The organism is Nocardia spongicola, assembly GCF_047200775.1.
In the GTDB taxonomy this organism is placed as follows: Bacteria; Actinomycetota; Actinomycetes; order Mycobacteriales; family Mycobacteriaceae; genus Nocardia.
The window spans coordinates 115344-230686 of sequence record NZ_JBJZOO010000003.1 but is presented as its reverse complement, the minus strand read 5'-3'; the positions used below and the strand labels follow the sequence as shown (position 1 = coordinate 230686).

The following is a 115343-nucleotide window of genomic DNA, read 5'->3' as shown; positions in this document are numbered from 1 at the left end:
ATCCGGTCGCTGCGGATGAAGCAGGAGCCCTCGGCCCGCACTATCGATCTCGACCTGCGCACCGACCGCGCGGTCGCGCGGTCACGCCTGTTGCACCGGCTGCGTGTGCTCGAGATCGACTGGGGCACCCTGACCACGAGCCAGGTGCGCGGCACCGGCACCTTCCGGGAGACCTGGACACTACAGTGGCGGCCCGAGTACGCGATCGCGGTCATCGAAGCATCCCGCTGGGGCACCACCCTCCGTACCGCCGCGGAGGCGAAGATCCTCGACTCCGCGCACCGGACCGACCGCACCGTCGGTGAGCTGACCGACGCGCTGGAAGTGGCGCTGCTCGCCGATCTCGGCGGCGCCACCGATGGATTGATCGCCCGGCTGGCATCCGCCGCCGCACTCGACCACGATGTCACCCAGCTGCTCGCCGCGCTGCCCGGGCTGATCCGGACACTGCGCTACGGCGATGTGCGCGGTACCGACACCATCGCGCTGGCCGACGTCACCGACGGGCTGCTGATACGGATATGCGCAGGCCTACCCGCCGCGGTGACGGGAATGGACACCGATGCGGCCACCGAGCTGCGCGAGCTGCTCGATGTGGCGCATACCGCCATCCACACCAGGAACGACGACTGGGCGATCACCGAATGGCTGACTACCCTGCATCGCATCGCCGACCGTACCGATGTGCACGGCGCCCTGGCCGGGCGAGTGGTCCGGTTACTCACCGATGCCGACCGCATCGACGACGCGGAATCCGCACGCAGGCTCGCCGCGGCATTGTCGGTGGGCAATACCGCCACAGCCAAAGCGGCATGGATCGACGGATTCCTCGCAGGCCGCGGATTACTGCTCGTTCATGATCGAGCACTGCTGCGGCTCATCGACGACTGGCTGCGCGCGCTCGACGAGGACACCTTCGTCGAAACGCTCCCGTTGCTGCGCAGAACCTTCAGCGCGTTCGAATCCGGCGAGCGCCGCGCGATCGGACACGCGGTGCGCCGCGGTGTTTCCGTCACCGATACGGCAGCCACCATCGCGGAGACCGACCTCGACCGCGCGACAATCGCGCTACGCACCGCCGCGGAGATCTTGGGGGTGGCCCCGGCATGAAAAGGACTCTTGGATGACCGACGAAACCCATTCCCGGCGTTGGCGCTTGATACTCGGCACGGCGGCGGAACAGGAACTCGGCGCACTGGGCTCAGGGGCGGACACCAATATCGACCGGGCGTTGTCAGCGCTGTACGACGTCGATGACGAAGGCGCGGCGGGGAACCGCTCCGGTGGGCTGCGGAGTTCGGCGCCGCGGGTGGCCCGCTGGCTGGGAGATATTCGCAGCTACTTTCCAGCTACCACCGTTGAGGTGATGCAGCGCGACGCCGTACAACGGCTGAATCTCACCCAGCTGCTCCTGGAGCCGGAACTGCTGGAGGCAGTGGAACCGGACGTACATCTGGTCGGCACGCTACTGAGCCTGAACCGGGTGATGCCCCAGACCACCAAGGCGACCGCGCGGGTGGTGGTCGAGAAGGTGGTGCGCGAGATCGAGCAACGCATCGCGAACCGGACCGTGGCCGCGGTCTCCGGCGCGCTCCATCGAGCGGCCCGTGTCACCCGACCCCGGCTACGCGATATCGACTGGGACCGCACCATCAGGAAGAACCTCGCCACTTATCTACCCGAGCATCGCACCGTAATCCCGGAACGCCTGGTCGGTCATGGCCGTAAGGCGCAGGCGGTGCGGCGTGATGTCGTACTGGCTATCGACCAATCCGGCTCGATGGCCGCCAGTGTCGTCTACGCCTCGGTATTCGGTGCGGTACTGGCGTCCATACGCTCGCTGCGCACCTCACTCGTGGTCTTCGACACCGAAATCGCCGATCTCACCGATCAGCTCGATGATCCGGTGGAAATACTGTTCGGCACCCAGCTCGGCGGCGGCACCGATATCAATCGCGCCCTTACCTATTGCCAGTCCCTGATCAGCAGGCCCGCCGATACGCTGTTCGTCTTGATCTCCGACCTCCACGAGGGAGGCATCCGCGCCGAGATGCTGCGCCGCGCATACGCGATGCGACAGGCGGGTGTGCAGATCGTCGTATTACTCGCACTGTCCGATGACGGCGCCCCCGCCTTCGACCACGACAATGCCGCGGCTCTGTCCGCGCTCGACATCCCGGCCTTCGCCTGCACCCCGGACAAGTTCCCTGATCTTCTGGCCGTGGCCCTCGACCGCGGTGACATCCAATCCTGGGCCGATATGGAGGCAGCCCAGCATTAGTGCGACCGAGGGCACCCGAATCATCACCGCCCCGGTCTTTTTCGACCGTGCCCGGCCTTACGATGAACCCGCACCACGATCACGAACAGGGGCGGGGCCGGGGGGCGAGTAACAACGTCTCGGTCGGCCTAGAAGCCGGTGACGTCCTGGATCAGGGAAAAGACCTGTACAGCCAGCAACGCCAGAGTGTTCAGGACGTTCGTCGGATCCATGACAACTCCTTCTTCGAGCTAGCGAATAGGACAGGCTTGCGATAGTACGCGGGGCCGAGCGCTGTTCCCGTGATCACCGCCTGGCGTGTACGACAACCGCATCGGCTGATCAGACGGGCTTCCGGGAACAGGACCCCGCACCCTTCACCACGGCCACACCACAGACCGCCGAGGTCTATAGCACGGCGAACGAACCAGCAACATCATAGCAATCAAAGTGCCCGAGTCGATAGTACCTGCGGTACCCGCCCCGATCAGGGCAGTCGGCGCCGGTTCGAGACAGTAAGTCACAGCCGTGCGGCGCACAGTGAGTGTGTGCGCCGCACGGCTTCCATCACAGGTCGGCGATGGCGGCGAGTGGTGGTGTACGGGCCGCCCGCACCGCGGGCCAGAGGGCGGCCAGCACTCCGACAACCGCCGAACCGATCAGTACGAACACCAATTGCGTCCACGGAATGTCGATCTGGTCGATCCCGAAATCGCGCAAGGTCCGTAAGAAGCCGATGCCGAGCCCGAGGCCGAGCAGCAAGCCGACGACCGCGCCGAATACCGCGATCAGCATCGACTCCAGATAGATCGTCCGGCGCACTTGCGGACGCTGCATGCCGACCGCGCGCAGCATACCGATCTCCCTGCGTCGCTCCACCACCGATAGGGCGAGGGTGTTCACAATGCCGAGGATCGCGATCACCACCGCCAAGGCGAGCAACCCGTAGAGGATGGCGAGCAGCGTATTGATCTGCGCACCTTGCGCGCCCTTGAACTCCTCGCGGTCCTGCACCTGCACCACAACGAACTTCTCGGTCGCCCGCTCCAGCTCAGTACGCATCTCGGTGAGATCCGTGCCCGGCTTCGCCTTGATCAGCACCAGCAAATCGGTACGGAAGTTGAGCGGCACTACTTCGTTGTATACCGCTTGCGACACCATCATCGGGCCGAGCAGCGGGTTCTTCTCGTATACGCCTGCCACGGTGAGCGGAATCTTCTTACCGTCCAAGCCCGCCGGGGTCACCTGCTCGCCGACCTTCCACCCCCGCTCATCGGCTTCGTCCTCGGATACCAGCACCTCACGATCGCCGAGAGTGCCACTGCCCCGGAGGATCTCGATATTCATCACATCAGCCAGCGGACCGTCTGCCGAGGTGGCGAACACTTGGTCATCGCCGATCTTGAAAGCCGCGCCACGAATACCGACCGCCTCGGCCACATCGGGCACTGTGGTGCGGACCGCTTCGGCCGCGCCGAACGGCACCCCGAGGAATTGCGGCCCCGCCAGCACATAATCGGCGCGCACCCCCTTGTCCACCAGCACATCGACGCTGGCCTTCGCCGAGGTGCCGAACATGCCGATCGCCGAAACCAGCATCAGCCCAAGGGTCAATGCGAATGCGGTCGCGGCAGTACGACGAGGATTACGCGCGGCATTGTTGCGCGCCATGCGGCCGATCGGGCCGAACGGGCGCACCAGTACCCCGAGCGCGGCCACCAATGGTCGCGACAACGCGGGAGCGGTGAGCAGTACCGCGAAGATCAGCCCGAGCGCGCCGATCCCGACCGTGGCGGCCGCCGTGCCGCCGGTGCCTTGCGCTCCGAGCACGACGCACCCGATACCGACCACGGCGAGTACCGCACCGAGAATCGTGCGCACCCGCAGTGACTCGCCCGCAGTCGCGAACTCCTCCCGCATGGCCTGCACCGGAGGAATCCGCATGGCGCGGCGTGCGGGCGCGTAGGCGCTGATCATCGTCACCACGAGTCCGACGAGCAACCCGACCACGATCGTGCGCGGCCGCACCGCCATCGAACCGGTCGGCAACCCGAGATCGAAAGCATTCAGCAGCGCGGACAGCCCGAACGCCAACCCGACACCACCCGCGAGGCCGATCGTGCTGCCGATCACCCCGATAACGAGCGCTTCGCTCACCACCGACCGGCCGATCTGCTGACGGCTCGCGCCGACCGCACGCAACAGTGCCAGCTCACGTAGACGCTGCGCGACGATCATCGAGAAGGTGTTGTAGATGATGAACGTGCCGACGATCAGCGCGATGGCACCGAACGCGAGCAGGAAGTAGTTGATGAAGTTCAGCGCATCGGAGACCTGTTTCCTCAGATCGGCACGCACCTGCTCGCCGTTCTGCACCTTGTAGCCGGGCAAGTCCCTGGCCAGGTTGTCCCGCAGTTCATCGCCAGAGATACCAGTGGCCGCGAGGTCGACATAGGCGACATGCAAACCGTCGGTGAACAACGTGCGCGCCTGGGTGTCGTCGAACAGCACGCCGATGAAGCCACCGGTTTCCGAGGGGACCTCGTAGATCCCGGTGAGTGTGACGTCGATAGGCTCGGATTGCGAAGGGACCAGGATCTTGGTCCGGTCGCCGATCCGCAGCCCGGACCGCTCGGCCCCGCCGGTATTGAGCGCGATCTCGCCGGGACGGGCGGGTGGAACCCCCTGCACGAACTTTTCCGGCTCCGCGACAGCTCGGTCCGGCGGCAGGTAGGACTGGCCGATAGTGGGCGCACCACCGGTCTGCACAGCTTTCTCGCCCGCCGGATCGAGCAGCACCATCTGCCCGTTCACGTTCGGCGCCACCCGGCCGACCCCGGGGTACTTCCCGAGCTCGTCCACGATGTTGTTCGGCACACCTTGCGCCTGGCGATCTTTCGGACTGATTCTGACATCGACGCCTACGGCCTCATTGCCGAGGATCCCGTCGAAGGTACGTTGCAGCGTATCGGTGAAAACGAACGAGCCCGCGATGAACGCGGTGCCGAGCACGACGGACAGCACGGTCAGGACGAGCCGGACCTTATGCGCGGCGAGGTTACGCAGCGCGACCTTCCGCATCGGACTTCCTGCCATCACGCCCGCCCCCTTCCCTGCTCTGGTTGCCCGGTCATGCCTGCTCCAGCGCTTTCATCCGGTCGAGCACGGTATCGGCGGTAGGATCGCGCAGCTCGTCCACGATGCGTCCGTCGGCAAGAAACACCACCCGGTCGGCGAATCCGGCCGCGTGCGGCTCATGCGTGACGATGACAACCGTCTGGCCGAACTCGTCCACCGCGGCGCGCAGGATCGACAGCACCTCCTCCGAAGCACGCGAGTCAAGGTTGCCGGTCGGCTCGTCGCCGAAGATGATTTCCGGTTTGCCTGCCAGTGCCCGCGCGCACGCCACCCGCTGTTGCTGTCCGCCGGACAGCTCACTGGGACGATGGGTGAGCCGATCGGTCAGTCCGAGCCGCTCCAGCACGGTATCCAGCCAATCCTGATCGGGTTTGCGCCCAGCGATATCCAGCGGCAATGTGATGTTCTCCAGTGCCGTGAGCGTCGGCACCAGATTGAACGCTTGGAAAACGAACCCGATCCGGTCGCGGCGTAGCCGGGTCATCTGCTTATCGGACAGGGTGGTGAGGTCGGTGTCGCCGATACTGACGGTGCCGGCATCCGCGCTGTCGAGCCCGGCCAAGCAGTGCATCAGGGTCGACTTTCCCGACCCTGACGGACCCATGATCGCGGTGAATTCACCCTTGGCGAAGGCGACCGATATGCCGTCAAGTGCTCTGACTTGGGTATCGCCCGATCCGTAAAGCTTCGTCAGTTCGACGGCACGGGCCGCGGCATCGGCGGGAAGCGCGCTGCCTGCGGTGTCGGCGCTCAAGGCTTGCGAAGTCATGCCGTACAGTCTTACCGCCTTCACGCCCGCGCGCCATCAGGAATATCCCTGAACCGCCGGTATTACCTGAGAACTAGCCAGCGATTACCTGAGGATTAGGGCGTGTCCGGTAGATCATGGGTTGATGGTGGTAGTCCGGTGGTGTGATTCGACGGCATGAATTGACCGATGAGGAATGGACGTTGCTGGAGCCACTGATGCCGTCCCAGCCTCGGCAGGGGCATCGGTGGGCCGATCACCGCACGGTGATCAACGGCATCTTGTTCCGGGTCAGGACCGGGGTGCCGTGGCGGGACCTGCCCGAACGCTACGGCAACTGGAAGACCGTGTACGAGCGGCATCGCCGCTGGTCCGGCGATGGGACCTGGCAACGCATCGCCGATGCGTTGCGGATCGACGCCGATACCGGCCAGGCTCGTGACTGGACGGTATCGGTGGATTCCACGGTGGTGCGGGCGCATCAGCACGCTGCCGGAGCGCGGCGACGGCCACCGGCTGGTCACGACCCAAAAGCAGGCCGCTGACCCGGTGCGAGGCAGACGGGAGGCGTTGGGCAAGTCCAGGGGCGGATGGACGACCAAGATCCATCTGGTCGCCGACGGGCACGCTCGCCTGTTGGCACGTGCGACCAGTCCGGGGCAGCGCCACGACAGCCGGATGTTCGAGCCGGTGATGGCCGGGGTCCGGGTCCGTCACCACGGTGGTGGCAGGCCCCGGACCCGGCCACGGAACCTGCTGGCGGACAAGGCGTACTCCAATCGCCTCATCCGCTCCTGGTCACGACGCCACGGTATCCGAGCAGTCATCCCCGAACCGGTTGACCAGATCCGCAACCGGCGAGCCAAAGGCCGATGGGGTGGGCGGCCACCGAGTTTCGATCGGTCCCGATACCGACAACGCAACACCGTCGAACGGTGTGTGAACAAGCTGAAGGCATTCCGTGCGGTAGCAACCCGCTACGACAAACGGGACTACGTCTACCTCGGCACGATCGACGTCGCGACAATCGCGCTCTGGCTACGCGACCTGACCCACTCATCATGATCTACCGGACACGCCCTAGTCCGCGATTACCTTGGGGCTAGTCGGTGGGTTCGTGACCGACGACCCAGGGGAACGCCGAGGCCTTGGATCGGGCGCCCTCGACAGTACGAGACCGATTCGGCTCGCCGAGTTCGGCGAGCAAATCCTGCGATAACGCCACCAATTCGGCCAGTGTCGCCGGGGTGAACCATGCGGGCCTTGTCGCGAACAAGATGTCCTCGGAAGCGGTATTACCGCTCGCCCCCGGCGCGAACGGGCAACCACCGAGCCCGCCGAGCGAACCGTCGACCATATCCGCGCCCGCCGCGACAGCGGCGAGGGTATTGGCCACTCCCATTCCCCAGGTGTCGTGCCCGTGGAACACGATCCGCCGCCGCGGCGTCCGCTCCCTTACCGCGGTGACCAACTCACTCACCTGTCCCGGATCCGCCTGTCCGAGAGTATCGGCGAGCACGATGTCGTCCGCCCCCTCGGTGCGCGGATCGCGAGCGATGGCGAGCACCCGCTCCGGATCAACCGGTCCGTCGAAAGGACAGCTGAACGCCGTGGCCAGGCAGAGCTGGATGGAACCGTCCACCTCACGGGCCAGTCGTACCGCCTCCGGCATCGCGGCGACACTGTCCTCGGTGTCCCGCCCGATATTCGCCCGGTTATGCGCGTCCGAGACCGAGAAGCAGTATTGAAAGTTGCGCACGCCTGCCGCGGCGGCCTTCGCCACATGCCGTGGTGTCGCTACCCACACCCAGCAACGGCGCAGTTCGGCGGGGGTCAGCTCAGCGATCAGCTCCATGGTGTTCGCCATCGGCGCGACCAGATCCGGACGGGCCATCGAGCCGATCTCCAACGCGGGCACACCGAGCTCGAGCAACCCGCGCACGATATCCACCTTGCGCTGCACCGGGAGCATTTTCCCGGTCAACTGCAGTCCGTCGCGCAAGGTGACATCACGCAATACCGGTGGGGGCGGCACCTGCCCTGCCGTATTCATCGCGGGGCCTGCCATATCATCCGCCGCCATGGTCACTGCCCACTCGCCGGACGTCGGCCGCACATCACACCGCCCCATGGCTTGTCACCGGCCCTGGTCGGATTCGGCTGTACGGCGGGCCTGCTACTGCCGGGCACACGCAACTCCCGTGCGCCACGACCAGGGGGACGTCTGCGGTCGTATGGTCGCGTGCTCATGACGCCTCCAGCGCGTTGATCTCGGCCTCGCTCATACCGAGCAAGCCGGACAGCACCTCGCGGGTGTGCTCGCCCAGGTCGGGGCCGATGGTGCGAATCGGCAAGGACTGTTCACCGAGCACGGGAACGATGCCGGGAAACCCGACCGTCTTCGGTTCCAGTGCACCGATATCCACAGTGAACGGCTGGATCATATTGCGGGCCCGATACTGTTCATCGGCGACGATATCCGCCGCCGTATAGATCGGGCCGCACGGAACGGCCGCGGCTTCCAAAAGTTTCAGCGCCTCGGCACGGGTGTGCCGGATCGTCCACTCCCCGATGGCCGAATCGAGCCGATCGCGCTGCCGCCAACGGCCCGCATTGTCCTGTAATTCCGGATCGGTGGCGAGATCTCTGCGGTCGATGACCGCCATATAGCGCTGGAAGATCGCATCGCCATTGCCTGCGATGATGATGCTGGTTCCGTCTGCGCACGGGTAGGCATTGCTCGGTGCGATGCCCTCCATCCGGCCACCAACGCGTTCCCGCTGGATGCCGTAGGCGAGGTAGTCCGGTACCAGCGATTCCATCACCGATAAGACCGCCTCGTTGAGCGCCACATCGATCACCCGCTCCAGCAAAGGAGTCGACTGCTGCGCACCGCGACGGCGCTCGCGCTGGAACAACGCCATCACGGCTCCGAACGCGGCGTAGATACCGGCGATCGAATCGCCGATCGAGACACCGGTGCGCACCGGCGGACGGTCCGGGTCCCCGACCAGCTCACGCAGGCCGCCGACCGCCTCGGCCACCGCGGCGAATCCAGGCTGTCCAGCCGATGGCCCGGTCTGCCCATAACCGGAGATCCTGGTGATCACCAGGTCCGGATTCACCTCGTTCAACTGCTCCGGGCCCAAACCCCATTTCTCCAGCATGCCGGGCCGGAAATTCTCCAACAACACATCACAGTGCCGGATCAGGTCCAGTACGACAGCGCGCCCTGCCTCGGTACGCAAATTCAGGGTGATCGACTTCTTGTTGCGATTGACAGTCCGGTAGAGCATCGAGGTGTTACCACCGTAGAGTCGCCATTTACGCAGCTCATCACCTACCACGGGGCGTTCGACCTTGATCACCTCGGCGCCGAAGTCGCCGAGAATGCGTCCGGCGGTTGGCGCGGCGATGTAGTTGCCGAGCTCCAGAACACGCACTCCGTCCAACGGACGAATACTCATATCACCAGTGTGAACCATGCCGCCGCTCAATCCCAGCACGACCACACCACCCGAGCGACCGTGTGCCGCAATCCCGATAGCACACCCAGCTAACACACTTCGCGCAAGTAGGCCAGATCATCCGCGAGACCGTCGACCGGGGTTTCCAGGATCACCGGCGCGCCCGCCGTCGAGCACACCTCGGCGAGCAACTGCGGGTCGATGGTGCCGTCGGCGAAATTGGCGTGCCGGTCGGCGCCGGAATCGAACGCGTCGCGTGAGGAGTTCAGGTGCACCAAGTCGATCCGACCGGTGATCGCCTTGATCCGGTCCACCACGCCGACCAGATCCTCCCCACCCGCCCACGCGTGGCAGGTATCCAAACAGAAACCTGCCCCGTAATCGCCGACCGCGTCCCACAGCCGGGCGATGGAATCGAAATACCTTGCCATGGCATGGTCGCCACCCGCGGTGTTCTCGATCAGGATCGGTACCGCGAAACCGCCCTTGTCCTGCTGGCGTTCGAACAGTTTGCGCCAGTTGTCGATTCCGGTTTCCAGTTCGCTGTCGGAGCGCACATGCCCACCGTGCACCACCAGACCGAACGCCCCGAGCTCAGCGGCTGCTTCGGCCTGCTGCGCCACCGCGGCGCGAGACGGCATGCGCAACCGGTTGTTCAGGCTCGCCACATTGATCAGGTAGGAGGAGTGCACCACGACCTCGATCGGGCTCGCGAGGATCTCCGCGGTCCGTGGGTGTGGAACAGGTTTGTCCCAGCTCCGGGGGTCGACAACGAACATCTGGATGACATCGGCGCCCAATTTCTCACCGAAACCGATCGGATCGCCGTCGAGCCGGACATGTGCTCCAATGCGCATGCTGGTCAGCCTATCCAGTGGCACCGACAAGCACCGGAATCCATCTCACCGCTGTTATGGCAAGTATCCCACGCAGGCTCGACGCGACAAGCTCAGGCACGACGGGCTTCGAAGACATAATGCGCGAACTCGTGGACCGGATGGAAGCCGATCGCCCGGTAGATACGATCGGCCGTCGCGTTGGTCAGGTCGGCGAACAGACAGACATCCAGGCCATCGGCCCGCAGCAGCTTCGCCACGTGCGCAGTCACCGCACCGGCATAGCCGTGCCTACGCGCATGCGGCGGGGTATAGACCGGTCCGATCCGCGACCAGCCCTCGGCAGGCACGTGATGAGCGGCGAGGCTTACCGGCTCGGCGTCGTGCTCCCACAGCCACCAGCGGCCCGCGTGCACGCGGCGACGGATCAGGGCTCGGTCCGGACCTTGCCGCATCCCGCATTCCTCGCGCATCGCCGCCATCCAGTCTGCGCACAGTGCGATATCGGATTCGACTGCCCGGCGTGGAGTCCCGGCGACTTCGGGAATCCGTAACGCGCCGAGTCGGTACAGCGTGATGCGCTCGGACTGGTGGAATTCCTTATCCGTCAAGGCACACCAGTGCTGTGCGAACGTATGAGCATCATCGAGGGCCCCCTCGACACCAGCGCTGTCGGGGACCGCCTCGACCAATGCCCGGACCACCGCACCGATACTGCCGGACGGTAACGCACCGAGATAGAGGTCACGGCCGGCCATCCGGATGGCAGCACCGATCGCCGAGGAGTCCTCATCGTGGACCGAAAGGAAGCGCACCGTCTCGTCCTGTGTGTCGATCCCGGTGAGATAGTTGGCGATGATGGTCGTGAGCACGGTGTGCCGCAGGGGGTCGTCGAGCAGGAACGACTCCGCACGCGAGCGGAACTCGGTGATGTCGGTGGTGATCCCGATCCTCATACGGAGCAACAGTAGGCAGATGAGATGTTGCGCACCACAGTTTTTCCCGCGCGGCACCACGCACCACACCGGAATACCGACCGGCGTATCTCAGTCGGATTCGCCGCTGTCGGCACGGAATTTGAGCAGGACCAGACCCGCGGTGCACGCGAGAATGAGACCGGCGACGGTGATCTCGACGTGCAGACCGGCGATACCGAGAACCGCCCCGGTGAGTCCACCGAGGAAGACCGGCCAGCCCACTATCCGCGATACAAGCGCGGATATCGCGAGCTTCCGCTGGTTCGGCACCACTGGTCGCGCGGTGACCGCTACCGCGTCTTCCTCGGCCTGAGGCGACTCCTGCCGTGACACTGTCGAGTAAACTCCCACCATCTACTCCTCGATAACGCCGATCAGCGAAAAACACTGTCACGTTCGCACGCAACGTGTCTCGCATTCTGACACAGGCGTCTCATACGTAACTTCGCGCACATACGTTACGTCCCCTGGACGCCGGAGAACAGCGACGCGAACCGTCAACACACCACGTGATCAATTCGATATCTGAATCATTACTTTTTTAGACAGATGGTGTACGCGAACCCAGCGGCTACTCGACTCCACCCGACACGCCGAGCGCGAGTATGGTTGGGCCACGCGTGACACACCAGGAGTACCACCGATGGACAGCAGCAAGGCCAAAATCGCCGGTCCGGCGATCGCCGTAGGAGCGGTTTCCATCGGGCTCGTCGTGCTCGGCGCGTGCGGCGTAGGCCAGCACGATATCTATGTCCCACCTCCACCGCTGAAAGCGGGGCAGCCCGCTGACCCGGCCGCCCGCACCAGCTCTCCCGAACCGAGCACAGCCACGGTGATCATCCCGCCCTCACCCTCATGGAAGATCGCGCCCTACCGACGGCCACCCGCTCCGTTCGAGGGCTTTCTCACCACTACACCCACCTCCGCCGAGCCCTCGACGCGAATTCCACATGAAGACCCCTCCCTGAGCCCTCTCACCCGATAGCGGGGGGACTCCGGCCTGCGGCACTGGCGGCAGGCGATGCCCGCGGTCGAAGGCACCGTGGCCGAGCGTGGTGTGGTGGTGCGCAGGGCGCGCACCACCACACGATCTAGGGTTCGAGCAGCTCGTAACCACCGACCCTGGAGCCGAGCACCCGCAGATGCTCCAACCTGCCACCAAGCGTGCGCTCGATCGCGGTCAGCCGGGCCACATAGTGACCGACAGGGTATTCGGCGGTGACGCCGATACCACCGTGCATCTGGATCGCCTCCTGCCCGATATGTCGTGCCGCGCGACCGACCTGTAGCCGTGCGCGCGAGGCGATCACCGGATCATCGGCCCCCTCGGCCAGCGACGCCGTGAGATACAGGCTCATGCTGCGCGCCAATTCCAGCGAGACATACATATCGGCCGCTCGCTGGGTGAGGGTCTGGAATTTCGACAGCGTGACGCCGAATTGCTTGCGCTGTTTCAGGTATTCGGTGGTCAGCCGCAGTGCCTCGGCCATGGCGCCGATCGACTCCGCGCACAGACTCGCCTGCGCATGCGTGAGCACCGAGGCGATCACCTCGGCCGCATCCGTATCTCCGAGCCGCTCGGCAGGCGTTCCGGTCAATTCCAGCTGCGCACCGCGCTGACCGTCCACCGTGCGGTAGGACTTGCGAACCACCCCTGCCGCCTCTGGGTCGACCAGGAATAGCCCGACCTCCCCCTCTGGTAGCACCGCGCTGACCACAAGTTCATCGGCACTGTCCCCGTGTGGGACCGGATTCTTGATGCCATCGAGCGTGTACCCATCGGCCCCGGCGGTAGCCGTGGTGGCCAGCTCCGTGGACGGCCAGCGCACCCCGGGCTCGGCATGGGCGAAGGCGAGCAGTTTCGTACCGGAGGCGACCTCGGGCAGGATGCGTTGCCGCTGCTCGGCGCTGCCCGCCGCGGCGACCAGCCCGCCCGGCACCAGCACCGCGTCCAGAATCGGTTCCGGCGCGAGCCTGCGGCCGAGTTCTTCCGATACGACCATTGTCTCCACCGGACCCGCGCCGACGCCGCCGTCCGCTTCGGCGAAACTCAAGCCGAGCACGCCCAGCTCAGCGAGCTGACGCCAGACATCGCGACTCCAGCCGAGTTCGGAATCGATGACCTTCAGCCGGGATTCGGCGTCGTAGTTGCGCGTGAACAGTTCGCGCACGGTGTCGCGGAGCATGACCTGTTCATCGGTGAGATCGAAATCCATGGCGTTGCCTCACAATCCAAGGATCGTGGAGGCGATGATGGTGCGCTGCACCTCGCTGGAGCCTCCGTAAATGGTTGTCTTGCGGTAGTTCAGGTAGCCTGCGCCACTGCTCTGCGCCCACCGAGGTGAGGCGATATCCTCCGCGTCCACCGGGATGGCATCCGGTCCAGCGATATCGAGCAGCAGCTCGGCGGCCTCCTGCTGCAACTCCGAGCCACGCAGCTTCAGTACCGAGGAAGCCGGATTCGGCTTGCCTTCAGTGGAGTTGGAGACCACCCGCAATTGGGTGAGCTCCAGTGCCAGCAACTCGTTCTCCAGCTCGGCGATCCGCGCCGCGAACACCGGGTCTTCCAGCAGAGTCGCGCTACCCGATCGGGTCTGCGCCGCGTACTGCTTCGCGATACTGATCTTGACCTTGGTACGGCCGACGCCGGTGATACCGGTGCGTTCGTTGCCGAGCAGGAATTTCGCGTAGGTCCAGCCCATATTCTCCGCACCGACCAACTGGTCGGCGGGTACCCGGACATTCTCGAAGAAGACCTCGTTCACCTCGTACCCACCGTCGATCAGCTTGATCGGGCGGATGGTGACACCGGGGGACTTCAGATCGAACAACAAAAACGAGATGCCCGCCTGTTTCTTCGGCGCAGTGGGATCGGTACGCACCAAGCAGAAGATCCAGTCCGCGTACTGGGCCAATGTGGTCCAGATCTTCTGGCCGTTGACGATGTAGGAATCACCGTCGCGCACCGCGGTGGTGCGCAATGACGCCAGATCGGAGCCTGCGTCCGGCTCGGAGAAACCCTGGCACCACCAGATATCCAGTGCGGCGGTTGGTGGCAGGAACCGCTCTTTGAGCTCCTGGGAGCCGAAATGGGCGATCACCGGACCCACCATCTGCGCATTGAACGTCAGCGGCTCAGGAACCGAGGCGAGCTGCATCTCGTCCTGCCAGATATGGCGCTGCATCGGTGTCCAGTCCTTACCGCCCCATTCCAGCGGCCAACCGGGCACGGCGAGGCCGTGGTCGTTGAGGATCTTGTGCGAGGAGACGATCTCATCACGGGACAGCGGCCTGCCGTTGCGAACCTTCTCGCGGATGTCGTCTGGGATCTCCGTCCGATAGAACGTGCGCAGTTGGTCGCGGAAGGCGACATCGTCGGGGGACAAGGAAAGTTTCATACGCATCTCCCTGCGTGTCTCGTACGTCTGAATTCAAACTACCCTCCGGTAACTCCCTCTTGTCGACTGGATCACAGCAAGCGGGTATACGCAGGCACTGGGCCTGATTGTGACATTGCACCCACACATCGCTCCCGGAGCAGCGCAAGCGATGAGCTGGTACCTTGCTGCTCGTGGGTCGATGACCCCTGAAAGGTTCGGGTATCGAGGAGAACGAGTGAACGGCAGGACCATCGCGCGCGCCACAGCGATCGCGGCATCTCTCGGCATCGGCGCGATGTTGACCTGCACGGGCCCGGCCGCCGCCGAGCGGGCCGAGACCCCGCTGGACGCGGGCTTGACCCAGCTGACCGAGATAGCGGGTGCCGACTCCGCGGCGCAGTCGGGCGTCGGCGCGCTGATTCGGTACACGGCCCTTGTCGACGCCGGACAGCTACGCGATATCGCGAGCCCGTTCACACCGTTCTCTTATGCCGCGCCCACCTTCGGCTGCGGCAGCAACGGACCGATCACCACGATCATCGCCGCCGGGTCCACCGATGGGGCAGGCGGGCCCCAGGATCTGAACGTCCAGCCAGGCACACTGCGGTTCAGCGCGACACCGGCGCATCCTGGTGTCGCGCTGGCCTCCGGGCTCGTTGTCGCGTGGGTGAACGTGAGCACCGGCGCCAGCGCCATCGAACCGCTCGACGATCTGACCGAGTACGGTCTTCCCTCGCTGTCCAAAACGGTCAGCAGCGGCCCAGGCACCGTACTCGCCTCGATGTGGGGCATCATCGATTATCCGTTCGCCCACTGTGTGATGACCCCGACGGTCGGCGTATTCACTGTTCCCGATCAGCCGGTCGAGGTACCGCAGACCTACGCCCCCTCCCTGACTCCGGGACTGGTCGTGCCGGGGCCGAACACCGAAACCGAACCTGCGCCCTGATCGCATACCGCACGTTCGCCCGGCACCCACGCTGCGCATTCGGTACCTCGCGCGCACCGTGACGCCGGCCCGGCCACGGGCCAGCTCGGCACCGACCCGGGTGAGACGACCAGGGTGAACAGATCAGTTCGACAGGTGGATGCGCAGAATCGCCCCGGCCACGGTACTCGCGAGCAGTTCTTCCTGCCTACCTGGAACCGCGGTCACCGCGGTCATCGGCTGGTCGTCGAGCACGGTGCACACCTCCCCGGCGACCGGATCGACGCGGACCAACTGCCCGGTGATAGTAGTCACATAGAGGATACCCGCTGGATCGGCCAGCAGATCGTCGGCGAAATCGGGCAGACCGGGCAACCGCGCGGACAGCTGCGCGACAGTCCCACGTTCGGCGGGCGCGGCGATCGGGATGCGGATGATCCGGCCGAGTGGGCCACCGTTGGTGGTCACATACAGCATGTCTTGGTGCACGGCGATACCGTTGGCGGCGGGCACGGCCGCCTGCGCACCCCACGCGGTGTCGATACTCGCGTCGGGACGGACCCGGACGACGCCGGACATGGTGGCCACGTACAAATCACCGCTCGGGTCGAACGCGGCGCCATTGGGCATGGTGAACCCGGAGACGAACACCTCGGGCTCCGGGTTGGCGGCGGCCGGGTCGAAGCGGAGCACGCCACCGGGGCGAACAGCACTGCTCGGCGCGTCCCCGTAGACGACATAGAGCAGACCGTCTGGACCGAGCCGCACCGCACCGGGAAGCTCTACCGGCACAGTCGCGGTCACCCTGCCCGTGGCGTCGTAGCGCTGCACCTCATTGCGGTAGAGCCGGGAGACCCACAAGTTTCCCTGCGCGTCGTAACCCATGTTCTCCGACCAATCCAGCACCGGCACCCCGGTGGGTATCGCGGTAACGGCCACTGCGGGAGCACAGGAGCCGACCGATATCTCCGCGGTGGCGACCGAGACTTCCGCGGTAGCGACCGGCATGAGCACACCGGCGACAACCGCCCCGAGGACGGAGCAGCGCACAGCGCCGCGACGACCGAAAGTTCTCAACAGTGGCACCTCGACTCGAGAATGGGCGGTTGCCGCGCAGTGTAACTGTCGCGCCAGAGGAATCGGAGGGTTCCGGCACCGACCCGATACCGGCACTATTGACGCATGCCATTTTTCGACGGTGCGCGTGGCCGGATGCACTATCGGCTGTGGCCGATCGACACCCCATCGCACACCGTGGTGCTGCTGCCAGGGATGGGCCAGCACAGCGGCCACTACCATCACTTCGCGCGCACGCTGCACTCCGCCGGAGCGCAGATATCGGCCTTGGACCCCTTCGGCCAGGGCCTGAGCGAGGGTGATCCGCAGCGACCCGGCACCCTCACCGAACTGGTGGATGACGCATCGCGTCTGGTCGAATCGGCCCGCGCGGCACAGCCCCGTACTCCATTGGTTCTGATGGGCCATTCGCTCGGCGCGGCCACCGCCCTCGGCCTGCTCGGCGCCGCGATCCCGGATACCGCCGTGGTCGGGACGGTTTCGGTCGCCGCGTCAACGGACTATCCGCTACACCCCGCTCTTGCCGCGCACACCCTTTCCGGACTGGTGCTGTCCGGCACACCGAAACGGGTACTCGGCGGTGGTATGCCCGGTGCGCTGGGAACACCACTGCCACATACCCTTCCGGTACTGGCGATACACGGTGTCGAGGATCGGCGCGCACCGATCGATGCGATGCGGGCCTGGGCAGGCAGGCATACCTCGGTCGATATGCGCGAATACCCCGATACCGGGCATGATCTGCTGCACGAACCCCGGTCCGGAATTGTCGCGCGGGACATCTGCCGGTGGTTGCTCGGCCTCGAGTGGTCGGAGCGCGACAGCCTTCCCCGCGACGACCTTTCCCGATGATCGCCGAAATGCCCTCGCCGAGCCGAGCTCGCCCCGGGGCATGTCCCGGTACCGGGGCGTAGCGGTATCGTGGCCGTCGCAGGGTATGGGGCGATACGCGGGCACTGCCGACACCGCGGCCCCGACGCCGGATGTCGTCGTGGGGCAGGCACGATACCCGTGTACCGAATACGCTTTTCGGATGAGGAAGGGGGACGGCGGATGCCGGCACAAGAGAACGGATTCGACGCGGAACCGCCCGCGGAGGTCACCGCACCCGGTATCGATATCGCCGCGCTCGAACGGGCCGTCGACGACGGATCGCTGTGGATCGACAGCCTGCTGGTCGCCGATGGCGCGCACGAACGGTGTGCGCGACAATACGAACAGCTCGCCGACCGGGTGGAAGCGCAGATCCAGGTACTGCGCGCGGCCACCGAACTCCCCGGTTTCGGCGACTTCTCCTCGGGTGCGGCACTGCGCGCCGGTTTCGAACGCAAGGCCGACCACGCGATCACTCGATTAACCGAATATGCCGGATCGGCAAGAGAACTCGCGCAGCTCTTCCGAGCCGCGGCGGCCACCTATCAGCAGGCCGACCAGGCATTCGCCGCAGCGATCGAGCGCGGCGATGGGATAGGAGCCGGGTATGCGTAGGATGCCACGGGCCGAGGCGCGCACCGGACAGCAGCACTTCGACCCTCCGTACGCGCCGAACGTCGAAGTCTTCGACCACCTCACGCACGCCGAGATCCACGCCGGGGTCAAGTCCTTGCGTCCGGCGATACTCGTGGACGGCGGCCAGGCATGGGGTGTTGCGGCGGCACACCTCGCCGAGGCGATATCCGAGGCGCATATCGAGATCCGCGCTGCCATCGCGGACGGCTGGCGCGGCGCCGCGGCCGAGAACGCGAACGCGGTGGTACGGGTATTCGAACAGAACGGCCAAGAACTCGCCGACGTGTTCGCCGTGGTCTCACAACGCCTCGATCGGGCGAGCGACGCCGCGGAGGCAGTGCGCGCCGCGGTGCCGGAGCCAACGGATATGACGCCGGATCTCGGTGCCGCGCTACTGGATCAGGCCCAAGCAAGCAACAATGCCTATCTGCAGAAGATGAGCGAACACGCGCGCCACGACGTCGTGCGCGCGATGAACGATATCTATGCGGGGGTATTCCTCTCCACCGGCACCGACGTACCCGCGTTTCCCGATGCGGAAGAACACCGGGCACCCGATACGACGGAGCACAAGGCGCCCCACGAAACAAACCACCGGACACCCGGTGCGGCAGGCGCCCCTACCGGAAGAGCCGCGAGCAACCTCCCCATAACAGCTGATGCGCAGCCGATGCCGCCCGATACCACCTCCCACCGCGCGGGCGAGACAACGGAACCGAGCGGGAACGCGAAGCGACCCGGCCTGCCCGCCGACGTCGCCGCCACGCCGACGACCACCGCGGGGAGCACGCCGACCGGCCCCCTGTCCGCGGGGCCAGCACCCGTGACCACCGCATCACCGATCGGCCCCACCGCCGAGACACCGCCGACGACAGCCGCGGCCACGACGAGCAACCGCACCGTACCCACCGGCCATGTCTCTCGTTCGCCGGCCACCGCCGCCTCCTGGACGAACGGTCCCTGGGCAGTGCCTGGTACGAGCGCCGCATCATCCGAGCAGCAACAGCGACAGGACGAACGACGTAAGCACACCGAGGGCGATACGGTCACCGGTCCAGGCGCGGGCATGGCAGGCGGGCTACTCGGCGGTGCGATGGCCACCACCGACACCACACGGCCCGCGACGAACCGGACAACGACGACCACCCGAGCTACCTCTCACCACGACGAGGACGACGAGTTCGATCCGGACGATTCGCCCACCTACCTGGAGCCCTCCGCGGAGGGTGGCGAGCTCATCGGGCCACTCGAACCGACCACACCGCCCGTGCTCGGCGAATGGACCGAGGACGAGTGAACTGGACGCTCACCCCGGACCAATTCGCGCTGGCCTGGTCGCGTACCGATGGCGATCGCATCCCCTATCCACTCGCGGTGCGCCTTTCCGCACGCGATACCGACGAGCGCGCCGCCCAGCTCCCCGCGCTCGACAGCTGGTGTGACCGGGTCCTCGACGCGGATCTGGAGGCGGCGCTGCGCGTCCTCGCGCGACCGGACTTATGTATCGAGGTATTCGGTCAGCGCGATCCGGCGCTCGCTCCGCCCGAGCCTGATGCCGGAGCCGAGAACAGACCGCCCGCACCACGGCACCCATCCGCGGCGGAGAGAAACCCCGCGGCAGGCGCGACCGAGCGACCAGTTCGTATCCTCGGCGCTGTCACCGGAGACATCGCGGTGGTCGCGGCGCAGCGGCCGAGCGAACGGCCCGACCGCGGTGGTGATGTGCGGCTGTTCGCGGGCAGCTCGAGACATGTGTGCGCGCGGGTGATCTCGATGCTTCCGGAGAACATCCCAGGTACCATCCCGCGCCTGACCGCCCCCCTGGCGCAGGTCGGCATCGACAGCCGCTCCCTGGTAACCGTTCCGGTAGCAGGCCCATCCACTCCGGCCCGGATCCGCAAGCTGCTGAAACAGCGCCGGGACGGTATCGGTCAGATCGTCGTCTCCGCGCGCCACAGCATGGATGAGTTACGCCCGTTCGGCGCGCTGTGCTGGATCGATGTTGTGGCCGACGGCCGGTATACGGTGCGTACCGGCACCGATGTCGACATCCTCGCGGTGAACGCGGAACATTTCGCCGCCCAGTTGCGCCCGCTGGTCACCGCGGCCGCGCGCACCGCGACGGCCTACTCCCGACACTGATCTCCTCGCCCCTGCGGCAACTGGGACGCACACTCCAACAGCACGGACACCGGAGCGGGCCGCGATGCGCCGATAGCGCCCAATGCCTCGGCCACCACACCGTTTACGGTGTACGAGTGCCACTCTACGCATTCGAAGGTAAACGGCCCCAGGTCGATCCGACGGCATTCATCGCGCCCACCGCGACCCTGATCGGTGATGTGCGGGTCGAGGCGGGCGCCTCGATCTGGTACGGCGCGGTGCTGCGCGCCGACCTCGCGCCGATCACCATCCGCGAACGGGCGAACATCCAGGACAACGCGGTGCTGCACGTTCCGCCGGAGGTGCCGATGGAGATCGGCTCCGGCGCCACCATCGCGCACAGCGTGGTGTTCCACGGTGCCGCGGTCGGCGCCGACACCATCATCGGCAACGGCACCACCGTGCTGGATCTGGCGAAGATCGGGGCGGGCAGTATGGTCGCCGCGCATTCACTGGTGCCGCCCGGTGCCGAGATCCCCGACGGTGTGCTGGCCGCGGGGTCTCCTGCCGAGGTGAAGCGCCCGATCGAGGGCACCCAGGCCCAGATGTGGGTACAGCTGAACCCTGGCTTCTACGCGGAACTCGCGAAGCGCCACCGTGCGGGTATCAGCGAGATCTGAGCCCGCCGCACGGCCGGGCCGGAAAGCGGAAATGACCTGCAAGCGGAGAAACATCAGCGCAGCAGCGCGGTGACCTCTGCGTCCGCGAGCTGATGGAAATCGAGGTAGGCGCCGCCGACACCGCTGAGCGTGGATGATACCCACGGACAGATCACCTCGTCGGCCTCGGCGGCGACCCGGCGCATCGCCTCTGTCGAGGAAACCGGGACCGCGACGGTGATCCTGACGGGCTGATGCAGGCGCGCGACCCGGCAGGCGACCAGGACGGTAGCGCCGGTCGCCATACCGTCGTCGACGATCACCACCGCACGGCCTGCCAGTGGGATCGGATCCGCCGGACCACGCAGTACCTGCCTGCGCCGCTCCAGCTCGGCGTGCTCCCGCGCCTCGATCGCGGCCAGTTGCCGCGCCGGTATATCCACCTGCGCCAGCACCTCCGGATTGAACACCCGTACACCGTCTTCGCCGATCGCGCCCAGCGCCAGCTCGGGTTGCCACGGTACGCCCAGCTTGCGGACCAGCAGAATATCGAGATCGCCGCCGATCATCTCGCGCACCGCGGCAGCCACAGGAACCCCACCCCGGGGCAGACCGAGCACCAGCGGGTGCCGCGCCCGCAGGTGCGTCAGGTGGGCGCCGAGCGCGCGACCGGCCGAGGTCCGATCGGAATAGACCATTACCCCGAACGCTACTCCGGTTCGCGCTCGGTGATCGCGAATCGACGCAGCGCGAGGCTCGGATTGGTGGTACGCACCGTGTTCAGGCGCGCCAAGTCGATACGTGCCGTCAGTACCCCTGGCTGGTCACCGAGACCGGCAAGCACCGTACCGATCGGGTCGACGATCATCGAGGCGCCCGCACCGAGTGGCGCGGCCTGATCGGCGGCGGCCACATACATGGTGTTCTCGATGGCGCGAGCGCATACCAGGGTGGTCCACTGCTCGACCTTGTCCGGCCCTGGTATCCACTGCGCAGGTAGCAACAACACCTGCGCACCCGCCGCCGCGATCCGGCGGGCGGCCTCGGGGAACCGTAGATCGAAACAGGTCTGCAGACCGAACGTCACCTCGGCCACGGTGAACATGGCGAGCTGTTCGAGCTCCCCCGGCTCCACCACATCGGATTCGAGGTAGCCGAAAGCGTCGTACAGATGCACCTTTCGATAGCAGGTGACCAGAGCACCATCGGGTCCGAGCACAACGAGGGTATTGCGGATCCGAGCACCGCCCTCGGCGATCCGCTCGACCATTCCGGCGACCAGGAACACCCCGGACTCCTGCGCGAGGCGACCGAGCCCGGTCACGAATGGGCCGTTCAGCGGCTCGGCAACAGCGACAACCCGCTCATCCAGCTTGTGCACGGCAAACATCGAGTACTCCGGTGCGACGACCACCCTGGCACCGTGCGCAGCCGCCGCGCGCACATATTCGCCGAGCGCGACGAGATTGGCCTCGGGGTCGGTCGAAGGGGCGAACTGGACCACCGCTACATCCAGCTGATCCGGTGCCGGAGCCTGATGCGCGGACGAGTTGTTCAGTTGCATACGTCTCACCGTATTGGGGCGGTGGCCGGGACGGCCAGCACGGGGCAGTAAACTCCTGGTCAATGAGCACCAATCAGGTCGACAGCGTTCCTGGCGACAACGACAGGGACACCGACGGCCCGTCTTTCGCCGATCTCGGAATCGATGACCGCATCCTGGCGGCCATCGCTGACGTCGGTTACGAATCGCCCTCGCCGATCCAGGCCGCGACGATTCCTCCGCTGCTCTCCGGCGCCGATGTCGTCGGGCTCGCGCAGACCGGCACCGGCAAGACCGCCGCATTCGCCATCCCCATCCTGATGGGACTGCGAGAAGCCGCTGGCCGAAGCCCACGCGCTCTCGTACTCGCGCCGACTCGTGAGCTGGCGATCCAGGTCGCGGAGGCATTCGGCCGCTACGCCACGCATATTCCCGGTCTGCATGTGCTGCCCATCTACGGCGGCCAGAGCTACGGCGTGCAGCTATCGGGCCTGCGCCGCGGCGCGCATGTCGTGGTCGGCACGCCGGGCCGGGTGATCGATCACTTGGAGAAGGGCACGCTCGATCTGTCGCAGCTGCAGTACCTCGTACTGGACGAGGCCGACGAGATGCTCAAGATGGGCTTCCAGGAGGATGTCGAGCGCATTCTCGCCGATACCCCGTCGGACAAGCAGGTGGCACTGTTCTCCGCGACCATGCCTGCCGCGATCCGCAAGATCTCCAAGCAATACCTGCACGATCCGGTCGAAATCACGGTCAAGGCGAAGACCTCGACCAATACCAACATCACCCAGCGCTGGGTGCAGGTCTCACATCAGCGCAAACTGGACGCGCTCACCCGGATTCTCGAGGTCGAGTCGTTCGAGGCGATGATCATCTTCGTCCGCACCAAACAGGCCACCGAAGAGCTCGCCGAAAAACTGCGCGCCAGGGGTTTCTCCGCCGCGGCTATCAATGGCGATATCGCCCAGAACCAGCGCGAACGCACCATCGGACAGCTCAAGTCCGGTGCGCTGGACATCCTGGTCGCTACCGATGTCGCGGCGCGCGGACTCGATGTGGAGCGTATCTCCCATGTGGTCAACTACGACATTCCGCACGACACCGAGTCTTATGTGCACCGGATCGGCCGCACCGGACGCGCCGGACGCAGCGGTGAGGCGCTGCTGTTCGTCGCACCACGCGAAAGGCATCTGCTCAAATCGATCGAGCGGGCCACTCGGCATCCGCTGACCGAAATACAGCTGCCGAGCGTGGACGATGTCAACGCCCAGCGCGTCACCAAATTCGGCGACGCCATCACCGAGAATCTCGCCTCATCGAGTCTCGCGCTGTTCCGCAAACTGATCGAGGATTACGAGCGCGAGCACAACACCCCGCTGGCCGATATCGCCGCGGCGCTGGCGATCGGCTCCCATGACGGTGACAACTTCTTCATGGAGCCGGAACCGGAACCGGCCGAACGCCCGCGACGCGACCGGGCCCCGCGGGAACGCCCGGCCCGACAGTTCGACGAGGATCGATCCGGTGGTTCGCACCACCGAGTCAGCGGAGCCGAGCTGGCGACCTATCGGATCAGCGTCGGCAAACGGCATCGCGTGGCACCAGGCGCGATCGTCGGCGCTATCGCCAATGAAGGCGGGCTGCGTCGCAGCGATTTCGGACATATCAGCATCCGCCCCGATCACAGCCTGGTAGAGCTGCCGGCGCAACTGCCACCGGAGACCCTGGAGGCATTGCGTCGCACCAGGATCAGTGGTGTGCTCATTCAGCTGCAACTGGATCAGGGACCGCCGCAACACCGCTCGTTCAGCCGCGGCCAGCGCCGGGAACGGGAAGGCGCCAAGCGACCGGAGCGCCGTAAACCACGCTCCTGACCGGGAGGGGGCCACGAGGCCGGACGTGCTGGCTATACAGTGTTGCCGTTCGTGTGTGATGTGGCGCACGGACGGTAGCCGGTGTCCCGCGAAGACACAGGAGGGCCGCGCTTGTTCGTGTTCGGTGATCGTGTCGTCTGCTCCGCCGTCGATCTCATCCGCGCGGCGCACTGTGAGTTCGCGCTGCTGCGGGCCCTCGACACCGCGCTCGGCACCGTCGAGGCCGAGCCCGGCGCCACCGCGCCGAGGCCGGTATCGGCGCGGGCGATCACCGATACCAGACAGCAGCGGCTCGCCGGTTACCGTGCCAGGTTCGGTAGTGCGGTGGTGGAGATCGATCGCCCGCCAGGACAACCGGATGATCCGGCCGAACAGATCGCGGCGCTGACCGCGGCGCACACAGCGACTATCTCGGCCCTGCGTGCCTGCGCACCGGTGATCGACGGCCCGACCTTCTTCGATGGCCGATTCCATTGTTCATGTGACTTTCTGGTGCGTGCCGACCATCGGGTCCGCTACACGGTGCACGGCACCGCGCCCGCGCCGACGGAATGGGTCGGCGCCCTGCTCGAGCTCGCCGCGTGCGCCGAGGCCCTCGACCACTCCGGTGCGCTGACCGCGCCGTCGGTCCGGCTGCATGTGGGCGAAACGAGCACCGCCCATGCGCTGAGCGAACTGCGCGCGCTGTACCGCGCCCGCAGGCGCCGGGTGGAGCGCATTGTGGACGAGAAGCTCGGCGAGCTGCTGCCGGTGCAGTGGGGCGATCCCCGCTATCTCGCCTGCGGGCACTGCCACATCTGCGCTGCCGCCATATCCGCCACACGTGACCTGCTGCTCGTGGCCGGTATGCGCCTGCCGACCCGCGCCAGGTTCCTGGCAGCGGGAGTGCGCACCATCGATCGGCTCGCCACCGCCGAGCTCTCGGTGCCAGGTGTGCCGACGCCCGCCGTCACCGCGCTGCGCAGACAAGCGGAAACGCAACTACGGCACGAAGTATCGGGCGAGCGCGCGCACCTCCTTGTGAATGCGATCGCACTCGGCGCACTGCCACCAGCCTCCGGTGCCGACCTTTCGCTCACCATCACCGGGGGCGGGCGCGTACCGCTCCTCGTCGAGGTCGGTGGGGTGGACACGGTACACCTGTCACTGCGTACGTCGGTGGGTGCGGCAGCCGAACCCCACCGGATCACCGCCGAGGAACGCCGCGTGCTCGAGCAAGTACTCGACTATCTGACCCAGCGCCGTCGGCTGTATCCGGACCTGCACGTCTACCACTACACACCGCGGGCGCGCACGGCCCTGCTGCAGTGCACCGGACGACACGGGAGCGACGAAGAACTCGTCGCCGAGTTGCTGTACGCCGGTGTCCTGGTCGACTTGTACCCGATCGTCCGCAACGCGATGATCATCGGGGCGTCCTCCTATGACCTGAGCATGCTGCGGCACCTGCTTCCCGAAGTGGTGCCGCCACCCGTGACCGAAAGTGAGTGCCGCACGGTGTTGCGGCTGCGCGATTGGTTGCTCGACCGCGCGGCCGAACACGGCATCAGTCCGGACCCGGCGAACGCGGGGCAGGTGAACCCGTGGTGCGCGATGCCCGTTCCCGGTGAACCCGACCCGCTACCACCCCGGCCGTCCTCACTCGAAGCAGCCCTTTCGGAGTACGCCGCGGCACAAGATGATCCGCTGCATCCCGCTGCCCTGATGGCCGCGGCACTCGGCTACCACCGACGTGAGCGGCAGCCGCTGTGGTGGGCGCATTCCGATCGACTCGGCCTCCCCATAGACGAATGGACCGACGCTCCTGGAGTCCTGGTCGCCGAGTGGGGTGCTGTCGACGCCAAATGGCATCGCCGTCCCGGACACCCGGCCATGCGCCGGTATCTGACCATGAACGGCCGAATCGGAGCAGGTCACGGTGACGCGCCCGCACCGAGCGCACTCACCCCCGGGACCACCGTCTATACCTGCTACAACAGCCCGCCTGCCGGGAGCACGGCTACGGCGCCCGGCAGGCGGGTCACTGCGGCAGCCACGGTGCTCGGTTGCTCGGTCGGCACCGAGGTCGACGACACCGTCCGGTTGGCGGAACTACTACCCGCGGGCTGCGCACCCTATGACGAGTTGCCATTCGCGATCACGCCCGGCCTGCCAGCCAGGGACGAGAATGCCGAGCAAGCAATCGAACTCGCGGCACAACGCTTGCTCATGGCACTGCCGGACACACCGCGTGCGGCCGTCTTCGACATCCTCACCCGCCGTGCCCCCCGGCTGCGCACAGATGCCCGATTGCCCGAAACACACGGCGACCATGCCACCGCGATCGCCATGGCGGTATATGCCTTGGACCACTCCTACCTAGCGGTACAAGGAGCGCCGGGCACCGGGAAGACCCCGACGGTGGCCCGGGTACTACAGCGCCTGATCACTCGACACAAATGGCGAATCGGCATTGTCGCCTACAGCCATACGACCGTGGAGAATCTGCTCGATGCCGTAGTACGGATCGGGGTGCTGCCCGAACTGGTCGCCAAGCAGGACGCGTCCACGATCGCGCCGGAATGGGCCGTGATCGATGCCGACCGCTATCCGCGTTTTCTGGACAACGCGATCAATGGCTGCGTGCTCGGCGGCACCGTGGCCGATTTCGCGAACGAGCACCTGGTGGCGCGGGAAAGCCTCGATCTGCTCGTCGTCGCCGATGCTGGCCGTTTCACGCTGGCCGATACCGTCGCTGTCGCCGCGAGTGCGCACAACCTGCTGATACTCGGCGACCCCGCCCCTGTATCCACCTATGGTGCGCATCCGGCGCCCGCGGACGAATCGGTGCTCGGCTGGTTGGTCGAAGGCCGCCAGACCCTACCCGCCGCGCGGGGTTACTTCCTCGACCGCACCTGGCGGATGCATCCCGCGGTATGTGGATCCGTCTCCCGGCGGTATTACGACGGCCGCCTGCGCTCCAACGAAACCGTCACGTTGGCAAGGCATCTGGAGGGTACCGCACCCGGAGTGCACACCGTACTGGTCGATCACTACGGCAATTCGACCACCGCGTCCGCCGAGGCGCGTGAGGTGGTCCGCCGGGTTCGTACCTTGCTCACCCTGTCGTGGACGATCGGCACGACAACGCGCAAGCTGCACCCACACGACATCTTCGTGGTCGCGCCCTATGCCGCGCAGGCAGGCTGTATCCAGACCTTGCTGGCCCAGGCCAAGCTGGAGGATGTGCTGGTGGGGACGCCTGATCGGTTCCGTGGCCGGGAAGCCGCGGTCGTATTGCTCTCGATGACCAGTTCCTCCCCGGCCGACGCACCCTCCGGTATGTCGGCGCTGTTATCGCACGAGCTGATCCGCGACACACTGTGCCGGGCCATGTGGCAGGCGATCATCATCCGTTCCCCGCTGCTCACGGAGTACCTGCCCACCACAGCGGCGGAACTGACCGACCTCGCCGCGCTCCTTCGGCTGGGCTGACTGTGCTCAGCCGAAGGCAGTGCTCAGCCTGAGGCGGTGCTCAGCCGAAAACGGCGGTCAGCCGAAACAGACGCCCTCACCGCGATAGGTCGGGACCCCGATCCTGGAGCCATCGGTATCGACCAGATACACCGTGTCGAACCGCTCACACATTTCACCGGCCTTCGCGTGCCGGAACCATACTCGATCTCCGATGCGCAACTGCGCCGCGCCCGACAGCGGAGTCTGCACCTCACCCGCACCTTCGGCGCCGAGCAACTTCAATCCACTCGGCCACACCGGTTTCGGCACCCGCGCGGGCCCAGCCGGGCCGGAGGCGATATAGCCGCCGCCGAAGACAGTGGCGATTTTCGACGTCGGCCGTCGCTGCACCGGAAGGGCGAAGAACAGCGCTGGCCTCGGGGTGAACGACCGATACCGGTCGAACAGTGTCGGCACGTACAGCCCCGATCCCGCGGTCACCTCGGTGACATCCGGATCGGCGGTGCTGATCTCGATGGAGCCGGTACCGCCGCTGTTGACGATCTCGAGTGGTCCGGTCACCGAGCGGACCGCGTCGAGTACCTGCGCACGACGCTTGGTGATCTCCGTCGCGGAAGCCCGTTTCATCAGGCGCACCGCGATATTGGTATCGGCCAGCCCCGCGAGCTGGGCCTCATAGGTCATAACTCCCACTACGGCGAAACCCCGGCGCAGTGCCGCGCTCGCCAGCGTGGCCGCCTGCTGCGGTGTGCGCAGCGGGGAGCGGCGCACGCCGAGATGGAGCGGGCCGATACGCAGGGAAGCGTCCACGTCCAGGCAGATCCGAGGGCGCACTCGGTCGGTGCCCGCGGCAGCACGGATCAAGTCGAGCTGAGCGGCATCGTCGACCATGAGTGTGATCGATCGCAGCAGGATATCGTCGGCGGCCAGTTCCGCCAGCGCCGCACGGTCCACGGTGGGGTAGCCGAGCAGCACATCACGCGCCCCGTGCCGAACCAGCCAGATGGCCTCACGCAGTGAATAGGACATGATGCCCGCGAAGCCACCTGCCGCGGTGAGGTCGGTACCGAGCACTTCGGCGAGCACGGCGCGACAACGCACGGACTTACTGGCCACCCGCACCGGGACCCCACGGGCACGGCGCACCAGATCGGCTGCGTTCGCGCGGAGGACGGACAAATCGAGGGCGGCCAGCGGAGGGTCCAGCTCGGCGGTGGCCGCGTGCAGCCCCGCGATCGACGACGTCTGGATCACCCGAACAACTCAACCACCAAATTGGTCGAACGTCCAGTATTACGTGTCGATCAGAGCTCGACCGCTTTCATGGCTATGGTGCTGACCAGATCGTCCAGTACCACCAGAATGGCCTCGTCATCGAAATCGGCCAGCCAGCGCAGTATGGCGCCGCGAACGAGCGAGAGGCCGTAGGCCGCGATCGACTCCACCGGCTCCAGCCACTGGGTGCCCGACAGCTCGGCGCACAACCGGAGAAACTCGGCCGCCTCTTTTTCCAGCTCCAGAAAAGCCTCGGTCGCGGCCGGGTCGGCGACTCTGCCCGTCCACCTCCCCTGGCGGGCGCGCAACATCCGAACTGCCGACTCATAGGCCTCGATATGCTTATCCGGCGAGGCCGTGATCAACGGCACATGCTGGCTGATCCCGGCGTGCAGCAACGTCCGCAACGCACGGACTCCAGGCCGGTCGATGGTGACCGCCGCCTGCTCGACCGCTTCGCGAATAGCAGGCCGCAGCCGTACCTTCGTTATCACTTCTCCACGTGCGCTCAACGACGACTCCTCGGCGAAAGAACTCGCGCGCCTCAGTCGGCACGACTCGCTGAACTTCGAGGGCAACTTCGGGAAACCTCGAGGTCGCCCGGTCCAACGTTCATTGATGGTAGAGGTTTTTCGGGTTTTGGGAACACATTCCATGGGTAATTGCAAACTCAAGGAATTTTTTGTTATTCGATAGATATTGCTCCGCAATCGCATTGTGTCTCTCGGAATTAGTGCCGCGACAGCCGATCTCGACCGCTGGCGCTATCCTGCGCACCACTGGGCAATGGGCGGGTTTCCGAGCGCGGACAGTATAAAAATGTGATGCAAATCACATATAATGAGGTTTGAACCCTGCTGAAGGGGAGTTCGTCTACATCCGCCACCTTCCGTTCCGTGATACCGCTAGCCTGAATCGGTGACTGTCTCGCCCTCCGCCGATCACTACTCTCTCTCCGGCACGTTCAACTTCCGGGATACCGGCGGGCTGCGCACCGAAGACGGCGCGAAGATCCGTCCCGGTGTACTACTGCGCTCGGCGCAGCTGAGCGGACTCGACGACGCAGGCCACGCCACACTGCGAGAACTGGGCGTCAGCGATGTGCACGACCTACGCGGGCAGCGGGAAATCAAGCATATCGGCGCCGACCGACTACCCGAGGGTATCCAGCTGACCATTACTCCGTTCGATTCCAGAATGGCCGAGGCGCCGCCACACGAGACACTCACATTGACCGCGTACACCCATATGCTCGAGGTATACCGGATGTTCCCGGCATTACCCGAAGCGCATACCGCCATCCTGGCCCTCGCCGAATCCATTGTACGCGGCACGGGCGCGGTACTGGTGCACTGCGCGGCGGGCAAAGACCGCACCGGCTGGGCTGTCGCGACGCTATTGCGCGCGGTCGGGGTCACCGAGGCCGATGTCCGAACCGACTATCTGCTCAGCAATGTGGCTGTCGACGCATTACGCGTATTGATAGACACGAAACTACCTTCCGGTGCGGAAGCCTCGGCCGATCTACTCGGGGTGCGTACCGAATATCTGGAAAGCGCTACCGCTTCGATGCGGGAATTGCACGGTGATCTATCCGGCTACCTTTCAGCTATCGGATTGACGGCGGAACTGCGCGCGCGCTTGCGTACGCGACTACTGGAATGAACCAGGATCACTCCACGGATACCCGCTCGCGGCGCACCAGGCCATCGGCGTCGATAGTCACCTGATCCCCGGTGTGGAACCATGTTCCGGTGAACCGCGCCGCGGTCATAGCCGGGTCGTTCCAATAGCGTGGCGTGACACTCGGCCCACGGCACAACAGTTCGCCGGATCCCGCAGTCGCATGCGGCCCACACAGTGCCAATTCCGTACCACCGAAGGGGAATCCGAGCACCGAATCCCGTCGATCGGCAGCGCGCTCGGCATCGTCCACCGCGAGGCCGATACCGCTGGTCTCGGTCGCACCCCAGACCGACCACTGGCGCGCGGCAGGGAACAGACCATGCAGTTCGATCGTCAGATCGACCGGGATAGCCGGTGCCGCGGCGCATTCGGCACGATGCACAGCTTTGCTGATCCGCGCGACGGCCTCGGTGCGTAGGCCGTCGGCACGCAATCCGGCAAGTGCGGGCAGCAGGCCCGCGAAAATCTGCGGTGTCGCGGAGACCATATCGACCCGCTCGGCCGAAAGGGCTTCGGCCACATCGCAGACTTTCCTGGCGAGCACAACCGTGCCGCCAACCGCGAAAGTCGGCAACAGTTGATCGACACATCCACCTGCCTGCGCCAACGGCAGCAACACCAAATTACGCAAACCATCCGTCGGCAGATCCAGCGCGGCGACCACCGAGCGCACGGCGGACAATAGATTCTCGTTGGTCAGCTCAACGCCTTTGGGGGTGGCGGCGCCGCTCGTGTAACACAACAGCGCCAGATCCCCCAGGGACGCTCCATCGTCGATATAGGCGGCGCCGTCGGGCAACTCGACCTCAGCGCCCGTGCGGCCGAGCACGAGATCGGCACGACTGTCGGCGAGCACACGCGCGGCCACCGGTTCGGTTTCGCCATGGCACATCAGTACCGGCACCGCACCGCTGAGCAAGGCACCGAGAAAGGCTTGCACCCAGGCCACACCCGAGGGCATGGCTATGGCGACCCGGTCGCCATAGCCGATGCCCTGTTCCTGTAGCCCGCCCGCGATCCGGGAAGCGGAGTGCCACAGCTGCCGGTAGGTCAGCCGCGGACCACCGACCTCGACGACCGCCTCACGGGTGGCGAACGCGTGCATCTGCAGATCCAGCAGTTCGGTCAGCGCGGGCGTGAGGTTTCCGTAGCGCAACACCCCATCCGCGCCCCGAGCGAGTAGGTTGTTCCGCACGAGCGGACCGGTCAGGGGAAATTCGACGAGCAACTGCGACATTCGTCCTCCGCGTGCCTCGAGCCGTCAGGCACTGTGACTATATGACTCATATCACAATTGCGCCGAGGTAGGCGGAGAACGTGTCCGCTTTTTCACCTACCGGTGTAGTCGGCCTTCCCCGGTCCCACCTCGAGGAAGCTGCGGACCGCGCCGACCAGGTCGTCAGTGCCGAACAGCGCGCCGGACACCTCCGGTGTCACCGAATCCGCATGTGCCACACCGCCGGAACGCCATGACTCGATGATCTTCTTGGTCGCCGCATGTGCCTTCGTCGGACCGTCGGCCAGTCGGTAGGTCAGCTCTTTCGCCGCCGTGTCCACGTCCTCGTGCACCGCGTTCACCACCCCCCACTCGGCCATTGTCGCCGCGTCGTAGCGGTCGCCGGTCATCACGAATTCACGAGCCCGCCCCGATCCGGCACGTTCGGCCAGACGCTGCGGGCCGCCCATCGAAGGAGTCAGCCCCACGACGATCTCCACCAATCCGAACTTCGCCCGCGGCGCGGCGAGCACGATATCGCAGGCGAGCGCGATCTCGAAGGCCGCGGTCAGGGTCAGCCCGTGCGCGGCGAACACCACCGGACACGGCAGCGCCTCCAACGGATGAATGATCTGTGCGAACAGCCCGCGCCACAGCTCAGCCCCCTGTTCGACACTCAGGCCGTCGAACAGATGCACGTCGACACCGCCGGATACGACCTTGCCCTCAGCCCGCAGGAGCACCGCCCGCGGTGGTCGCGCCGACAGTTCGGCGATATCGGCGATCAACGCGTCCAGCATCACCTGATCGAACAGATTGAGCGGCGGATGGGCGAGCGTGAGAATCGCTACCTCCGCACCGCCTTCGGTGATCTCGCGTTCCAGACGGGTGGCCTTTGTTTCACTCATCCGGTCAGCGTACGAGGTCGATCCGGCAGTGCGCCCGGGTTATCGGTTCCAGCGTCAGCGCGCTACCCGGCGCACCTGGTGCAGGCACCGATACCGCGTGAGCGACCGAGGTTCGAGATGGAACCGATCCGGCCCGGCGCTTCGTTGTCATAGCGAGCTGACGGCGACCTGTGCCTTACAGTTCACTCCAGCAGAACGGAAAGGGAGGATGCCGCCGATGTTCCAAGGCGCGTTCGAGAAGACGGTGGTCGAACTGCTCGATACCGGGTCCCGCCTGCAGGCGCCCGCGGTGGCCAGATACGTCGACCACATCCGGCGTTCGCATCCTGAGGAAAACCCCGCGCAGCTCATCCAACGGCTGGAGAAGCAGTACCTGCTCGCGGTAACCGGCAGCGGCGGCGCGGTCGGTGCGACCGCCGCGGTTCCCGGTATCGGCACCGTCGCCGCGCTCGCGGCGGTGAGCGCGGAAACCACGTTCTTCATGGAGGCCTCGGCGCTGTTCACACTCGCGGTGGCCGCGGTGCACGGGATTTCACCCGCGGACAAGCAGCAGCGCAGAGCGCTGGTCCTTGCTGTCGTGCTCGGCGAGAGTGGTATGGAAATCGTGCAGAAGAGCGTTGGCACTTCCGCGAAGAACTGGGGTACGGCGTTCGCCAACCGGATCCCGGGGTTGTCGAGCATGAACGATTCGCTGTTGAAGCGGTTCATCGTCCGGTTCATCACCAAGCGCGCCGCGCTGATGGCAGGCAAGGTGTTGCCCGCCGGGATCGGTGCCGCGATCGGCGGCGCGGGCAACCGCGCCCTCGGCAAAGCCACGATCACCAACGCGCGCAATGCCTTCGGACCACCGCCCGCCACCTGGCCCGCCGATCAGCTGAGCATCGAGGGTGCTCCGCGCACCGCGATCGACCCGGCGAAGCCACAACCCCCGACCACATCACGATGAGCGGGACACGTCCGGCCGCGTTCGCGATCCGCGGGCTGACCAAACAATACGACCGGACAACCGCAGTGGCGGACATCACATTCACTGCGCCATGCGGCGCCACCACGGCCCTGGTCGGACCGCGGGGTTCGGGCAAAACCACCATCCTGCGGATCCTGCTCGGCCTGACCACGCCCACCTCCGGCACCGTAACGATCGGCGGGCCAGGGGCACTGCGCCGGGTCGCCGCTGGTCCGGGGCACGTACTCGGTGGCGTGCTCACGCCACGCGGACTGCATCCGGCCAGAACGGCGCGCGATCACCTCCGGATCTACGCGGCCGCGGCCGGTGTCCCGGACGCGCGAGTGACCGAGGTGCTCGAGTTCATAGGGCTGACCGGGTATACCGAGAAGCGGATCGGCACCTTGACGACCGGACAGCAGACCAGGCTGGCGCTGGCCACCGCGCTGCTCAGCGATCCACTGCTGCTGGTGCTCGACGATCCGATGGACGGCCTCGATACCGGGGAACGGGGTTGGCTGAACGACTTTCTGCACCGGCACACCCGCCGCGGCGGTAGCGCTGTGCTGTCCGGCCAGAGCCTCACCGCGGTACTGCCCGCCACCGACAACCTGATCGTGCTGAGCGAAGGCGCTGTGGTGTACCGGGGCAGCCCGGCACGGCTGCGGCGCGGATATCCGGACCGGCTGGTTGTCGCGACGCCGAGCCCTGTCGCACTGGCGACCATGCTCGCCGCACAAGGGTTCACCGACGCGGTGATCCGCGCCGACGGCCGTCTCGCCGTCGCCGAAGCGACCGAGACACAGATCCGGGCAGCGGCCGGGGCGGCACGGGTGCGCGTAGACACCATCGTCCCCGACCCGATCTCGCCCGACCGGGTACTCGCCGCACTGACCGAACCCGCCGCCGCGCCGATGCCGCACCATCCCGGCCTCACCATGGCAGGTCCGAGGCAACCGACGCCGATGCCTTATGGAATCCAACGATGATCACTATCCTGCCCGCGGACCTGATGCCGAATGTGACCTCCGAATTCCGCAAGGCGGTCACGATGCCGCGCGGCCGGGTACTCGCGAGCACCATCGGTGCGGTCGCGCTGATCGCGAGCATCGTAGCGACGCGCATTGCCACACCATCGGGTCCACCGGATCCAGCAGCCCGGTTCGCCACCGCTCCGGCGACGATCGGGCTGTACGCCGGACTTGTGACAGTGGTACTGGCCGCGGCCTGCTTCGGTGTGCTCAGCGGTGGCGCCGAGTACCGGTACCGGACCATGGCGGTGACCATGTTGTTCGCCCCCGACCGTGACCGGTTCACGGCAGCGAAGTTCCTGGTTACCGGATGCTGCGCGCTCGTGGCGGCAGCGGCGGTCGAGCTGATCACGCTCGCGGGGTCGGCGACGGTGGAACTGCTCACATCCGGCACCCTGTTCGGTGTCGAACGCGACAAGATCACCGTCACCGCGGAGTTGTTCGGGGTGCTCGGCGGCGGACTGCTCACCGTGGTCTGCTGGTCTCTGCTCGGAGTCGGCGCAAGCATCCTGCTGCGCTCGTCCACCGGCGCGTTCGCGCTGTTGCTCGGCTGGGGCGTACTCGTCGAGCCCCTACTGTGGCTGCTCGCGCACGGCTTCGGTATCCCAGGGGTAGCGACCCTGCTTCCGCTTTCCGCCACAGTGGCCACTGTGGCGGCGGGCGCGTTTCCTGACAACGATTTCCTCGCCCCAGCTCCCGCTGCCGCTGTGGTCCTGCTGCTGTGGACCACCGGTATCGGTGTCGCGAGCTGGTGGAGTCTGCGCACCAAGGACCTGTGATCCGCACCCTGCGGTGATCCACAGCCCACTGTGATCCGTACGACCCATGGGGAACAACGACCTGTCGGCGCGTGTCGGTACCGTCTGGTTGAGGAACACGGCACGGTTAGGGGCGAGCGGGCGAGGTGGACAAAGGCGAGAGACCGGGGTGGATACGGCGGCTGTGGGCCGAATGCCTGCCGCACCGAGGGGTCCGCGTCGGCCTCGCGGCAGCAATGCTCGGCGGAGCGGTCATCGAGACCGCCGGGCCGCTGCTGACCAAACAGGCGATCGATGCGGCAGGCCGCGGTGATACGGCGGCCATCGGTGTGGTCGCCTGCCTGATCCTGCTGTTGGCCTTCGGCCGGTCCGCCGCCGGATTCGGGCGACGCTTACTGGCCGGACGACTCTCCCTCGACGTACAGCACACTCTGCGCGTGCATATCCTCGGCGCCCTCCAACGACTCGACGGCACCGGGCAGGACGCCCTGCGCACCGGGCAGGTGGTCTCGCGGTCGATCACCGATCTGCAGCTGGTACAGGGTCTGCTGGCGATGGCGCCGCTATCGGGCATGGCACTGTTGCAGTTCGTATTCGCGGCCGTGGTGATGGTGTGGCTATCCCCACCTCTGGCCGCCGTGGCGCTGCTGGTAGTGCCCGCGATCGGCTTGGTGGTCTATCGCATGCGACCGCGGCTGCACGCGGCGACCTGGTCCGCGCAGCAGCGCGCCGCCGACCTCGCACAACATGTCGAGGAAACGGTTACCGGAGTACGGGTGGTCAAGGGCTTCGGCCAGGAAGCGCGAATGGTCGATCTGCTGGAGCGGCACGGCCGCACCCTGTTCGCGGAGCGGATGCGCGTCGCGGCGATCGACGCCCGATTCGCACCGACCGTCGCGGCGATTCCTCAGTTCGGTATGGTCGCGGTCATCGCCATCGGCGGAGCGCTCGCCCTGCACGGCAGCATCGGGATCGGCACTTTCGTGGCCTTCGCCGCGTACGTCGCCGTTATGACCGCTACCGCGCGCATCCTCTCATCTGTGCTCGTCATGGCCCAGCTGACCAGGGCAGCGGCAGAGCGAGTATTCCAAGTGATCGATACCGCACCGGTCAGTTCCGATCCCGCGGCCCCTGTCGATCTGCCGGACGGGCCCCTCGGTATCGAGATCGACGCGCTCACCTTCGGTTTCGACCCCGGACAGCCCATCCTGCGCGAACTGGATCTGCGAGTGCGGCCCGGCGAAACGGTAGCCGTCATCGGCCCGGCCGGTTCCGGAAAATCCACACTCGCCCTGCTGCTCTCCCGGTTCTACGCGCCGGATTCCGGCAGCATCCGGCTGTTCGCCGAGGAAAACACGGCATATACCATCCCGCCACCCACCGACCCCACCCACATCAGCCCGCGGCACGGCACGGCACTCACCGCCGAATCCGTCCCTGTCGATATCACCGATGCGCGCGCCACCGACCTGCGCGCAGCCGTCGGCGTGGTCTTCGACGAGCCCTTCCTGTTCTCCGACACCATTGCTGCCAATATCGCGCTCGGGCGCCCGGAAGCGACTGACGAGGAGATCAGGCAGGCTGCCACGCGCGCGGCGGCCGACGAATTCATCGCCGAATTACCCGAGGGATACGACACCGTGGTCGGTGAACGCGGGCTCACCCTCTCCGGTGGACAGCGGCAGCGGATCGCGCTGGCCAGAGTGCTGCTGGCCCGTCCACGCATCCTGGTGCTCGACGACGCCACCTCGGCGGTGGACGCGGTCACCGAAGCCGCGATCTTCGACGCGCTGCCCGACCGCGGCGGACGCACCACGCTGATCCTGGCGCATCGAGAATCGACGCTCGCCCACGCCGATCGAGTGATCAGGTTGCCTGCGCCTGCCGGGCCTCCCGCCCTCGAAGCCTGCGCCACGGCGGACCGGGTGACAGATCGCTCCCCCGGTGGCCGCTCGATGGGCGCGGCGGCCACGGTGCGCGAGACACCCGAGTTGCGCCGCACCATCGAGCGCCTACCACCAGCCACCGAACAGCCTGCCTCGGACACCCAGCAGTTACGCGAACCCGATCCACACTTCCGGCTGAGCCGGATGCTGCGCCCGGTACGCGGGCTGATTCTGACTGTAATGACGCTGCTGGCCGCGGACGCGCTGCTCGGCATCTCGTTCCCACCGCTGGTGCGCTACGCCATCGACAATGGAGTGCTCGGTGACGACGCCGGGGTGCTGGTCCGCGCGGCCCTGCTCGGCGCAGTACTCGCCGCGGGCGGCTGGCTGGTCGGCGCGGCGACCACCGTGCTCACCGCGCGCACCGGGGAACGCATGCTGTTCGCCTTGCGGGTACGCAGCTTCGCCCATCTGCAACGGCTCGGGTTGGACTACTACGAACGCGAACTGTCCGGGCGGATCATGACCCGGATGACCACCGATGTCGACGCATTGTCGACATTTCTGCAAACCGGTGTCGCCACCAGTCTGATAGGTCTGCTCACCCTGGCCGGGATCACAGTCGCGTTGTTCGCCATCGATATCTCGCTGGCCCTCGTGGTGCTGGCGACCGTGCCCGCGCTGGTGCTGGCGACGGTCCTGTTCCGGCGGGTATCCTCCGCCGCGTACACGGTCTCGCGCGAACACGTATCAGCGGTCAACGCCGACTTCCAGGAGAACGTGACCGGTTTACGCGCAGTGCAGGCCAATCGGCACGAGCCACGCGCGGCCCGGCGTTTCGCAGAATACTCCCAGCGCTACCGCAACAGCCGATTACGCGCACAGCGCGCGATCGCGCTGTACTTCGCGTTCGTCGTCGGATGGGCCGATATAGCCCTCGCGGCGGTGGTGTTCTTCGGCGCCCGTGAAGTCGCCGCAGGCGCGACCAGCGCGGGCACCCTGGTCGCGTTCGTGCTGTACCTTCAGCTGCTGTTCGGCCCGATCCTGCAGCTGTCCCAAGTATTCGACGGCTACCAGCAAGCCAGAGTCGGCCTGCGCCGGATCGGGGAATTGCTGCGCACCCCCTCTTCGATCGCGGCCGATCCGGCCGATCCGGTGCCGATCACGCACGGACTGCGCGGCGATGTGGCCTTCGACGACGTCCGATTCCGATACCCGGGCAGCCGGGTTCCCGCGCTGGATGGCGTCGGTCTGCGCATTCCGGCGGGCTCGAGCCTGGCCCTGGTCGGACCGACCGGCGCGGGCAAATCGACGGTCGTCAAGTTGCTGGCACGGCTGTACGACCTGCCGAGAGCCGAGCCGGAACATCCCACACCGAACCAGCCCACCGGGAATCCGGCGACACCGAGCGTCCGCGGCCGTCCCCGAGAAGCAATCCGCGTGGACGGCACCGATATCCGCGACTATCGCCTCGCCGATTACCGCGGCAGGCTCGGCGTCGTTCCCCAAGAAGCTCACCTGTTCACCGGCGATGTGGCGAGCAACATTGCATTCGGGAAACCATCCGCGACCGCGGCGGAGATCGCCGCCGCTGCCGCCGCGGTGGGTGCGGCGGATATGATCGCCGCACTGCCCATGGGGATGAACCAGCCGATCGGCGAGCGGGGCCGCGGCCTGTCGGCGGGGCAGCGGCAACTGGTCGCACTCGCCCGTGCCGAACTGGTCGCACCGGATGTGTTGCTGCTCGACGAGGCCACCGCGGCACTCGACCCGGACACCGAGGCAACGGTGCTGGCAGCGAGCCGATCACTGAGCCAGGGCCGGACTACGGTGCTCGTCGCGCACCGGCTCGGCACGGCCGCACGGGCCGATCGGATCGCCGTGGTCGACCACGGACGGATCGTGGAATACGGCCCACACGCCGAGCTACTCGCCGCAGACGGGCCATATGCCCGTCTATGGGCAGCGGCAGGTGGTACCGAAGGAATATTCTCGAGTACCGACGAGTCGTCACCTACGAAGTCGGGGGTGTCGGGTGGTCGGTGAATCGGCTGACCCCCTCCTGGGCCTATCCTCGGATGGAGTGTATCGGCAATCATCCGCCGATACCTGTGCCTGGCACGTCACAAACGTCGCAGCGCGAAGAACGAAAAGAGGCGAACACCTGCTGTGAGCAGCTCAACTTCCCAGTTCGGACAGAACCAGTGGCTAGTCGACGAGATGTATCAGAGGTTCAAACAGGATCCATCCTCGGTCGACGAGAGCTGGCACGAATTCCTCTCCGACTACACACCCGACGCGAGTGGCGAGTCCGGCAACAGTCACCCCGCGCCAGGGCAAGCTGCTGCCGCGCCTGCCGCCACCACACCTGCCGCCCCCGCACCCGCAGCGCCGAAGGCTCCCGCGCCTGCTGCCGCGAAACCCGCCACCACCGCCGCGAAACCCGCTGCATCGGCACCGGCTACCCCGAAAGCCGCCGCACCAGCACCGGCTACCTCCCGCACTCCGCAAACCACTCCGGCGCCGACATCGAACGCCGCGCCCACCTCCGGTCCGAAGCGGGACGACGCCACTGCCGATGAGGCCAAAGTGCTACGTGGCGCTGCCGCCGCTGTGGCGAAGAACATGGCCTCCTCGCTGAGCATCCCCACCGCGACCAGCGTGCGCGCCGTCCCGGCCAAGTTGATGATCGACAACCGCCAGGTCATCAACAATCACCTCGCGCGAACCCGTGGCGGCAAGATCTCCTTCACCCATCTGCTCGGCTATGCCATCGTGCAAGCGGTCAAGGCTTTCCCGAATATGAACCGGCACTACGCCGAGATCGACGGGAAGCCGAACGCGATCACCCCCGCGCACACCAACCTCGGCCTCGCCATCGACCTGCCGGGTAAGGACGGCAACCGCTCGCTGGTCGTCGCGGCCATCAAGGGTTGCGAGACAATGACCTTCGGGCAGTTCCACACTGCCTACGAAGACATCGTCCGCCGTGCTCGCGACGGCAAGCTCACCGCCGAGGACTTCTCCGGTGTCACCATCTCCCTGACCAATCCCGGCACCATCGGCACCGTGCACTCGGTGCCCCGTCTGATGAACGGCCAGGGCGCGATCATCGGCGCCGGCGCGATGGAATACCCCGCGGAGTTCCAGGGCATGAGCGATGAGCGCATCGCGGAGCTCGGCATCGGCAAACTGATGACGCTGACCTCCACCTATGACCACCGCATCATCCAGGGCGCGGAGTCCGGTGACTTCCTACGCACCGTCCATCAGTTGCTGATCTCCGACGATTTCTTCGACGAGATCTTCCACGGCCTCGGCGTGCCGTACGAGCCGGTCCGCTGGCGTAAGGATGTCCGTGAGCGCGGTGTCGACAAGAGCGCGCGCGTAATGGAAATGATCGCCGCCTACCGCAACCGCGGCCATCTGATGGCCGACACCGACCCGCTGCGGCTGGTCAAGGACAAGTTCCGCAGCCACCCCGACCTGGATGTCACCCAGCACAGCCTGACGCTGTGGGACCTGGACCGCACCTTCAGTGTCGCTGGCTTCCACGGCCAGGAGCGGATGAAGCTGCGTGATGTGCTCTCGCTGCTGCGCGACGCCTACTCCAGGCATATCGGCATCGAGTACACCCACATCCTGGAAACCGAACAGCTGCAGTGGATCCAGGACCGGGTCGAGCAGAAGCACGTCAAACCGACCATCGCGCAACAGAAGTACATCCTGAACCGGCTGAACGCGGCGGAGGCTTTCGAAACCTTCCTGCAGACCAAGTACGTCGGGCAGAAGCGCTTTTCGCTGGAAGGCGCCGAGACCGTCATCCCGATGATGGACGCGGTGATCGACCAGTGCGCCGAACACAGCCTCGACGAGGTCGTCATCGGTATGCCGCACCGCGGCAGGCTCAACGTGCTCGCCAATATCGTCGGCAAACCGTACTCGAAGATCTTCACCGAATTCGAGGGCAATATGAACCCGGCGGCCACACACGGCTCCGGCGACGTGAAATACCACCTCGGTGCCAGAGGCACCTATCTGCAGATGTTCGGCGACAACGAGATCGAGGTCTCGCTGACCGCCAACCCCTCGCACCTGGAAGCGGTCGACCCGGTCCTGGAGGGCTTGGTCCGCGCCAAACAAGACCTGCTGGACAAGGGCGACGGACCGGAGGGCTATTCGGTCGTACCGCTGATGCTGCACGGTGACGCCGCGTTCGCGGGCCAGGGTGTGGTCGCGGAGACGCTGAACCTGTCGGGGCTGCGCGGCTACCGAGTCGGCGGCACCATCCATATCGTGGTGAACAACCAGATCGGATTCACCACCGCTCCGGAGAACAGCCGCTCCACCGAATACTCCACCGATATCGCGAAATTCATCGGCGCTCCGATCTTCCACGTCAACGGCGACGATCCGGAGGCATGCGATTGGGTGGCGCGCCTTGCGGTCGACTTCCGACAGAAGTTCCGCAAGGACGTCGTCATCGACATGATCTGCTACCGCCGTCGTGGCCACAACGAGGGCGATGACCCGTCGATGACCCAGCCGTACATGTACGACGTGATCGACACCAAGCGCTCGGTCCGCAAGGCCTACACCGAAAGCCTGATCGGCCGTGGCGATATCTCGCTCAAAGAGGCCGAAGACGCGCTGCGCGACTATCAGGGCCAGCTGGAGCGGGTGTTCAACGAAGTCCGTGAGCTGGAGAAATACTCGCCGGAGCCGAGTGAATCGGTCGAAGGCGACCAGCCGGTACCAGCCAGCGTCGTCACCGCCGTGGACAAGGCCGTTCTGCAGCGCATCGGCGACGCCTTCCTCAACGTCCCGGACGGCTTCAGTGTGCACCCGCGGGTCAAGCCGGTGCTGGAGAAGCGCCGCGAAATGGCCTACGAGGGCAAGGTCGACTGGGCGTTCGCCGAACTGCTCGCCTTCGGCACCCTGATCGACGAGGGCCGTGCCGTGCGCCTGACCGGTCAGGACTCCCGCCGTGGCACGTTCACCCAGCGGCACGCAGTGATCATCGACCGCAAGACCGCCACCGAGTACACCCCACTGCACAACATCGGCAGCGAGCGACCCGGCTGGTTCGCGGTGCACGACTCGGCACTGAGCGAATACGCCGCCGTCGGTTTCGAATACGGCTACTCCCTTGGCAACCCCGATGCCCTGGTGCTGTGGGAAGCCCAGTTCGGCGACTTCGTCAACGGCGCGCAGTCGATCATCGACGAATTCATCTCCTCCGGTGAAGCCAAATGGGGCCAGCTGTCCGATGTCGTACTGCTGCTGCCACACGGCCACGAAGGCCAAGGCCCGGACCACACCTCCGGCCGCATCGAACGCTTCCTGCAACTGTGCGCGGAAGGTTCGATGACCGTCGCGGTGCCATCCACCCCGGCGAACTACTTCCACCTGCTGCGCCGCCACGCCCTGGACGGCATCCGCCGCCCACTGATCGTCTTCACCCCGAAGTCGATGCTGCGCAACAAGGCCGTGGTCTCCGACCTGAAGGACTTCACCGAGAGCAAATTCCGCTCGGTGTTCGACGAACCCGCCTACGAACAGGGCATCGGCGACCGTGACAAGGTCAAGCGGGTCCTGATGACCAGCGGCAAGCTCTACTACGAACTGGCCGCGGAGAAGGCCAAGCAGAAACGCGAAGACGTGGCGATCGTGCGGATCGAGCAGCTCTACCCGCTGCCGAGCCGCCGCCTGAACGAGGCACTCGAGGGCTACCCCAACGCCACCGACCTCGCCTGGGTCCAGGAAGAACCGGCCAACCAGGGCGCCTGGCCCTTCTTCGGCCTCAACCTCCCTGAAACCCTGCCCGCCCGGCTCGGCAAACTGCGCCGCATCTCCCGGCGCGCCATGTCGGCACCCTCCTCGGGTTCGAGCAAGGTGCACGCGGTGGAGCAGGCGGAGATCATCGCCGAAGCGTTCGAACCGACCACATAGTTTCCACTGACCTGACGCCGGGCCGAATCGACTCTTTCCCAGAGCGATTCGGCCCGGCGTTCGGCTATTCGGCGCCCCTGGCCCCAGACATCTGCTTTTTCAGCGGAATCCGATCGTGCAGTAAGAGATCGACGCATCTTGCACTGACTCCGGCAGGCACGGCGCTACCTCCCGATGGGCCCGCGCCGTACATCGCGACGCCGTACCGCCGGGAGCAGGTAATCATCGATATTGTCCGGTCCAGGACCGTCGGCACAGAACAAGAGGGCGATCGGCAGCGCAATCGCCATATAGAGATCGACGAACCACACCTTCAGCAACCGACCGAATGATGGGAAACTCCCGTCCTCGGGAGTTATCACGCACAAACCGAACACAGCCTTACCGACAGTGGTGTGGAAGATCGCTTGAACGACAACCCGGTCGGTTACCGACGCCACCGACCAGAAGCCAGCCAAGGCAAGCACGTTGACACCGGTATGCTTCCAATCCAGCCGCGTCACGGCATCCAGCGAGAACGCTGGGCTGACGAGGACCGCAGCGCCGATACCGCACGATATATGAATGGTCCAGTCGACCACGAAGGCGCAGAATCTCCGAAGCTTGCGCGATGAGGGATATCTGGTGTCGTCGGCACTGCCATGCCGGGTCGATTCCTTCACCGGTTTCATGAGCACCTGACCATTTTTCCGAATCAGGTGAAGCGTGTCGGCAGACCGTGCCTCCTGCCTTACGGAATACTCTCGACCGGACAGGTCGTTCTCCTTGAAGGTGAACCGGGGTGGTTGGCGTGATCGGGAGAAATAGGAATATCTGAGTTCACCACCCCCTGGCCTAGAGATCACCCCGTACCGAAGTGGATCACCTGCGAACCAGATCTCGGATGTGTTGTGGTCGACGAGCTTTCCGATACCCTTCGGCCAAGTGCTGAGTATGAGGGCAGATACCGGACGGCGATCCTGATCGAGCAACTCGACCCATTCATGACGGCCGGTGGCGATGTAGTTGATAGGCCAACAGACCCACGGATACCGCTCGAGCACTCGCCCGCTTCGCCTGTTGATCCACAACATAGTTCCGCCGAAGATGAATCCTACAGCGAAACATACCGTGGTCAGATTGATGCCGAGCGATATCATTGTCGAAAATCGCTCGAACTGCGCCCTACCACTCGCATCGATCAGAAGTAGGCACAACGGTAGACATATCAATCCGATCAACAGCAGAGACCATCGCAGCCGGGATCCCTTCCGCATGGCTGCTCTGGTTCCCGGCCACGATGATGCGGGATAGGTCGCTGGATTCACAGAAGTGTGCACTGCTTTCACAGATCCAATGACGATGTTTCAGGACGGAATTCGCTCACGAATTCGATCGAGCCGATCATACCGACAACCATCGGCAAGTACTCTTCACCATGCTCGATGAAAGGCGTGGAGAAATCTATTGCGGCGATGGCTGATCCGTCGGGTGCGGAAACAATCGCCTCGATCTGATATATAGAACTTTCGGGCGTATCTGGTTCGCGGCCGGAGATCTCGGGTATGGGAAGGACTCGGACACGATCCAGTATCAGCGAGGGCCGTCCTGCGATATCGACCAACTCGACATTGCTGAACACCTCTCCGGCATTGCGCTTCGCTGTCAATGCCTCTCCCAAAACCAACCGAGGATTTCGCTGATCCCCGAGAGTATTCAGATGGATGACGAGCGCCGATGTGACAGGCTCTCGATCCTCGGAAAAGTGCCGGCCCAGTCCGCAGTACACAACATTGCGTGCAGCCAACTGCGTCAAAAGGAAACCCATTTTCTGCAACACATCCGACGAGGCCTCTTGTATGTCATCGCTCGCAACCTCTGCCAAGAATACGGCTGCTCGCTGGATCGAATCGTCGACGCCTTCGAGAGGCAGCGCAACGTATCCTCGAGGTATATCGATAGCGAGCGTAACGCCATGATTTGTTTCGCTGATCGCCATGTCAGTGGTCCCCATCCAGCAGCGGATGACTCAATGAGGTCGTCAGTTTGTTCGACCGGAGGAACAGATCTACGACCTCAGCGGTCGTTGCCACCTCCGCTCGTGCCCCTGCGACACCGGTGACTTGAAGAACAGTGCGGGTCGCACCATTCAAATTCAGCGCCTCAACCGTGTTGGACACTCCTGGTACCTTAGCCAGACCCTTGGCTACTATGCCCGGTTCATGCGTAACCGCTTGGTATACGGCACCTCCCACACGTTCGAACGCACCGAGCGACTGAGCCGCGTGTGCGCCGTCGGCAACGGCGTCGGAACCCCTCAATAGGCCCCATCCGACTTTACCGGCCGCAGCGGCTCCACCTCCGATAGGAGCCAATCCCAGCGAATCGAGTCCCACCCGGGTCCATGCGTCCAGCTCACCGTTCATGAGACCATCGCGCAGCGTGGGATCGGAGAGATCGAGCGTGAGGAGCCCCGCGGTAGCCGCAGCACCAACCGCGAACCCGATGATGTTGAAGGGGGGTGGTGTGAGCACTGCGACCAATCCGCCGATCGCCGCGATAATCGACAGTGTCTGGTGGATGCCCTCGCGATGCTCGTCGATCCACTTTCCAACGGCTTTTACCGCATCGCTGATCCGGTCCCAGATGCTCTTGTCCGGCGGTCTCGGTGCGAAATCTCTTCCTGCAGCGTCTAACTCAGCAGCTATCCGGCGAGCTGTGTTGTTGTGTTCACCTTCGAGGTCGTAGGCGCGACGCAGGATCGAATCGATTCGGCCCTGCCAGTCATCCACCGAGGCAGTGGTTGTGCGTACCTGCATGACCGCGGCATCCAGACGCGCCTGAGCGGCCTGGAGCTGAACTGGATCGGAAAACTGCATGTTCGCCAGCCCCAGATCCGGGTTGACCTGTGCACGCTGGAGGTCCACGACAGCACGGGCATGCCGACCACGTGCGTCGGCGGCTTCCAATTCCAGTCCGTTGGCGATATCCCGGTACCCGACCAAGTTCGCGTGCCACTGCTCGATCAGCCGCACCGCTCGTTCGAGTGAGTTCTGCGCGTACCCGAGGTCTTGCGCCAACGTGACGTCGAAATGCGCACGAAATGCCTCGCCCGCATTCCCCTTCCACACGCCGTCATTGCTGTTGCGCAAACGATTCAGCAGGCCGTTGGTTTCGGTGACCGCATCGGCGGCAGTCTTGATCTGATTGCGAAGTCCGGCAACATCGTCGGGTAGCCCTGGTACAGGGTTGAATCCCAGATTCGGATACGGCGAGGTGCTCATGCCGCAGGATCCGTCGTCGATGGCTTCGCGGGAATCGGCTGCCCGTCGACCAGTGCCGCAGCCTGTACGAGCGCATCCGAAAACGCCATGTCTGTTTCCCGATAGGCATTTTGGCACTGTGCGATACCATCAGCGGTCGCCCTGGCGGTCTCACCGATTCGCTCGATACCGAACTTCCAGCGACGCTGGAAGTTGTCGGCGGCATCGTTGAGCACCGTGGTGCCGATCTCACCGTGGCCACCTTGCGCCATCGCTTTCATCGCATCGTCGAGCACCTGTTCCGCGCCACGCAGCGACTGAACGGTCTTGCCCAACACATCGATATCTACCTGCAGAAAACCTGCCAAGCCCCTCCCCTTTCACAACTCGATCCAATACACCGCACCTGTCATGTGATTGGACGTCGACCGACCCGTATCGGTTCCATCGATATCGGGAATCACACCTGGTTCGAGTAGGCTATGGCTCGGATCGAGCAGCGCTACCAGTTATGCCCCTCGGCACACTACGCCACATCTCCTAGCGCGCCAGCCTCGGACTCGAGCAAGGTACACGCGGTGGAACAGGCGGAGATCATCGCTGAAGCGTTCGAACCGACCGCGTAGTTCGCTGAACAGATGCCGGGCCGAATCAGCTTTTTCCCAGAGCGATCCGGCCCGGCGTCACGTGCCCGCCCACGCCACCGAACCGTCAGTTCGCCAACGTAGATCACGGCAATGCGCGAAAGCCCGACACCGGCTCTGCCGATCTGGCTGCCGTGGCACAGGCGAACGATGCCTTCGTTGCGCGCGAACTCGAGTGCGAGCTCGAACTCTCGGCGAAGTGCATCGGGGCTCGGTTCACTTCTGGCTCTCACTCCTGCCTCCTCGCCATACCCAGCAACAACTAACAGGCTCGATTCCCTCTCCTCAACGCCGACCGTTCATCCCTTCGATCAGTTCACCCAACTCCACCACCCGGCGGTCGGCCTCCCCGTACCTGGCTTCCATCTGAATCTTCATCCGCTCCAGTCGATCCCGTGCCGCACCCAGCTCACCGAGCTGCACCTGGCACACCGCGAGTCGCCGCTGGCAGTACATGACCTGTTCGTCATAAGGCCCCCGCTCGGCGGTCAAATCATCGATCAGACCGCGATAGATTTCGGCGGCTTCCGGATAACCGCCTGCCTCCGCACGCAGATCGGCGAGCTTCACCCTGGCGTCGACGACATCGGCATCACGCGATCCCAACAGCGGCACTGCGGCTGCCACCACAGTTTTCAATTCGCGGATCGCCGGATGATAGCGCGATTCGTCGGCGAGCTTGCGGGCCCGATCGATCGCGCGGTACAGGTCGCCGCGGCTGAAATCATCGGCCGGAATGGCATCCGTGGCTTTCGCGGAATGGTCCGGCACCGTGAGCGCGGTATGCGATGCGGACGATGCCCCCACCGCGAGCGCGTACATCCGCGCCGGACTGTGTACGTCGTCCACCAGCGCACCGAGGTCGGTCGTATGGCGCAGCAGCACCGCGTGCACGACTCCCGCGCCTGCCGGGCGGCTCTCCGGTTTCTTTTCCAGCATGCACATGATGGCTCCGGCCATATCGGCCGGGGTATCGGGCCGCTCGCCGCGGATATCCGGTGCGGGTCGTGAAACCTGCTGTGTCCAGACCGTGTACGGATTGTCCCCTGCCACTACCCGATCGCCGGTGAGCAACTCGTGCAGGATCAACCCGAGCGCGTACAGGTCGGTCTGCGCGGTCACCTCGCGCTCTTCGATCTGTTCCGGTGCCATGAACGCGGGGGTGCCGAGGGTCTGCCCGGTGCGGGTGTATCGGCTGCGGTCGGAATCGAGGGCCACCGCCAGTCCGAAGTCGAGTACCTTGACCGTCCCGTTGGCGCAGAGCATCAGATTCGAGGGTTTGAGGTCGCGGTGATAGATTCGGTGCCGGTGCGTCGCGGACAGTACCGCGGCGGTCTGCGCGCCGAGTGCGGCGACCACGCCGATCGGCAACGGACCTCGGCGCATGAGCAGGTCCTCGAAAGTGTCGCCGTCGACGAACTCCATGACCAGAAAAGGCCGTTGCGATTCGTCTTCGACGATCCCGGCGTCGTGGATCGCGGGCATACCTGGATGGCTGACGCTGGCCATCACCTCCGCTTCCCGCAGGAAACGTTTGGTCCACTCCGGGTCGGGTTCGAGGTTGGCGTGGGTGAATTTCACCGCGATCCGGCGCTTCAAATGTCGATCGAATCCCTCATAGACCTGCCCCATCCCACCGGCGCCCACCGGTCGGATGAGTTCGTACCGACCACCGATGATCCGCGGGTGCATGGCCATTACCTCCGTGAGTTCACCGAGCCAGGCAATCGAAACTACGCGCCGGGGTCGACCGGCCGCAGCCGCCCGGTGGCCAATCCTTCGAAACCGGCGAGCACAAGGTGCTCGAGAGCCTCGCGGCGCTGCCGCCATTCCTGTTCGAGTGCACGCAATTCCGCGAAAGCGATGGCGTAGCGGGCCTGTTCGGTCAACGGAAGCCGGGGAAAGCCCACCTCGTACAGATCGACGCTTCCCTTACCCGCCCGAGTGAGAGCGGCGCGCAGCACACCAACGAGAAACCGGGAATCGATGAGATCCGGGTCGGCACGAACGAGTTCGATGCCTGGGCCGAGCAGTACGCCGTCATCCACGCATTCCCGTACCACCGCGTCCTCCGGCACCACCGCCACATCACCCGCACGAATGATCACCGCGCCGGGCACCTCGGCGGCACCACGCCGCGAGGGGCTACGCCCCAACCGAACGTCCTTCGCCGTGAGCATCGCCGTCGCACCGGCACCGGCCAGCACCGTTGGCGGTGATTGATGGAAACCGACAGCCCCGGCCTCGGCGAGTTCACCGAGCGATACGGTGCGATGCGCATCCTCGTTCGGCTGCAACGGCGGCGGAGTTCCCACCGGCCGATCCGCCAGCATCGTGCGCAACGCGGGGTACTGATCGATCCGATACGCGGCGGTCGCGGCAGGCGTCAGGTCGATATGCTCATCGAGCCGGTCAACCACCCGCACCGCGTGCGGCGCCGCCTCGGGATGCATCGGATCCCGCTGGAAGGCATGCCATGCCACGGCGGCGCGTGCGGGGTCGTCGTTCGCGTCGACCAAAAGGACATAACCGGGCCGCGCGCCATTCGACGCACCCAATAACCAGTGGTCCCGCCCGCCGGGCAGCCCGGAGACGATGGCGCGCAGCACACCGCTACGCAGCAACACACTGCGCAACGGCCGCGCCTGCCGATTCGTCGCCGCCGACCCAGGCATGAGAACCGCGATGGTCACCGTATCCGGCGCGTGCCCGAGACAGTGCCGCATCCAGGTGGCGGCTCCTTCCGCCGATGCCCACAGCGGGTCACCGATGTCCCCGTAGTACCTCGAGTCGTAGCAGACCGCGCCGAGAGCTTGTTCCGCGAACTGTTGATCACCCGGATAGTCGGACGGTTCGTGCGCCACGTCGCTGCCTCCGCTCAGTCGCTGGACACCTCAGCGAAACGGTAGCAGCGTGGTGGGCGGATAGGGCGACTCGGCGAATTCGGCTGTCACCCGCTCGTTCGCCCTATTCCTGCCATGCGATCGAGAATCGAAGCCAAGGCATCCGGATCAGTCGCCGGCCGGACGCATCTCAGCCCTCCCGATCCGAGCACCGCGGTGCCGGATCGGATTCATCTGAGCGGCTGCTGCGGCACCGAAGCGAACTTCCCGGTCAACTCTACGAGAAACTGAGCAGCCTTATGCAAGTCATCCTCGGTCAAACTCAGAGTACCGTTCTCCGTTAGCGTTTCGGAATCCCTGATTCTGAGAAGAGCATTCCACTCATCAACGCGGGTGGCTAGCCATACATCAACCGAAGGATTATCCAGATCTTTCCTCCTGTCCATAACCCACACGGGCCCACCAAGAAATATTGTTTTCTCGAAACCCCGGCGCCCTTCGGTTGGATCTGAAACATCCGGTGCATGCTGAGATTCCCATCTACCAACAGGATTCCGCTCTTGAGCAAGGGTGCAGACCCCACCGTGCGAGAGATCGGTTTCCATGGGGAAAATAGGCTCAGCCCACAAGTTCACGGCATGCAACTCTTCTGTGAAGAATGTCATCAGAGAATCACACAACTGACCTTGGGTCATTGCTGACTGAGGCTTCGACAAGGAAGGTGGCGCAGGAACTGATGGCGATGAATTACTACATCCTGCTGTCAGAAAAAGAATGGTTGCCACACCCATTGCTATCCGAGCATTTCTCATTCTGCTACCACCCGAGTTATACCGATCTCCCAGTCAGATTTATCACCGTCTTTCGCCGAAGCATCACCGATCGCCGCCCGAATACCATCAATACCCTGACCGTAAGACCCTTTGACAGCAGAAGGCCATGTATTGTCGGGAAAACCATCTTGAATCGATAAATTCTGCTTGATCCTGTTGCCTTCGGTCAGACACTCCAGAGCATTGTCAGCCATAGAAGCCACATAGCCCAAGATCATGGTCTCCAAGGCCACCACCGTGTTCAATAGGTCACCCATAGCGGAAATCGCCCCTAAGGGCAAATCGAACATCGCAGCGAAGGCGCTGCCTGTAGTCTCCGTAACCGTGGCCACTAACTCCTGCGTCTTGATAGACAGATCGACGTACAATTCCAGCTCAGATGCTGCAACCTTCTCAAGACTTTTCGCTATATCCTCAGAAACTATAGGCAGAGAGATCAGCGCCTTCTCTTGCCTGGCGCGCATTTCGACATATCGGGCGGCTGCGTCTCCTTGCCATTCCGAGCTCAGACTGGTTTCATAGAAATCCTGTCCGGCGGCCTGAATATCGCCCTTGAGATCGCGCCATACATCGGCAATATCAAGAAAATCTATCGGAACCTCAAGGTCTGGCGAGATCTCGCTGAGCCTTCGCCAGGTCTCTCTAATAGCCTTGTTGATCTTGTCACGATGGTCCCAGATCTCATCTACAGCCCATTCAGCAGTAAACGGAATATTACTCACTCGGATAAGCTTTACGATATGACCACTGAAACTATCAACTTTCTCCGGCAGGCTACCGATAGCATCTATATGCGACCTAATGAATCTTATCTGCTCGCGCAGTTCTTCACGGCTGTCTGTCATAGTTCCCCCTCCAACTGTGTAAATTGAGTTTGGCGTTCCAGTTCTTCCGCAAGATATTGATTGTGCGCGTATTCAAGCACCGTGGCGATATCGTTCAACACCACGACACCTTCCTGCAATCTGTCCCAGAAGTAACCGGGGGCAGGCTCATACTCAGCGAGAGCACGACCGAATGTTCCTGCCTGGTTCGCGGCGATCTCCAGGTTGGGAGTCCTATCCCTCCCGGTCGCGAGGTGGTCGGCGGCCTCACGCCACTTCATGACAGCGTGCTTCATCGCATTCAGCGAGAGCTCCAGTTTGTCGGACATATCATCCCACCTTTTCCTGAAGGAGTTGCAGCCTATGGTGGTCCAGGTGATATTCGAGATCAGCATCCGAATATCGTGAGTAGTCCCCTCGGACAGTGAATTTCGGGCGCAACGAGCGGATATTGTCCGCGCACCACAAGATCTCATCGACGATCCCCTCGGGATGGGTGCGCGCCGCCCAGTCGCTCCATACCGTTATCGATCGCAGATACCTGCGGTCGGCACTGACCGTAACGGGATGCCGGCCCTCGATGACCACACGGCCGTTCACCTCGTATCGTGCACCGTTGACCATACTGCTGGAAACTTCGCAGTATTGCTCCCACGTCCGGGTTTCGAGCAGAACCATCAGCACCGTTCTGCGGTCAGGGACCGCCGCTTCCGATACCTCCTGCGGCGAGGGCCAACGGCCGGAGGAATAGAGCCCCTTCAGCCGTTCGACTACCGCGCCGCGATACGCCGCCAGTAGTTCTTCACCGACCTCATGAGGACCTACGTAACGGCTCCACCCTGAACCGAGATCGATACGCACAGGAAGAAAGCCGCGATCGAGTTGCATCGACGCGAATGAGGAACCCACCCGTGGCTGGTAAGCGGGTTCGGCTTCCCGGGGCCATGATTCGGTGTGCGTAGGCGTCGGCTCGTAGCGTGGCGGTGCGGGTTCCGGAATAGGAGGAGGCAGCGGATGAGCGATAGCCGGTTGTTTCCGGACAATGGGCTCGTCGTCCCAGAATTCGTCGGGGTCGTCATAGTGATTGTAGTGGCCCTGAACCGCCATCCTGATGTCCTCTCGTGTTGTCGGATGCCGAACGCCAAATGCCGCGCCGGCGGACGTCACACCCAAAAACTTTGCGATAGACGGTGATTCGATCGCTGACCGTGCGGCGAGTGTGGGTATCGAATCCCCCCGGTCGAGAAAAGGCTGCCGTACCGCTGTACCACCGAACCGCACGCCGACCGACGAGCCCGGAGCAAAGCGTGACATGCAGGCCCCTGCCTTGGCCCGGGCCCCTTACTACGCAAGGCATCTGCTGCCGACTGATCGGAACAGCCGATCGTTTCCTGGACAAAGCATCCCCCTCACACCCGCGCGTAGTCGCCGCAGCGGCATCCACCATGCTCTGCCACATGATTCGACCTTGTCAAAATGGCGGCCGTCAACCAGTGAGCCATTCTCTTCCTTGACGGAGGCTGCTGACCGTATGGCTCGAGACACATGTACGCCGCGCACGTGTCCACGCATCCTAGGCCGCGAATACCGAACTACTGACCTTGAACTGGAACCTCGGACACCCGATCCGGCAACGCAAACAGCAGTATGACTGGGGCGCGAAGGTCATCGACCGACTCGCCCGCGACCTGCGGACCGAGTCCCCATACATCCGCGGTCTGTCACGCCACGGCCGCTGCACCCGCTCCAACCCCGACGACATATCCGGCCGCCGTTCCCGCACCCGGTACTACCGAGCCGATCGCAACATCGGTGGCACTACTGCCCCCGGAACGTCACCGAGCTTCCGCGTATCGCGAACCCAGCTCACACTTTCACGATCTCCGGACCACACAGCAACGCCATACCCTCCGGATCGGACGTCGCCACCGTGAACAGCCCGCGTACCGAGCGGGCCGAGGCCGCGAGCACGACGTCGATCACGTACTTGTGACCGCTCAGCCCGTGCTCCCGCAACAATACGACAGCCTGCGTGGACAATACTCGGGTAACGGCGTGACCATCGATCCTGGACAGCGTCCAGGTGATCCGGGCCGGATGCACTGTGTTGTAGTCGGCTTCCACAGTCGTCAACGCAATGGCTGCTACTCGCACACCATCCTCTTCAGCCGCCTGCACCCACGCAAGCATCCGGCGATTTCTGCGATACAGCTTCGACAGTCCCACACTGTCGAGAAACAACGTATCCACTATCCGGTGACCGATCCGCGCGATCCTCGACGGCGCCGCCGGAAGTCCGATTCCACCTTGGCTTTGTCGACTTCCGCCCGGGCCAACGGCTCGTTGTCCTTCTCGAAATCGGCCACCAGCTCACCGAGCTTGTCCATCGCGACGCGCTGCTCCAACGCTTCGGCAACGTAAGCGGAGAATCCGCCGGGACCCACATAAGCTCGGCCTGCTCAGCAAGCTCTTCCGGGAGGCTGATCGAGTATTTCTTACTACCACCCATACTGTCACCGGCAGCACCATGGATCGCCGGTTTCGGACTCGACAGCTCGGTGAATCCGCTCTTACTCGCTCGCGCCCTCGTCGGCAGGAGCAAGAACCCCCGCGGTGAGTCCGGTACACACCTGATCGGTGAGCTCATCGGCCGCTTCGGCAGCCCGCGCGGCGGCGGCACGCAACTGGAAGAGCCGTTGGAACAACACACCGTAACGGCGCTGCTCCGGTAGCGACACCACCGGAATGCGCAGTCTGCCCGGATCGAACCGGACCGTGGACATCCTGGTCGCGGCGATATTGTCGGAGCCTGCAAGGAATCCGGCCACGAACCAGGGATCCAGACGTTCCCGATCGACGCGCAGCGTGTGCAGATGCGCGCCTCGAAGTATCCCCACATCGTCCGGTCCCGCGACATGGATGTTCCGGCCGCCCGCGCGGTCGCCGCGTAGTACGGGAATCAGCACATCGCCGAGTTCGATTTCGACCGTTTCCGCGAGCTCCGCCGTGCCCGTCGTTCCCGACGCCGGTCTGGCCGCACCGACATCCGATGCTGTGAGTACCGGTCGCTGCTCCCCCGCGACACTCCCCTCTTTGGTGGGTAGCTGCGCCCGAATCCATCGCAGCTGACCATGATTGACCAGTTCCGCGATGGTCACCTGGCGCCAGGATCGCGCCGGTGTCTCGGTCCAACCCGCCAATGCACTCTGTGCCGTGGTGAATTCGGCGCCTGCCGCACCGAGCTGTTCGAGGGCCACACCGACCCGGTCGGAGACAACGCCGGAATCGAGTGAGGAGCGGACGTAGCGCGCTGGAGTGAGGTCGACGGCGTCGTCGAGCAGGTCGATCCATGGGACCGCCGCGGCAACCCCTGGTTCCGGTACCGTGTCGGCCGCGCTGTCGAATGCTCGCCATGCCCGTACGACGCTGTCGGTGACGGCGTCCCAGGCGATGCGATCCTCCCCCTCGGCGCCGGACCGCACCCTGGTCGTATCGACGAACAGCAGGGAGTCGGAGGGCCGCGCATCCGGTCGCGGACTCCGCAATACCCAGATCTGCAAGCCGATATGCCAGGGTGGCGCCGCACCGGGTGCCAACCCGATCACTGCCCGCAGGACCCCGGAACGGACCAGGTTGGTGCGGATTTTCCGGCCCGAGGAGCGCGATGCCACCGCAGGCGGTAGCAGCAACGCGGCCGTCCCACCAGGGTGCAGATGCGCCACCGCGTGCTGCACCCAGGCCAGCTCCGATTCCAGACGCGGCGGCAACCCGTATTCCCAGCGGGTATCGAAGGCGAGCTCCGCGACACCCCAATCTTTTTGCCCGTAGGGCGGATTGGAGAGCACCGCGTCGACCCGGAGATCGGGGAAAGCGTCGGCGAGCAAACTGTCACCGAGACGCACCTCCGGTTCGAGATCGGTCTGTGCCCGCACGGTCAGCCGGACCCGCTCGATTTGCGCTTCGACGATGTCTTGTCCGTAGAGGTGAGCCGCACCGGTTGCCGCCGCAGCAGTGAGCAGTGCGCCGCCACCACATGCCGGATCCAGCACGCTGCGCACCGCCGGATCACCGGGTGCGCCGACCAATGCGGCCATCAGTGCCGCTACCCGCTCGGGGGTGCTGTAGATCCCCGTCGCCATAGTGTCTTCGAGCGCTCGATCGGCCAGTACGTCGATTGCCGCGCGCACCCCCTCGGCCGCGCTCACTCGCTCGATGAGCGCTATCACCCGCGCGGCGAACTCGGCTTTCGCCGGGTCACGCTCATCGGACACCCAGCAGGTATCGGTCCGCCGCAACGTCCGCATGAACCGGAGGACGTCGTCGGATGTCAGCTCCGCGCGCACCAGCGTGCGCAATTCGGCCAGCGGGGATTCCGTGGGCCTGATATCGCGCGCGGCCAGCCACTCCTGCACCTGACGCAGGTCGAATACCGGCCGAGCCTCGCTGCCACCGACCGCTTTGGGGAAGTCGCTGTGCCTACGCCGCCAGTTGCTCACCGTCGCGCGGGTGACGCCTGCCAGCCGGGAAAGCTCAGCGGCGCTGACCGTTGGCGCGGGTTTCGGCATGCCACTCCTCTCCGGGCCTGATCTATCCACCCTGCTGGATTGATGAGCAATAATCAAGCTCTCTAATACTTGTTGACATTGCTTTCGCTAATTTGTACGTTTACATCAGCTCGCCGTTCCGGTGCGGAACGATCGCAATCGCGCACGGCGGCAACCGTTTCCGATGCGACCGATACCTGTGACCTGGTATCGGAGCACGACTATTACGGGGGATACCTTGTTCACCGCCACCCGCACACTCGCGACCCTGCTCGCCATCGGCACAACCGCCGCCCTCACCGCACTGGCGCCGTCCGCGCTCGCGGCGCCGTCCACCGGATCGGCAGGCGGCTCCTCGTCCAGCGGCTGCGGCCCGCGCAGCAGCGCCGACTATCGCTTCCTGCGCGACTCCTACTACGACGAAGAGTCCTGCGATATCCAAGACGCGGCCATCCGGTTGGGGCAGGCCGGCTGCCGCTGGCTCGACACCTACGGCAACTCCGTGGACAACCAGATCATCCTCGCCGAAGACCTCGGCGATGCTCTCGAGTACCCCTACACCTTCCTCGACGCCTCTATCGACGCATACTGCCCGCACTACCAGCTCTGATCACCCGGCGACGGAAGGCGAAGTCGCCGCTCGGTATGGCCCGGTCCGCGAGGCCGCGGATCGGGCCGAAGAGCAGCTCGGCCCGGTGCCCGATCATGTCCGATCCCACTCGAGCACCCCTAGCGAGTTCAACGCGACCGCACTCGAGGAGGCACCCGGTGCACGACTCGACTGATTCCCGACCCACCCCCTCGGATGATGCCGCGACACCGCACACCGGAGGACCGAGAACGATCACCTCGTGACCACAGCACAGGCGTGGATCAGCAGCGGCATGACTCCAGAGGAAACCGAAGCCGGTCTGCGAGATCTGGTCACGACCATCCGCGAGAACGAGATCCGCTCCATCGCGATACCAGAACTCGGCTGCGGCAATAGCGGTCTGCTGTGGCACGAGGTGGTGATACCGATCCGGCATGAGCTAGGCCTACTCGGGGACACGGTCGACACCGTGCGCTATCCGCCACTTGTCGTGAGTTACCGACGGTAGTCGAATGGTGGTTGAACAGCATTCCGGCACCACCACATCACTCCGCTCACTCGGTGGACGAAACAGCCGGTGTGGTGAGCACACCGATAGTCCTTCGACTGCTCCCGACACCGCACGTCCGACAAGAGATTCGCGCCGCATTCGTCGGTGAACCGGTCGCCGCCCATGGGGTACGTCGAGTCCCATCTCAGCGAATCTCCGCCGAAGCTTCGGGACAACACCGAACACTACCTGGCATTTCCATAACATTGTCTCATTATTTGAGATAAATGTCTTTCAATGTGGACACTCACACGTGCGTAGAGGAAGAATCGAACCAGGCGGAAGGAGATCTCGTGCCCCGGTACACACATGGACATCACGAATCGGTGCTGCGCTCACACAGCCGGCGAACCGCGGCCGACTCGGCCGCCTACCTGCTCCCACATCTCGACCCCCGCGCTTCACTCCTCGATATCGGCGCCGGACCGGGAACCATCACCATGGATCTCGCGGCCATGGTGACGCGGGTGACCGCCACCGAGATCGGAGCCGCCGAACTGGCACTATCACGCGATCTCGCCGCCGAACGCGGAGTCACCAATATCGAATTCAGTGTGCAAGACGTGCACACCCTGACCTTCCCGGATGCCTCGTTCGACGTGACCCACGCACATCAAGTCCTCCAGCATGTGGCAGACCCGGTCGCGGCCCTGCGTGAGATGAAGCGAGTCACCCGGCCGGGGGGCATCGTCGCCGCGCGCGACAGCGATTACGCGGGGTTCGTCTGGTGGCCGGCGCTGCCAGGGCTCGATGACTGGCTGCGGCTGTACCACACGGCGGCGCGCGCCAATGGCGGCGAGCCCGATGCCGGACGCAGGCTGCTGTCCTGGGCGCGGTCCGCGGGCTGCACGGATATCACCGCGACATCGTCCACCTGGTGCTATTCCTCCCCGGCGGATCGGCAATGGTGGGGCGGGATGTGGGCCGAACGTATCGTGGAATCGGCCCTGGCCCGCCAGCTGGTCGACAGCGGGCTCGCCACATCGGCGGATCTGCGGCGGATCGCCGAGGCCTGGCGGTCATGGGCCGATGCGGACGACGGCTGGTTCTCGCTCGTCCACGGCGAAATCCTTTCCCGGGTTCCAGCCCGGTGATCAGCGTTTCAGCTCGGCTACCTGCGCGGCCGGCAGCCGATCACCGAAAGTGATGCTCTCGGCGGGCATCTCGGGGAGGAAGGAGCCGAGATTACCGCTGATGCATTCGACCACCGTGCGATTGCCGACCGTTACGAAACGCACAACGGCGGCCGCGAGAATGCTGCCGGTGGTCTTATCACCCAATTCCCGAATGTAGGACATCTCCCGCACCGGACCTACCTCGGGGATGTCCTTGACCACCGGAACATTCCAGTCGATGGCTCGCTCCGACCCGTCGCCCTTGTGTACCGAGACATGCACACCCGCATAGTCGAGGCCAGCGCGTCGACATCGACGACCCGGTTCAGCACGGCGATCTGCACGTCGTAACGCGGCTTGCCGTCGGCGGTCTCGACCCTGGCCAGCGCGCTCTCCAGCGGATCAGCGGTGACGATCGGAATAGCCGCGTTGCGTGCCACGCACTCCGGGGTGTTCTTGCCCGAGATCACGCCGACAGTGCCGAGCGGGATAGTTGTTGCCGCCGGGAGCACCGCGTAGGTGATCTCCGGTGTATCGGCATTGCTCACCAGGTAGTCGGTCATCGGTCGCGGCGGAACCGTGGTGGTGGGAGCAGCGCTGCGGGCCGCCGTCGTCGCCTCCTGGCTACCGGAACACCCCGCGACCACCACCGCCGCCCCTACCAGCAACCCCGTGAAGACCATCCGACGGAACGACACAACGCCGCAGACTCCTCGCACATCCGAAACACAGCCACTTCGTGGTTACCGCGGCAGCCTATCCTGCGGTTTCTTCGGAATGAGCGGTGGTCCGGATCAACAGAATCGGGTCTCCACACAGCCTCGGCCGAGGTAGAACTCGGCGGGAACGGTTCGGCGCCGATCGAGATCACCTCATCGACTGCCTGCCGCTACGCCCGGTCCTGCGGGGCACTCCGCCCGCCGGAGACGCCTGCGCCCGGCACGGCTGCCATGAGTTCACCGTAACGAGAGGCGAACTCGGCATCGGTCTCCTGATAACGCTGCGCGATCAACCGATGCAACTGCTGTAGGTCATCGACGATCCGGTAGTGCTGCTCGAGCACCGCGTGCACGCTATTGTCCGACCCCCGGGCCTTCTCCCGGAATCGACGCACCAACGTCTGCGCCGAGGTCAATTCCTCGGTGTTCTCCCCCAACCCCCACACCTCACGGTCGGCTATCTCATCAGCCACGCGCTGAAGTTCTCGGATCAGGTTTTTGAAGCTTTCACAGTCACGCTCGATAGCGACGAACTCCTCGACATCCACCCGTACCGTATCGGGACCGGTGCCCCCGAAACGCACCGAAAGGCGCCCCTCTTGTGCCTCGGTGAGCAGATCCTGCAACGGCTTCCCCTCACTCATACCGTCGTTTCCTTTCCCTCCCGAATACGAACGATCTGCAAGCCGGTCACACCCCCTGCGGAATCAACGGAACCACCTTCTCCGCGAGCCCCCGCGCCAACACACACGTATCCATATGTCCGGTCAACCGATTCGAATCGGGATTGCTCAGCGAGAACTCCATACTCCCGCCCCGCATCTCCACATTGAGCGTGCACCTGGCACGAGGGTTGTCGTGGTCGGCACGACTAGTAGCGATCGCCGCCCGCCCATCGATGGTGTACTCATCGCGAATACTCAGCTTCGGATTGGCCCGTACCAGCTCGACGGTGAGATTGGTCGTGGTGATCCCCGCCGCGTAACTATTGGACGCAACCCAGCTGCAGCCTCGCCATTCGATCCCACCTGCACCGTTGTAATCAGCGTTATTGGACAAACTGGCCGTGTGCAACCCTTCGGAATCCAGTACCGATTTCGGGATATCGGTGCACGGATCGAACCCAGAAGGCGCCCGCTCCGCCAGCGTCGGCTCATTCGCCGACTCGTCGTCCTGCATATCCGAAGACCCGCATCCGACCACCAGCACCAGCACACCCAGCACCGGCACCAACGCTCGACCACCCCGCACCGCGACCCTCCTCGAAACCTTCACTACCGGCCGGAATCGCACAGGACCCGCCCCTTCGAACCGCCACCATAACCACCCGAACCACACCGGGCAACGGGAGTGCCCGATGCACAGCTCCGTCCATGCGCAACGCCGATGCCGCGCCCGGCGGGCTCAGCGGGACCACGCCTCGAGGAGCTCCGCAGGCCCGTACACGGCGTCGAGCCCCGCACAGTCGGCGCCGCTGCGCGATACCGCGAGCACAGGCACGGGATCAGGAGTGAGGGCCGCACAGTGCCGATGCAGCGCCACGAGATCGTGCCGATCGAAAGGGGAGTTCTCCAACCATTTCACCGAGCCGACGAACAACAGCTCCCTGGCTATCGGCGCGCGGTCGGTCCTGTGGCAGTGCCGCTGCCACAGGACATTGAAGGCAGCGTCCCAACTCCCCGGACGGGCCGCGACCAGTAGATTCGCCGACAGAAGGCTGAACAACTCCACGTCCCGGCTGAATCGCTCCGGGTCCGCGGCAGACGAAGCCCCGGTGGCGGCATAGAAATGCTACTAACTTTGATGTTACTAACATTGATGTTAGTAACATCTTGGGCCCTATCACCTGAACCAGCTATCCAACCGAGTGATCAGCGCAGCAGGATGGCGAGCACATCCGGTGCGGTAAAGCGTCGATCGTATGAGCTGTCTCCGTATTGACGATCTCATGGAGCGGACATCACCCGCCGAATCCAAAACTACTCGTCGCCTCACCGATCTGTTCGTCCCGCCTGCTCCGCGCGAAGTGACGGTTCGCGATAGCCTCCGCCGCTACGACGCCAACCTCATCCATTTGGCCCCTGGCGACGTGCTCGTCCGCAGCAAGAATGAAGTCATCGTCGCCGGCATTCTGGAACAACTGGTGCCGGGCCGCTGGCAGTACGAACGGCCGCTGCGCGATAGCACAGGTGCCACCAAATATCCCGACTTCACCGTCGAAACCCTGACCGGCGAACAGGTGATCTGGGAGCATCTCGGACTGATGCACAACCCCCGCTATGCACGCGAGTGGGAGCAGAAGAAACAGTGGTACATCGCCCAAGGCTTTCGTCCATACGACGATGACAGCGTTCCAGGCCCGCGCGGCATCCTGATGTGGACCGACGATCGACATGGCGTGAACGAACCGGACTGGCACGAGCTCGCTGAACGTGTGCTCGGTGGTGGACCAGCTCAGCCCCAACGGCGCGTTGCCAAAAAGGCCGTACCGAAACGGCCGCAACATCGCCGCGCTCGCTAGTATCACGAATGGCCGTGCGCTCAGGCGCCGTCCCTCGAGCTCGGTAGGGGCCCGACGGATTCAGGGCATCGACTATCTACCGACCCGGTCGAGCCGACGCGCGATCGAGCGACATCGCCCCATGACTGCGATAGGCGTTGTCGTGCTAGTTGTTTCAACCATGCTCGGTGTGGCCGGTGGTGGTGTTCGTTGATCGTCGCGGAAGTCCAGCGTGGCGTCCCCGCCGGGACTATCTCGCCGCCATCACCCAGTGGGCCGATACGGACCGACGTGACTGTGAAGCGGGTGGCTACTGCACTGCCCGCCGGGCGCCCGCACATCTTCTCCGTCGGTCCGTGTCGACCGTCGGCATCAATATCCTTGGCGCACCGTATTATCGGACACGGCCACCGTGATGAGCCGACTTCGAGGTCGGCCGCAGAGCACGTACCTACTGACGGATCATTCTGCCGCGGACGCCGCCCGTCGGTACAAAACTGGATCAGCACGGAAACGAAGGCAGGATGACTGCGGTTCAAGAACGCCCCGTCGAAGCCGAGTTCGCCTATATCGATGAATCCGGCGATACCGGAGCGGTCAGCAATGGGGGGTCGATGACCTACACGCTGGGATGCGTTCTGGTACCGATGCGCACATGAACCGACTCGCTCGACTATCTCGTCAGCCTACGTCGAAACCTCAAAGAGACTTACGGCCTGCCGATGCGTGAGGAGGTCAAAGCCAATCACCTGGTCGGTATCAAGAAGCTGTATCGGGAGCTCGGCCTCGGGGACGGCCAGGTCCGTGACATCTATCAGCGCCACATCGATTCTGCGGTCGGCATCTCGAGTGGCGTCTGCTCGGTTGTCGTACACAAGTCCGAGATCAAGAAGACGGACATCGACGTGTTCGGCACCGCGTGGGAATACCTGTTCACCCGCTTGCGCAAGCGTAGCGAATCGGGCAGCCCCATCATGATCATCCACGACAAAGGGGAAGAGGAGCGGGTCAGGAAGCACCTGCGTCGGTTCCGGCGGCACAATTGGCAGGGCTCGAGTTTCGGAGGTGCCCGAATGCTGATCGAGGACTCCGTCGGCCGCGACTCCCAGCACAGCTACTTCATCCAGCTCGCCGACCTAGTAGCATACGCGGCCTCACGGCATGCAGTACCGACCACCGGCAAGACCACCAAGATCTGCGACCAGACGATGTGGGACCGGCTGGATGCGATCCAGATCAAACAGATCAGCACACGTAGAGACGGCATCTATAAGTGGCCATAAAGGAAAAGGGAAGGCGCCACGATGGGCGCCTTCCTTGACGGCCGACCTACCCCGACCATGGGATCGGATCAGCCAGCAGTGACAGTCTTCCATACAATCGCTACCCTGGGGACGATCTGTCCCTGAGGTCACAGAATCGTTGTGATCCTGGCGGGTATCGACGAGGCTCGCGTGCCCTCGAAGACGAGCCTCAACGGCGTACCCGAAGAAGAGCACACGGAGGCGAAGCTGCGCGAACGGTCACTGCTCTACGTCGCGGCGAGCCGAGCCCGCGATGAGCTGGTGGTGACCTGGAGCGGGCGGCGCTCCGAACTGCTCGGCGGGAGTTGAGCCGAGGCGCCGAGACAGATTTCGGCTGCGCTCCGGCCGGGCTGCCACTCTGCTGAAAAGCACCGGTGAACGTGGCATCGTCGGCACGTTCACCGGTACGTATATAGGGCCGCTACGGATCAGAGGCCGAGGATATCGAGGCCGGTGCTGACCGCGCTGCTGCCGCTTTCCAACGCGCCGCTGCCGCTGTTCAGCGTGCTGCTGCCGGTGCTGAACCCTTCGAGCCAGTTGATCGGGCTGCCCGCCGTGGGCGCCACCTGGGTATCCGCGGCAACCGAGGCCCCGGGATCAGCCGATGCGGTGGCGGCGCCGAGGGCCACGAAGCACGCGGCGGCGGAAACGGACAAACCAATACGGGTGGTGCGGCCGAGCTTGCTCATGCGTTCCTCTCAGGGCTTTCATGGGAATGTTCCACATATCTGCGATCTATGCGGACACCACACAGGCTAATCAAGCAGAAACAGCGACACAGCAGATATAACATTTTTATAACCAACCTCACATCTAGAGAATATGTTCTATAACGGAAAGATATCGGACATATTAAGCATACCGCCCAAGTCGACTGGAACACATTGCCACAGAGCTGAAAACCTAAAACAAACACCGAGCTCAGGGCCGTAAAAAGACGCAACCCCAGTGCGTACAGCCAGGCATCCGGTCATCCCTGAGTAATTTTCGAAACCGCCTGAATGCCAAGGTTTCCGATATCAATCGAGTATCCAGTGGCGCACCAGGTCCGCGATCGGCACATCCCATAACTCGACGTCCAGCTTTCGTGGCAATTCAGCAGCACACCCAGGAAGATCACCGCCGGATCACAACGCCCGCCCTCAACGCCCACGCCCCGACCGGCTACCCGAGACGCACTGGGTCCCAGAAGGTGAGATCCCCTCCGCCGCACCGCAATCGACACACCCCATCTCCGTTATACATTGTCAACATCATCTACATCTGTTGACAATGCTTTCAGCCAATACTACTGTTCACCTCACTTCGGAGCGATCGAGTACCGCTGCGGAAAACCACGAAAAGAGCTACTGCCCAATGGATTTCCGAAGCGTCACATATATCCGGCACGACAATGTCCGGCCGTGGACCAGGCCGCCCGCCGTCGTACCGCACTGGGAGGAGAGCTCATGGCCGCGCGACGACAGATTCGCCACCGAAACCGCATGCACCACACCGGTCGTCCGCTCACTCTGCGCCACGGCGACGACTTGAGGAAGCGGCCGACTCATATTCCGACGACCCGCTGTTGGTACGGCAAGCGCCGGTATTTCACCGAAATAGACGCGGAAGTGGTGTTGGCCTGCCTCGACCGCAGCGACCCTCGGCGCAGGGAAAAGCGTTCCTATCAGTGCACTGCCTGCCACGGATGGCATCTGACCAGCCAGACGCTGACCGAGTTCCTTGCCACCAGATCGATCGAAGCACCGACGACTCGCTGCGCTCCCTCGAGGAACACGCCGATCCGGACCACACGCAACACGGGTGCGTGCGGCCCGACCGGACCTGCCCGCGACAACACCCGTTCGCATACCTCGGCCCGGTTGACGCTCAGCGATATCCCCGCACGCAGCGGGCCGGTGCCGAGCCCCGGCGAGGTAGCCGCACGGCACGCCGCACGACGCGCGAACACACCGCCGCCCACGGAGACCTGGACCGGACAACCGGCCACAGCGCATCCTAGCTACCGGACGCTATTCGTTTACGTCGGTCGCATACTGCGGTTACCGCGCCGCCTATTCGGTAGGAGGCGCTGACTATGGCGCCGAATACGCTTGCAATGCCGACAAATCCGCACTCGGCAGCATTCCGATTACCGCTACGCCGCTCAGCTCAACGCAGGATGCCCGCCGATTCCGCGGCACGCAGCCAATCGGGAAACTCACCGAGGAGCTGGTGATAGAGGTCGGTGTCGGTCATGGTGTCGATATCGTCGACGGCGAAGAACCCGGCGTTGTCGACGATCCGGCCGTCCATGGCATCGAGTTTGCGCAGACAGCCATAGTTCGCCTCACCGAGTCCGATGAACTGCCAGAATGCGGGAAGTTCCGCGGCTTCGCGCATGAGTTGGGTGATTTTCGCTTTTTCGCGGAAGCCGCCATCGGTGAAGAACAGCACAAGGGTGGGTACGGCACCGCGGCGCAGGGTGGAGATGACCTCGCGCATGATCGGGATCTCGTCGTTGACACCGCCGATCCGGTCGTAGTCGATGCCACCGTGCGTACCACCGAGATGGAGATACTCGGTGCACCAGGCTTCGGCCTGATCGACGCTGATATCGGGAAGTTTGGCGTATTCGACGGCGTAGAGGTAGGGCTCGAGGCGGCCGTCGTCGTCGAGCTGGATGGCAACGGGAATCATGCGTTCGACGACGCGCTGCACGACACCGGTGCGGTAGAGCCGCCGCATACTTCCCGTTTTGTCGATGACAAGGACGACTCTGGCGCTGACTCCGTGCGCGTCCTTCTCGAGCAGCACCTTGACGACTTCGCGTTTGCGGAGATCGAGTTGTTCACGTTTGCGCAGCGACAGTTTCTCCTCACCTTGGACCGTGCGCACTCCGTTCTGCTCGGCGGACGCCGCGGGAACCGAGCCGGGTGCGGCGGTGGCAGGTTCTTCATCGACGGTTACGCCATGATCGGTGACCAACGCGGCGAATCCGCCCGCATAGCCCTGCCCGACGGCGCGGACTTTCCACGCGCCCTGTCTGCGGTAGACCTCGAGGGCGATAACAATCGATTCGGTATCCAGTCCGTCGATCCGATACTCGTAGAGTCGATTCCCCGCTGCGTCGGCAACGGTGGCGATCGCGGCGGGGATCCGGCCGAAGGTCTCGTCCGGGTCGTCGAGGGTTAGCACCGCACGCACCTGGCTGATCTCGGCAGGCACCGCGGCGAGTGAGAGGACCAGCACGGCAGGCTGTCCCGCCTGTTCTGGTTGCAGGCGAACACCGGGGCCGGTGGGCTGATTGAAGAACACGAAGTCGGCATCGCAGCGCACTGTGCCGTTATCGGTGACCAGCAATGCGGACAGCTCCGCAGGCACGGTGATGTGCACGGAGATCATCAGATCATCGGTGGCCAGCGGGCCGTTCTGCCCCTTCATCAGTGCTGCCGTCATCGCGGGCCTTTCGCGTCGGTGGTGCAGAGACCTGGTAACCGGTGGAAATCGCTCGGCGATCGCCGATCAGCATCGAAGCTCCCCATTCTCACATGATTCATGCCCACCGCATCTGTGACCGAGCGGCTGGACGGTGCTGATCGGTGTCGCGCTGATCCCGACATCTACTGAGGGACCAGGACCGCAACCCATACCCTCGGCGCATGAACAGCGATACCAGGCTGCTGAACGTGGTCGATGTCGAGGCGACGTGTTGGGAAGGCAAGGTCCCCGTCGGGATGGTCAGCGAGATCATCGAAATCGGCTTGACCGTTGTCGACCTCGACGCGGGTGAGCGGATTGCCGAACACCGCATCCTGGTTCGGCCCGCGCGCTCCACGGTCAGCGAATTCTGCACCGAATTGACCGGGCTCACCCAGGACGAGGTCGATACCGGTATGGCGTTCAGCGACGCGTGCCGACTGCTGGCAAGCGAGCACCGGTCCGGGACCAAGCCATGGGCCAGCTGGGGTGATTACGACCGCAAACAGTTCGAACGACAGTGTGCTGTCACAAATGCCGAATATCCTTTCGGACAATGGCATACGAATGCCAAGTGGAACAGTAGGCCACGCGAGATGCCTGCAAGCGCTGCGATCCCACGAACCGGGACATCATCGATGGTGCGTTCACCGAGCATGGTCGCACCCAAGATGATCAGCTGTTCGCGCCGGTCATCAGGTTTGATCCGAGCTCGCTCGGCGGTTACTCGCCTACCGCTCATTCCCTCATGCCGACGAGCACGAGTCGATACGCTATTGATCCACGCTCGATAACAACTTAGGCTCAGTTATATGAGACAGAGGGTCACAGACACTGCCGTCGTCGACCGACGTCCGCGCCATGCCGTAATCATCATCGGCAGCGACCTCTCAGGTCCCGGATCGGCTGTCCGGATGACCAGAGGATGTTCCAGCTGGTATCCGGACGAGCACGGTAACAACACCACATCACGGCCGGGCGCTACCTTCCGGTTGCGCAGACCGACCAGGACATTCGATGTGGCGGTGCACGACACCCGCACCGCGGGGGCCGAGGTGAAAGCGGGAACCCGATGAGCAAGAACGAATACTTCGAGAACAAAGTCTGTGTGATCACCGGGGCAGGTTCCGGGATCGGCCGCGCGCTGGCGGTGGAGCTGGCCGAACGCGGCGCCAGACTGGCACTGTCGGATATCGACGCCGACGGCCTTGCCGAGACCACCCGCCGCTGCGAACTACGCGGCGCCGAGGTCGAAGCCGATCTGCTGAATGTGGTCGAGCGCGAAGCGGTTCTGCGCTACGCCGACGACGTGCAGAAGCATTTCGGCACGGTGCATCAGATCTACAACAACGCCGGTATCACCCATCACGGCGATGTGATCCGTTCGGAATTCGAAGCTTTCGAGCGTGTGATGGATGTCGATTTCTGGGGCGTACTCAACGGAACCAAGGCATTTCTGCCGATGATCATCGAATCCGGAGCAGGCCACATCATCAATGTGTCCAGCCTCTTCGGTTTGCTGGCCATCCCCGGCCAGAGTGCCTACAACGCGGCGAAATTCGCGGTGCGCGGCTTCACCGAATCGCTGCGCCAAGAGATGCTGGTCTCCGGGCACCCGGTCGCGGTCACCTGCGTGCATCCCGGTGGCATCAAGACCGCGGTGGCGCGCAACGCCACCTATGCCGAAGGTGTCGATGTCGCCTCTGCCGTGGCGACATTCGATACCAAACTGGCTCTTCATACCCCTGAGATGGCTGCGAAAACCATCCTCGATGGAGTGCGGAAAGGCCACGGACGGGTGCTGGTCGGCTGGGAGGCCAAGCTGCTCGACCTGTTCGTCCGGGTGACCGCATCGGCCTATCAGCGCATCACGGTCGTGGTCGCACGCTCCCGTCGACCCTGACAATGGCAACACCGACAGCACCTATCCGAGCAGGATTCGAGGACCACCATGGCAGATATCAACCTTCCGCTACCCATCGCACGGACCATCCTGAATCCGATCTTCCGGTTCACACTCAATAAACGATTGCCGTTTCGGTTACAGCGCAGACTGCTCACTATGGGAGGTCCGGCGCAACTACCGCCCGCGGGCAGTATCAGGAGGCCGGTACGCCTCGGCGGCAGGCCCGCAGAACGGATCAGCTTCGCCGACACCACCGACCACGGTGCCATCCTCTACTTACACGGCGGTGGGTACGCGGTCGGTTCGATCGAATCGCACCGCTCGTTGACCACCCGGCTGGCCCGTGACACCGGATATCCGGTCTACGTCCTGGACTACCGGCTGGCACCGGAGCACCCGTTCCCCGCGGCGCTGGACGATGCCGAGGCAGCGTTCCTCGAGCTGATGACGAGCACCGGTTATCGTCCGGAGCAGATCGCCATCTCCGGTGATTCCGCGGGTGGTGGGCTTTCACTGGCGCTCGCGCAACGGCTGATCGCACGACACGGACACACCCCGGCCGCGCTCGGCTTGATCGCGCCATGGGTGGATCCTTCTCGTATCCCGGACCGCGAACGCGACCTGGTGATCAGCAAACCCTGGTCTCAGGCCTGCGCGGTCGCGTACTTGGGCGACGCGGACCCGGCCGACTCCGGCTATACGCCGCTACACGGCGACATGCGCGGTCTGCCACCGACCTATGTACAGGTGGACGTCAGCGAGCTGCTCTACCCGCAATGCATCGATCTCGTCGCGGCACTACGCTCGGCGGAGATTCCCGTCAGTTTCACCGAGAGCAAGGGCTTGTGGCATGTTGCGCAGTTACAAGCCTCGCTGACCGCGCCTGCCGCTGCGGTATCGCGGGAACTCGCCGAGTTCCTGCGCGAGGCGCTCCAGTTAACAGAGCTGCACGAACTAGGATAAATAGCCTAGGGATCCTGGCACGGCGGTGATGCACGGACCCGATTAAGGTGGTCGACCTCACGGCCCTGACGCAGGTGTCGTAGATTACTGACGAGTAAACCCACGTGGAAGGGCACTGATGCGCGAGTTCGAAGCTCCGGCTTCCTACACCATTCCGGACGATGCCAACAATTCCGATAACGTCTTTCGGCATGCCGAACAGTCGCCGAACTCGGTACTGTTCAACGTGCCTGACGGCAGTGGCGGCTGGCGGGACGTCACCGCCGAGGAATTCGCGAAGACCGTTACCGGCGTAGCGAAAGGCCTGATCGCTTCGGAGCTCGAACTGGGCGATCGGGTCGCGATCATGGCCCCGACCCGGTACGAGTGGGCCGTCCTCGATTTCGCTATCTGGGCCGCGGGTGGCTGCACCGTCGCGATCTACGACAGCTCCTCCGCGGAGCAGGCCAAGTGGATCCTGCAGGACTCGGCCACCAAGATCCTGATCCTGGACAGCGATAAGCACCGCACGGTGATCGACGAGATCGAACCAGGGGCGCTGCCGGATTTGCGGGAGACCCTGCAAATCGACAAGGGCGCGCTGGATGAGCTGATCGCCCAGGGCGCCGACCTGGACGATCAGGTTGTGCACGAGCGCCGCGCCCAGGTCGGTGCGCAGTCACCTGCCACCTTGATCTACACCTCGGGCACCACCGGCCGCCCGAAGGGCGTCATGTTGACCCACGCGAATCTCTACGCCGAGTCCAGGTCCGACCAGATCTCGCTGCGCAAATATATTCATGAGGGCAAGAAGACCCTGATGTTCCTGCCCTTGGCGCACGTTTTCGCCCGTGCCGTCGCGCTGACCGCGTTCGACGCCAAGGTGACCGTCGCGCACACCTCCGACTGGTCCACCCTGGTCGAACAGTTCGGCAGCTACCAGCCGCACTTCATCCTCTCCGTACCGCGCGTATTCGAGAAGGTGTACAACAGCGCCAAGCAGAAGGCACACGACGAGGGCAAGGGCAAGATCTTCGATGCCGCCGCCGCCACCGCCATCGCGTGGAGCGAGTCGCTCGACAGCGGCGGCCCCGGCATCATGCTCAAGCTGAAGCACGCGCTGTTCGACAAGCTGGTCTACTCGAAGCTGCGGGCGGCTCTCGGCGGCCAGTGCCTCGCGGCCGTCTCCGGCGGCGGCCCGCTCGGCGCGCGGCTCGGCCACTTCTTCCGCGGTATCGGCGTAACCATTTACGAAGGCTACGGTCTCACCGAGACCACAGCGGCCGTCTCCGTGAACACCCCGGAGCACATCCGGGTCGGCACGGTCGGCAGGCCGATCGAAGGCCATGCCGCCAAGATCGCCGAGGACGGCGAGCTGCTGCTGCGTGGCTCTGTGGTGTTCGGCGGCTATTGGGGTAATGCGGAGGCCACCGAGGAGGCCTTCGAAGACGGCTGGTTCAAGACCGGCGATCTCGGCGCCATCGATGCCGATGGCTTCATCACCATCACCGGCCGCAAGAAGGAGATCATCGTCACCGCCGGTGGCAAGAACGTCTCCCCCGCCCTGCTCGAGGACTCGCTGCGGGCGAATCCGCTGATCAGCCAGGTGATGGTGGTCGGTGACGGGCAGCCGTTCATCGGCGCGCTGATCACGCTGGACCCGGAGGCGCTGCCCGGCTGGAAGGAACGCCACGATCTGCCCGCCGATACGCCCATCGAGAAGCTGATCGAGAATCCGGAGCTGATCGCCGAGGTGGACGCCGCGGTGGCCGAGACCAATAAGAAGGTCTCGCATGCCGAGCAGATCAAGAAGATCCGCTTGCTGACCACCGATTGGACCCAGGAGACCGGCGAGCTCACCCCGAAGCTGTCGCTCAAGCGCGCGGTCGTGATGAAACAGCACGCCGAGGACGTGGCAAGCATCTACAACTGAGCGAGTTACCGGAAGGTGTGGTCGGCGAAGAACATTCGCCGACCACACCGCATCGGATCCCGGTGCGCCGTCACCGAATGGTCACCCCATGCACAGTGCACCGGCATTAGGCTCGAATACATGGCTGAGCTGCGCATGCGAGTAGTGGCCGGGATTGTCTCGGCGGGAGTCGCGCTCGGTCTCGCCGAACTGCTCGCGGTCTTCTCCGGTGCGGGCAGCGCACCGCTCGACGCGCTCGGCGCGGCCGTAGTCGAGCACACGCCGGAGGGGCCACGGGAGTGGGCCATCGATACATTCGGCACGAGCGATAAGGCCGTGCTGTATCTGCTCATGGGCATGGTCGCGGTCTTCATCGCCGGGCTGCTCGGAGCGGTCGAACGTACCGGCCGCGCCACTGGATCGTGGTTGTTCGCCGCCTTCGGGACAATCGCCGCGGGCGCGGCTCTCGCCGGAACAGGCGTTATCGGCCTCCTACCGACCGTGCTCGGCATCGCCGCCGGTATCGCTACGCTGCGCATGCTGACTTACCGCATCGACGAAGTAGCTGCCGCGCAGACCGAAATAGTGCAGGCAACCGCTACCACGGGAGCGCGGACCACGGCAGCGTCCACCGACTCTGAGCGCACCGGCCACGGCCGGCAGCGACGGCAGATCGTCCGCGGGCTGCTGATCGCGGGTGGCCTCGCCGTGGCCGCCGGGGTCGGTGGACGACTACTGGGAATGTGGCGGCGAGATGTCTCGGGTGAACGGGCCGCACTGCGGCTACCCGAACCGACCGCACCCGCCGCGCCACTGACGCCAGGTGTGGAGCTGCGCGTCCCCGGACTGACCCCGTACACGACCGCGAACGACGAGTTCTACCGCATCGATACCGCGCTGATCGTGCCGAATGTCTCCACCGACGATTGGTCGCTGCGCATCCACGGCATGGTCGATCGCGAAATCCTGCTCAGCTGGGCTGATTTAGCGGACCTGCCTGCAACGGAACACCTGATCACCCTGGCCTGTGTATCGAATCCCATCGGCGGCGATCTGATCGGGAACGCACGCTGGCTCGGCTACCGCCTGGATCGGCTACTCGCCGAGGCGGGCCCGCACCCCGAGGCCGATATGGTGCTCTCGCACAGCGTCGACGGCTGGACCGCGGGTACTCCGCTCGCGGTACTCACCGATGGACGCCCTGCCCTGTTGGCAATCGGGATGAACGGTGAGCCGCTTCCCGTGCGACACGGTTACCCGGCCCGTATGGTTGTGCCCGGCCTCTACGGCTACGTCTCGGCCACCAAATGGGTTACCGAGCTGGAAGTAACCCGTTTCGACCGAGCAGAGGCCTACTGGACCCGCCGTGGCTGGTCGGCGCGCGGTCCGATCAAGACCGGAATCCGCATCGACACCCCGCGTGGCCGGGCGCGGTCAGGTCGGATCCCCATCGCGGGAGTCGCATGGGCACAGCATCGCGGCATCCGAGCGGTAGAGGTCCAGATCGATGACGGCCCCTGGCAACCGGCCCGGCTGGCGGACGAATACTCCATCGACACCTGGCGTCAGTGGATCTTCGACTGGGACGCTCCAGCGGGCTCGCACATCATCCGCGCCCGTGCCACCGACGGCACCGGCGAAACCCAGACCGCCGAACGCCGCGGCGCGGTCCCCGACGGCGCTACCGGTTACCCCGCGATCATGGTCCGAATCGACTGAGCCGCACAACAACCGGAACCGGCCTGTCATATCGTCGTGAGGGAACGAAACCCAGATTTATAGGGACGCCTGGAACCAGGCGCAGGCAGATACACCTCGTGGGCGGAAGGTGAAGCATTGCCACATCGACAAGAATGGAGACGCTGATGGAAAGGTCCTTACGTGGCCGATAACGAACGCCAGGTATGGGAACTCACAGTCGAACTCGGCCTCCCCGACGCCACAGGGCCGGGTTCCCTCGGGGGTGAGGGAATCCATCCGGTCGCGCTGGCGCTGGAGGAAAGCGTTCACCAGGTCCGTGGGCCGAACCGCATCCCGTGTTTCACCTCGTTCGGTCCGATCTTCGAAATCGTCGAGTTCGCGGATCGGGCGTGGGGGGATGTCTACAACCAGGAAAGCACTCCGGTCGAATGCCGCCTTGCGGTCTATGTGACCGATGAAGAACTGGACGAACTGGCCAAGATGGTCGTAGAAGACCTCGGCTTGGCCGAGGATGGGTACTCGACAGCCATAGGCCGAAAAGTCACCATCCGCCTCAACCTCATCTCGCTGGAGGATCCGGACAACAGCTTCTACCGATCACTCGTCGAGCAGTACGAGGAACAGGACCATACCGTCTGACCCAGCTGCCCCAAAGCAGGCCAGAGCCGGATAATTTCCAATTGATCTTGCCGGTTCGGGTCGCTCGAAAACCCTGGGCGGAGGAAGTGAAGCACGGCCCCGGCGAACTGGGCACGTTCACACGGTCGCCGCAACCTCTCAACCGAGAGTGTTGCGACGGCCCCTTGAACCCGCCCTGCTCGCCGGGGCCGTGCCCTGTTTCGGACGACCCTGGCCGAGTACTTGTCGCCGGGATCGGTCGGGCGGTGTTCGGATGTGTCAGCTCACCAGCGAATCGGCTCTGGTGTGGTCTTGCTTCGACGCCACGGAAACGGATTTGCCGTGGCGGATGAACAACGCCGAAGCGATAGCACCGATCAGCAGGATGCTCGCGGGAAGCAGCGTGGCCTGGCTCAGTGCGGTACTGAAGGGAGCTTTACCCGCTTCCGGGATCGGGCCTTGCCCCGCACCGCCCTCGGCGACCTTGGCACCACCGAGACCGTTCGCGGTCAACCTGGCGGTGATCAAGGCGCTGATCGCCGCGCTGCCGAGCACCGCACCCACCTGGCGGGTGGTGTTGTAGACACCGGCGCCCGCACCGGCCTGCCGCACCGGCAGATCATGCGTCGCGATGGCCGCCAGCGGCGCCCAGATGCAGGCATTGGCGAGACCTGCCACCGCCGCGGACACCAGGAACCAGAACACCGGGGAGTCCGGCCGCATCAGAGCCGCGAACCAGAACACCGACAGCGCGAACAAACCGAACCCGATACCCGGAACCACCCTCGGGTGCACTCGGTCGGCGAAGCGACCGATCACAGGGGCCATGATGCCGGTGACGATGGCCATGGGCGCGAAAACCAGCGCGGACTTCGTCGACGACATCTCGCGCACGGCCTGCAGATAGAAGTACGTCGGCACCATCAGCGCGGTCACCGCCGCACCCATCGCGGCGATAGCGGTATTGGACAGCGCGAAGTTGCGGTTCCGGAACAGGCTCAGTGGCAGCAACGGTTCCCTGGTATTACGGGCCTGGTAGACCAGGAACGCGGTGAGCACCAGCAAGCCCGAGCCGATCAACAACCAGATTCGCGACGACCAGTCGTAGCTGTTGCCTTCCTGAATACCGAATACCAGCAGGGACATACCGATACCGCTCAACAGCACACCAGGGATGTCGAACTTGTGCTCGTGGGTCGGCAATGCCGGCACCAGCCAGGTCGCCAGCGCGAAGGCTATGACGCCGATCGGGACATTCACGATGAAGATCCATTCCCAGCCGAGATTGTCGACCAGCACACCGCCGAGGAGCGGGCCGACCAGTGTGGCCAGTCCCGCGACACCGCCCCACAGCCCCATGGCCGCGCCACGCCGGTCGGGCGGGAAGGTCCTGGTGATCACAGCCATGGTTTGCGGTGCTATCAGGGCGGCGCCGAAGCCCTGCACAGCGCGGGCGGCGATCAGCATCTCGATACTGCCGGACAATCCGCACCACAGCGAGGCGCCGGTGAACACGAGCAGACCGAGCAGATAGATGTTCTTGGGGCCGAATCGATCACCAAGCCTGCCCGCGACCAGCAGCGGTACCGCATAGGTGAGCAGATAGGCACTGGTCACCCAGATCACCTGCGAAATATCGGCGTGCAAATCGGTCATGATGGCCGGATTGGCCACCGCGACAATGGTCATGTCCAGCAGGACCATGAAGATGCCGACGACCAGCGCGGCCAACCCGAGCCACGGATTGCGTTGAGTGGGCATAGATTCGTTTCCTAATTCGAGGTATCCGAAACATTCGGGGTGGGATGCGCCGCTGCCCGGCCCGGCGCCGGTGGCGAGACGGGAACGATGGTGGTGTCGGTACGTGCGCCGGTCTCGGAATCGAAGTCCTCCCATTCGAGTGCGCCACTGGTTATCGCGGTGGCGAGCTCCTCGACCCAGGCGACTTCGGCGGCGAGCATCGTCCGCAGAAATGGGAGCGCGATCCAGTAGCGGGGCGGGATATCTTGTCCCTCGATCCAGGAGATCCGCATATCGGTATCGGCCAGTTCGGTTTCCAGCAGGCTGATCCGTTCCCGCAGCAGTGCGAGCGCATCCGGTGCAGGCACATTGTGCAGCTCCGCCAGTGCCATCGGGAACATCGGATACTCCGGAACCGGACGGCGCACGATCTCGGCGATCCGATTCCGCAACGCGTCCCTTCCTCTGGCAGTGATCCGATAGATGGTGCGTTCGGGCCGATTACCCGCCCGGTCGACACCTTCGGCGCAGACGAATCCCTGATCGTCCAGTCTGGCTACAGTGTGATACAGCGAGCCGGGTCGAACCTTGACGAGTTTGTCCTCCTGGCGAGAGATCAGCGTCTGATACATCTCATATGGATGCATCGGCCGCTCCTCCAGCAATGCGAGCACGGCGATAGCCAATGGCGTCACCGGTGAATGCGCTCGTCCCATGGGTTGTCACCTCCATTGCTCATCCCTTTGCCCTCTCGGTGGCCGGAGGACACAGCACGCCCTTTTCCGCTCAGCGGTAGCCGTACACCGCATATGGTCCGTACCGTATATTCCACGTGGAATATACGGTACGGAGTAAGCCAAGGACAAGGAGAACACCGAGCACGGAAAAAAATCTGCCATCCGCCGCATGCACCGCAGCGGATGATGACAGGAGTACTCCTAGAGGGCGTGCGCGTCCAACCAGGCACGCGCGACGTCGCCCGATGTGGCGCCGCGCTCCCGAACCTGTCGGATCATGGTGGTCAGTTCCGCTGTGGTCAGCTCACCAGCGACATAGTTCAGCTTGGTGATCTGCCGCTGGTCGAGCAGCCCTTTCCGGAACAGCGGCAGCACGTTCTCGGCACGCACCGCGTAGTCGTCGTCGGACAGCACGATCAGCCCGGCTGTCGCATCCGGCACGAGGGGCGGGGGTACGGTCAGTACGCCAACGTGGACCCGTCCGTCCAGCAATGCCTTTCGCAGCTCGACCGGGTCGGAGAACGCCACTGTGGCCGCGAAATCACATCCGGCGATCCGGTCGAACGTGGCCGTCCCCCGTAGCAGGCCTGGCGCGGATGCCACACCCGCGATCAGTTCGCCGCAGTATGGAGCGAGATCGCCGACGGACCGCACAGTCTCGTGCGCCGCCCGCTGGTCGGTGAGCAGTACGCGCGGCCGCAGATCGGCGCCTTCGGCCATATCGGAGACCACAAGCCCCTCTGGCAGCGCGGCACTCACCGCGTCCGCCACCTTCTCCGGCAGCTGAGCCACCGCGCTGTCATCGAAATAGGCCAGCAACGAGCCGGTGTGCTCGCCGACCACCTGGATCCGATTCGCATCGAGTGCGGCGAGGTACTCCGCCCGACCGCCCAGCTGCGATACGACTTCGGTGCGCGCGCCGGTCCGCGCCAGCGCACCGGCATAGATCTCGGCGAGCACCGCGGACTCCACCGAATCACCCGCCCCGACGGTGATCGGCTCCGGTTCCGCAGTACCGCAGGATACGACCAGCGCGACGGACGCGACGGCCAAGAACCGGGCCAGCATTCGCTGTGACGCGACCATCCTCATCCGGCGACACCCACTCTCCGACGAACCGACACAGCCAACAGAACAGCCGAAACGGACAGTACCGACCCCGGAATGCCCCTGCGGCCGCACCAGCGACCGATTCGTATGCTGCGGACCGCATTCTCCCCGACGGAGGTACGGCACCGCATAAGAACCCCCGACGCCGAGGGCGCCCCGCTCTCCATCAGGAACGGGGCGCCCTCGGCACCAGCGGAAAGTTCGCGCTACGCCAGGCCCTCGGCGCGGGCCGCGGCTGCCACCGCCGCGGCGACGGCCGGAGCCACCCGCGGGTCCAGCGGGCTCGGCACGATCTTGTCCGGGCCCAGCTCATCGGCGACGACGCTGAGGATGGCATCGGCAGCAGCGATCTTCATCCCCTCGCTGATCTGCCTGGCGCCCGCGTCCAGCGCGCCTCGGAAGACGCCGGGGAAGGCCAGCACATTGTTGATCTGGTTCGGGAAGTCGCTGCGGCCGGTGGCCACGATCGCGGCATAGCGGCGGGCCACATCGGGGTGAATCTCCGGATCCGGATTGGACATGGCGAAGACGATCGATCCCGGCGCCATCGACGCGATGAGCCCCTCGGCGATCCGGCCCGCGGACAGACCGAGGAACACGTCGGCACCCGCAAGCGCCTCGGCCGCGCTACCGGTCCGGCCGCGTGGATTGGTGCGGGAGGCCAGCTCGGCCTTCACCTCGTTGAGATCATCGCGCTCACGACTCAGGATGCCCTTGGAGTCGAGCACGATGACATCCCGGACGCCCGCGGCGAGCAGAATGTTCGCGCACGCGACACCGGCCGCACCCGCGCCGGAAACGACGACTTTCAAATCCGCGATACCGCGCCCCTGCACCTTGGCGGCGCCGTTGAGCGCGGCGAGCACGACGATCGCGGTGCCGTGCTGGTCGTCGTGCATCACCGGGCAGTCGAGCGCCTCGATAACCCGCCGCTCCAGCTCGAAGCAGCGCGGCGCGGAGATGTCCTCCAGATTCACCGCACCGAAGCTCGGGCGCAAGCGCACCAGGGTTTCGACGATCTCGTCGACATCCTTGGTATCCAGCACCAGTGGAATCGAGTCCAGCCCGGCGAACTTCTTGAACAGGGCGGACTTACCTTCCATCACCGGCAGCGAGGCACGCGCGCCGATATCGCCGAGACCGAGCACGGCGGTGCCGTCACTGACCACAACCACCAGCCGATCGGTCCAGGTGTACCGCTTGGCCAGCGCCTCGTCCTCCGCGATCGCGCGACTGACCCTGGCGACGCCGGGGGTGTAGGCGATCGAGAGATCACGCTGCGTCTCCAGCGGCGCGCTGAGTCCGACCGAGAGTTTGCCGCCGAGATGTCCCGCGAAAATTTCGTCGCTGGTGATATCGGAAAGACTTGCGGTGGCGTTCGGTGCGTCAGTCACAGGTGACACGATTTCACTCCTGCTCGAGTCGGACTAAACCGGGGGACAGTTACCACCGGGTAATAGATATAAGCTGTTTCACTACGCTCATCGAGTGCGTTGACCGGGATGTTCGAGGCAGCTGCGATATGAATCGCCGCCATCTCGGTGATATGGGCGGCACCGATCCGCGAAGCAAGAACTGGGCAGGTGAGCCCAGGTAGAACATGCCGTGTGATCCTTCGGGCCGCGACGGTACGTCGCGATGCGAAGACCTCCGTAATTCCCTTACCCGGCGGTGGCGTAGGCAAGGGGTTTGCCATATTCTGCCAGCCACACAGCTGAGTTGCCAAGCCGGTGCCCCCTGTGTCATCGCACGCGTCAGTATCCAGCGGAATTCCACGCCGATAAACAGAAAACGCACTACACGGGCCACAGCACAGTGAGCTGTCGCACTATTCGGCAGGCGGCGCTGTGGGAATCAGACCGAGCCATGGGAATCGGGCCGAGTGGCCGAAATCAGCCCGCGTAGCGGAAGCGGCCGGGGTGACAACCGAATAGCACGCGACGATGCCCGCTCCGGCGCTCGACTTGAGTCGGTCTCAACTCCACCACTGAGTCCACAACAAGAGCCCAGTGGTGAGGAAGACCAACCCGGACCCGGCGCACGCTGCCGAACCTCGATGCCGGTCCGCGTAGATCTGCGCCGCGACAACTACCACAGCGGCCACCACATGCCAGAAAACGGACTCGTTGCCCGGCCCGGGAAAACCACGCCGGTCCGCGAGCACGGCGGTACCGACCACTACGAGCATGCCTGCGAAAGTTCCCGCTGCGACGAGACCGCTGAGCCCACGCAGCAGTTTCACCACGCGATCACCGGCACTCCGGTGGCCTTGCTCACCAGCTTCTCGAATTGCTCCGGTTCCGTGGTGAATTCCCCCAGCCGAATAGACTTGTTCGCACCGTGGTAATCCGACGAACCCGTGCTGAGCAGGGCGAGTTCGGCGGCAAGATCGGTCAGGAGCGCGCGATCGGCCGCGGAGTGGTCGGGGTGCGCGACCTCGAGGCCACCGAGCCCGAGATCGGCCAGCTCACGGATATGGTCGAGCGCGAGCAAACGACCACGCTTGCGCGCCCTGACGTGCGCGAGCACGCTGACCCCTCCGGCACTGGCGATCATCTCGACCGCATGCCGCAACGGGGTATCGGCTTTTTCCACGTAGTACCGGCCGTGCGGAGCGAGCAGCTCGGCGAACGCCGCGCCCACATTCGGCACCACCCCCGCTTCGGTCAATGCCCGCGCCAGATGCGGGCGCCCCGCCGACGGCCCGGCCGAGGCGAGCACAGCCTCCGGATCGATCGGCAGTCCGTCGGCGGCCATCCGTTCGGCCATCGCGCGCAGCCGCTCGACCCGTTCGGCACGCAGCCGCTCGCGTTCGTCGGCGAAGCAGCGATCGGCCGGGTCGAACAAATAGGCCAGCAAGTGCACCGACACCGGCCAACCGTCCTCACCCACTCCGAGACAGGACATCTCCATGCCGCGGATCAGCGTCATCCCCTTCGGTAACGCGTCGACGGCCGCCGCCCAGCCGGCCGTGGTGTCGTGATCGGTGATCGCGACGACATCCAAGCCGGCGGCAGTCGCGTTCCGCACCAGCTCGGCCGGATGGTCGGTACCGTCGGACGCGGTCGAATGGGTATGCAGATCGATACGCACCCTCTCAGTCTTACCGTGCCTGGGTGCCATACCGCAGCCGCACCGCGTCTTCCAGCACCGATGAGCGCTGCCGATGAGGCTGATGACTACTACAGCGGCACGGATTCGATCCGCTGGCCGCCGCGTTCCGGCCGCGATTCACAGACTCGCGGCGCCTCGTCCCGGATCACGCACATCGATCCCGGCCTCCTGCCACGCGTCCCGCAATGCCTGCGCGCCCCGCAGCCGCACCCACGCCGCCTCGGTCGCGGTCACCGGCGTCACCGCGAAGTAGCGCACCGGTTCGGCCGGTGCGGGCAACGGCACATCGGGGATCGCGCTCTCGCCGAGCAGAACCGCGACGAACGGCGCGTTATGCCACATCGGCTCCCCCAAATCCACCAGCGCATCATTCTGCAGCACAATGCCTTCCACCGCGGGTGCGGCGGCAAGCACACCGAGTGATCTGGCCAGTCCCGAACTCGCACCGACCCCGGAGCGCAGCGTCAGAACCAGCTCGGCGCGCGGCCCACGCACCGGATCGGCATGCAGCGCGGTGGGATCAACCATCGGATGCCTCGACCCGCCGAGTGTCAGGTAGTGCACTTGATCGTCCTCGACGATGCGCAGGATCTCGATCGGTTCCAAACCCAGAAAGGTCACCGACGCGACATCGACACTCGCGGCAGGCACACCGAAATGGCCGAGTACCTCAGCACGGACCGTCTCCAGCGCTTCCATACCTCAGATGGCCAGCCGCGCAAGCATATCGCGCGCCTGTTCCGCCGACTTCGGGTCGCACAACACGTCGTAACGACCCGCGACCAACTGCATGGTGGACGCGAAATCACGCTGTCCCCTGGTCGCCGCGTACGGAATCGAGGTCGAGATGACGCCGAAGATGATGCCGCCGAGTAAGCCGACGAGCAGCGGCCCCAATGCGCCACTGGTGGTGAACAGGCTCAGCAACAAACCGAGGAACAGGCCGAGCCAAGCGCCGGACACCACGCCGCCGCCGATCACCTTTCCCCAGGTCAGCCGATAAAGTACCCGCTCTACCTGCATCAGGTCGACACCGACGATGGTCACGTCTTGTACCGGGAACTGATTATCGGCCAAGTAGTCGACCGCCTTCTGCGCCTCGGCATACGTCGGATAAGAGCCGACCGGCCAGCCCGACGGGGGCGTCGGGAGGCCCTGCCGCGCACGGTTCGAGTTCCCCAAGGGATTCGTCATATCTCTATTCTGCTATCACGAAGGATGCTGTGGTGGAGTGAAACGCGTGGTGCGCGTCATTCCGGCGGCCCGGCCCTGCTCCGCGATCACCTGAGCCATCTTGGCACTCGCCTCATCGATCATCTCGTCACCGAGCATCACCGCGCCCCTGGCACCACCGGCGGGCGAGGTGTGGAAGGCATAAGCATCCAAGATCATTTCGGCACGATCGTAATCCGCCTGACGCGGGCTGAAGACCTCGTTCGCCGCCTCGATCTGGCTCGGGTGCAGCACCCACTTACCATCGAAGCCGAGCGCCGCGGTGCGCGCGGCCGCTCGCCGGAACCCCTCGACATCCCGGATCTGTAAATACGGCCCGTCGATTGCCTGGAGGCCGTGGGCGCGGGCGGTGAGCAGGATGGTCATCAGAATGTGGTGATAAGCATCACCCGTGTCGTATCCCTCCGGTTGTTCACCGACCACGAGAGTCCGCATATTGATACCTGCCATGAAGTCGGCCGGCCCGAAAACCAAGGCCTGCACCCGGCGGCTCGCCGTAGCGATCGCATCGATATTGCGCAATCCCAGCGCATTCTCTATCTGCGGTTCGATACCGATCCGGCCTATATCCAGGCCACATACCTTTTCCAGCTGAGTCAACAGCAAGTCGAGCGCGCGCACCTGACCAGCATCGGTCACCTTGGGTAATAAGATCGCATCCAGCACCGCGCCCGCGCCTTCGACCACGGAAATAACGTCGGTATAAGTCCATTCGGTGGTCCAGTCGTTCACCCTGACCACACGCAGCTGCTGTCCCCAGCCGGAATCATTAAGCGCTGCAACAATATTCGCACGTGCCTCAGCTTTGGCGACCGGCGCGACCGCGTCCTCCAGATCGAGAAATACTTCGTCGACCGGCAACGTCTTGGCTTTCTCGATCATCTTCTTACTGCTGCCAGGGCAGGCGAGCACAGAACGGCGCGGCCTCATGATCACTCCCTCGATGGTGGCGCGGTACGAACATTCCGTCGGCGAACCTTTAGCCTGGCAGCATGGCAGCTACCAGGGTGTACGTCGCCAGGCTCGCCGGCCTGGTGGTGCTGGGACCAGACGGCGAGTCTATCGGCCGAATCCGGGATGTCGTCGTAGCAATTCGCTATGACCGCCAGCAACCGCGGGTACACGGCTTGGTGGTCGAATTGTTCACCCGACGACGCATTTTCGTACCGATCTTGCGAGTCACCGCGATCGAGCCGGGCGTAGTCACGCTGAATACCGGAACAGTCAGCCTACGGCGTTTCACGCAGCGCCCCGGTGAGATGCTCGCCTTGGCGCAAATCGTGGATTCCACGGTGCAGGTGGAAGACCCGGACCTGCCCGACCTGGCCGGAGTCGATGTGCATGTGGCCGATCTCGGCATCGAGCAGGCCCGTGGCAGGGACTGGCTGGTCACCAGGGTCGCGGTACGCGGTCACCGCAGGCTCGGGCGCAGGCGCACGATACATGTGGTGCAGTGGAGCGCGGTCTCCGGCCTGACTCCGTACGAGATCAGCAGACCGGGACAGCACGTCACCCAACTGCTGGAGCAGTTCGAAGGAATGCGCCCGGCCGATGTGGCGCAGTTGTTGCGCGAACTACCGGAGAAGCGTCGTGTCGAAGTAGCCATCGCGCTGGATGACGAACGCCTCGCCGATGTCGTACAGGAGCTGCCCGATGACGAGCAGGTCGAGTTGCTCAGCCATCTGGAGGTGCGCCGAGCCGCCGACCTCCTGGAGGCGATGGACCCGGATGACGCCGCCGACCTGTTGGGCGAACTTCCCGAGGGCGAGGCCGAATCGCTGCTCGCCTTGATGGACCCGCAAGAATCCGAACCCGTCCGCAGACTGCTCGAGCACTCCCCGTACAGCGCGGGCGGTCTGATGACGCCGAAACCGGTCATCCTGACTCCGTCGACCACAGTGGCCGAGGCACTGGCCCGGGTACGCAATCCCGATCTGACCCCCGCGCTGGCCTCCATGGTGTTCGTCGTCCGGCCGCCGACCGCCACACCGACCGGCCGCTATCTGGGCACGGTGCATATCCAGCAGTTACTGCGCGAACCCCCAGCCCATTTGGTCGGCGGCATTATGGACACCGATCTGTCGACACTGCGCCCCGAGCTTCCGCTGACCGCGGTAACCCGCTACTTCGCGACCTACAACCTGGTCTGCGGTCCGGTGGTGGACGAGGAGAACCACCTGCTCGGGGCAGTCACCGTCGATGACGCGCTCGATCATCTGCTCCCTGAGGACTGGCGCGACCAGGAAGAAACAGCATGAGCGGTCAGGCCCGTAGGAGGCAGCGCAGCATCACCACGCAGGGCCCCGCTCGTGCTGGAAAGGACTACCAGCATGAGTGACAAGGACCCGGTGACACGACTCGGCTACAGTAATGCCCGCCAGCGGCTGGAGACCCCGGTCGAAACCCGGTTCCGGCTGGATTGGGATGCCGAGGCGCTGGCCCGCAGCAGTGAGCGGGTGGCCCGGTTCCTCGGCACCGGACGGTATCTGGCGATCCAGACGATCGTGGTGCTGCTCTGGATCGCGGTGAACGCCTTCGTGATCACGCTGCAGTGGGACCCGTATCCGTTCATCCTGTTGAACCTGGCATTCTCCACCCAGGCCGCGTATGCCGCGCCACTGATCCTGCTCGCGCAGAATCGGCAGGACAACCGGGACCGGGTTGCGCTGGAGGAAGATCGGGTACGGGCCGCGCAAACCAAGGCGGACACCGAGTTTCTCGCCCGCGAACTCGCGGCACTGCGAATCGCGGTCGGCGAGGTGGCCACCCGCGACTACCTGCGCCGCGAATTGGAAGAGATGAAAGGGATTCTGGATCGGATCGAGTCCACGGAATTCCCGAACAGCAAGACTCGCCCAGAAGGATCCGAAAAAACCGATCGCAAGAAAAGATCCGGCCGAAAGCGGGCTGGGAAACCGGTTTCGCCGGGAGTAACTGATGATCGGCCGGAAATACCGAACAATGACCTGACCGGTGGGTAACCTGTATCACGTTGTCCTGAGCGGCCCGGGCGGGGATGCCCTGGACACCCGCTACCGTGACGTCGAGGATTGGGTGTGGCCGAATGCGTGTATCTGTTCCGGTAACAGTCTCGGCTCTACTTGTCGCCGGTGTCGTAGCCAGCGGCTCGGCACCGCGGACATCGCAGCTGGTTCAGTCACCGGAGACGTCGGCATCGGGCACGGTGGCCAGGGATACGGAATTGTCTCGGATCGTGGGATTCCTGCCGGTGACGGCGGCGGGCCCGCGGCGGTTGCGGGCAGTGACACCGCTCGCGGGCGCGGTTCCGGTACAGGACGTTACGCTGCCGTCGACGGGGAGCGGCGCCCTCGGGATTCCCGAAGTGGTGCTGGCGGCTTACCGGAACGCGGAGCTGTCGTTGGCGGCCTCGACACCAGGGTGCGGATTGTCGTGGAGCCTGCTGGCTGGCATCGGACGGATCGAGTCAGGACATGCCAGGGGTGGCCGTACCGACTCAACAGGTACGACAGTGCAACCGATCTATGGCCCGGCCCTCGACGGCAGTTTGCCGGGTAACGAGATCATCCCGGACGACCACGGCGGGTATGTACGGGCGATGGGCCCGATGCAGTTCCTGCCGAGCACGTGGAAGATGTACGAGGCGGACGGCAATGGTGACGGCGTGGCCGATCCGCACAATGTGTTCGATGCGGCATTGGCCGCGGGAAAGTATCTGTGCTCGGGGGGGTTGAATCTGCGCGACCCGGCCCAGGAGTTGCGAGCGGTACTGCGATACAACAACTCGGTAGCGTACGCGGCGAACGTATTGAGCTGGTCGATCGCCTACCGCAGCGGCGGGGCACCGGTACAGGTACTGATTCCACCCGGAGCGATCCCACCGGGGACGGCCTCGCCCACGCCACGGGCACCGGAGGCGATCATAGTCGACTACTCCCCTCCTTCCACCGATCCGGAGCAGCAGGAACCCACCACGGAACAGCCGCAGCCGCCCGCCCAGGTAATGATCACCATTCCAGGCCTGCCGCCGATCCCGTGCGGCATTCTCTGCCCCGCACCACCCACCTGGCCGGGTGATCCATGTGTGGTGCAGCCGGTTCCAGCGCCGATGCCGGGTACGAACCGGCCCGCGATCGAATACACACCGCTGGCATCGGCGCAACCCTATGGCGCCACGCCCACTGACATAGGGGGCACAACGGTGAACGGGCAACCCGGCAGACATATCGCCGGCTGCGCACGCCCCGGCGCGGTCCCTGCTCCCGACCCGGTCCTCACTCAGGGCACCGCACCACGCACCGATCCCGGACCGACCACCACCCCCCTCGAACCCGAAACCCCGGCACCTCCGCCAGAGCAGGCAACCCCGGCAACCCCGGCAACCCCGCCGGAGCAGGCACCCCGACTAGAGCGGTCCGAGCCGGCCACCCCATCGGACCGACCCGGATCCGCCGCCGCACCAGCCCAACCCGAACCCATCCCCCAACCCCTCGTCCCCCAACCCGCCATCACTCTGCCCTTCGGCATCGTCATCCCCCTCCCCGCACCACCCCGGCCATGATCCCCGCCCGAAAGAAGATCACGAAGCAGTAACAAAAAGGTCTCGAATACGGTAACCTCCCTGGGGCACAACGCAAAGCGCACCGTAAGCCAGGGAGGGGCACCGCACCATGGGACGTCATCGAAAGCAGCAGCCCGCCACCGGCAGAAGGAATTCCGTTATCGCGTTGACCGGGCTGTTTCCCGCTGGTCTCGTAACAGGTACGCCGGTCTCCGCCGGCGGCAGCGCAGTGCCCGTTTCGGTCACGGCAGGCGCTCAGGACGAGAATCCCGGCGCGCAGGGCCATCCCGATACGCAGGGCCATCCCGATACGTACAGCGCCGAGCGGCAAACCACCGCATCCGCCGCCGCGGGCGAACCCATCTCGCACGCGATGGCGAAGCCGGTGCCCACTGCGGCTCCGATCGTGAAAACCGTTGCATTGCCCGACGGTCGCCAGCCTGCCGCGCTACCCGCGGGCCCACATGGCATTCCCGGTATCGCCGCCGCGGCCTACCAGAACGCGGAGCGTGTTCTAGCGGTGGAGAATCCGATATGCGCGGTGCCGTGGTCACTGCTGGCCGGTATCGGCCGGGTGGAGTCGACGCACGCGTTCGGCGGCAAGGCCGATACCGAGGGCAATCCACTGAGCCCGGTCTATGGCCCGGTACTGGACGGCTCACTCACCGGCAACCATATCGTCTACGACTCCGACGAGGGCGCGCTGGACGGCTCGGCCGGTTACGACCGCGCGATCGGCCCGATGCAGTTCCTGCCGGAAACCTGGAAGCACTACGCGGCCGACGGCAACGGCGACGGCGTAGCCGATCCGCAGAATTTCTTCGATGCCGCACTGACCGCGGGGAAGTATCTGTGTGATGGCGGGTCGAACATGCTCGACCCGGCCCAGAAGGCCAAGGCGATCCTGCGCTACAACCACTCCATGGCGTACGTCACGAACGTCATGGCCTGGGAAAATTCCTACAGCACCGGGATGCCACCCCGGCCCGGGGACCTACCGAGAATTTGACACCCCTAAAATTTCTGCCATGTCAGTGGTTACGGAATCGGATGTGCGAGGTGCCCTCGCGAAGGTCGACGACCCGGAGATCCGTAAGCCGATCACCGAGCTAGGCATGGTGAAGAGCATCACTATCGGCGCTCAGAGCGATGTCCATGTAGAGATCTATCTCACGACAGCGGGTTGCCCGTTGCGCACCGAGATCACGCAGCGGGTGACCAAAGCCGTCGCTGACGTACCCGGTGCGGGCGCGGTGACCGTCGAGCTCGACGTCATGAACGATGAGCAGCGCACCGCACTGCGCAAACAGTTGCGCGGCGACTCGGCCGACCCGGTCATCCCATTCGCACAGCCGGGCTCACTGACCCGGGTCTACGCGGTCGCCTCCGGTAAGGGCGGTGTCGGCAAATCCAGTGTCACGGTGAATCTCGCCGCCGCGATGGCCACACGTGGCCTGTCCGTGGGCGTACTTGACGCGGATATCTACGGCCACTCCATTCCGCGCATGCTCGGTACCGACGCCAGGCCGACACAGGTCGAACGGATGATCATGCCGCCCGTCGCGCACGACGTGAAGATGATCTCGATCGCGCAGTTCACCCAGGGCAACACCCCCGTAGTGTGGCGCGGACCCATGCTGCACCGAGCGTTGCAGCAGTTCCTCGCCGACGTGTTCTGGGGCGACCTGGACGTCCTGCTGCTCGACCTGCCGCCTGGCACCGGTGATGTCGCCATCTCCATCGCGCAGCTGATCCCCGGCGCCGAAATCCTGGTCGTCACCACTCCGCAGCCCGCGGCGGCCGAAGTAGCCGAACGGGCAGGCGCGATCGCGCTGCAGACCCGTCAGCGGATCGCGGGCGTAGTAGAGAACATGTCCTGGCTGGACCTGCCCGACGGCACCAGGATGGACCTGTACGGCTCCGGCGGCGGACAGGCCGTCGCCGATCGACTCACCCGCGCCGTCGGCGCCACCGTGCCACTGCTCGGTCAGATTCCCATCGAGCAGACGCTGCGCGAATCAGGTGACGAAGGCACCCCGCTGGTATTGCGCGATCCACAGAACCCGGCAGCCAAAGCGCTACTGGAAATCGCAGGAAAACTCGCAGTACGCCGCCGCGGTCTCGCAGGCATGTCCCTCGGCATCGACACCACCCGCCACCTATAGGCGAACCCCACGACGACCTAAGCTCGGGGCATGCCAACCCTGTTGCAGTATGTGCTGTTCGTCGGATTGATCGCCGCGGTGTTGTTCTTCCTGGCCAGTACGGTGTTCGGGCGGTCGGAAGAGCTGGGTCCGTTGCCTGCGGATACCACGGCCACCGTACTGCCTGTCGAGGGCATCACCGGAGCGGATGTGCGCGCGCTCCGGTTCCAGCAGGCAGTACGTGGCTACAAGGCCAGCGAAGTGGATTGGGCGCTGGCCAGGCTGGCCGCCCGGATCGATGAACTCCAACACCAGCTGGCCGCGCGGTCGCAGGCACCGGTGGGACCAGAGCCGAAGTAGCCGTATCCGGACAACCGCGCCCCACCATGCGACAGGTGTGTATCGACACCGGGTGAAAGCGATACTGCCGTCCCTTCATTTCCGCGATCGGGAGATACACTTCCGAGGTCGAGACCTTCGGCAATCCGCACCGTTGAGCGTTGTCACCGAGTACCACGCGAAGAATGGAGCGCCATGTCGAACGATTCGCCGCCCGACAGGCCGGGAATGAGCCGCCGCGCCGCGCTCGGGACCGGTGCCGCGCTGGGGGCAGGCTTGGCCACTGCGGCAGCCGCGTGCGCGGAGGCAGCGCCGAGCGGCTTACCGAACACCGGCGAGGTGGACGAGAACCTCAACGACTCTTCGCATTTGTTCCGCCTCAGCGCCAGCGAGCCGAAGCAATTCGATGGCGGCAACCTACGGGGCGCGCACGAGAACAACTTTCCGGTGTTGGCCGGACAGAACGGATCGGTGTATTCGGTCCGGCTGGAGCCGGGCGGTATCCGCGAGCCGCACTGGCACCCCACTGCGTGGGAGCTGAACTATCACATCTCCGGCAGCGCCAAATGGACCATCCTCGGCACCCATCCCGACGGCCGTTACCGCACCGATGTCTTCGAGGCGCATCCGGGTGATCTCGTCTTCGCCCCGCAGGGCTACTTCCACTACTTCGAGAACGCTCGAACCGACACACCCCTCGAAGTGTTGATCGTTTTCAATACCAGCGCCCAGGAACCCTATGACGATATCGGCCTTCGTGGCGCACTGAATTCCATTCCGCGGGATGTAACCGCCAGGGTGCTCGGCATTCCCGAATCGGCCTTGGCCGGAATACCGGATGATCTCGAACCGGTTGTGATCACCAGTCGCGGCTGATTACTGCGACCATCCGGCCGACGCCGCGATGGTTGAATAGGCCTGTGAACGAGATCCGAGCAGGTCAGGGCACGTGTTGGGGAACGAAGGGACAGTTCGCCGATCCCCTCTATCAGAGGTATCACGACGAAGAGTGGGGTAAACCGCTACACGGCGATGACGCCTTGTTCGAGCGACTGTGCCTGGAGGCGTTCCAGTCCGGCTTGTCCTGGCTGACCATCCTGCGGAAGCGCCCGGCTTTCCGTGCGGCGTTCGCAGGGTTCTCGATCGAGCGCGTCGCAGAGTTCGACGAGGCCGACCGCGCCCGGCTGATGTCCGATGCGGGCATCGTCCGCAATCGGCTCAAGGTGGACGCGGCGATCGCCAACGCGCGTGTTGCCCGTGATCTCGATATCGGCTTGGACGAGCTGCTCTGGTCATTCGCACCAGCACCGCGCCCGCGCCCGCGCAGCAGCGCCGACGTACCCGCTGAAACAACCGAATCAGTCACTCTGGCAAAGGAATTGAAGCGAATAGGATTTCGTTTCGTCGGCCCGACTACCGCGTACGCCCTGATGCAGGCAACCGGCATGGTCGATGATCACCTGGCCGATTGCTGGGTGGACAATTACCGGTCCAGCACCGCCCTGCCGTGAACTTTTCGAACTCAGGTATCCGTCCACATCCGCGATAGGGAAGAATAGGACGAGCGTAGTTCGCCAAAAGCCGGCGAGCTCGCTGGTTGGTAACAACTGGAGTGCCTAGGACAATGCGCAGCAGACCGCGCAGATCTGGAGGGAGCAGAGGATGGCGGCCATGAAGCCCCGCACCGGGGACGGTCCCCTCGAGGCGACCAAGGAAGGTCGTGGAATCGTCATGCGAGTTCCACTCGAGGGTGGCGGGCGTCTAGTCGTCGAACTCACGCCGGACGAAGCAGCGGCGCTCGGTGACGAACTGAAGAGTGTCACCAGCTGAGTGGGCGGAGCTGAGCATTCGGCTCTCACCGCCGCGGCCGGTTTTCTGGCCTGCCCCGAATGTATGCGGGCACAGCGGGTTCCCGAGGAGCCCGAGCTCGAAGCATATGATCGGGTACTGCGCTGCGGATACGGGCACAGCTTCGACATCGCCAGGCAGGGCTATGTCAGCCTCCTGACCGGCGCATCCACCAAGATGACCGGGGACACGGCGGCCATGCTCGACGCGCGGGCCGCTTTCCAGCGCGGCGGGCACTTCATCCCGATCGCCGATGCGGTGACGCATACCATGACCGCATGTGTGCGCGCGGGCGCGGTGCTGGAAGTCGGCGCGGGTACGGGCTATTACCTCGCTCGGGTACTCGACGCCACTCCACAGGCACTCGGTATCGCGCTGGACGTGGCCAAGCCGGCGGTCCGGCGATGCGCTCGTGCCCATCCACGGGCCGCGGCGGTGCTGGCCGATGCCTGGCGCGGGTTACCCCTTCGCGACGGCGCGCTCGCCGGCGCACTCTCCGTCTTCGCACCACGTAATCCCGGCGAGGTCGCCAGGGCACTCGCCCCGGACGGCCGCTTCGTCGTCGCCACCCCTACCGAACGCCATCTCGGCGAACTGATCGATCCGCTGAGTATGGTGCGCGTCGACCCGGACAAGGACCGCAGGCTCGACGCCGCGATGGCGGGACATTTCGAGCCGGTAGAGCAGCGCCTGGTGGAATACCCGATGGCGCTCGACCGAGCCGAGGTGGCGCATATCGTCGGTATGGGGCCGTCCGCTCATCACACCACCGCGGCGGACGAGCGCCTCACCGGATTGCCCCAGACCCTCGAGGTCACCGCGTCGGTTCTGGTGAGCACCTATCGACCCGCGGTGGGAACAGTGCGATAAGCAGGTACTCGACCCTTGTCCACGGCGTCAGCCCTTACGAACGGCGTCATAGACCTCTGCGGTGCGTGCCGCGATACTCGACCAGTCGAATTCGGCGACCGCCCTGGCTCGGCCCGCAGCGCCCAACTCGGCCGCCAGTGCGGGATCACCGGCGATCTCGTTCACCGCGTCGGCCAACGCGCGTTCGTAGTCTTCGGTGGCGCCCGCGTCGTAGTGCACCAATCGTCCGTTGCGACCGTCCGCGACAACCTCGGGAATACCGCCGACATCGGAGGCGACCACGGCGGTCGCGCAGGCCATCGCCTCCAGGTTCACGATGCCGAGCGGCTCGTACACCGACGGGCACACGAAAACCGACGCAGTGGTGAGAATTTGCCGGATCTGCTCGGTCGGCAACATATCTCGGACCCAGAACACGTTGTCGCGCCGCCGTTGCAGTTCCCGCACCGATGCGGCGACCTCCTCGGCCAGTTCCGGGGTGTCCGGTGCGCCCGCGCACAGCACGAGCTGGATATCGGAATCGAAACCGTTGGCGGCGGCCAGCAGATGCCCGACCCCCTTCTGTCTGGTGATGCGGCCGACAAATGCCACGGTCGGCCGATCCGGCCGGAGCCCGAGCTCCGCGATCATCGAAGGCGAGTCATCGGCGACCGGGCCAGGATGCCAGATCCCCACGTCGATACCGTTGTGCACCACGTGCACCCGGTCCGGGTCTACTGCCGGATAGGCGTCGAGCACATCGCGGCGCATCCCCTCGCTCACCGCGATGACCGCGTCGGCGTGCTCGACAGCATTGCGTTCCGACCACGACGAGAGCCGGTAACCACCACCGAGCTGCTCGGCTTTCCACGGTCTTCGCGGCTCCAGCGAATGCGCGGTCAGTACATGGGGAACGCCGTACAGTGTCGCGGCCAGATGCCCGGCAAGGCCGGTGTACCAGGTGTGCGAGTGCACCACATCGACCTCGCCGACGGCGTCGGCCATCCGCAACTGCGCGGACATCATCCGCAGTGCGGAATTGGCCGAGGCGAGCGACGGATCCGATTGGTGCACTACAGCATCCATACGAGGGGCACCCATACAGTGCACGGTCACCTCGCACAGCCGACGCAGATGCGCCGCCAGCTCGGTGACATGCACACCGGCCCCGCCGTATACCTCGGGTGGGTATTCACGGGTCAACATAGCGACCCGAAGCCGGTCCTGCTCTTCGGAATGTAACGCCGAGTGCCTGCCGTTCGTGCCGAAGCTCACCGCTACAAACTAAACGTTCATGTCGGTGGGGGCCACTCATGCGCGAGTCACCCGGTAGTTTGGCAGATGTGAGGAGCCAGCCGCACGTATTAGGGATCGTGCTCGCCGGTGGCGAGGGGAAACGACTCTTTCCGCTCACAGCCGATCGCGCCAAACCCGCCGTACCATTCGGCGGTGCATACCGCCTGATCGACTTCGTACTCAGCAACCTGGTCAACGCGGGTTTTCTGCGACTGTGTGTACTCACCCAGTACAAGTCGCACTCGCTGGACCGGCATATCTCGCAGACCTGGCGGCTGTCCGGTTTCGCGGGTGAGTACATCACCCCGGTACCCGCGCAGCAGCGGTTGGGACCACGCTGGTACACCGGCAGCGCGGACGCGATCATGCAGTCGCTGAACCTGATCTACGACGAGGACCCGGAGTACATCGTGGTGTTCGGCGCCGACCACGTGTACCGCATGGACCCGGAGCAGATGGTGCGCCACCATATCGATTCCGGCGCCGGTGTCACTGTGGCAGGCATCAGGGTGCCGCGCAGCGAGGCGAGCGCATTCGGCTGCATCGACAGCGACGACGCCGGCCGGATCACCCAGTTCCTGGAGAAACCCGCGCATCCGCCGGGCACCCCAGACGACCCGAACGTCACGTTCGCTTCCATGGGCAACTATGTCTTCACCACCAAAGTGCTGGTGGATTCGATCAGAGCGGACGCGGACAACGGCGACTCCGACCACGATATGGGCGGTGACATCATCCCGGCGCTGGTGTCCGCGGGCCAAGCGAGCGTCTACGACTTCGCCGACAACGAGGTACCTGGCGCGACCGACCGGGACCGCGGATACTGGCGCGATGTAGGGACTATCGACGCGTTCTACGACGCGCATATGGATCTGGTCTCGGTGCACCCGGTCTTCAACCTCTACAACCGGCACTGGCCGATTCGGGGTGCGGCCGAGAACCTCCCGCCCGCGAAGTTCGCCCAGGGCGGACTGGCGCAGGAATGCATCGTCGGCGCGGGCAGCATCCTTTCCGCGGCCACCGTACGCAACTCGGTGCTCAGCGCCAATGTCATGGTCGATGACGGCGCCACCGTGGAAGGCTCGGTACTGATGCCGGGCGTCCGGATCGGACGTGGTGCGGTGGTGCGGCACGCCATTCTGGACAAGAACGTGATCGTCGGCGAAGGAGAGATCATCGGGGTGGACACGGCCCGTGATCGCAGCCGGTTCGCCGTCAGCAACGGCGGTGTGGTCACGGTCGGCAAGGGCGTCTGGGTCTAGGGCCCTCCCGAGAACGACACGGCAGGCTCCGGACAGAACGGCGCGCACGGACCTGGGGTGCGCGGCGTCGTCGTTCGCGGCGTATCGCCGAAGTCGGCGGTGCTGACCAAATAGACCATCAGCACGGCGAACAGCAGCACCGCGCCGAGAGCCAGCATCGTCCATCCCCAGTGCAGCGGACGCGGACGACGCTTGTCATCGTCCCAGAGGAACATCATCGTCGCACCCCATCCGCTTTCCCGACCTGCTCGGAGTATGCCGTACCACGTGCCGAATCGTGGCCGTAGAGAGCCGAATACGCGAACCCGCCGGACGAACTCACTAACCGCGCGAGGCGCAGAGCAATCCGTCGCCGACCGGAATCAGCACACTGGTCAGCCTGGGGTCCTCCGCGATGACGCGAGTAGCGGTACGCACCGCCTGCGTAGCCGGATCGCGCTGCGTGGTATCCGGTACCCGTCCGCCGAGCAACGCGTTGTGTAGGAGAATCGCCCCGCCGTTACGTAAGAGACGCACCGCCTGAGCAACGTACTCCGGATGCTCCAATGGCGCCGCATCGATGAAGACCAGATCGTAGGCGCCATCGGCCAGCCGCGGCAGCACGTCCGATGCGCGCCCGTTGATCAGGCGGGTACGCGCGGGCGGTATGTCGGCGGCACGGAAGGCTTCCTTGGCCGCGCGCTGATGCTCCGGTTCCCAATCGATGGTGGTGAGTGTGCCGTCCTCGCGCATCCCGTCGAGCAGCCATAGTCCGCTGATGCCCGCGCCGGTGCCGACCTCGACCACTGCCCGTGCGCCGAGTAGCTGTGCGTACATGCTCAGCAGCGCGCCCACCGCGGGCGGCACGGGTTCGGTACCGAGTTCGGTCGCCCGTTCGCGCGCGCTGATGAGGATCTCGTCTTCCACGACGGATTCCTCCACGTAGGCGAGATTTCGCTCCAGATTCGATGCCACGGTATGAGGCTAACGCCGGGCAGGTGGTCACGGCGTTCCGGACAACACGCGCTGCCCCCATTTTTCGGCAGCCGATTTTCTCAGGTACACCTCAGGATCTGCATAACTCGGCCATATCAGGACCAGAAAGAGTATGAGCAACGCAAGACCACCGACCGTATTGACCACGGATCCGGGAACAACGACGTACCTGACGTCGGTTGTATCCATACGTGACGGACCGCAGACCCGGCCCCCAGCGAGTTCCTCGGTTTATGCGGTCCCTAGTAGGAGGTAGGCCCGTCCACATGGTCGATGCGGCGCACGAATACGCCACCCTGTCCGAGCAGGCCCTGTCTGCTGAAACCGGCTCCGCCGAGGAGCCGGTCACGCTGACCGGGACCGCTGCCTTCGATGCCACCGGTGACCGCTCGGCGATGCCGTCGTGGGACGATCTGGTCCGCGAGCACGCCGACCGGGTCTACCGTTTGGCCTATCGCCTGTCCGGCGATGCGCAGGACGCGGAGGACCTCACCCAGGACACCTTCATCCGGGTGTTCCGCTCGCTGTCCAACTACCAACCGGGTACCTTCGAGGGCTGGTTGCACCGCATCACCACCAACCTGTTCCTGGATATGGTCCGCAGGCGTAGCCGCATCAGGATGGAAGCGCTGCCAGAGGACTACGATCGCGTTCCTTCCGAGGGGCCGGATCCCGAGCAGGCATATCACGACGCCCGCCTCGATCCGGACCTGCAATCCGCCCTGGATTCACTGGCGCCGGAGTTCCGCGCCGCGGTGGTCCTCTGCGATATCGAAGGGCTGTCCTACGAAGAGATCGGCGCTACGCTCGGAGTGAAACTGGGCACTGTGCGCAGTCGAATCCACCGCGGGCGCCAAGCTCTACGGGACTACCTTGCGCATAATGGAAGTAAGCAGCGGTTCGCCGCTGACACGAATATCGGGTGATCCGTCGGAAGTCGTCATCACCCGCGAATCGGTCCATGACGGCGGAAAGGGTGAGCACCGAATGAGTGGCGACTTCAGCACTGCCGGTCGTCCGCATCGCTTCCGCCCCACCGAGCATCTGGCGAGCGAGGCTATCGCCGCATATGTGGACGGCGAGCTGCGGATGAATGCCTATCTACGCGCTGCCCAGCATCTTTCGCTGTGTCCGGAGTGCGCGGCAGAGGTCGATGCGCAGCAACAGGCGCGTATCGCGTTGCGGCACGCGGGCCATATCGCCATTCCTACCGGACTGCACGACAGCCTGACCAGGATTCCGCTCGCGGAGCTACCCGACGGCACCTCCAGCGCATCCGGACCCGGTCGGCCTCAGCCCAACGAGGCGGTTTCGGGTTCTTCGGCCGGTTCGTTCACCGCGACTCGATGGACTACATGGTGGCGCAAGTAGAGTTTCTCGCGTGACCACCGAATCGACGAATTCCGGATCGGGCGAGACCTCGGATTCGGCGGCCAACCGCGGGAATCTCCGTCCACCGGACGCGCCCGTGCTCGGCCCGCGCCCGGTCTACCGGCCCCATGTCGACACGCATACGGCGCGTGCCTTCCGCAGACCGTCCGGCTTATCCGGTTCCTTCGCGGAAGCACCACCGATTCGCACCGCGGGTTCGGCACGACAGTCGGGACCCGAACTGCACAACAGCCCGCCCGACGCGGTGTTGGCCGAGGCGTTCGGCCGCCCCGAAGGGTCCACCGAGCTGCTGCAACGCGACCCTGATGCGATTGCCCCCACACCGGTAGCAGGCCCGGCCGATCCCTGGCGCGATCCCGAGGCCGCCGCACGCCTCGGCGCTCCCGCAGTGCCGAGGCCAACGCCACAGCCATTGCCACGAGCCGAGCGGCTGAGCGCGCGCGAGGTGCTGTTCGGCTCGCGGGTCGCACCGAAGGCACTGGCCCTGCTCGCCGTGGTCGCACTCGGCATCGGACTGGTCGGCGGACTGGTCGGCAGGCTGACCGCGGAAACCACCTCGGCGCTCACATCCCGCAAAGTCACCTTGGAACAGGGCAGTGCGGGCACCCGCCCACACGGCCTGATCGCGCAGGTCGCCAACGCCGTACTACCCTCGGTCGTCTCGATCCGGGTCACCGTCGGCGACAATGGCGCCACCGGATCCGGGGTGGTGATCGATGGTGCCGGGTATCTCGTCACGAACAACCATGTCATCTCGATGGCAGCCCAGGACACGAGCGGCAGGGCCGCGATCCGGATCCAATTCTCCGATGGCACCTGGGCGCCCGCCGAGATCGTCGGCCGCGATCCGAAGAGCGATTTGGCCGTCCTGAAGGTCGATGTGAAAAATCTCACAGTAGCGCAACTCGGCAAGTCCGAGGAGGTTCAGGTGGGCGATGACGTCTTGGCCATCGGCTCACCACTCGGCCTGAGCAAGACGGTGACCTCAGGTATCGTCAGCGCCCTGCATCGCCCGGTAGCGCTGGGAGGCGAGGGCACCGACACCAATGCCGTGATCGACGCGGTACAGACCGACGCATCGATCAACCCGGGTAACTCCGGCGGCGCGCTTGTGGATATGAACGGCCGGGTGATCGGCATCAATACCGCGAACCGCACCGAAACCGGCGGCTCGGTCGGGCTCGGCTTCGCGATCCCGGTGGACAAGATGACCGAAGTCGCCCAAACCTTGATTCGCGACGGGGTGATCCACCACCCGATACTCGGGGTCAGCCAACGCACCAAACAGGTAGCCAACGAGTGGACCAGCGGTGCGGAAATCGCCGATGTGGCTCCCGGCGGCCCCGCGGCCAAAGCCGGGATCGTCGAGGGCGACATCATCGTGAAGGTCGGCGACCGAGAGGTGAGCGGGCCGGAAGAACTGGTCGTCGCGGTACAGTCGCACGAGATCGGCGAGACGGTGAACGTAGTCTTGATCCGCGATGGCCGGCAGGTAGACGTGCCTGTGACCCTGGAATCCGACTGAGCCGCTGGTCGCGGCACCGGGTAGCCTGATTACGTGTTCAGCAACATCGGCTGGGGCGAGATGATCATCTTGCTCGTCGCCGCTCTCATGATCCTCGGCCCGGAGCGCCTGCCCGGTGCCGTGCGCTGGACCATGCGCAGCCTACGGCAGGTGCGTGACTATGCCAGCGGCGCCACCTCCCAGCTGAAGCAGGAACTCGGGCCGGAGTTCGAGGATCTGCGCAAACCGCTGGCCGATCTGAACCAACTGCGCGGTATGACACCGCGCGCGATGGTGACCAAGCATCTTCTCAACGGCGACGATTCGGTGTTGCAGGATCTCAGCCGCGCGATGCCCGATCCGAAAGACCTGTACGGCACGAACAGCGGAATGCCGGACCACCCCATGACGAAGCTGGATAAGCCGAAGCTGGATAAGCCGTTGGAACACAACGAACGTCCCCCGATCGACTCCGATGCCACCTGATCGGTCAAGCAGTCTAGACACCAGATGGGTTCCGGCTGTCTAGACTTCGCACATGTCGGCCGATGATGTGGCACGCGTGTTCGCAATCAAGGACAAGGTCGAGCGACTGAAGGCGGCCACCGACAGGGTGGCGGCGGCCCAGCAGACCATCAACGAACTAACCAGGATTCGCCGTTCGGTGATCCGGGAGCTCCATGCCGAAGGCTGGACATTCGCCAGAATCGGTGCGGCAGCAGGCCTTTCTCGTGCCCGCATCCACCAGGTGAGTACTCAAGGACCGGTACCGGAGGGCCTGTTCTTCGGGCACGGCCCACTCACCATCCTCGCCCCGGAATTGCCCGCCGGACAAGTGATCGGCGCGCCGGATCCAGCCGCACCACAGCGGTTGGCGGAACTACTGCGCCAACTCGATTTCACTGTCGCGGTCGAATATTTTCGCCCCGGCCACCCGATCGATCTGCGGCGCGACGGACTGATTGTGCTCGGCGGTCCAGAACTTTCTCCCAGTCTGCGGCAGCTGGTAACTTCCGATCCACGGCTGCGGCGCACCGTGGCCAGGGTCGGTGACACACGCCGGGGAATCGAGGACCGGGCCGCACGGCGGGTGTATCGGCCCGGCGGACCGGAACCACACGACATCGCTTATCTAGCCAGGCTGCCCCGGCCCGACGGACGCGGCAGCGTACTGATGATCGACGGCATGCATCCGCCCGGCTCACTCGGCGCTATCCGGCTGCTCGCTACCAGGCTGGCCTGCTTGTATGAGCGGGCGAGCGTTCACCGATTCTCGGTACTGATCGCCTGCCGCTTCGACCGGGCCACCGGAGAACCATCGGAAACCCAACTGCTCACACCGGTCTACCGCCACGATTCCGAAAACCGCGTCCCCACATCGAGTCTGCGCCGCTGAACCCCGCGCACCCTACGGCAGGCCGCCGGTGCGTTCGAGGCGAAGAGCACCCACCCTACCTTTGCGGCCTTTGTGTTATCGATCACCTGAGCTTTCCCCTCCGCTCCCCTACCGGCTCCTGACAACCCACCCGAAATAGCTGGAAGGTAACCTGAATACCGAGAAAGCATCGGGTGCATAATCGAGGTGCACTGTCCGCGAGCTCCGCATCGCCTGTGCAGCGCAGCGCTACGCTCGGCAGCACAGCTTTCGCCGAAGCCACTGATCCGGTGGTGCCATCACCCACTGGATCATCCACAACGTCGGCCGAAGGATGCCCTCGATCTCACTCAACCATCGACAAGATCCAGAGGAAATCGTGAATCCGTTACTGCTCATCGGCGGCATCGCCCTGGTAGGGGGGCTGATCGGCCTGATAACTACCGTGCTGCTACGACCGAGAGCAGCACGTGCTTATCTGAGCGTCGCCGATCTACAAGCTCGGCTCGCGCGAGAACGAACGGCCGTGCCGCTCAGCCCGGCAAACGAGAACGAACCAATGGCCGATAGCGAACAACCACAGGGAGACGGAAGCGGACAGGCGATGCCGACAATTCGCCAACAGCCGCCGCCCACACCCGTGGATGACAAGAACACGAAGGAGAAGGCCGTAGACGTGCCGATTCAGGCGGACAGCACAGCCGAACCGCGGGCAGACGACACCGTCCCCGGCGAACAGCGCGGACACACCGAATAGACCCACCATAGCCAGGCTGGCGAGCGGTTGCCGCTGCTCTCGGCGCTGCGCCTGCGGATAGCCGATGGCGCAGCGGTCGCGGTGGCCACCACAATGGATACCACTCCCGACTGGAAGCTGTTGTCCGCCGTTGATACCGCATCATGGGGTGGGGTGGACCGCGATGCGCGAGCACTGCTCACCACAGGCCGCAGCGGCATAGTCGGCAGCGACGAATGCGCGACAGACAGCGCACGGACACCGGAGGAAACGGTGATCGCTATCGTCGCTCAGATCCTGACCGAGCGTGGCGGTGCCGCAGCCCGCCCGCTGAACCGTCTCAGTGGTCCCATTCACCGGTGAATCAGTTGCACTGAGGAATAACTGAGAATTCTCGACTGAGCGCGGTTCATCCGAGAGCCGCCGGGCGCCTTTCCGTCCATTCGACCAATGCGACACCTACCGTGTCGTATTCCCTCTTGCATGGTGTGCCCACTCGGCTCACACTTGATTTGCTGGAAGTTAACCATAGCTAGGTGACGGTGCGTTGCGCTGTAGCTCCGCCACACTCTGCCCGGCCCGCCCCACCGAGAGGAGATCGCGCCGTGACCGCCACCCAGATCGCCATCCTCTGCTCACTCGCCGGCGCTGTGAGTCTGATTGCCACCATCGGTATGCTGCACTGGCCGACGCTCCGGCGACGCAGGATCAGGGTGACCGAGCACGCAATCACCGAGCATATCCCGGCCCGGCTCCCCGCCTGCCCCATCGGCAAGCCCCAGCAACTACCTACCGAGCCGTTGACCGTGGCGGAGGCCCATGAACTCATGCAGCGCCACCGGATCTGCGAACCCGCCGAATGCGTCTACAAGAACGCGGCCTTCCGCACCCTGATCGAAGCCGGATATATGAGAGACCCACGTGCGGGCGGGAGCTGACCGACCACCGGAATCAGCGGCGAAAACCTCCGAAAACGTTCACGCCGCTGCCCGCTCGGGCCGCAGAGTATTCATCGGCGGCCGGTCGAGCAGCGACACCTCGGTACGATGCGCCGTGAACTCCCCAGCGATCAGCGGGAATTGGGTCAGCGCCGCACCCGAGTCCCGGACGCCACTTCGCCCGAGCGCAGTGCCGAGAATCTGGCGGCTCATCACCCCTAAGTCGGCCAGTGGCCGATTCCGATGTGTCCGGACCCCGAGGTTGACCTGGCCGATCGCGGACATACCGAGCCGATCATAGGTATCGAGCAGCAGTCCGATCTCTACGCCATAACCAGGCGCGAACGGCACCGAAGTGAGCAATTCCCTTGTCCCGGCGTATTCACCACCCAATGGCTGCAGCACCTGGGACAACTCCGGCCGCAGCGCCGCGAGCAATGGGCGCGCGACCAGTTCGGTGACCCGGCCCCCACCGTGTGCGTCCACCGCGTCCCCCTGCCGCAGCGGCCTGCGATAGTAGGCCTTGGACAGGTGCATATCATCGACGGTGAGCAGCGGGCCGAGCAACTTCGGTACGAAGGCCGGGTCAGGGTCGATCAGATCGGAATCGACGAAAGCGATCAGATCACCGCTGGTCACCGCCAGCGAACGCCAGAGAACCTCGCCTTTGCCCGGTACCGGATCCAGCTCCGGTACCGCCTGCTCACGGCTGATAACCTCGGCGCCGGCCGCGCGAGCTCGCTCCACGGTGGCGTCGGTGGAGCCGGAATCGAGCACCAGCAGCTCGTCGACCAGCGTGCCGAACAGCGGCCGGATACTGGCCACTACATCGGCCACGGTGCGCTCCTCGTTCAACGCGGGCAGCACCACCGATACGGTGCGTCCCGCTTTGGCTGCGACGAGCTCATCCACTGTCCAGTCCGGGATATCCCAGGTGTTGGTCTTCGCCCAAGTGGGCTCGCGGTGTTGAAATGTCATACCAGACCTCGCAAGGTTCGTGCGGGGGGGCGGATGCCCTGGATCGCGGCGATCATGTCCACCACTCGCCGGGTCGCGGCGACTTCGTGAACACGAAAGACTCGAGCGCCGGCCGCCGCTGACCATGCCGTTGCCGCCAATGTCCCCTCCAATCGTTCGGAAAGACCGACACCAAGAGTCTCCCCGATGAAATCCTTGTTGCTCAGCGCCATCAAGACAGGCCATCCGGTATTTACAAGAACGTCGACTCCCCGCAACAGTTCGAGGCCGTGATAGGTGTTCTTGCCGAAATCATGAGTCGGATCGATCAGAATCGAATCCTTCGCCACCCCGGCCGCGAGCGCGTTTTCGGCGGCATGCACCACTGTGCCGGTGACATCGTGCACGATATCGGCATAGCGGACCCGATGCGGCCTGGTGCGCGGCACCGCACCCCCGGTATGGCTGCACACCAGGCCCATGCCAGTGGCCGCGGCCACCGAGACCAGCTCTGGGTCGGCCCCCGCCCAGGTATCGTTGATCAGATCCGCACCCTCGGCCGCCGCTGCCGCCGCCACCTCGGCACGCCAGGTATCGACGCTGATCAACAGCTCTGGATATTTCCTCCGGATGGCCGCGACGAACGGGAGCACCCTGTGCTTCTCCTCTGCCGGGTGCACTGTATCGCCCGGCCCGGCCTTTACCCCGCCGATATCGACCAGATCGGCACCTTCGTCGACCGCGCGCGCCACCGCGTCCATGGCCGCGGCGTCGGTGAATGTGGCGCCACGGTCATAGAACGAGTCCGGCGTGCGGTTCACGATGGCCATAACCAGCGCCCGGTCCGTGGCTACTGGCCGACCGCACAGTGTGGGAAGCGGTGGCGCGGTCGAGCTGAACATGCCAACGACTGTAGCCAATCCGCCGATCACCGGAACCGGGATCAACCCTTCGGAGCACGGCCTGCCACGACATCGTCCGGGTAGCCCGCATAGGCCGGAACGTACCCTTCGTCACGTCCGGCGAGCACATACAGCGTGCTGTGATCGTCCGGCGCATAGCCCTGTTTGCGCAGTTCGACTTTATGAGGTTTGAACGTAGAGGTCATTTCGTGCTCCCGCACGATGCGGACGAACAGCGGGATGGCGTACCCGGGCAGCTGCTCGTAGACCACCTCCGCCACCGCGGAGGCGGCGAATTCGGCACCGGGACGCAAGGTCACCGCGGCCATACCCGCCTTGCCGTCGGCACCGGGAATCTCCACCCCGTACACCACGGCCTCGGCGATCGACTCCGCTCCGTCCAGCACCGCCTCCACCTCGGTGGCAGACACATTCTCCCCCTTCCAGCGGAACGTATCCCCTAGCCGGTCCACGAATGCGATATGACACAGGCCTTGGTCGCGCACGAGATCGCCGGTGTCGAACCAGGTATCCCCTGGTTCGAAGCCATCGCGCACCAACTTGCCCTCGGTGGCAGCCTTATCGGTGTACCCGTCGAACGGGGAATAGTCGGTCACTTTGCTCAGCAGCAGTCCGACCTGTCCTCGCCCCACCCGATGCAGCCGGCCTTTCTCGTCGCGCAATGCCTTTCCGGTCTCGGTGTCGTACGCTACGACGGCATACGGCAGGAGGGTGAACCCCGCGGTGCGGTCGATCTGGAAGACGTTGGCGAAAGCGATATTCGACTCACTCGCGCCGTAGAACTCTATGATCTGCCCGATACCGAACCTGGCCGAGAACTCATCCCATAACTCGGCGCGCAGTCCGTTGCCGATGGCGAGCCGGACCTTATGGTGCCGATCAGCCGGTCGCGGCGGTTGGTCGATCAGATAACGGCACAGCTCGCCGATATAAGTGAACGCCGTGGCCTGCTCCCGGATGACCTCGTCCCAGAACCTGGACGCGGAGAATTCTCGGCCGAGCGCGAAGGTGGCATCGGCGGCCAGCACCGCGGGCAGCGCGACGGCCAGCGCATTACTGTGGTAGAGCGGCAAGCAACAGTACAACGTGTCTTCGCCGTGCAAGCGAACCGCGAAGTGGCCGAATGCGGCCAAGCTCTTGGCCCAGCGCAGGTGCGTCATCACGCTGGCTTTCGGCAGGCCGGTGGTACCGGAGGTGAAGATCAGGAACGCGTGCTCGCCTGCGGTGATCTCCGAGCACACCGGTGGATCGGTGGCCTCGGCGTGCTCGGCCGCTCGGTCGAGCTCGGTGGCCGAAACAACGTTGTCCGGCGGCTCCGGCAGTGAATCGATCGCCTCGGCGCACTCCGCACCGACCACGGTCAGCACACTGCCGAGCAGATCGATACTGTGGGCGAGAGTCCGGCTGTGCTGGTGATAGTTGAGCATGCCCGCGGTGGCGCCGAGTTTCACCGTGGCCAGCACGACGAACAGCATCTCCGGCCGGTTGGTCATCAGTATGCCGACCACGTCGCCGCGCCGTACACCACGGGCGGCTAATACACTCGCATACCGATTGACCTGGGCATTGGCCTCACCATAGGAGTATGTGGTCCCCTCGAAGCGCAGAAAGGGACGGTCCGGGTGGCGGTGGGCACTGCGCTGGAAGTACAGCCCGACCGATACTCTGTGGTCCGGCTTCAGCAGAATCCCCTGCACGCTGCGCAGCATCCTCGGCAGTTCCGCGACTATGGCAGGCAGCTTGCGGGCGAGGTCGAACAGGCTCACCGTAGTACGAGCGTCAGTGCTCACATCGCCGACCTCCTCGTCAAGGAGTACCTGGCGCCTCCAATGCCGCGAAGGCAGCGGGAAGCTCATGTACTACGGTAATCCGCGATAGTGCCGCCTGGGAGACGAATCTCCGATTACGCAACTCGTCCAGCCAGGAGAACAGTCCACGGAAGAATCCCCCCGGGTCCAATACAACGACAGGCTTGTCATGCTGTCCCAAGTACCCGCCGGTCCAGGTCTCGAAGAACTCCTCGAGAGTGCCGACACCGCCGGGTAGGGTGAGGAATGCGTCGGCACGGTCCTCCATCACCTGCTTGCGCTGCCGCATGGTATCGGTGACCACCAGTTCATCGGCATCGATATCGGCCATCTCCCGATGCACCAGATGTTTCGGGATCACGCCGAGGGTATGCGCGCCACCGGCACGCGCCGCGGTCGCGACCGCGCCCATCATCGAGACGTTACCGCCACCGGACACCAGTCGCCATCCACGCCGGGCGATCTCGGTACCAACCTGGGAAGCCAGCGAGAGATGGTCCGGATTCGTCGTACTCGCCGAACAATAGACACATACGGCGAAGGGCTGCTCGCTCACGACTCGACCCTCCCCATCTCGATCGCGTCCTCGGGGCAGGCCTGCTCCACGGTGGTCCGGATGATCCGTACGACTTCCTCGACGCTGTCGGTCACCTGCAACAAGCCGAGATCCCCTGAGGAGATCTTGCCGGAAGCGTCGAGTGCCTGCCGTAACCAATCGATCAGCCCGGACCAGTACTCGCTGCCGAACAGAACGATCGGAAATCGGGTGATCTTGCGGGTCTGCACCAGGGTCAACGCCTCGAACAGCTCATCGAGTGTGCCGAAACCGCCTGGCAGGCAAACGAATGCCTGGGCGTACTTCACGAACATCGTCTTGCGCACGAAGAAGTAACGGAAGTTGATGCCGAGGTCGACCCATTCGTTGAGATGTTGTTCGAACGGCAGCTCGATGCCGAGGCCGATGGAGTACCCGCCCGCCTCACAGGCACCGCGGTTGACCGCTTCCATAGCACCGGGCCCACCGCCGGTGATCACCGCGAATCCCGCCTCGGCCAGCGCGGCCCCGATCGCAAGACCCGCCTCGTACTCGGGGTGGTCGGTGGGCGTACGCGCGGAACCGAAGACGGTCACCGCCTTCGGTACCTCGGCTAACGCATCGAAGCCCTCGACGAACTCGGCCTGGATACGCAGTACGCGCCAGGGATCGTGGTGCGCCCAGTCCGAATCCTCGCGGCGATCCAACAGATTCCGGTCGGCGCTGCCGATGCGGTCTTTGCGATCACGCCGGAACATGACCGGCCCGCACACCGTAGCTGTCGACTGCTGCGGGACGGCGGACTCTCGGTCCGGGGCATCGGTAGACATATGCCCAACGCTACCGTTCCGCGCTACCCGCCCGTGCCCGGCTGTTTCAGGCCGAATCCCCGGTCGAGACCGGATTCCCGGTCAAGGCCGCATCCCGGTCAAGTAGGTGCGCAACATGGCTGTGACCGCGGTGATCTGGGCTACCGGGACATGTTCGTCGCGCTTATGGGCCAGGTTGGGGTCACCGGGGCCGAAATTGACGGCGGGGATACCGCGGGCGGCGAACCGGGAGACATCGGTCCAGCCGTACTTGGCGCGCACCCCGCCACCCCCGTGGCTGCGCACCGAGTCGATCAGGTTCGCGGCAGCGGGCGCGGTCAGTCCGGGCAGGGCGCCGGGAGCGGAGTCGGTTACCTCGCAGGCGACATCGAGTCCGGCGAAAACCTCCTGTACATGCGCGAGGGCCTGGTCCACGGTGCGGTCAGGGGCGAAACGGAAGTTGACATCCAGCTCGGCGGCATCGGGCACCACATTGCCTGCCACACCTCCGGCGACACGGACCGCGGACAGCCCCTCGCGATAGACGCATCCATCGATATCGACCTCCAGCGCCCGGTAGTCGGCCAGTCGCCGCAGCAGCGGAGCCAACCGGTGAATCGCGTTATCGCCCAACCAGGCCCGTGCCGAATGCGCGCGCACCCCCGCGGTACTCAGCCGAACCCGCAGTGTGCCCTGACAACCTGCCTCGACCCAGCCGCCGGATGGCTCGCCGAGCACCGCGAGATCGCCTGCGAGCCAGTCCGGCAACTCACGCTCGATATGACCGAGACCGTTGAACTCCGCGGCGATCTCCTCACCGTCGTAGAAGATCAGCGTGAGATCGTGCACCGGATCGGCGATGGTCGCGGCCAGATGCAGGAATACCGCGTCACCGGATTTCATGTCCACCGAACCACAGCCGTAGAGCACCCGCTCGCCCGCCGGATTCACGTCGAAACGGCCGGGCACGTTATCCGCGATCGGCACAGTGTCCAGATGTCCGGCCAGGATCACCCGGGTCGGCAGCCCGCGGTGGGTGCGCGCCAGCACCACATTCCCGTGGCGCAGCACCTCGAAACCGGTCGTCTGCTCTCGTAACGCCCGCTCCACCACATCCGCGATGGCTTCCTCGTTCCGCGAGACACTCGGGATGTCGACGAGCGCGGCGGTGAGCGTTACCGGATCGGCATGCAGGTCTATTGTCACGCGCCCAGCCTACGGGCGGGCCGAAGGCGAGGCGGCGGCCCTGTCGCGGATTCTGCGGACCCGCTGCTCGGCGCCGCTCCCTCCAGCGTGCTCCACGGAGCGGTCGCGCAGCGCAGGCATGCGGGTGGGTACCCTCTAATGCCGTGAGTATCCAGGGAGCAACAGCAGTCGGTATCGCCAATGTGACCGCGGACGGGACCGTGCTCGACACGTGGTACCCGAATCCACAGCTGGGCGAGTTCGCCGGAACCGGCACCGAACGGCTCGACGACGCGCCCGCCGAATACGCGGCACTGCTCGGCGTCGACGAGGCGCGCGGGGTCGAGGTGATCGCGGTGCGCACCACGATCGCCGACCTGGCCGCGGCCCCGGTCGACGCACACGATGTCTACCTGCGCCTGCACCTGCTCTCGCACCGCTTGGTCACGCCGCACAGCGTGAGTCTGGAGGGCCAGTTCGGCCTGCTGACCAATGTGGTGTGGACCAACCACGGTCCTGCCGCGGTGGACGGCTTCGAGACCACTCGCGCCAAGCTGCGCGCTCGTGGGCCGGTCACGGTGTACAGCGTCGACAAGTTCCCACGCATGGTCGACTATGTACTGCCCGCAGGCGTCCGCATCGGCGACGCCGACCGGGTCCGCCTCGGCGCGCACTTGGCCTCGGGTACCACGGTCATGCACGAAGGATTCGTGAACTTCAACGCGGGCACCCTAGGGGCGTCCATGGTCGAGGGTCGCATCTCCGCGGGCGTCGTGGTCGGCAACGGCACCGATATCGGCGGCGGCGCGTCCATCATGGGCACATTGTCCGGCGGCGGCACCACAGTGATCTCCCTCGGCGAACGGTGCCTGCTCGGTGCGAACGCCGGACTCGGTATCCCGCTCGGCAATGACTGCGTCGTGGAGGCCGGTCTCTACCTGACCGCGGGCACCAAGGTCACCACGCCGGAAGGCACCCTGGTCAAGGCCGCCGAACTGGCCGGCCGCGACAACCTGCTGTTCCGTCGCAATTCCGCTACCGGCGTTGTGGAGGTGGTCCCGCGCAAAGGTACCGGGATCGAGCTCAACGCCGACCTGCACGCCAACGACTGACCCGGTATCGCCGCGCTGCCCGCGCTTATCCGAAACGCGGTGGCTGCCAGAACCGGGTTCTGGCAGCCACCGCGTTCAGCTGAGCAGCTTCTTCTGCACCTTGCCCATGGCGTTGCGCGGCAGCGCGTCGACCATCCTGATCTCACGGGGACGTTTGTGCACCGAGAGCTGTTCGGCCACATGATCGATCAGTTCGCGCTCGGTGACAGCGGCGCGCAGCACGACGAATGCGGTGATGCGCTGACCGAGATCGTCATCGGGTAGCCCGACCACCGCGACCTCGGCGACTGCCGGGTGGCCGAGTAATACCGTCTCCACCTCGCCTGCACCGACCCGGTACCCGCCGGACTTGATCAAATCCACCGATTCCCGGCCGACAATGCGATGAAAACCCTCCGGGTCGATGACGGCGACATCACCGGTCCGGAGCCAGCCGTCATCGGTCCAGATCGCCGCGGTCGCCTCAGGGCGGTTCAGGTAGCCGTCGAAGAAGATCGGGCCACGGACTTGGAGTCCGCCGATGCTTTCGCCATCGTGCGGTACCGGAGCACCGGACTCGTCCCTGAGTCGGGTATGCACCCCGCGCACCGGAGTACCGACCCAGCCCGGCCTACGCTCACCATCCGCCCTGGTAGACAGCGTGATCAGGGTTTCGCTCATGCCGTAGCGTTCGACCGGTGCGTGCCCGGTCAGCTCGCGCAGCCGCTCGAATACCGGCACCGGAAGCGGCGCGCTGCCGGAGACCAGCAGCCGGGCACCGGCCAATCGCTCGGCCGTGCCCGGATCGTCCGCCACCCGCGACCACACCGTCGGCACCCCGAAATACAGCGAACCCTGCGCCTCGGCGTAGGCCTTCGGTGTCGGTTTGCCGGTGTGGATCAGCGGACTGCCCACCCGCAGCGCGCCGAGTACACCGAGAATGAGCCCGTGCACATGGAATAGCGGAAGACCTTGCACCAGAACATCATTCGCAGTCCATGACCACGCGTCGATCAGTGCGTCCAATCCCGCCGCGATCGCGCCCCGACTGAGTACCACCCCCTTGGGCGGACCGGTGGTTCCCGAGGTGTACATCACGAAAGCCGTTGTGCCTGGATCCGGTTCCGGATAGGTATGCCACGATCTGGCATGTCGCCGTACCGGCACCCTCGGCAGCGACGAACCTTCCGCGGCCTTCCCCAGCCATACCTGCGCACCCGAGTCGCTGAGGATATGCGCCAGTTCCGCGGTTCCCGAGTCCGGTGGCACCGGTACCACCGGCACGCCCGCGATCAAGCAGCCCACCACCGCGAGCACTGTGTCCACAGTCGGCTCGGCCAGCACCGCCACCCGCTCCGCACCGGCGATGCGTTCGGCTACCGAGGTGGCCGCACCGAGCAGATCACTGCGCGAGAGAGTGGTCCCGGCGATGGTGACCGCGTCCGGGATATCTGCGCCACCGGCGACGGCGAGCGGGTTCAGGGAACTGAGCAGCAGCGGTGAACCGAACGACATTCGACCACGCTACTGCGCCGAGTCCGGGGTACAGCGTCCGGCCGGATGCTCGACGTATACATGGCGCATCGGCTAGTTGACACCTCAGTGATTCAGTGAGACATTTATTGAGTAATCTTCTCAGGCTGTGAGGTCGATGATGCCCAAGCCCTCTCGCGCGACACACCAGCTCGAATCACCGGATTCCTTCGATGTCGGCCGATATCTGGACGGTATCGTCGGCCTCCTCGGCGGCACCGCGAATGTCATCATGCAATTGAGCACCCCACCGGTCGGATACGGCGTCGTGGAGAGCAGGGTCGACAGCGGGAATGTCATGCTGCATCCGGTCAAACGATTACGCACGACCGTGACCTACCTGTCCGTGGCCCTGCTCGGCACCGATGCCGAGCGCACCGCCTACCGCGAAGCGGTCGACGTCTCCCATCGCCAGGTCCGCTCCACCGGGTCGAGCCCGGTGCGGTACAACGCCTTCGATCCCGCACTGCAGTTATGGGTCGCGGCCTGCCTGTATTGGGGCGCTCAGGACCTGCACGAGCGGATGCACGGCCCGGTGGACGAGGCGACCGCCGACGCCTTCTATCGGTTCAGCGCCAGGATGGGAACCACACTCCAGATGCCGGAAGCGATGTGGCCCACCGACCGGAACGCCTTCGCGGAGTACTGGACGACCCATCTCGCGAACACGAGCATCGATCCGACCGTACGCACCTATTTCGATGACCTCATCGACCTGCGCATGCTGCCGCGACCGGCCCGATGGACCTTCGGCCGCGTACACCGTTTCTTCGTCACCGGATTACTGCCGCAGCACCTCCGCGACGAAATGGGCATGACCTGGACCGCACGCGACGAACGCGCACTCGACCTCATCCTGCGCACACTCGGCGCCACGACGTCCAAGCTCCCATCGCCGGTCCGCGCCTTCCCGCTCAACGCCTATCTGCTGGATCTGCGGATCCGGCGCAGGCTGGGCCTGCCCTTGGTCTGACCCGATCCGCCCAACCAGATCTACGGCACCCGGAAAGACACCACCACATGGTCGCGCGCGAACTTCCTTATCGCCGCGTCATCGCCGAGCGGGATCACCGTCTGCGGGGTCAACGCCAGCGACAACGCGGTACGAGCGATCATCTCGGCCAACGGCTCCGGATCATAGGGGGGCAGCTTGCCTTCTTGTTGCAGCCGCGTGATGAACTCGGCGAGGTAATCCCGGCCGAGTTCGATGACCGGGGCGCCCTCGATGGTCAGATAGGGCAGTACGAGTTCCGGCTCGGTGGCCAGCAGCCGGTGGATCAGCTGATTACTCCGGAGTCCGGTGATGAACGCGGCGAACAGTTCCACGATCTGCTCCTCGGCACTCACGTCCCGATCGGTCTGCCGCTGCAACGCGGCGTCGACTTCATCGACGAATTCCCGCGCCTGCCGCAGTCCGACGGCCTTGATCAGATCGGATTTACCCGCGAAGCGCCGGTAGAGCGTCGCCAGCGACAATCTGGAGCGCCGCGCGACCTCCGCCATGCTGGTGCGCTTGATGCCGAAGTCCAGGAATGCCAAGAGCGCCGCGTCCAGTACCCGAGTCTGATTGCGGTCTTCCGGCGCCGCTCCGCGAACGAGCGGCAACAGCCTGGTCAGCGTGGCCATATCTCCACCTATCCGCGTCGACGAAACGATGAGTGTCCCAGCATCGCATACCGTCATACCCGCACTCCCCGGCGATTGACAAGCAGTAGAGTCAATGAAACATTGAGTCTATATTCTTCTCAAGAACCCATCCGCTGGGTGGAGCAGACACTGAAAGATGAGGTCGACGATGACCGCGGTACCGAGCACGAACCAGACCCCGACACCGGAAACCACCGCAGTGCCGAGCACGACCCTGGTCCTGACACCGGAAACCGTCGACGAATATGTGGACGGAATCGCCGCCTTTCTCGGCGGCACCGCCAACGTCATCATGCAGCTGAGCCTGCGCCCGGTCGGTCGCGGTGTCCTGGAGAGCACAGTCGACAGCGGAAAGGTCACCCTGCACCCGGCCAAGCGGATGCGGACCACGCTGACCTATATCGCCGTCGCGCTGCTCGGCACCGATGCCGAACGCGCCGCCTACCGCGCGGCCGTCAACACATCGCACCGTCCGGTGCGTTCCACCGCATCGAGCCCGGTCCGGTACAACGCTTTCGACCCGAAACTGCAACTGTGGGTCGCGGCCTGCGTGTACTGGGGCATCGATGACCTCTACACCCGGATGCACGGTCCGATGGACGAGGCGACCGCCGATGCCTTCTATCACTACGCCGCGCGCTTCGGCACCACCCTGCAGATGCGGCCGGAGCTATGGCCGGCGAATCGTGCGGAGTTCCACCGGTACTGGAACGAGAACCTCGAGCAGCACACCATCGAGCCCGCACTGCGTGAATACTTCGACAATCTGATCGATATGACGATGCTGCCGTGGCCGGTGCGGTTCACCTTCGCCGAACTGCATCGCTTCTGTGTCACCGCCCTACTGCCCGAACATCTGCGCAATGAAATGGGTATGTCCTGGACCGACCGCGATCAGCGGCGATTCGATCGATTCCTCCGGGTGCTCACGGCGGTGCACACCCGCCTGCCCAAGCCCTTACGGATGTTCCCGACGAATGCCTATCTCTTCGACCTGCGCCTGCGGATCCGGCTGGGTAAACCACTGGTTTGACATCCTCCTCGGCCTGAAGGGCGGCGCACTGGCCCGGACCCGATAGCAGTGATCGGGAAGGGGTGATCAGGAGTTACTCGCCACAGCCCGCAGAAAGAACGTGAGGTTGGCAGGCCGTTCGGCAAGCCGCCGGGTCAGGTAGCCGTACCACTGGCTGCCATAGGGCACATAGACTCGCACGGCGTTATCGGCTCGCGCCAGCCGCATCTGCTCACCGTCGCGGATCCCGTACAGCATCTGATACTCGAAGTCGCCGCTGGCCCGTCCAGTTCCGGCGACCAATCGCTCGGCGGCGGCGAGCACCTCGGGATCGTGGGAGGCCACCATCGGATAGCCGCTACCGCGCATCAGGATCTCCAGACAGCGCAAATAGGATGCGGTGACTTCACTCGCACGGCGGAACGCCACATCATGCGGCTCTCGATAGGCGCCCTTACACAACCGAATCCGCGATCCGGCGCCCGCGAACGCACGGCAGTCCGCCTCGGTGCGCCGCAGATAGGCCTGCAGCACCGCACCGAGCCAGGGGAATTCGGCGCGCAGCGCGCGCACCGTGGCCAAGGTGGCATCGGTGGTCGTGTGATCTTCGGCGTCGACGGTCACCCACACAGCACACCGCGCGGCCTCGGCACACAGCAGGTGCAGATTCTCGGTCGCGACGGCGGGCCCGTCCACGGGTAACGTCAGCCCCAACGCCGACAGTTTCACCGAGACCTCCACCGGCTGGGCCGTCGTACCTGGCAGCATGGGCCGTTCCAGTGCGGCGAGCTCCCGGATCAGGGCACAGTATTCGTCGAGTGTGTCGCGCGCTTGCTCGCGGTCGGTGGTGTACTCGCCGAGGAAGTCCACACTGACCATCCGGCCACCTGCCGATAACGCGGCGGCAACGGCGAGCAACTCCTCGCGCGTCTCGCCGGCCACGAAACGCCGCACGATCTGCGCGGTCACCGGGAATCCGGTGAGCAACCGCTTCATTCGCGGTGAGGAGGAAGCCGCCAGAATCGCCGGTCGCAGCGGATTCACCATGCCCGCTCCGAGGAGACTGTCGCGCCGGACATCACAATCCCATATGTGGGTAGCGATGTTCCCCTGAGGGAAGGAAGGTTTCCTTGATCGTGCGCGGCGCGATCCAGCGCAACAGGTTCAGCGGAGAACCCGCTTTATCGTCGGTGCCGGAGGCGCGGGCGCCACCGAACGGTTGCTGCCCGACCACCGCGCCGGTGGGTTTGTCGTTGATGTAGAAGTTACCCGCCGCGAAGCGCAATACCGCACCTGCTTGTTCGATGGCGTGCCTGTCCTGTGCGAATACCGCGCCGGTCAGCGCGTACGGCGCCGCTGAATCGACTTCGGCGAGAATCTCTCGATAGGCGCAGGGATCGGCGTCGTCGTAGACATATACCGAAAGAATCGGCCCGAAGTACTCGGTGGCGAACGATTCATCGTGCGGATCATCCGCCAGCAGCACGGTCGGCCGGACGAACCAGCCTTCGCTGTCATCGCAGCTCCCACCGACCGGAATATCGATGCCCGCGTCCCTGGCCCGCTGGATGGCCGCCACATTCTTGTCGAAAGCGCGCCGATCGATTACCGCGCCACCGAAATTCGATAGATCGGCTACATCCCCATAGCTCAGTTCGGCGGCGATATCGAGGAACTGCTCGCCCATCACACGCCACACCGATCGTGCGATGTAAGCACGCGAGGCCGCCGAGCATTTCTGGCCTTGATATTCGTAGGCACCACGGATCAGGGCAGTGCACAGCGCCGCGGGATCGGCCGAGGAGTGCGCGACGATGAAATCCTTTCCCCCGGTCTCCCCGACCAGACGTGGATAACCGTGATAACGGCTGATATTCGCACCGACCTGCTGCCAGAGATAATGGAACGTCTTTGTGGAACCGGTGAAATGGATACCTGCCAGCCGGGGATCGGGCAGCGCCACCTCCGACAGCTGCTTGCCGTCGCCGGTGACCATATTGATCACGCCGGGAGGCAGGCCAGCCGCCTCCAGCAAGCGCATCGTGTAGAGCGCCGCCAATGTCTGGGTCGGCGAAGGCTTCCACACCACCGTATTGCCCATCAGCGCGGGCGCGGTCGGCAGGTTTCCGGCGATCGCGGTGAAATTGAACGGAGTGATGGCATAGACGAAACCCTCGAGCGGACGATGGTCCATGCGGTTCCATACCCCGGCGCCGGAGCGTGGCTGCTGCTCCAGGATGCCGCGGGCGAAGGCGACATTGAACCGCCAGAAGTCGACCAGTTCGCATGGCGCGTCGATCTCGGCCTGCTGGACTGATTTCGACTGCCCCAGCATGGTGGCCGCGGCAAGCGTTTCGCGCCACGGCCCGGCCAGCAGATCGGCCGCGCGGAGCAGTACCGCGGCGCGTTCCTCGAAGGGCAGCGCCCGCCAACCGGGCGCGGCCGCCATCGCGGCGTCGATAGCGGCGTCGGCTTCCGAGTGGGTGGTGTCGGTATAGGTCCCCAGCACCTGGCGATGCCGATGCGGGGCGACGATATCGTGCCGTTCGCCGGTCCCCGGCCGGTGTTTGCCACCGATCACCAGCGGAACATCCACGGCTTCGGCGGACAACTCGGCGAGCTTGCCCAGCAGCAACTCCCGTTCGGGACTGCCAGGTGCGTAGGAGTGCACCGGCTCATTACTCGGCTCAGGGACAACCGTGACAGCGTCCATACCTCAGGCTAGCTCCCCCGGCCCGGTACCGGGGGTTGTCGACACACCGGCACACCGCACCGGATCAACAGGTTCGGCAAGCCCACACGGAGGCGTCACCCGGAATCGCGCACTTCCCGACCGGCCAGGACGCC

112 protein-coding genes and 3 pseudogenes (1 of these 115 only partly in view) are annotated in these 115343 nt (G+C 64.8%); 55 read left to right on the top strand and 60 right to left on the bottom strand.

Annotated features, from left to right (window positions below; all coding sequences use genetic code 11):
- Positions 1-1110, top strand: partial view of a DUF5682 family protein gene (locus ACL02S_RS08915; protein ID WP_412802080.1) — the 3' portion only. 1125 nt of this gene lie to the left of the window's left edge; 1110 of the gene's 2235 nt are visible here — the last part of the coding sequence; its start codon lies off the left edge, out of view; the stop codon is at positions 1108-1110.
- Positions 1111-1123: 13 nt separating this feature from the next.
- Positions 1124-2281 carry a VWA domain-containing protein gene (locus ACL02S_RS08910; RefSeq protein ID WP_412801852.1) on the top strand — a complete coding sequence of 386 codons (1158 nt, stop codon included), beginning with the start codon at positions 1124-1126 and terminating at the stop codon, positions 2279-2281.
- A 546-nt stretch (positions 2282-2827) separates the two neighbouring features.
- Here the strand turns inward: ACL02S_RS08910 and ACL02S_RS08905 are convergent.
- Together ACL02S_RS08905 and ACL02S_RS08900 are read right to left on the bottom strand one after the other, a co-directional pair.
- A complete protein-coding gene (locus ACL02S_RS08905; RefSeq protein ID WP_412801851.1) occupies positions 2828-5341 on the bottom strand; it encodes an ABC transporter permease in 2514 nt (837 codons plus the stop codon).
- 49 nt (positions 5342-5390) lie between these two features.
- Positions 5391-6167: an ABC transporter ATP-binding protein gene (locus tag ACL02S_RS08900; RefSeq protein WP_412801850.1), complete on the bottom strand. Its 777-nt coding sequence runs from the start codon at positions 6165-6167 to the stop codon at positions 5391-5393.
- Between the two features lie 146 nt (positions 6168-6313).
- On the opposite strand from ACL02S_RS08900, the pseudogene ACL02S_RS08895 reads away from it, so the two are divergent.
- A pseudogene (locus tag ACL02S_RS08895) lies at positions 6314-7211 on the top strand (IS5 family transposase).
- A 37-nt stretch (positions 7212-7248) separates the two neighbouring features.
- Here ACL02S_RS08895 and ACL02S_RS08890 read toward each other — a convergent pair.
- The 6 genes from ACL02S_RS08890 to ACL02S_RS08865 all read right to left on the bottom strand — a co-directional run bounded on the left by ACL02S_RS08890 (position 7249) and on the right by ACL02S_RS08865 (position 11777).
- A complete protein-coding gene (locus ACL02S_RS08890; protein WP_412802079.1) occupies positions 7249-8199 on the bottom strand; it encodes a hydroxymethylglutaryl-CoA lyase-like TIM-barrel protein in 951 nt (316 codons plus the stop codon).
- 32 nt (positions 8200-8231) lie between these two features.
- Positions 8232-8396, bottom strand: coding sequence for a hypothetical protein (locus tag ACL02S_RS08885; protein WP_412801849.1), 165 nt, complete (start codon positions 8394-8396; stop codon positions 8232-8234).
- On the bottom strand, positions 8393-9613 hold the full coding sequence (locus ACL02S_RS08880; protein ID WP_412801848.1) for a CaiB/BaiF CoA transferase family protein: 1221 nt from the start codon (positions 9611-9613) through the stop codon (positions 8393-8395). The genes ACL02S_RS08885 and ACL02S_RS08880 overlap by 4 nt, the downstream gene beginning before the upstream one ends.
- A gap of 89 nt (positions 9614-9702) precedes the next feature.
- Positions 9703-10470, bottom strand: coding sequence for a deoxyribonuclease IV (locus ACL02S_RS08875; RefSeq protein ID WP_412801847.1), 768 nt, complete (start codon positions 10468-10470; stop codon positions 9703-9705).
- A 92-nt stretch (positions 10471-10562) separates the two neighbouring features.
- Positions 10563-11405 (bottom strand): GNAT family N-acetyltransferase, encoded by an 843-nt coding sequence (locus ACL02S_RS08870; protein ID WP_412801846.1) that lies wholly within the window; start codon positions 11403-11405, stop codon positions 10563-10565.
- Positions 11406-11495: 90 nt separating this feature from the next.
- The gene (locus tag ACL02S_RS08865; protein WP_412801845.1) at positions 11496-11777 is read right to left on the bottom strand and encodes a hypothetical protein; all 282 of its coding nucleotides are present in this window, start codon (positions 11775-11777) and stop codon (positions 11496-11498) included.
- Between the two features lie 292 nt (positions 11778-12069).
- Between ACL02S_RS08865 and ACL02S_RS08860 the strand changes: the two genes are divergently transcribed.
- Positions 12070-12411 (top strand): hypothetical protein, encoded by a 342-nt coding sequence (locus ACL02S_RS08860; RefSeq protein WP_412801844.1) that lies wholly within the window; start codon positions 12070-12072, stop codon positions 12409-12411.
- A gap of 106 nt (positions 12412-12517) precedes the next feature.
- On the opposite strand, the gene ACL02S_RS08855 is transcribed toward ACL02S_RS08860, so the two are convergent.
- Both ACL02S_RS08855 and ACL02S_RS08850 read right to left on the bottom strand, forming a co-directional pair.
- The gene (locus ACL02S_RS08855; protein ID WP_412801843.1) at positions 12518-13642 is read right to left on the bottom strand and encodes an acyl-CoA dehydrogenase family protein; all 1125 of its coding nucleotides are present in this window, start codon (positions 13640-13642) and stop codon (positions 12518-12520) included.
- A 9-nt stretch (positions 13643-13651) separates the two neighbouring features.
- Positions 13652-14824 (bottom strand): acyl-CoA dehydrogenase family protein, encoded by a 1173-nt coding sequence (locus tag ACL02S_RS08850; RefSeq protein WP_412801842.1) that lies wholly within the window; start codon positions 14822-14824, stop codon positions 13652-13654.
- A gap of 217 nt (positions 14825-15041) precedes the next feature.
- On the opposite strand from ACL02S_RS08850, the gene ACL02S_RS08845 reads away from it, so the two are divergent.
- The gene (locus tag ACL02S_RS08845; RefSeq protein WP_412801841.1) at positions 15042-15755 is read left to right on the top strand and encodes a hypothetical protein; all 714 of its coding nucleotides are present in this window, start codon (positions 15042-15044) and stop codon (positions 15753-15755) included.
- A 123-nt stretch (positions 15756-15878) separates the two neighbouring features.
- Here the strand turns inward: ACL02S_RS08845 and ACL02S_RS08840 are convergent, their stop codons facing one another.
- Complete coding sequence (locus tag ACL02S_RS08840) at positions 15879-16811, bottom strand: SMP-30/gluconolactonase/LRE family protein (RefSeq protein ID WP_412801840.1); 933 nt, start codon at positions 16809-16811, stop codon at positions 15879-15881.
- 105 nt (positions 16812-16916) lie between these two features.
- Between ACL02S_RS08840 and ACL02S_RS08835 the strand changes: the two genes are divergently transcribed.
- From ACL02S_RS08835 to ACL02S_RS08815, 5 genes are all read left to right on the top strand, one after another.
- Positions 16917-17663, top strand: a complete 747-nt coding sequence (locus ACL02S_RS08835; protein WP_412801839.1) for an alpha/beta hydrolase — start codon at positions 16917-16919, stop codon at positions 17661-17663.
- A 201-nt stretch (positions 17664-17864) separates the two neighbouring features.
- Positions 17865-18299 (top strand): type VII secretion target, encoded by a 435-nt coding sequence (locus ACL02S_RS08830; protein WP_412801838.1) that lies wholly within the window; start codon positions 17865-17867, stop codon positions 18297-18299.
- Positions 18292-19617 (top strand): PPE domain-containing protein, encoded by a 1326-nt coding sequence (locus tag ACL02S_RS08825; RefSeq protein WP_412801837.1) that lies wholly within the window; start codon positions 18292-18294, stop codon positions 19615-19617. The genes ACL02S_RS08830 and ACL02S_RS08825 overlap by 8 nt, the downstream gene beginning before the upstream one ends.
- Complete coding sequence (locus tag ACL02S_RS08820) at positions 19599-20462, top strand: ESX secretion-associated protein EspG (protein WP_412801836.1); 864 nt, start codon at positions 19599-19601, stop codon at positions 20460-20462. The genes ACL02S_RS08825 and ACL02S_RS08820 overlap by 19 nt, the downstream gene beginning before the upstream one ends.
- A 116-nt stretch (positions 20463-20578) precedes the next feature.
- Positions 20579-21103, top strand: a complete 525-nt coding sequence (locus ACL02S_RS08815; protein WP_412801835.1) for a gamma carbonic anhydrase family protein — start codon at positions 20579-20581, stop codon at positions 21101-21103.
- A gap of 53 nt (positions 21104-21156) precedes the next feature.
- Here ACL02S_RS08815 and ACL02S_RS08810 read toward each other — a convergent pair whose 3' ends face one another.
- Entirely contained in the window at positions 21157-21780 is a 624-nt protein-coding gene (locus ACL02S_RS08810; RefSeq protein WP_412801834.1) for a phosphoribosyltransferase, read from the bottom strand.
- An 11-nt stretch (positions 21781-21791) separates the two neighbouring features.
- Positions 21792-22646 carry a carbon-nitrogen hydrolase family protein gene (locus ACL02S_RS08805; protein ID WP_412801833.1) on the bottom strand — a complete coding sequence of 285 codons (855 nt, stop codon included), beginning with the start codon at positions 22644-22646 and terminating at the stop codon, positions 21792-21794.
- Positions 22647-22708: 62 nt separating this feature from the next.
- On the opposite strand from ACL02S_RS08805, the gene ACL02S_RS08800 reads away from it, so the two are divergent.
- Entirely contained in the window at positions 22709-24502 is a 1794-nt protein-coding gene (locus ACL02S_RS08800; RefSeq protein WP_412801832.1) for a DEAD/DEAH box helicase, read from the top strand.
- A 117-nt stretch (positions 24503-24619) separates the two neighbouring features.
- Positions 24620-27976, top strand: coding sequence for an AAA domain-containing protein (locus ACL02S_RS08795; protein ID WP_412802078.1), 3357 nt, complete (start codon positions 24620-24622; stop codon positions 27974-27976).
- A gap of 57 nt (positions 27977-28033) precedes the next feature.
- On the opposite strand, the gene ACL02S_RS08790 is transcribed toward ACL02S_RS08795, so the two are convergent.
- Together ACL02S_RS08790 and ACL02S_RS08785 are read right to left on the bottom strand one after the other, a co-directional pair.
- Positions 28034-29212 (bottom strand): amino acid deaminase/aldolase, encoded by a 1179-nt coding sequence (locus ACL02S_RS08790; RefSeq protein ID WP_412801831.1) that lies wholly within the window; start codon positions 29210-29212, stop codon positions 28034-28036.
- Positions 29213-29262: 50 nt separating this feature from the next.
- Positions 29263-29745, bottom strand: coding sequence for a TetR family transcriptional regulator (locus tag ACL02S_RS08785; protein ID WP_412801830.1), 483 nt, complete (start codon positions 29743-29745; stop codon positions 29263-29265).
- Positions 29746-30151: 406 nt separating this feature from the next.
- Between ACL02S_RS08785 and ACL02S_RS08780 the strand changes: the two genes are divergently transcribed.
- Entirely contained in the window at positions 30152-30898 is a 747-nt protein-coding gene (locus tag ACL02S_RS08780) for a tyrosine-protein phosphatase (RefSeq protein ID WP_412801829.1), read from the top strand.
- Positions 30899-30905: 7 nt separating this feature from the next.
- Here ACL02S_RS08780 and ACL02S_RS08775 read toward each other — a convergent pair whose 3' ends face one another.
- Together ACL02S_RS08775 and ACL02S_RS08770 are read right to left on the bottom strand one after the other, a co-directional pair.
- A complete protein-coding gene (locus tag ACL02S_RS08775; RefSeq protein WP_412801828.1) occupies positions 30906-32156 on the bottom strand; it encodes a class I adenylate-forming enzyme family protein in 1251 nt (416 codons plus the stop codon).
- A 92-nt stretch (positions 32157-32248) separates the two neighbouring features.
- Positions 32249-33043, bottom strand: a complete 795-nt coding sequence (locus ACL02S_RS08770; RefSeq protein WP_412801827.1) for an enoyl-CoA hydratase/isomerase family protein — start codon at positions 33041-33043, stop codon at positions 32249-32251.
- A 217-nt stretch (positions 33044-33260) separates the two neighbouring features.
- Between ACL02S_RS08770 and ACL02S_RS08765 the strand changes: the two genes are divergently transcribed.
- The 5 genes from ACL02S_RS08765 (at position 33261) to ACL02S_RS08745 (ending at position 43616) form a co-directional block, all read left to right on the top strand.
- On the top strand, positions 33261-33989 hold the full coding sequence (locus ACL02S_RS08765) for a hypothetical protein (RefSeq protein WP_412801826.1): 729 nt from the start codon (positions 33261-33263) through the stop codon (positions 33987-33989).
- A complete protein-coding gene (locus ACL02S_RS08760; protein ID WP_412801825.1) occupies positions 33986-34978 on the top strand; it encodes an ATP-binding cassette domain-containing protein in 993 nt (330 codons plus the stop codon). The genes ACL02S_RS08765 and ACL02S_RS08760 overlap by 4 nt, the downstream gene beginning before the upstream one ends.
- Entirely contained in the window at positions 34975-35799 is an 825-nt protein-coding gene (locus ACL02S_RS08755) for an ABC transporter permease (protein WP_412801824.1), read from the top strand. Before ACL02S_RS08760 ends, ACL02S_RS08755 begins: the two co-directional genes overlap by 4 nt.
- A gap of 125 nt (positions 35800-35924) precedes the next feature.
- Positions 35925-39710, top strand: coding sequence for an ABC transporter ATP-binding protein (locus ACL02S_RS08750; protein ID WP_412801823.1), 3786 nt, complete (start codon positions 35925-35927; stop codon positions 39708-39710).
- Positions 39711-39884: 174 nt separating this feature from the next.
- Positions 39885-43616, top strand: coding sequence for a multifunctional oxoglutarate decarboxylase/oxoglutarate dehydrogenase thiamine pyrophosphate-binding subunit/dihydrolipoyllysine-residue succinyltransferase subunit (locus tag ACL02S_RS08745; RefSeq protein WP_412802077.1), 3732 nt, complete (start codon positions 39885-39887; stop codon positions 43614-43616).
- A 164-nt stretch (positions 43617-43780) separates the two neighbouring features.
- Here ACL02S_RS08745 and ACL02S_RS08740 read toward each other — a convergent pair whose 3' ends face one another.
- The 10 genes from ACL02S_RS08740 to ACL02S_RS08695 form a co-directional block, all read right to left on the bottom strand.
- Entirely contained in the window at positions 43781-44287 is a 507-nt protein-coding gene (locus ACL02S_RS08740; RefSeq protein ID WP_412801822.1) for an RDD family protein, read from the bottom strand.
- A gap of 653 nt (positions 44288-44940) precedes the next feature.
- Positions 44941-45594, bottom strand: a complete 654-nt coding sequence (locus tag ACL02S_RS08735) for a hypothetical protein (protein WP_412801821.1) — start codon at positions 45592-45594, stop codon at positions 44941-44943.
- A 1-nt stretch (position 45595) separates the two neighbouring features.
- Entirely contained in the window at positions 45596-46879 is a 1284-nt protein-coding gene (locus ACL02S_RS08730) for a WXG100 family type VII secretion target (protein WP_412801820.1), read from the bottom strand.
- Complete coding sequence (locus ACL02S_RS08725) at positions 46876-47226, bottom strand: hypothetical protein (protein ID WP_412801819.1); 351 nt, start codon at positions 47224-47226, stop codon at positions 46876-46878. The genes ACL02S_RS08730 and ACL02S_RS08725 overlap by 4 nt, the downstream gene beginning before the upstream one ends.
- A gap of 561 nt (positions 47227-47787) precedes the next feature.
- A complete protein-coding gene (locus ACL02S_RS08720) occupies positions 47788-49194 on the bottom strand; it encodes a serine/threonine-protein kinase (RefSeq protein ID WP_412801818.1) in 1407 nt (468 codons plus the stop codon).
- A 41-nt stretch (positions 49195-49235) separates the two neighbouring features.
- Positions 49236-50366: a restriction endonuclease subunit S domain-containing protein gene (locus ACL02S_RS08715; RefSeq protein ID WP_412801817.1), complete on the bottom strand. Its 1131-nt coding sequence runs from the start codon at positions 50364-50366 to the stop codon at positions 49236-49238.
- Between the two features lie 209 nt (positions 50367-50575).
- Complete coding sequence (locus tag ACL02S_RS08710) at positions 50576-51010, bottom strand: hypothetical protein (RefSeq protein ID WP_412801816.1); 435 nt, start codon at positions 51008-51010, stop codon at positions 50576-50578.
- Positions 51011-51153: 143 nt separating this feature from the next.
- Positions 51154-52023 (bottom strand): hypothetical protein, encoded by an 870-nt coding sequence (locus ACL02S_RS08705; protein ID WP_412801815.1) that lies wholly within the window; start codon positions 52021-52023, stop codon positions 51154-51156.
- A complete protein-coding gene (locus ACL02S_RS08700) occupies positions 52020-52331 on the bottom strand; it encodes a hypothetical protein (protein WP_412801814.1) in 312 nt (103 codons plus the stop codon). The genes ACL02S_RS08705 and ACL02S_RS08700 overlap by 4 nt, the downstream gene beginning before the upstream one ends.
- 1 nt (position 52332) lies before the next feature.
- Positions 52333-53109 carry a hypothetical protein gene (locus ACL02S_RS08695; protein WP_412801813.1) on the bottom strand — a complete coding sequence of 259 codons (777 nt, stop codon included), beginning with the start codon at positions 53107-53109 and terminating at the stop codon, positions 52333-52335.
- Positions 53110-53594: 485 nt separating this feature from the next.
- Between ACL02S_RS08695 and ACL02S_RS08690 the strand changes: the two are divergent.
- Positions 53595-53936 (top strand): annotated as a pseudogene (locus ACL02S_RS08690) (hypothetical protein); the annotation flags it as partial.
- Here ACL02S_RS08690 and ACL02S_RS08685 read toward each other — a convergent pair.
- From ACL02S_RS08685 to ACL02S_RS08675, 3 genes are all read right to left on the bottom strand, one after another.
- Positions 53869-54180, bottom strand: coding sequence for a DNA-binding protein (locus tag ACL02S_RS08685; protein ID WP_412801812.1), 312 nt, complete (start codon positions 54178-54180; stop codon positions 53869-53871). The pseudogene ACL02S_RS08690 and the gene ACL02S_RS08685 sit on opposite strands and share 68 nt — an antisense overlap.
- Before the next feature lie 71 nt (positions 54181-54251).
- A complete protein-coding gene (locus ACL02S_RS08680; protein WP_412801811.1) occupies positions 54252-54446 on the bottom strand; it encodes a hypothetical protein in 195 nt (64 codons plus the stop codon).
- A 126-nt stretch (positions 54447-54572) separates the two neighbouring features.
- A complete protein-coding gene (locus ACL02S_RS08675) occupies positions 54573-56567 on the bottom strand; it encodes an N-6 DNA methylase (protein WP_412801810.1) in 1995 nt (664 codons plus the stop codon).
- Positions 56568-56745: 178 nt separating this feature from the next.
- On the opposite strand from ACL02S_RS08675, the gene ACL02S_RS08670 reads away from it, so the two are divergent.
- From ACL02S_RS08670 to ACL02S_RS08660, 3 genes are all read left to right on the top strand, one after another.
- Positions 56746-57156, top strand: coding sequence for a DUF732 domain-containing protein (locus tag ACL02S_RS08670; RefSeq protein WP_412801809.1), 411 nt, complete (start codon positions 56746-56748; stop codon positions 57154-57156).
- 241 nt (positions 57157-57397) lie between these two features.
- Positions 57398-57646 (top strand): macro domain-containing protein, encoded by a 249-nt coding sequence (locus tag ACL02S_RS08665; protein WP_412801808.1) that lies wholly within the window; start codon positions 57398-57400, stop codon positions 57644-57646.
- A gap of 335 nt (positions 57647-57981) precedes the next feature.
- Positions 57982-58782: a class I SAM-dependent methyltransferase gene (locus tag ACL02S_RS08660; RefSeq protein WP_412801807.1), complete on the top strand. Its 801-nt coding sequence runs from the start codon at positions 57982-57984 to the stop codon at positions 58780-58782.
- On the opposite strand, the gene ACL02S_RS08655 is transcribed toward ACL02S_RS08660, so the two are convergent.
- The 5 genes from ACL02S_RS08655 to ACL02S_RS08635 form a co-directional block, all read right to left on the bottom strand.
- Positions 58783-59025, bottom strand: coding sequence for a hypothetical protein (locus ACL02S_RS08655; RefSeq protein WP_412801806.1), 243 nt, complete (start codon positions 59023-59025; stop codon positions 58783-58785).
- Positions 59001-59501: a hypothetical protein gene (locus ACL02S_RS08650; RefSeq protein ID WP_412801805.1), complete on the bottom strand. Its 501-nt coding sequence runs from the start codon at positions 59499-59501 to the stop codon at positions 59001-59003. Before ACL02S_RS08650 ends, ACL02S_RS08655 begins: the two co-directional genes overlap by 25 nt.
- A 191-nt stretch (positions 59502-59692) precedes the next feature.
- The gene (locus ACL02S_RS08645; RefSeq protein WP_412801804.1) at positions 59693-60166 is read right to left on the bottom strand and encodes a hypothetical protein; all 474 of its coding nucleotides are present in this window, start codon (positions 60164-60166) and stop codon (positions 59693-59695) included.
- Positions 60167-60212: 46 nt separating this feature from the next.
- Positions 60213-60773 (bottom strand): DUF3558 domain-containing protein, encoded by a 561-nt coding sequence (locus tag ACL02S_RS08640; protein WP_412801803.1) that lies wholly within the window; start codon positions 60771-60773, stop codon positions 60213-60215.
- Positions 60774-60926: 153 nt separating this feature from the next.
- Positions 60927-61253, bottom strand: a complete 327-nt coding sequence (locus tag ACL02S_RS08635; RefSeq protein WP_412801802.1) for a hypothetical protein — start codon at positions 61251-61253, stop codon at positions 60927-60929.
- A 295-nt stretch (positions 61254-61548) separates the two neighbouring features.
- On the opposite strand from ACL02S_RS08635, the gene ACL02S_RS08630 reads away from it, so the two are divergent.
- From ACL02S_RS08630 to ACL02S_RS08615, 4 genes and pseudogenes are all read left to right on the top strand, one after another.
- Positions 61549-62043 carry a hypothetical protein gene (locus ACL02S_RS08630; protein ID WP_412801801.1) on the top strand — a complete coding sequence of 165 codons (495 nt, stop codon included), beginning with the start codon at positions 61549-61551 and terminating at the stop codon, positions 62041-62043.
- A 503-nt stretch (positions 62044-62546) separates the two neighbouring features.
- Positions 62547-62681, top strand: a complete 135-nt coding sequence (locus tag ACL02S_RS08625) for a hypothetical protein (protein WP_412801800.1) — start codon at positions 62547-62549, stop codon at positions 62679-62681.
- A 63-nt stretch (positions 62682-62744) separates the two neighbouring features.
- The gene (locus tag ACL02S_RS08620) at positions 62745-63305 is read left to right on the top strand and encodes a DUF3800 domain-containing protein (RefSeq protein WP_503129051.1); all 561 of its coding nucleotides are present in this window, start codon (positions 62745-62747) and stop codon (positions 63303-63305) included.
- A 141-nt stretch (positions 63306-63446) separates the two neighbouring features.
- Positions 63447-63635, top strand: a pseudogene (locus ACL02S_RS08615) (3'-5' exonuclease); the annotation flags it as partial.
- A 119-nt stretch (positions 63636-63754) separates the two neighbouring features.
- On the opposite strand, the gene ACL02S_RS08610 reads toward ACL02S_RS08615, so the two are convergent.
- The 3 genes from ACL02S_RS08610 to ACL02S_RS08600 form a co-directional block, all read right to left on the bottom strand.
- The gene (locus ACL02S_RS08610; protein ID WP_412801799.1) at positions 63755-64015 is read right to left on the bottom strand and encodes a hypothetical protein; all 261 of its coding nucleotides are present in this window, start codon (positions 64013-64015) and stop codon (positions 63755-63757) included.
- Between the two features lie 977 nt (positions 64016-64992).
- Positions 64993-65316, bottom strand: coding sequence for a hypothetical protein (locus ACL02S_RS08605; protein WP_412801798.1), 324 nt, complete (start codon positions 65314-65316; stop codon positions 64993-64995).
- Positions 65317-65477: 161 nt separating this feature from the next.
- Entirely contained in the window at positions 65478-66764 is a 1287-nt protein-coding gene (locus ACL02S_RS08600; RefSeq protein WP_412801797.1) for a vWA domain-containing protein, read from the bottom strand.
- Positions 66765-66967: 203 nt separating this feature from the next.
- On the opposite strand from ACL02S_RS08600, the gene ACL02S_RS08595 reads away from it, so the two are divergent.
- The 7 genes from ACL02S_RS08595 to ACL02S_RS08565 all read left to right on the top strand — a co-directional run bounded on the left by ACL02S_RS08595 (position 66968) and on the right by ACL02S_RS08565 (position 73885).
- Positions 66968-67579 carry a 3'-5' exonuclease gene (locus ACL02S_RS08595; protein WP_412801796.1) on the top strand — a complete coding sequence of 204 codons (612 nt, stop codon included), beginning with the start codon at positions 66968-66970 and terminating at the stop codon, positions 67577-67579.
- 18 nt (positions 67580-67597) lie between these two features.
- Entirely contained in the window at positions 67598-67861 is a 264-nt protein-coding gene (locus tag ACL02S_RS08590; RefSeq protein WP_412801795.1) for a hypothetical protein, read from the top strand.
- Positions 67858-68688, top strand: a complete 831-nt coding sequence (locus ACL02S_RS08585) for an SDR family NAD(P)-dependent oxidoreductase (RefSeq protein WP_412801794.1) — start codon at positions 67858-67860, stop codon at positions 68686-68688. Before ACL02S_RS08590 ends, ACL02S_RS08585 begins: the two co-directional genes overlap by 4 nt.
- Before the next feature lie 48 nt (positions 68689-68736).
- Positions 68737-69654 (top strand): alpha/beta hydrolase, encoded by a 918-nt coding sequence (locus tag ACL02S_RS08580; RefSeq protein WP_412801793.1) that lies wholly within the window; start codon positions 68737-68739, stop codon positions 69652-69654.
- 118 nt (positions 69655-69772) lie between these two features.
- Positions 69773-71566 (top strand): AMP-dependent synthetase/ligase, encoded by a 1794-nt coding sequence (locus tag ACL02S_RS08575; RefSeq protein ID WP_412801792.1) that lies wholly within the window; start codon positions 69773-69775, stop codon positions 71564-71566.
- A gap of 120 nt (positions 71567-71686) precedes the next feature.
- On the top strand, positions 71687-73264 hold the full coding sequence (locus ACL02S_RS08570; RefSeq protein ID WP_412801791.1) for a molybdopterin-dependent oxidoreductase: 1578 nt from the start codon (positions 71687-71689) through the stop codon (positions 73262-73264).
- A gap of 162 nt (positions 73265-73426) precedes the next feature.
- The gene (locus tag ACL02S_RS08565; RefSeq protein ID WP_412801790.1) at positions 73427-73885 is read left to right on the top strand and encodes a hypothetical protein; all 459 of its coding nucleotides are present in this window, start codon (positions 73427-73429) and stop codon (positions 73883-73885) included.
- Positions 73886-74143: 258 nt separating this feature from the next.
- On the opposite strand, the gene ACL02S_RS08560 is transcribed toward ACL02S_RS08565, so the two are convergent.
- From ACL02S_RS08560 to ACL02S_RS08520, 9 genes are all read right to left on the bottom strand, one after another.
- Positions 74144-75625: a DHA2 family efflux MFS transporter permease subunit gene (locus ACL02S_RS08560; RefSeq protein ID WP_412801789.1), complete on the bottom strand. Its 1482-nt coding sequence runs from the start codon at positions 75623-75625 to the stop codon at positions 74144-74146.
- An 11-nt stretch (positions 75626-75636) separates the two neighbouring features.
- Positions 75637-76320, bottom strand: coding sequence for a PadR family transcriptional regulator (locus tag ACL02S_RS08555; protein ID WP_412801788.1), 684 nt, complete (start codon positions 76318-76320; stop codon positions 75637-75639).
- A gap of 222 nt (positions 76321-76542) precedes the next feature.
- Positions 76543-77433: a glycine betaine ABC transporter substrate-binding protein gene (locus ACL02S_RS08550; protein WP_412801787.1), complete on the bottom strand. Its 891-nt coding sequence runs from the start codon at positions 77431-77433 to the stop codon at positions 76543-76545.
- Positions 77434-77657: 224 nt separating this feature from the next.
- A complete protein-coding gene (locus ACL02S_RS08545) occupies positions 77658-78854 on the bottom strand; it encodes an NAD(P)-dependent malic enzyme (RefSeq protein ID WP_412801786.1) in 1197 nt (398 codons plus the stop codon).
- Positions 78855-79426: 572 nt separating this feature from the next.
- Positions 79427-79693: a hypothetical protein gene (locus tag ACL02S_RS08540; RefSeq protein WP_412801785.1), complete on the bottom strand. Its 267-nt coding sequence runs from the start codon at positions 79691-79693 to the stop codon at positions 79427-79429.
- A complete protein-coding gene (locus tag ACL02S_RS08535; RefSeq protein WP_412801784.1) occupies positions 79690-80544 on the bottom strand; it encodes a PHP domain-containing protein in 855 nt (284 codons plus the stop codon). The genes ACL02S_RS08540 and ACL02S_RS08535 overlap by 4 nt, the downstream gene beginning before the upstream one ends.
- Before the next feature lie 138 nt (positions 80545-80682).
- Positions 80683-81264, bottom strand: a complete 582-nt coding sequence (locus ACL02S_RS08530; RefSeq protein WP_412801783.1) for a suppressor of fused domain protein — start codon at positions 81262-81264, stop codon at positions 80683-80685.
- A gap of 3 nt (positions 81265-81267) precedes the next feature.
- Positions 81268-81759 carry a YflT domain-containing protein gene (locus tag ACL02S_RS08525; RefSeq protein WP_412801782.1) on the bottom strand — a complete coding sequence of 164 codons (492 nt, stop codon included), beginning with the start codon at positions 81757-81759 and terminating at the stop codon, positions 81268-81270.
- Positions 81760-81774: 15 nt separating this feature from the next.
- The gene (locus tag ACL02S_RS08520; RefSeq protein WP_412801781.1) at positions 81775-82728 is read right to left on the bottom strand and encodes an HpcH/HpaI aldolase/citrate lyase family protein; all 954 of its coding nucleotides are present in this window, start codon (positions 82726-82728) and stop codon (positions 81775-81777) included.
- 62 nt (positions 82729-82790) lie between these two features.
- Between ACL02S_RS08520 and ACL02S_RS08515 the strand changes: the two genes are divergently transcribed.
- The 10 genes from ACL02S_RS08515 to ACL02S_RS08470 all read left to right on the top strand — a co-directional run bounded on the left by ACL02S_RS08515 (position 82791) and on the right by ACL02S_RS08470 (position 91539).
- Positions 82791-84056, top strand: a complete 1266-nt coding sequence (locus ACL02S_RS08515) for a magnesium transporter MgtE N-terminal domain-containing protein (RefSeq protein ID WP_412801780.1) — start codon at positions 82791-82793, stop codon at positions 84054-84056.
- A 72-nt stretch (positions 84057-84128) separates the two neighbouring features.
- Entirely contained in the window at positions 84129-84779 is a 651-nt protein-coding gene (locus ACL02S_RS08510; RefSeq protein ID WP_412801779.1) for a DUF1003 domain-containing protein, read from the top strand.
- A gap of 83 nt (positions 84780-84862) precedes the next feature.
- Positions 84863-86338, top strand: a complete 1476-nt coding sequence (locus ACL02S_RS08505) for a lytic transglycosylase domain-containing protein (protein WP_412801778.1) — start codon at positions 84863-84865, stop codon at positions 86336-86338.
- 109 nt (positions 86339-86447) lie between these two features.
- Complete coding sequence (locus ACL02S_RS08500) at positions 86448-87347, top strand: lytic transglycosylase domain-containing protein (RefSeq protein ID WP_412801777.1); 900 nt, start codon at positions 86448-86450, stop codon at positions 87345-87347.
- Between the two features lie 19 nt (positions 87348-87366).
- Positions 87367-88503, top strand: a complete 1137-nt coding sequence (locus tag ACL02S_RS08495; RefSeq protein ID WP_412801776.1) for an Mrp/NBP35 family ATP-binding protein — start codon at positions 87367-87369, stop codon at positions 88501-88503.
- Positions 88504-88533: 30 nt separating this feature from the next.
- Entirely contained in the window at positions 88534-88842 is a 309-nt protein-coding gene (locus ACL02S_RS08490; protein ID WP_412801775.1) for a DivIVA domain-containing protein, read from the top strand.
- 174 nt (positions 88843-89016) lie between these two features.
- Positions 89017-89697, top strand: coding sequence for a cupin domain-containing protein (locus tag ACL02S_RS08485; RefSeq protein ID WP_412801774.1), 681 nt, complete (start codon positions 89017-89019; stop codon positions 89695-89697).
- Positions 89698-89750: 53 nt separating this feature from the next.
- Positions 89751-90332, top strand: a complete 582-nt coding sequence (locus ACL02S_RS08480) for a DNA-3-methyladenine glycosylase I (RefSeq protein WP_412802076.1) — start codon at positions 89751-89753, stop codon at positions 90330-90332.
- 151 nt (positions 90333-90483) lie between these two features.
- Positions 90484-90651: a DUF3117 domain-containing protein gene (locus tag ACL02S_RS08475; RefSeq protein ID WP_011211259.1), complete on the top strand. Its 168-nt coding sequence runs from the start codon at positions 90484-90486 to the stop codon at positions 90649-90651.
- 63 nt (positions 90652-90714) lie between these two features.
- Positions 90715-91539, top strand: coding sequence for a putative RNA methyltransferase (locus ACL02S_RS08470; RefSeq protein WP_412802075.1), 825 nt, complete (start codon positions 90715-90717; stop codon positions 91537-91539).
- A gap of 27 nt (positions 91540-91566) precedes the next feature.
- Here ACL02S_RS08470 and glgA read toward each other — a convergent pair whose 3' ends face one another.
- Complete coding sequence (gene glgA / locus ACL02S_RS08465; protein WP_412802074.1) at positions 91567-92724, bottom strand: glycogen synthase; 1158 nt, start codon at positions 92722-92724, stop codon at positions 91567-91569.
- A 137-nt stretch (positions 92725-92861) separates the two neighbouring features.
- Between glgA and glgC the strand changes: the two genes are divergently transcribed.
- Positions 92862-94076, top strand: coding sequence for a glucose-1-phosphate adenylyltransferase (gene glgC, locus ACL02S_RS08460; protein ID WP_412801773.1), 1215 nt, complete (start codon positions 92862-92864; stop codon positions 94074-94076).
- Here the strand turns inward: glgC and ACL02S_RS08455 are convergent.
- Complete coding sequence (locus tag ACL02S_RS08455) at positions 94073-94294, bottom strand: hypothetical protein (protein WP_412801772.1); 222 nt, start codon at positions 94292-94294, stop codon at positions 94073-94075. The genes glgC and ACL02S_RS08455 overlap by 4 nt on opposite strands.
- Positions 94295-94397: 103 nt before the next feature.
- Positions 94398-95030 carry an O-methyltransferase gene (locus ACL02S_RS08450; RefSeq protein WP_412801771.1) on the bottom strand — a complete coding sequence of 211 codons (633 nt, stop codon included), beginning with the start codon at positions 95028-95030 and terminating at the stop codon, positions 94398-94400.
- Positions 95031-95317: 287 nt separating this feature from the next.
- On the opposite strand from ACL02S_RS08450, the gene sigE reads away from it, so the two are divergent.
- From sigE to ACL02S_RS08410, 8 genes are all read left to right on the top strand, one after another.
- The gene (gene sigE, locus ACL02S_RS08445) at positions 95318-95977 is read left to right on the top strand and encodes an RNA polymerase sigma factor SigE (RefSeq protein WP_412801770.1); all 660 of its coding nucleotides are present in this window, start codon (positions 95318-95320) and stop codon (positions 95975-95977) included.
- Positions 95978-96038: 61 nt separating this feature from the next.
- Positions 96039-96422: a hypothetical protein gene (locus tag ACL02S_RS08440; protein ID WP_412801769.1), complete on the top strand. Its 384-nt coding sequence runs from the start codon at positions 96039-96041 to the stop codon at positions 96420-96422.
- Between the two features lie 10 nt (positions 96423-96432).
- The gene (locus ACL02S_RS08435) at positions 96433-97968 is read left to right on the top strand and encodes a trypsin-like peptidase domain-containing protein (protein WP_412801768.1); all 1536 of its coding nucleotides are present in this window, start codon (positions 96433-96435) and stop codon (positions 97966-97968) included.
- 33 nt (positions 97969-98001) lie between these two features.
- Positions 98002-98433 carry a Sec-independent protein translocase protein TatB gene (tatB, locus tag ACL02S_RS08430; protein WP_412801767.1) on the top strand — a complete coding sequence of 144 codons (432 nt, stop codon included), beginning with the start codon at positions 98002-98004 and terminating at the stop codon, positions 98431-98433.
- A gap of 52 nt (positions 98434-98485) precedes the next feature.
- A complete protein-coding gene (locus tag ACL02S_RS08425) occupies positions 98486-99343 on the top strand; it encodes a hypothetical protein (protein ID WP_412801766.1) in 858 nt (285 codons plus the stop codon).
- Between the two features lie 358 nt (positions 99344-99701).
- The gene (locus tag ACL02S_RS08420) at positions 99702-100079 is read left to right on the top strand and encodes a hypothetical protein (protein WP_412801765.1); all 378 of its coding nucleotides are present in this window, start codon (positions 99702-99704) and stop codon (positions 100077-100079) included.
- 27 nt (positions 100080-100106) lie between these two features.
- Positions 100107-100421 (top strand): hypothetical protein, encoded by a 315-nt coding sequence (locus ACL02S_RS08415; protein WP_412801764.1) that lies wholly within the window; start codon positions 100107-100109, stop codon positions 100419-100421.
- A gap of 242 nt (positions 100422-100663) precedes the next feature.
- On the top strand, positions 100664-100996 hold the full coding sequence (locus ACL02S_RS08410) for a hypothetical protein (RefSeq protein ID WP_412801763.1): 333 nt from the start codon (positions 100664-100666) through the stop codon (positions 100994-100996).
- 39 nt (positions 100997-101035) lie between these two features.
- On the opposite strand, the gene ACL02S_RS08405 is transcribed toward ACL02S_RS08410, so the two are convergent.
- The 6 genes from ACL02S_RS08405 to dapE form a co-directional block, all read right to left on the bottom strand.
- Positions 101036-101974, bottom strand: coding sequence for a glucosyl-3-phosphoglycerate synthase (locus tag ACL02S_RS08405; RefSeq protein ID WP_412801762.1), 939 nt, complete (start codon positions 101972-101974; stop codon positions 101036-101038).
- Complete coding sequence (gene folP / locus ACL02S_RS08400) at positions 101971-102855, bottom strand: dihydropteroate synthase (RefSeq protein ID WP_412801761.1); 885 nt, start codon at positions 102853-102855, stop codon at positions 101971-101973. Before folP ends, ACL02S_RS08405 begins: the two co-directional genes overlap by 4 nt.
- Before the next feature lie 41 nt (positions 102856-102896).
- The gene (locus ACL02S_RS08395; protein ID WP_412801760.1) at positions 102897-104666 is read right to left on the bottom strand and encodes a long-chain-acyl-CoA synthetase; all 1770 of its coding nucleotides are present in this window, start codon (positions 104664-104666) and stop codon (positions 102897-102899) included.
- 16 nt (positions 104667-104682) lie between these two features.
- Entirely contained in the window at positions 104683-105240 is a 558-nt protein-coding gene (locus ACL02S_RS08390) for an LOG family protein (protein WP_412801759.1), read from the bottom strand.
- Positions 105237-106049 (bottom strand): LOG family protein, encoded by an 813-nt coding sequence (locus tag ACL02S_RS08385; RefSeq protein WP_412801758.1) that lies wholly within the window; start codon positions 106047-106049, stop codon positions 105237-105239. Before ACL02S_RS08385 ends, ACL02S_RS08390 begins: the two co-directional genes overlap by 4 nt.
- An 81-nt stretch (positions 106050-106130) precedes the next feature.
- On the bottom strand, positions 106131-107234 hold the full coding sequence (gene dapE, locus ACL02S_RS08380; RefSeq protein ID WP_412801757.1) for a succinyl-diaminopimelate desuccinylase: 1104 nt from the start codon (positions 107232-107234) through the stop codon (positions 106131-106133).
- A gap of 143 nt (positions 107235-107377) precedes the next feature.
- Here dapE and dapD point away from each other — a divergent pair, with 143 nt between their 5' ends.
- The gene (gene dapD / locus ACL02S_RS08375) at positions 107378-108325 is read left to right on the top strand and encodes a 2,3,4,5-tetrahydropyridine-2,6-dicarboxylate N-succinyltransferase (RefSeq protein ID WP_412801756.1); all 948 of its coding nucleotides are present in this window, start codon (positions 107378-107380) and stop codon (positions 108323-108325) included.
- Between the two features lie 75 nt (positions 108326-108400).
- On the opposite strand, the gene ACL02S_RS08370 is transcribed toward dapD, so the two are convergent.
- Positions 108401-109819, bottom strand: coding sequence for an acyl-CoA synthetase (locus tag ACL02S_RS08370; RefSeq protein WP_412801755.1), 1419 nt, complete (start codon positions 109817-109819; stop codon positions 108401-108403).
- Positions 109820-109958: 139 nt separating this feature from the next.
- On the opposite strand from ACL02S_RS08370, the gene ACL02S_RS08365 reads away from it, so the two are divergent.
- Positions 109959-110810, top strand: a complete 852-nt coding sequence (locus ACL02S_RS08365; RefSeq protein ID WP_412801754.1) for an oxygenase MpaB family protein — start codon at positions 109959-109961, stop codon at positions 110808-110810.
- Positions 110811-110830: 20 nt separating this feature from the next.
- Here ACL02S_RS08365 and ACL02S_RS08360 read toward each other — a convergent pair whose 3' ends face one another.
- Complete coding sequence (locus ACL02S_RS08360; protein WP_412801753.1) at positions 110831-111463, bottom strand: TetR/AcrR family transcriptional regulator; 633 nt, start codon at positions 111461-111463, stop codon at positions 110831-110833.
- Positions 111464-111632: 169 nt separating this feature from the next.
- On the opposite strand from ACL02S_RS08360, the gene ACL02S_RS08355 reads away from it, so the two are divergent.
- Positions 111633-112517, top strand: a complete 885-nt coding sequence (locus ACL02S_RS08355; RefSeq protein ID WP_412801752.1) for an oxygenase MpaB family protein — start codon at positions 111633-111635, stop codon at positions 112515-112517.
- A gap of 66 nt (positions 112518-112583) precedes the next feature.
- Here the strand turns inward: ACL02S_RS08355 and ACL02S_RS08350 are convergent, their stop codons facing one another.
- Both ACL02S_RS08350 and pruA read right to left on the bottom strand, forming a co-directional pair.
- A complete protein-coding gene (locus ACL02S_RS08350) occupies positions 112584-113543 on the bottom strand; it encodes a proline dehydrogenase family protein (RefSeq protein ID WP_412801751.1) in 960 nt (319 codons plus the stop codon).
- 31 nt (positions 113544-113574) lie between these two features.
- Complete coding sequence (gene pruA / locus ACL02S_RS08345; protein ID WP_412801750.1) at positions 113575-115209, bottom strand: L-glutamate gamma-semialdehyde dehydrogenase; 1635 nt, start codon at positions 115207-115209, stop codon at positions 113575-113577.
- Positions 115210-115343: the final 134 nt, after the last annotated feature.

Bases quoted from the DNA above. Each gene is read 5' to 3' on its own strand.
- ACL02S_RS08910 (WP_412801852.1), top strand. From the start codon at position 1,124: ATGACCGACGAAACCCATTCCCGGCGTTGGCGCTTGATACTCGGCACG.
- ACL02S_RS08905 (WP_412801851.1), bottom strand. From the start codon at position 5,341: ATGCGGAAGGTCGCGCTGCGTAACCTCGCCGCGCATAAGGTCCGGCTC.
- ACL02S_RS08900 (WP_412801850.1), bottom strand. From the start codon at position 6,167: ATGACTTCGCAAGCCTTGAGCGCCGACACCGCAGGCAGCGCGCTTCCC.
- ACL02S_RS08890 (WP_412802079.1), bottom strand. From the start codon at position 8,199: ATGAATACGGCAGGGCAGGTGCCGCCCCCACCGGTATTGCGTGATGTC.
- ACL02S_RS08885 (WP_412801849.1), bottom strand. From the start codon at position 8,396: ATGAGCACGCGACCATACGACCGCAGACGTCCCCCTGGTCGTGGCGCA.
- ACL02S_RS08880 (WP_412801848.1), bottom strand. From the start codon at position 9,613: ATGAGTATTCGTCCGTTGGACGGAGTGCGTGTTCTGGAGCTCGGCAAC.
- ACL02S_RS08875 (WP_412801847.1), bottom strand. From the start codon at position 10,470: ATGCGCATTGGAGCACATGTCCGGCTCGACGGCGATCCGATCGGTTTC.
- ACL02S_RS08870 (WP_412801846.1), bottom strand. From the start codon at position 11,405: ATGAGGATCGGGATCACCACCGACATCACCGAGTTCCGCTCGCGTGCG.
- ACL02S_RS08860 (WP_412801844.1), top strand. From the start codon at position 12,070: ATGGACAGCAGCAAGGCCAAAATCGCCGGTCCGGCGATCGCCGTAGGA.
- ACL02S_RS08855 (WP_412801843.1), bottom strand. From the start codon at position 13,642: ATGGATTTCGATCTCACCGATGAACAGGTCATGCTCCGCGACACCGTG.
- ACL02S_RS08850 (WP_412801842.1), bottom strand. From the start codon at position 14,824: ATGAAACTTTCCTTGTCCCCCGACGATGTCGCCTTCCGCGACCAACTG.
- ACL02S_RS08835 (WP_412801839.1), top strand. From the start codon at position 16,917: ATGCCATTTTTCGACGGTGCGCGTGGCCGGATGCACTATCGGCTGTGG.
- ACL02S_RS08830 (WP_412801838.1), top strand. From the start codon at position 17,865: ATGCCGGCACAAGAGAACGGATTCGACGCGGAACCGCCCGCGGAGGTC.
- ACL02S_RS08825 (WP_412801837.1), top strand. From the start codon at position 18,292: ATGCGTAGGATGCCACGGGCCGAGGCGCGCACCGGACAGCAGCACTTC.
- ACL02S_RS08820 (WP_412801836.1), top strand. From the start codon at position 19,599: ATGGACCGAGGACGAGTGAACTGGACGCTCACCCCGGACCAATTCGCG.
- ACL02S_RS08810 (WP_412801834.1), bottom strand. From the start codon at position 21,780: ATGGTCTATTCCGATCGGACCTCGGCCGGTCGCGCGCTCGGCGCCCAC.
- ACL02S_RS08805 (WP_412801833.1), bottom strand. From the start codon at position 22,646: ATGCAACTGAACAACTCGTCCGCGCATCAGGCTCCGGCACCGGATCAG.
- ACL02S_RS08800 (WP_412801832.1), top strand. From the start codon at position 22,709: ATGAGCACCAATCAGGTCGACAGCGTTCCTGGCGACAACGACAGGGAC.
- ACL02S_RS08775 (WP_412801828.1), bottom strand. From the start codon at position 32,156: ATGTCGCAGTTGCTCGTCGAATTTCCCCTGACCGGTCCGCTCGTGCGG.
- ACL02S_RS08770 (WP_412801827.1), bottom strand. From the start codon at position 33,043: ATGAGTGAAACAAAGGCCACCCGTCTGGAACGCGAGATCACCGAAGGC.
- ACL02S_RS08765 (WP_412801826.1), top strand. From the start codon at position 33,261: ATGTTCCAAGGCGCGTTCGAGAAGACGGTGGTCGAACTGCTCGATACC.
- ACL02S_RS08760 (WP_412801825.1), top strand. From the start codon at position 33,986: ATGAGCGGGACACGTCCGGCCGCGTTCGCGATCCGCGGGCTGACCAAA.
- ACL02S_RS08755 (WP_412801824.1), top strand. From the start codon at position 34,975: ATGATCACTATCCTGCCCGCGGACCTGATGCCGAATGTGACCTCCGAA.
- ACL02S_RS08745 (WP_412802077.1), top strand. From the start codon at position 39,885: ATGTATCAGAGGTTCAAACAGGATCCATCCTCGGTCGACGAGAGCTGG.
- ACL02S_RS08740 (WP_412801822.1), bottom strand. From the start codon at position 44,287: ATGAAACCGGTGAAGGAATCGACCCGGCATGGCAGTGCCGACGACACC.
- ACL02S_RS08735 (WP_412801821.1), bottom strand. From the start codon at position 45,594: ATGGCGATCAGCGAAACAAATCATGGCGTTACGCTCGCTATCGATATA.
- ACL02S_RS08730 (WP_412801820.1), bottom strand. From the start codon at position 46,879: ATGAGCACCTCGCCGTATCCGAATCTGGGATTCAACCCTGTACCAGGG.
- ACL02S_RS08720 (WP_412801818.1), bottom strand. From the start codon at position 49,194: ATGCACCCGCGGATCATCGGTGGTCGGTACGAACTCATCCGACCGGTG.
- ACL02S_RS08710 (WP_412801816.1), bottom strand. From the start codon at position 51,010: ATGACATTCTTCACAGAAGAGTTGCATGCCGTGAACTTGTGGGCTGAG.
- ACL02S_RS08705 (WP_412801815.1), bottom strand. From the start codon at position 52,023: ATGACAGACAGCCGTGAAGAACTGCGCGAGCAGATAAGATTCATTAGG.
- ACL02S_RS08700 (WP_412801814.1), bottom strand. From the start codon at position 52,331: ATGTCCGACAAACTGGAGCTCTCGCTGAATGCGATGAAGCACGCTGTC.
- ACL02S_RS08695 (WP_412801813.1), bottom strand. From the start codon at position 53,109: ATGGCGGTTCAGGGCCACTACAATCACTATGACGACCCCGACGAATTC.
- ACL02S_RS08675 (WP_412801810.1), bottom strand. From the start codon at position 56,567: ATGCCGAAACCCGCGCCAACGGTCAGCGCCGCTGAGCTTTCCCGGCTG.
- ACL02S_RS08645 (WP_412801804.1), bottom strand. From the start codon at position 60,166: ATGAGTGAGGGGAAGCCGTTGCAGGATCTGCTCACCGAGGCACAAGAG.
- ACL02S_RS08625 (WP_412801800.1), top strand. From the start codon at position 62,547: ATGACTGCGGTTCAAGAACGCCCCGTCGAAGCCGAGTTCGCCTATATC.
- ACL02S_RS08620 (WP_503129051.1), top strand. From the start codon at position 62,745: ATGCGTGAGGAGGTCAAAGCCAATCACCTGGTCGGTATCAAGAAGCTG.
- ACL02S_RS08610 (WP_412801799.1), bottom strand. From the start codon at position 64,015: ATGAGCAAGCTCGGCCGCACCACCCGTATTGGTTTGTCCGTTTCCGCC.
- ACL02S_RS08600 (WP_412801797.1), bottom strand. From the start codon at position 66,764: ATGACGGCAGCACTGATGAAGGGGCAGAACGGCCCGCTGGCCACCGAT.
- ACL02S_RS08595 (WP_412801796.1), top strand. From the start codon at position 66,968: ATGAACAGCGATACCAGGCTGCTGAACGTGGTCGATGTCGAGGCGACG.
- ACL02S_RS08590 (WP_412801795.1), top strand. From the start codon at position 67,598: ATGAGACAGAGGGTCACAGACACTGCCGTCGTCGACCGACGTCCGCGC.
- ACL02S_RS08585 (WP_412801794.1), top strand. From the start codon at position 67,858: ATGAGCAAGAACGAATACTTCGAGAACAAAGTCTGTGTGATCACCGGG.
- ACL02S_RS08580 (WP_412801793.1), top strand. From the start codon at position 68,737: ATGGCAGATATCAACCTTCCGCTACCCATCGCACGGACCATCCTGAAT.
- ACL02S_RS08575 (WP_412801792.1), top strand. From the start codon at position 69,773: ATGCGCGAGTTCGAAGCTCCGGCTTCCTACACCATTCCGGACGATGCC.
- ACL02S_RS08570 (WP_412801791.1), top strand. From the start codon at position 71,687: ATGGCTGAGCTGCGCATGCGAGTAGTGGCCGGGATTGTCTCGGCGGGA.
- ACL02S_RS08560 (WP_412801789.1), bottom strand. From the start codon at position 75,625: ATGCCCACTCAACGCAATCCGTGGCTCGGGTTGGCCGCGCTGGTCGTC.
- ACL02S_RS08555 (WP_412801788.1), bottom strand. From the start codon at position 76,320: ATGGGACGAGCGCATTCACCGGTGACGCCATTGGCTATCGCCGTGCTC.
- ACL02S_RS08550 (WP_412801787.1), bottom strand. From the start codon at position 77,433: ATGAGGATGGTCGCGTCACAGCGAATGCTGGCCCGGTTCTTGGCCGTC.
- ACL02S_RS08530 (WP_412801783.1), bottom strand. From the start codon at position 81,264: ATGGAAGCGCTGGAGACGGTCCGTGCTGAGGTACTCGGCCATTTCGGT.
- ACL02S_RS08525 (WP_412801782.1), bottom strand. From the start codon at position 81,759: ATGACGAATCCCTTGGGGAACTCGAACCGTGCGCGGCAGGGCCTCCCG.
- ACL02S_RS08520 (WP_412801781.1), bottom strand. From the start codon at position 82,728: ATGAGGCCGCGCCGTTCTGTGCTCGCCTGCCCTGGCAGCAGTAAGAAG.
- ACL02S_RS08515 (WP_412801780.1), top strand. From the start codon at position 82,791: ATGGCAGCTACCAGGGTGTACGTCGCCAGGCTCGCCGGCCTGGTGGTG.
- ACL02S_RS08510 (WP_412801779.1), top strand. From the start codon at position 84,129: ATGAGTGACAAGGACCCGGTGACACGACTCGGCTACAGTAATGCCCGC.
- ACL02S_RS08505 (WP_412801778.1), top strand. From the start codon at position 84,863: ATGCGTGTATCTGTTCCGGTAACAGTCTCGGCTCTACTTGTCGCCGGT.
- ACL02S_RS08500 (WP_412801777.1), top strand. From the start codon at position 86,448: ATGGGACGTCATCGAAAGCAGCAGCCCGCCACCGGCAGAAGGAATTCC.
- ACL02S_RS08495 (WP_412801776.1), top strand. From the start codon at position 87,367: ATGTCAGTGGTTACGGAATCGGATGTGCGAGGTGCCCTCGCGAAGGTC.
- ACL02S_RS08490 (WP_412801775.1), top strand. From the start codon at position 88,534: ATGCCAACCCTGTTGCAGTATGTGCTGTTCGTCGGATTGATCGCCGCG.
- ACL02S_RS08485 (WP_412801774.1), top strand. From the start codon at position 89,017: ATGTCGAACGATTCGCCGCCCGACAGGCCGGGAATGAGCCGCCGCGCC.
- ACL02S_RS08475 (WP_011211259.1), top strand. From the start codon at position 90,484: ATGGCGGCCATGAAGCCCCGCACCGGGGACGGTCCCCTCGAGGCGACC.
- ACL02S_RS08470 (WP_412802075.1), top strand. From the start codon at position 90,715: ATGCGGGCACAGCGGGTTCCCGAGGAGCCCGAGCTCGAAGCATATGAT.
- glgA (WP_412802074.1), bottom strand. From the start codon at position 92,724: ATGTTGACCCGTGAATACCCACCCGAGGTATACGGCGGGGCCGGTGTG.
- ACL02S_RS08455 (WP_412801772.1), bottom strand. From the start codon at position 94,294: ATGATGTTCCTCTGGGACGATGACAAGCGTCGTCCGCGTCCGCTGCAC.
- sigE (WP_412801770.1), top strand. From the start codon at position 95,318: ATGGTCGATGCGGCGCACGAATACGCCACCCTGTCCGAGCAGGCCCTG.
- ACL02S_RS08440 (WP_412801769.1), top strand. From the start codon at position 96,039: ATGAGTGGCGACTTCAGCACTGCCGGTCGTCCGCATCGCTTCCGCCCC.
- ACL02S_RS08425 (WP_412801766.1), top strand. From the start codon at position 98,486: ATGTCGGCCGATGATGTGGCACGCGTGTTCGCAATCAAGGACAAGGTC.
- ACL02S_RS08405 (WP_412801762.1), bottom strand. From the start codon at position 101,974: ATGACATTTCAACACCGCGAGCCCACTTGGGCGAAGACCAACACCTGG.
- folP (WP_412801761.1), bottom strand. From the start codon at position 102,855: ATGTTCAGCTCGACCGCGCCACCGCTTCCCACACTGTGCGGTCGGCCA.
- ACL02S_RS08385 (WP_412801758.1), bottom strand. From the start codon at position 106,049: ATGTCTACCGATGCCCCGGACCGAGAGTCCGCCGTCCCGCAGCAGTCG.
- ACL02S_RS08370 (WP_412801755.1), bottom strand. From the start codon at position 109,819: ATGTCGTTCGGTTCACCGCTGCTGCTCAGTTCCCTGAACCCGCTCGCC.
- ACL02S_RS08365 (WP_412801754.1), top strand. From the start codon at position 109,959: ATGCCCAAGCCCTCTCGCGCGACACACCAGCTCGAATCACCGGATTCC.
- ACL02S_RS08360 (WP_412801753.1), bottom strand. From the start codon at position 111,463: ATGGCCACGCTGACCAGGCTGTTGCCGCTCGTTCGCGGAGCGGCGCCG.
- ACL02S_RS08355 (WP_412801752.1), top strand. From the start codon at position 111,633: ATGACCGCGGTACCGAGCACGAACCAGACCCCGACACCGGAAACCACC.
- ACL02S_RS08350 (WP_412801751.1), bottom strand. From the start codon at position 113,543: ATGGTGAATCCGCTGCGACCGGCGATTCTGGCGGCTTCCTCCTCACCG.
- pruA (WP_412801750.1), bottom strand. From the start codon at position 115,209: ATGGACGCTGTCACGGTTGTCCCTGAGCCGAGTAATGAGCCGGTGCAC.